Source organism: Streptomyces sp. NPDC000983 (assembly GCF_040299205.1).
Taxonomy (GTDB): domain Bacteria; phylum Actinomycetota; class Actinomycetes; order Streptomycetales; family Streptomycetaceae; genus Streptomyces.
This window is the reverse complement of sequence record NZ_JBEPBM010000003.1, coordinates 1-113,416: the sequence shown is the minus strand read 5'-3', so window position 1 is coordinate 113,416 and position 113,416 is coordinate 1. Positions and strand designations below refer to the sequence as shown.

Below are 113,416 nucleotides of genomic sequence, written 5' to 3'. Positions count from 1 at the left end.
AGCAACACCTGCGGCTTGAACGGTTCCTCGTAGCCCCGATTGACTGCGGTTCGAGCGCGCTCCTGCGATCAATCGGCCTGAGCCCCGTAAGGCAGACTCCCAACGCTGTCTTACGGGGATCCTTGCTGTTCCTGCGTACTTGGTCGGTCTGCTGCCCGGCCGGGACCGGCGCCCCAGCGCCGCAGCCCGGACGAGCAGCAGACCGACCTGTGACCTCAGCTTGGGAAGCTACGATCATTTGGGGCCGAGCTGAGCGCTGACCTGGGTAAATGGCGGGCATGCGGTGCCGCCGGACCTAGCTGCCTTCGCCGTGGTTCCCCGCTGCTCCCCGCTGGATCTGGTGCGCTTATGGTGCAGTGCTCTGGGCGCGTCTGTGGCGGTGAGACATCAGAACCGGCTTGCCTGAGACGCAGGAGACCTAGGCCGTAGGCGCGTCCGCGACCCATACCAGACAGGACCGCTCTCTGCAGCGCGGAAGGATCAGTGATCACCGCCAGGCCCTCGAATCGTGTTGCCTGGAGAAAGGTTGGGTTCCTTGCTTCGCGTCTGGCAATAACAGGCTCCAACCACTGGCTGCGTACTTCAACAGTCGCTAGCCCGGAACGGGAAGCATGACGCTCCCACCAGGCAGTTGCTTCAGCAGGTCGTATGCCGAGACGCTTGCTGCGTCTTCCTGCTCTTGGCATCGCCCTAGTGGCGTTCGCGTCCAACAGGAACCGCACTAGCTGTCCCTCGAAGCCTGCCTCTGACCAAGCGACCCGCTCAACTGCTACCGCGCGGGCGTAGTCGTTGGTCAGGGCGCTGAGAAGCAGGGGCCCCGTGGTCTGAACACGCAGGATCGCGTCAGCACGGTCCATATCCAATCGGTAGAGCAGGCGACCGGTGGCCGGTGAGCCGTGCCTTGCAGTGTTCGGAGACAGGGAGCGGACGGTGCGATGAAGGTGAAGGACATCGCCGAGGTCACGCAGCACTTGTAGATTGCGCCGGTTGAGGCGCAACACGATCTGTTGGGCGCTGTGGGGTGGCTGCCACGTCTGCTGAGCGAAGCCCTCCGCCTTGGCTTGGTGCCACAGTTCGTGGAGGCGGGCACAAATCGCGTCCAACGCCTGCTCCTGTGAGGCGCCCGTGGGACGATGCGCGAGAGCCCGCAGGGCAAGCCCTCCCACCACCGCCATAAACGGGTCATATTGTGGCACCCGATCCCGGGTGAACAGGTTGTGCACGGTGGAATGCCCCAAGCCGGCGGCGCGGGCCAACTCGCGGGCTGAGGGAAACCCTGCTTCCCGATGCAACTCATGCAGTGCCGCGTTGAGGTCACGCATCCGCCCTGCTGGCAGGTCTGGCCGATTGATCTCGCCGGCACGGCCCATGTCTTGCCCCTCATGAGTTGGATGTGTATCCGCGACGCGCCGAAGATTTTGCCTGGGCCGTGGGCGTGCTCCGCGGCCGACAGGGCTTCGCCCGGCTGCGCTGCCATGATTTTCTCGCTTGCCGGGCCGACCAGAGGGCGAATGCCGCAATAACGCTGGCTGCTGCGTTCTCCAAGATGTTCACAGGGACAACCTCCCTCGGCTCCCCCCAGCTGTGGACAGTTGTGGACAGCGGAGTGCCGAACACCCGTAGAACCGGGCGAGTGCTGGCCGCTGCCAAGGAACGTTAGCGAGCACCGATCACAGAAGCCACGCCCTTAGCTTGGGAAGCTCGGGTTCTGCGAGGGCGGTTGCTGCGGTGACCTGCAGCGGAGTCATGTAGGAGTCCTGGTCGCACCCTGGGCAGCTTCCCGCTATTCCCCGTGGTTCCCCGCAGGATCTGGCACGCGAATGGCACGGTCCCTTCGGCTGGAAGGTCCCTTGGCTGAACTGGGGCCCCGGAGCGTCTGAGCCTCAGCCGACGACAGTCAGCCACGACGGCGGGCGCGCTGCCCGACCACGCACGCGTGTGCCTCGCCGCACCCCCACTGGCCTCAGCCACGCCGCCGTGCCGTCGACCAGAGCAAGCCGCGCCGGCGGAAGCGTGGTCATGAGACCTTGAGTGAGGACCTCTTTGTCCCGAAGCAACTTGGGTGGGGGTGGTGCCTTGGGCTGGTGTGACTCTCACCTGGGCTGACGGTCCGCAGACGTCCGTGCTTGTCCGCCGTTGTTCGTCGGCGTTGTCACGCGGTTAGACACTCATAGTCTGCGAAAGCAGAGCCGCAGTCGTTGGCCAGTTCCATGAAGGACTGCCATCGGTCCTCTTGGGGCGGCACTCACTGGCGCGCGCCGCCGGCGTCGTCGTGTGGGCGCCTGGAAGGTTGTAGGGGTGTGGAAGCTTAGCTTTGCCGATGGTGTTGTTCCTACCTCAAGATTCCCTGCGGCCACCGGAGGATCTGTTACACGCTGTCTTCGCTGCAGTAGAGCAGTTCTCGGGCGATTGAGCGGGTGTGGCTGAGGGACTCCATCGGTGCAGACTGCTGAAGAGTCCTAGTCCACCCCACCCTCTCGGGAGGAACCTGATCGAAACATGCACCCTGAGAGGGTTTCCGGCGATACCCTGAGGCAACGCTCGGTGGATCTTATGAAAGCTCGCGTTCTTTCCTGATAAGGAGTGTCATGGCAGCCGAGGGAAGTGCTCTTGTTTCAGCCTTTGAAATTCATGGTCTTTTCGGTACTAGGTATCTTCATGTGGATTTGGCGGGCAAAGGGGAGGACAGGCTAAAAGGTCGCCGCCTTTCACTGCTTTACGGGAACAACGGAAGCGGTAAAACGACGGCTCTCAAGCTCCTTTGGCATGCCTTGTCGCCCTCTGAGAAGGAGGGCCATCGTACGCAAATTGCACGGACGCCATTTGATCGATTTACGATTTATCTATGCAGGGGTGATGTCATCACCTTCGTGAAAACAGCCGGCCCTGTTGGAGACTTCACCGCAAGCGTCACCAAAAAGGACAAGAAGGTGGTTGAGCAGTACTATAAAGTGCTTCCTGATGGTGCTGTGACCACAGTTGGGCATATCCCCGAGAGTACCGCTCAAGCCTCCGACCAGAGGACCCTGTTTGAAATTGAAAATCCTGCACTACAACTTCCGGCACGCACGTCTTGGAGTGAATTTACATCAGAATTTCAAATCGAGATCCACAAGAGCTTTCTTAGAGGGTTCGAACAGCCTGATGCATTTGCGAAGTATCTAGAAGATCTCGGTAGTGGCCCGTACATGCTGGCTGATGACCGAAGAATCTATGGGGATGATATCGAACGGAAAGGTAATAGGAGGGGTCGACGCCTGGTTGAATCTGATGACGGCGGAAGCGGTGCATCTGTCAGTGGAGTTGCGGCAGAGCTAACCATTGCGATGCAGCGAGTTTCCGACATGATTCAGAAGATGATCATCAACGGAAATGTCTCGGGTTCCAGGGGTTCAAATAATGTGTATCTAGGGATTCTGGAGAAAATTTCCCAATCCCTCCCTAAAGAGTCCGACGTGGAAACAAGGAAAAAACTTAGCTCCAATTTGAGAGAGATTGCCAGGAAAACGACAGAATATAGCAAGTATGGCCTTGTCCCTGCCCTGCGTGAAGACTCTTTCATCGAAGTGCTAAATCGTACACCAGATGCACGGCTTGATGTCGCTGAAGATGTACTGCGGCCATTTGTGGAGGCTCAAGAGGCCCGCCTTGATGCACTGAGTCCTGTCGCTCGCCTTCTAGCTACGCTCACCCGGGAGATCGGACGGTTCTTCGAGAGTGGGGGGAAGCGGATTAGATATAAGACGCATTATGGAATTAAAGTGCTCTCCGAGGACGGAGAGTCTTTGGCGCCCGAAAATCTATCATCCGGAGAGCGGCAGATCCTCCTCCTGCTCCTGAACACCGTGCTGGCGCGCCAGAACACGCGACTATTTCTGATCGATGAGCCAGAGTTGAGTCTGAACGTTAAGTGGCAAAGGCAACTCATGGGAGCCCTTTTGGCGTTGACGGAAGGAACATCAGTCCAATTCATCGTCGCGACTCACTCCATCGAAGTGATTACCGGGCATCGAGATTCTCTAGCAAGAGTAGCACCGGAGAGGCTAGAGGATTAGTCGCAGGTGTGCGAGGAGGGGGAAGCCATGCGTGACGGGACTGCTCGAAGAACAGTAGACGAGCTTGTCACTCTCTATGAGCTTGAGCCAGAAGTTCGGGATGTCTTCGTCGAAGGAAGATCGGACCGCAACTTCCTTAAGTCGCACCTATTCACTGAGGGCGATGCGTCATTGTGCAACGTCTACGCGGTTTCCGATCGCGTCCATATCCCCGACGGAGACTTGCTGGCGGCTGGACTCTTGACAGGGGAGAGGGGGCGGATCCTGTGGCTTGCTCAACAGTTGTCTGAAAAACTGCCGGGGCATTCATCCGCTGCTTTGGTGGCGGATAAAGATTTTGCGAGTCTCGATGCAGACGTCAAAGCGGAAATTCACGGACTCGTCTATACCGACTACTCGTCAATGGAAGCTTATGCGCTTAATGATGGGGCGCTAAGTAAGCTGCTGAGAGTGACCCTAGGCGCCCCTGACTACATTTCTGCGCCAAGCCTAATACTCGCCATCAAGCCCGCACTGATATCGCTATTCCTGATCCGCCTTTGCTTGAGGCAAAGCGAAACTGGCGCCACAGTCCCTGCAAAGACCCTAAATAGGTGGGATCTGGATGATCAGTCAGAGGAAAGGGTTGTGGAAGTATTTCGTATTGCGTTGCACGGAATTCCAGCGAACGAGCGCAAGGGGAGCACTCCCGAGGGCCTGTACGGCAAATATGTCCAGTTCCAAGATGCAGTTGACGCGGAGTTTCGCAATTTTATCAATGGTCATGATGTGAGTCTAATGATCGTGAGGTATCTTAAGGTGGAGTGCCCGAATGTTTTTAGCTCTGACGCTAGACGCCCACTTCAGCACTCTGAGGTGATGGAGGTAGTCCTTATGTCATGTGTAGAGAATTCCTGGCTGGCCGACGAGCGAATGTTTCGACTTCTTCGGGGCTGGGTGCAAACCGGCGCATGGGACAGCTGAGAAGTGACACTTCGGACGCGAGGGAGAGCGGTCGGCGGAGCGGCTTTGGGGTGGCGCTGCTTTGGCGCGAGTGATCATGGCCCCGTAAAGCCGTGGAGCCGACCGCCCCAGCCACGACGTACACCTTCTCTGGCATCAAGCGGCCGATCGCTGCGAGCGCGGCACGGGTGCCGGCCGGGCTGGAGCGGGGCGGAGACAGGAGCGCAGGCCCGGCCGGCACCCGTGCCGCGCGCGGGGAGCGGAGCGAGCCGCCTTGATGACGTAGAGAAAGTCTGAGCCAACCGGGCTGTGTCACAGCCGGAACGAAAGCTCCAGTTCGTCGCCCGGGAGGTGGAACTCCTCTAGGGCCAGTGGCTTGCCGGGCTCGGTGAGGGTCGCGCGGATGATGTGGAGCATGGGGACCCCATCGGCGAGGCGGAGTGCTTGGGCTTGGTCCGGGAGTGGCATGCGGGTGCGGACGTACTCCGTGAAGTGGAGTTCGTGGCCCAGGTCGGCCAGTGCTGTGTAGAGCTCCGGCGCCGGCGGTGGGGCCTCGTCCTCGTACTTGGTGTCGATGAGTACCGAGAACGGGATGTACGTGCGGTGGAGTTGGCGGAGGCGGCCGTGGTCCGCGGTCTGCAACGCGTCGTAGGTGTACATCGGTTCGCCCGGCGGGATGCGAAGAAGGTCCGCCAGGGCTAGAGGCGCGTCGGTGCGGGTGGCTACTGGTGGCTCCGCGTCTGTCCAACGGATGCCGTCTGCCTCGACGTAGCGGCCTTCGGACGTACGGCGCACGCCGCGGGGTCGCGTGTGGCTCGGGCGGTTGTGGGGAGAGCGGGCGAAGGTGCCTCGGCCCATGATGGCTTCGACTAGACCGGAGGCCCGTAGCTCGCTCAGGCCCTGGCGGACTGTGGGGCGCGTCACGCCGAACTGTTTCGCCAACGACTCCTCGGACGGAAGCGGTTGGCCGGCAGGGAAGGTGCCGTCCAGGATGCCTTCGCGCAGGTACTCGGCGATCTGCCGGTACTTCGGCTGCGTGTTCTTCGGCGGCATGCGGGCCCTCCGTGGCCGGGGCTTGAGCGGCTGTTCGTCCTCGTAGACAGCTTGTGCACGTTGGTGAACAGCTTCGCCTATCGCTAGGTCAGTTGACAACCCGTACTACGGGTGGTCACTCTTGAGTCCGTCACCCGTACTACGGGTGGTCTAGCAACCCGCAGGATGGGCCTGAGGGTGCTGAGGACGAAGGAGATCCAAAAGAGTGGCAAGCCTTCCGATCGACACCGCGAAGTACACGGGGATCATCTGTGCCGTACCCCCGGCTCCGCGTGTCGCGAACCGTGAGACCGGTCAGCTCCGTGTTGACCGCGAGACCGGCAAGACCGTGTATCAGGTCGGGCTCTGCCTGATGGCGGGCGCGTCGGCCGACGTCGTGAACGTGAGCGTGGCCGGTGAGCCGGCCGGGGTGCAGCTCGGTATGCCGGTGGCCGTACGGGACCTGGTCGCCACGCCCTGGGAGAACGAAGGGCGACACGGGATCGCGTTCCGTGCGGCGGAGATCCGGCCCCTGAGCGCTCCCGCCACCTCGGCGGGTAAGGGGGCCGGACAGTGATGAAGCTGGCCTCCGCCGGTTCTGCCGACGCAAGTTGGCCGAGCTGGATTCTGGTGGTGGCCGCAGTGCTGGTGTCGGGTCTGCTTCTGGCGGGCCCGACCCTGCGCCGCCGCTATCCCGTCGCCTGGTGGTCGTTATGCGGCTTCCCGGCCGTGGCCTTCCAGGTCGTGCAGACCTGGCGCCCCTTGATGGCCGGGTGCGGGCTCGCCGTGAGCCGTCGGCCGGCACTGACGGTCGTGTCCGGGCTCGTCGGCAAGGGGGCACCTCCGCCCCAGCCGCGGGTGCCTCGGCGGGGCCTGATACGCCCGACCGCAGGCGGTTTCGTGCTGCTAGTGCGGCTGCTGCCGGGCCAGGTTCCGGAGCACTTCGTCAAGGCTGCGGCCGCCATGGCAGAGACCTGGCAGGTGCACGCGGTGCGGGTGACGTCCTGGAAGCCGGGGGTCGTTCGGATCGTTGCTTCTGCCGCCGATCCCTTGGCCGATCCTCGCGTGCCGAAGCAGCGGGGGCCTGGTCACCTGCTCCGTGTGGCCGTCGGCGCCCTGGAGACCGGGGCCGCGTGGGTGATCGACCTGCGGCGCATCCCGCACTGGCTGATCGTCGGGGCCACCCGCTCCGGCAAGTCGACCCTGATCAACGCACTCGTGGCGGGCCTCGCCCCGCAACCCGTCGCCCTGGTGGGGATCGATTGCAAGGGCGGCATGGAGCTGTCCCTCTACGAGCCGCGATTGTCCGCCCTGGCGACGAACAGGGAGCAAGCCGTCCGGCTGCTGGCCGCGCTTGTAGATCTGACCCTCGACCGCATGACCCTCTGCCGGGCCGCCCGCGTCCGGAACATCTGGGGCCTGTCCGACAAGGAACGCCCGGTACCTGTCGTCGTGATCGTCGACGAGATCGCGGAGCTGTTCCTCGTGGCGAGCCGTAATGAGAAGGACGAAGCGCACGCCGCCGGTACGGCGCTGATCCGGCTTGCTCAACTCGGCGCGGCGCTCGGAGTCTTCCTCGTTGTCGCCGGCCAGCGCGTCGGCTCCGACCTCGGGCCCGGGGTCACGGCTCTACGGGCTCAGCTGGGCGGCCGAGTGTGCCATCGCGTCGCCGACCCGGGGACGGCCGAAATGGCGCTCGGTGATCTCAACCCCGACGCGCTGAAAGCAGCGCAGGCCATCACCCCGGAACAGGCCGGTACGGCTGTCCTCGCCTCCGGCGACGGGTGGGAACGCGCCCGGTCCCACCTGGTCACGGAAGCGGAGGCGGAAGCGGTCGCCGCGGAGTACGCGCACCTGACTCCCGTTCTGCCCGAACTCCATGTCGAAGCGCCGTGAAAGGGGCCTGCCGTGCTGGTTTCCATGTCGGCCGTGCTGCTGCTCGGCCTGCTGATCTGGTTCCTCCTGCGCATCCGGTACCTCCGGTTGGCCGACGCGCTGCTCTGCGGAACCTTCGGCTTCCTGCTCGCCCAGACCGTCGCCGCGCCCGTGGTTCAGGGCCTCCTCGACGGCGTGAACGGCTTCCTCGGCCAGTTCCGCTTCTGACCTGGTCAACCAAACGCCCGATAAGGGGACTTGCTGTGTCCAACTACGCCATTCGTTCCGGTGATCGTGCGGCTTTCCTGGCTGGTCTGCGGGAGCTGGCCGACTTCCTGACCGCCAATCCGGCCGTCGTCGTGCCGCGTCACGCGTCCGTCGCCGTCCTCGTCGATGCCTCCGACTCCACGGCTCGACGCGAGGGCTTCGAGTGCGTCGCAGCTTCGCTCGGGGTGTCGGCGGCAGACATCGGCGACGGCTACTTCAGCGCTTGGCTCGACTTCGGACCGATCTCGTACGGCGTCATCGCGCCCCCTCCCAAGGAACGGCAGTGATCGCCCGTACGACGGGCTCCCGACGGGGCGCGAAGTCGCCAAACCCGACCCCGTCAGGAACCCACTCCATCCGCCACATGAGCAGTGAAAGGAGCACTCACACTTTGTCCACCGCGCATCAATCGCGCAAATCCCCGTCGCTCGAATGCGACTTCAGGCAGCGTGGCGCGCAGGTCTCGGCCTGCGCCGGCCACGAACAGATCGTCCTCGTCGAACTCGACGGAACCGAGCAGTGGCTGTGCCCCGCGCACGCGGCCGCTGTCTGGCTCACGGACCCGACAATTCGCTTCAGTGCCAAGACCCGGCTGGAAGGCATCTCGGCCGTGATGGGGCAGGCGTTCGGCGGCGGAGGTGGTCTGCGATGACTACCGCCCTTCCGCAGAGCGTTACCGCTCTCGTGGCAAGAGCATCGGAGCCGGATTTCGTGGCCTGGCGCCGGAACATCGTCCGCCTCGGCGGCTGCACCAACCCGATTCACCTTGTCGGTGCAGCAACCGTCTACGACAAGACCACAGGCGCGGCTCTGCTCTCGTACGGGTCGGACGTCTACGGTGGTCGGCTGCTGGCCTCGTGCGGCAACCGGCGTGCGACGGTCTGCCCGGCCTGCTCGGCGGTGTACCGGGCGGACACGTACCAACTCGTCCGGGCCGGGCTCGTCGGCGGCAAGAGCGTTCCGGGGGCGGTGAGTGGTCACCCGCGGGTGTTCGCCACGCTCACCGCCCCCGGGTTCGGGCCGGTCCACTCCCGTCGCGAGCGGGAGGGGCGTGTCTTGCCTTGTCGGCCTCGTCGGGGAGACGGCCACTGTCCGCACGGTGTTCCGGCTGGCTGCCGGGAGCGGCATTCGCTGGTCGATCTGCGTCTCGGTGAACCTCTCTGCCCGCGCTGCTACGACTATGCAGGGGCCGTCCTGTGGCACGCGTTCGCCGGTCGGCTCTGGCATCGGTTCGGGCTGGAGCTGCGGCGGGAGGTTGCCCGGCGGGCCGGGCTGAGCCGTACCGAGTTCGGGGAGGTCGCCCGACTCTCGTACGCGAAGGTGGCGGAGTACCAGCGGCGGGGCCTGGTCCATTTCCACGCCGTGATCCGCCTCGACGGCGGTGACGGCCCCGACACGGTTCCGCCCTACTGGGCAACGGCTCCACTCCTGGCCGACTCCGTCCGGGCAGTGGTCGGACGGGTGGGGCTGATCGGCCCCGGCGCAGGCGTCATCGGTCCGCGGGCGCTGCGCTTCGGCGCTCAGGTCGACGTGCGTCCCGTCACCTCGTACCGGCGGGATGCAGGGGAGCGGCCTACTTACCCGGCTGCCGTGGCGGGCTACATCGCCAAGTACGCCACCAAGGGAGCGGAGTCCGCTGGCGCGGTGGATGGCCGTATCCATCACGCGCGAGAAATGGTCATGCTGCCCGTGCGGGCGCACGTCTTGCGCATGATCGCGACGTGCTGGTGGCTCGGGGGCTTACCGGAGTTCGATTCACTCGGTCTGCGCCGCTGGGCACACATGCTCGGCTACGGCGGTCACTTCTCCACTAAGTCCCGGCGCTACTCGACCACGCTGACCGCTCTCCGCCAGGCGCGCACGGAACACCGGGCGGAGCAGCAAAGAGCCTCTCTCGGGCTGGCCGACCATCCGACGGTCACGGTCGGCCGGTGGCGCTACGCGGGGCGTGGCTACTCGCCGGATGCGGCGCTCCTCGCTGCCTCGGTGCGGGAGGGCGGTGCTTCTCATGGTGCGTGACACGCGTGCGAAGGTGACCGAGCTGCTCACCGTGCGACAGGTGCTCGACGAACTGGGCGGTATATCCCGGCGGACGTTCTACCGCTGGAGGGAGCTCCGCCTGGCGCCGGCCTGCATCCGGCTGCCGAACGGTGAGCTGCGGGTCCGGCGTGACGTGCTCAACGACTGGTTGGAGGAGCGGGCGGAGGGGGCGGCATCATGAAGTCCTACAAGGCTTCCGTGTGGAAGCTGTCGGTCAACAAGACCACCAAGAAGCCGACTTACCTGGTGCGCTGGGTGGTCGACGGACAGCCCTTCAGCGAGTCGCACAAGACCAAGGCGCTGGCCGACCGCTTCCGCGCGAAGCTCGTACGGGCGCTCGACAAGGGCGAGCCGTTCGACACCGTCACCGGACTGCCTGACTCCCTGCGTGGCGGCAAGGCGGCGCTGTCCTTCCTCGACCTGGCGCTCAAGTACGTCGATGCCCGCTGGGTGGAGGCATCCGCGAAGCAGCGGGACAGCATGACCGACGCGCTGGCGACTGTCGTTCCCGTCCTGGTCAAGCCGGGGCGGGGGCGGCCCGCTCCCGAGGTGCTGCGGCGGGCGCTGCGCTCGTACGTCCTGCCCGTGCCGCGAAGGGAACGGGAGCGGCCGGAGGAGATCACCTCTGCCGTGCGGTGGATCGAAAAGGCATCGCTTCCGGTGGGGGAGTTGGTAGAGATCACCCGTGTGCATGAGCTGATCGACGGGCTGAGCCGGAGGCTGGACGGCAAGCCCGCGGCCACTCAGACCTACCGGCGTCGGCGGGCAGTCGTCTTCAACGCACTGGAATTCGCAGTGGAGCTGGAGTACCTCACCTCGAACCCGCTGAGCCGTGTCCGGCGCAAGCGAGGCAAGCGGGCCGTGCAGGAAGTCGATCGCCGAGTGGCGGTCAACCCCCGGCAGGCTCGGGAGCTGCTCACCGCGCTCAGCTACGTGGGCGGGTATGAGCGGGCAAGCGGTCGGCGCCTACGGGCCTTCTTCGGGTGCCTCTACTACGCAGCCATGCGGCCGGGGGAGGCACTCGGCCTTCGCCGCTCCGACTGCACGCTTCCGGCGACGGGCTGGGGGCGCATCGAGTTGGCAGAGACGCGTCCGACAGCAGGCAAGGCGTGGACCGACTCCGGTGAGGCGCACGATCGACGAGGGCTGAAGCAGCGGGCCCAGGGCGAGGTGCGCACCGTGCCGATTCCACCCCCGCTCGTGCGGCTGCTCCTCGACCACCTGGACGAGTTCGGCACGGCGGAGGATGGACGGCTGTTCGCCAGCGAGCGGGGCAATGTCGTCGCGGCCTCGTCGTACTCGCGGGTGTGGAAGCAGGCTCGGGAGCTGGCGCTTACGCCGCATCAGGTGTCCTCGGTCCTCGCCTTCCGGCCGTACGACCTTCGGCACGCAGGTGTCTCCCAGTGGCTCAACTCGGGAGTGCCTGCCCCTGAGGTCGCCGCTCGTGCCGGCCACTCGGTGGACGTCCTCCTGAAGATCTACGCCAAGTGCATCGACGGCCAGGAGCAGGAGATGAACGACCGGATCATGCAAGGGCTCGGAGAGGACGACACCGCGAGCTGAAGTCGAGCGAGACCAACGGACGGAAGCCCCGGAGAGATCCGGGGCTTCCGTCCGTCCACGAATAGTCCACAGAGCTACGTTGAGAGCGGGCAGAATCCCCGCTGACCTGCTGCGGAAGCGTCCAAGATCAACACGCTATTACAGCGTGGTTGGTGGCAAACGGCTGCTTCCGGCGGCATCCGCCTGCACATACGCGAAGACCCCGTCCTCAGCGAACTCGCTGATGGCGGGGTCTTTGGGCACCTACTACAAGGTGCCCCCGGCAGGATTCGAACCTGCGCACACGGCTCCGGAGGCCGTTGCTCTATCCCCTGAGCTACGGGGGCGTGTCGGGCGCTTGATCGGCGGCGACGGGTAGAACCCTACCAGCTTGGTCGGGGTGTTCATGAACGTGTTTTGGGGGGTGGGTCGCCCGCACGGGGTGGAAGTGGGCAAAACCCGGACGCGGTGGCCGGTCCGGACCTACTCTCGGAGTTGTGCCAGGCGCTTCGGGCCGTGTGCTTGTTGTGGACGACAACAAGGTCATCCGGCAGTTGATCAGGGTCAATCTCGAGCTGGAGGGCCTCGAGGTCGTGACCGCGGCCGATGGTGCCGAGTGTCTGGATGTCGTTCATCAGGTGCGTCCGGATGTCGTCACCCTCGATGTCGTCATGCCCCGGCTGGACGGGCTGCGCACCGCGGCCCGGCTCCGTGCCGATCCCCGGACCCGGGACCTGCCCCTCGCGATAGTCAGCGCCTGTACGCAGGACGAGGTCGACAGCGGGCTCGACGTCGGCGTCGACGCCTTCCTCGCCAAGCCCTTCGAACCCGCCGAACTCGTCAGCCTCGTACAGGAACTGATGGAGCGGGGGCGGTGTCGGGAGAGCGGGGCCTGGGCGGGGGCCGGGGACGCCGGGCGGGGCGGTGGCTGAACCGGCGTCGGGGTGAGTGTCCGCCTCGCCTCCGCACGGGGTGTCTCGTTTCACCGTCCATATGTCGGACCATCGCCCAAACCCGCTCGCATACCCACCCCCCTCCTCCCATACGCTGGTCCCGTGACCCCCGTCGAGCTCTCCCGCACCGTGCTGCGCGCGGTGCGTCGTGCTGTCGACGAGGGGGAGCTGCGGGTCGCCGTGCCGGAGCGGGTGCTGGTCACCGCGCCCGGCCCCGGGGGGTGCGGGGACTACGCCACCAATGTCGCGCTCCGGCTGGCCGGGCCGGCCGGGCAGCCTCCGCGGCGGGTCGCCGAGATCCTGCGGCTCCATCTGGTCGAGGCCGACGGAGTCGCCGACGTCGTCGTCACCGGGCCCGGGTTCCTCAACTTCAGCCTCGACGACGGCACCGCGTCCGGCGCCCTCGTCGAGGAGATCCTGCGGCGCGGACCGCGCCACGGCTTCGCCGACGGGCCCAGCGGGGACGTCGTACAGCTGCACTGTCCGCGGGAGGTCCGGGCCGTCGTGGTCATGGACGCCGTGGCCCGGCTGCTGCGGTCGCAGGGCGCGCTGGTGCGCGCCGGCTGCGAGGGGCCGCCGGAGCCCGCCTGGGCGGAGGTGCTCGGCACACGCGTCGACGCGCACGGGCGGCCCGGCGCGCCCGCGCCGCTCGACGTCACCGTGCGGCCCGTGCCGGCGCCCGCCGATCCGTGCCCGCTCGGACGTGACGCCGCCCGCTGGGCGCTGCTCCACCCGGCCGCCCACGACCGGCCCCGCATCACCGACGAGCACCTCGCCCAGCGCGAGGCCAACCCCCTCTTCCGGGTGCGCTACGCCCACGCCCGCACCCGCGCCGCCACCCGCAACGCCGCCGACCTCGGCTTCTCGGCGCAGCCGGGGCCCCTGCCGGACTCCGAAGGGGCGCACGCCCTGGTCGCCGCCCTCGGCGACCACCCCCGCACCCTCGCCGCCGCCGCGGCGCACCGCGCTCCCGACCGTCTCGCCCGGCACCTCGTCAACGTCGCCGATGCCGTACTCCCGCTGCTGCCCGCCGTGCTGCCGCGCGGTGCGGAGAAACCCTCGGCCGCCCACCGCGCCCGGCTCGCGCTCGCCGAAGCCGCCGGGGCGGTGCTGGCCGGTGGCCTGACCCTGCTCGGCATCGACGCACCCGAACACATCTGAGGAAGCCACCACAGCCATGAGCCGTTCCGCACACCCCGCCGGGCCCCGCCACGCCGACGTCCTCCCCGAGGGGCACTACTCCGGTCCGCCGGCCGACCTCAACGCCCTCGACGCGAAGGTGTGGGCCCAGACCGTCGGCCGCGGCGAGGACGGTGTGGTCACCGTCGGCGGGATCGACGTGAACCGGATCGCCGAGGAGTTCGGCACCCCCGCCTACGTCGTCGACGAGGCCGACTTCCGGGCCCGGGCGCGCGCCTGGCGCTCCGCCTTCGGCACGGAGGCCGACGTCTTCTACGCGGGCAAGGCGTTCCTGTCCCGGGCCGTCGTGCGCTGGCTGCACGAGGAGGGGCTCAACCTCGACGTGTGCTCCGGCGGCGAGCTGGCCACCGCGCTGTCGGCCGGGATGCCCGCCGACCGCATCGCCTTCCACGGCAACAACAAGTCGCCCGAGGAGATCGAGCGGGCCGTCCGCGCCGGGGTCGGACGGATCGTCCTGGACTCCTTCCAGGAGATCGTCCGGGTCGCGCACATCGCCCGCGAGCTCGGCCGGCGCCAGCGCGTGCAGATCCGTATCACCGTCGGCGTCGAGGCCCACACCCACGAGTTCATCGCCACCGCGCACGAGGACCAGAAGTTCGGCATCCCGCTCGCCGGGGGGCAGGCCGCGGAGGCGGTGCGGCGGGCGCTCCAGCTCGACGGGCTCGAACTCATCGGCATCCACTCCCACATCGGCTCGCAGATCTTCGACATGAGCGGCTTCGAGGTCGCCGCCCACCGGGTCGTCGGGCTGCTGAAGGACATCCGGGACGAGCACGGCGTCGAACTGCCCGAGATCGACCTCGGCGGCGGCCTCGGCATCGCGTACACCAGCGACGACGACCCCCGCGAGCCGCACGAGATCGCCAAGGCGCTCACCGAGATCGTCACCCGTGAGTGCGAGTCCGCCAAGCTGCGCACCCCGCGGATCTCGGTCGAGCCCGGCCGCGCCATCGTCGGCCCGACCGCGTTCACGCTCTACGAGGTCGGCACCCTCAAGCCCCTCGACGGGCTGCGCACCTATGTCTCCGTCGACGGCGGCATGTCCGACAACATCCGCACCGCGCTCTACGACGCCGAGTACAGCGTCTCCCTCGTCTCCCGCACCTCCGACGCCGAGCCGATGCTCGCGCGCGTCGTCGGCAAGCACTGCGAGAGCGGGGACATCGTGGTGCGGGACGCGTTCCTGCCCTCGGACCTGGCGCCGGGCGACCTGATCGCCGTACCGGCGACGGGCGCCTACTGCCGGTCGATGGCCAGCAACTACAACCACGTACCGCGGCCGCCCGTCGTGGCCGTGCGCGACGGCGAGGCCCGGGTGATCGTCCGCCGGGAGACGGAGGAGGACCTCCTGCGTCTCGACGTCGGCTGAGTCCGGGCCGGCCCCGGCCCGGGTAACGAGGGCCGGACGGAAGATCTTCCGTCCCGGCCTGCCAACATAATGAAATAGACATCTCACGATCCGGACCGGGGGCAGAAACTCCGGTCCGGTGAGTGAGACTGGTCCCACCGCAGAAGGTAAAGGAAACGAGGTCGGATGATGCGTACGCGTCCGCTGAAGGTGGCGCTGCTGGGCTGTGGAGTGGTCGGCTCAGAGGTGGCGCGCATCATGACGACGCACGCCGACGACCTCGCCGCGCGCATCGGCGCCCCCGTGGAGCTGGCCGGCGTCGCGGTACGGCGGCCCGACAAGGTGCGCGAGGGCATCGCGCGGGAGCTGATCACCACCGACGCCACCGCGCTCGTCAAACGCGGCGACATCGACGTGGTCGTCGAGGTCATCGGCGGCATCGAGCCCGCCCGCTCGCTCATCACCACCGCCATCGAGCACGGCGCCTCCGTCGTCTCCGCCAACAAGGCCCTCCTCGCCCAGGACGGCGCCAACCTGCACGCCGTCGCGGAGTCCAACGGCAAGGACCTCTACTACGAGGCCGCCGTCGCAGGCGCCATCCCGCTGATCCGCCCGCTGCGCGAGTCCCTCGCCGGGGACAAGGTCAACCGGGTGCTCGGCATCGTCAACGGCACCACCAACTTCATCCTCGACAAGATGGACTCCACCGGCGCGGGCTACCAGGAGGCCCTCGACGAGGCCACCGCCCTCGGGTACGCCGAGGCCGACCCCACCGCCGACGTGGAGGGGTTCGACGCCGCCGCCAAGGCCGCGATCCTCGCCGGCATCGCCTTCCACACCCGGGTCCGCCTCGACGACGTCTACCGCGAGGGCATGACCGAGGTGACCGCGGCCGACTTCGCCTCCGCCAAGGGCATGGGCTGCACCATCAAGCTCCTCGCCATCTGCGAGCGGGCCGGCGACGGCGCCTCCGTCACCGCGCGCGTGCACCCCGCGATGATCCCGCTGAGCCACCCGCTCGCCTCCGTGCGCGGCGCCTACAACGCCGTGTTCGTCGAGTCCGACGCCTCCGGCCAGCTCATGTTCTACGGCCCCGGCGCGGGCGGCGCCCCGACCGCCTCCGCCGTCCTCGGCGACCTCGTCGCCGTCTGCCGCAACCGGCTCAGCGGCACCACCGGACCCGGCGAGTCCGCCTACGCCGCCCTGCCCGTCTCCGGCATGGGCGATGTCGTCACGCGCTACCACATCAGCCTCGACGTCGCCGACAAGCCGGGTGTGCTCGCCCAGGTGGCGACCGTCTTCGCCGAGCACGGTGTCTCCATCGACACCGTCCGGCAGCAGGGCAAGGACGGCGAGGCGTCCCTCGTCGTAGTGACGCACCGTGCGTCCGACGCGGCCCTCGGCGGCACCGTCGAGGCGCTGCGCAAGCTCGACACCGTGCGTGGTGTCGCCAGCATCATGCGGGTCGAAGGAGAGTAACCAGCAATGACTCACCAGTGGCGCGGAATCATCGAGGAGTACCGGGACCGGCTGCCGGTCACGGAGGCCACGCCGGTCGTGACGCTGCGCGAGGGCGGTACGCCGCTCGTGCCCGCACAGGTGCTCTCCGAGCGCACGGGCTGCGAGGTCCACCTGAAGGTGGAGGGCGCCAACCCCACCGGCTCCTTCAAGGACCGCGGCATGACCATGGCCATCACGCGGGCCAAGGAGGAGGGCGCGAAGGCCGTCATCTGCGCCTCCACCGGCAACACCTCGGCGTCCGCCGCCGCGTACGCCGTCCGCGCGGGAATGGTTTCGGCCGTTCTAGTCCCGCAGGGCAAGATCGCGCTCGGCAAGATGGGCCAGGCCCTGGTGCACGGCGCGAAGATCCTCCAGGTCGACGGGAACTTCGACGACTGCCTCGCCCTCGCCCGTTCGCTGAGCGACAACTACCCGGTGGCGCTGGTCAATTCGGTCAACCCGGTACGTATCGAGGGTCAGAAGACGGCCGCCTTCGAGATCGTGGACATGCTCGGCGACGCCCCCGACATCCACGTCCTGCCGGTCGGCAACGCGGGCAACATCACCGCGTACTGGAAGGGTTACACCGAGTACGCGGCCGACGGTGTCTCGAAGCGGACCCCGCGCATGTGGGGGTTCCAGGCCTCCGGCTCCGCGCCGATCGTGCGCGGCGAGGTCGTCAAGGACCCCTCGACGATCGCCACCGCGATCCGCATCGGCAACCCCGCCTCCTGGCAGTACGCGCTCGCGGCCCGGGACGAGTCCGGCGGCCGCATCGACGAGGTGACGGACCGTGAGATCCTGCGCGCCTACCGGCTGTTGGCCGCCCAGGAGGGCGTCTTCGTGGAGCCGGCCTCGGCCGCGTCCGTCGCCGGTCTGCTGAAGGCCGCCGAGCAGGGCCTGGTCGACCCGGGCCAGCGGATCGTGTGCACCGTGACCGGCAACGGCCTCAAGGACCCGGACTGGGCCGTCGCGGGCGCCCCGCAGCCGGTCACCGTCCCCGTCGACGCGGCGACGGCCGCCGAGCGGCTCGGCCTGGCCTGAGCGGACGGCACGGGGGTGCACGGGGGGCTTACGACACGCATCGTGCGCCTCCTGTGCGCCCTATGTCGCCACTGAACCTTCCTTGGATACGCTGTACCGAACCCGCCCGCCGCATATGCCCGAGCATCCGGCGGGGCGCCGCGCCGTTTCCACGGCCCGGGGGTCTCCCACCACGTATCGAATGTCTTCGACCATCACGCAGCTCAAGGAGAGTCATCGAGAGATGGCCGGTCCCGCCTTCCGCGCCGCCGCAGTACGGGTGCGCGTCCCCGCCACCAGTGCCAACCTCGGCCCGGGCTTCGACGCCCTGGGCCTGTCACTGGGGCTCTACGACGACGTAGTCGTCCGGGTGGCCGACTCCGGGCTGCACATCGACATCGCGGGTGAGGGCAGCGAAACGCTTCCCCGCGACGAGAGTCATCTGCTCGTCCGCTCCCTGCGCACCGCCTTCGACCTGCTGGGCGGACAGCCGCGCGGGCTGGAGATCGTCTGCGCCAACCGCATCCCGCACGGCCGCGGCCTCGGCTCCTCCTCCGCCGCCATCTGCGCGGGCATCGTCGCCGCGCGTGCCGTGACCATAGGGGGCGAGTCCCGGCTCGACGACGCGGCCCTGCTGGAGCTCGCCACCGAGATCGAGGGCCACCCCGACAACGTCGCGGCCTGTCTGCTCGGCGGTTTCACGCTCTCCTGGATGGAGGCCGGCGCCGCCCGCGGGATCAGGATGGACCCCGCCGATTCCATCGTTCCGGTGGTTTTCGTGCCCGGGAAGCCGGTCCTCACCGAGACCGCGCGCGGCCTTCTCCCGCGCACCGTCCCGCACGTCGACGCCGCCACCAACGCGGGCCGTGCCGCCCTGCTCGTCGAGGCCCTCACCCGGCGCCCCGAGCTGCTGCTGCCCGCCACCGAGGACCGTCTCCACCAGGAGTACCGCGCGCCGGCCATGCCGGAGAGCGCGGCGCTGGTGGAACGGCTGCGGGCCGACGGGATCCCGGCGGTCATCTCCGGAGCGGGACCCACCGTGCTGGCGCTGGCGGATGCCGCGAGCGCCGACAAGGTGGCCGATCTGGCGGGCGAGGGCTGGGCCGCCAACCGGCTGGAACTCGACGCCCGGGGTGCGAGCGTGCTGCCGCTCGCACCCTCCGGCGACCTCTGAACGCATGCGGTTGCCGGATTTCGAGAGGGGGAATGTTTGTTGGATCCGGTAGTGTTAATCTCAAGTCTGCACCCGACCCCACCATGGCGAGGTGCTTTGTGTCCCCGTCCGGGACAGACATTCTTCCGGGAGCCTCCCAAGTCGCCCTGTGTTCCGTACGACGTACGCGGGCAGTACCTCGTACACGAGCATTGAGCGACTCGCCGGGCACGCTCCGGAACCGGTGCGACCAAGCCACGTGACACGGACAAGCGGTGTCACGGCTTTGGGAAGCGCCATCACCGATATTTTCTTCCGCCGCTTAGGCGGACCACCGCCCCGGCCGGTCCATGACAGGGACCAAGGCCGGACAGCACAACCGGTCGCCGAGCCAGACAGGCCGACGTCCGCTCCAGGGAAGGACCCTTCGTGAGCGACACCACCGATCTGATGGGCGCACGTGTCGAGGAGACCGCTGCCGCGCCCGCCACGGACGCCTCCGCGCCTGCCACCGGTGCCGGCTCCCGGCGGCGCCGCGGTACCGGCCTCGAGGGCATGGTGCTGGCCGAGCTGCAGCAGGTCGCATCCGGCCTCGGCATCAGGGGCACCGCGCGTATGCGCAAGAGCCAGCTGATCGAGGTCATCAAGGAGGCGCAGGCGGGAGGGGGCGCCCCGGCCAAGACCGCCGAGGCGGCCACCGAGACCAAGCCGAAGCGCCGGGCCACCTCCAAGGCCCGTACGGGTGACGAGGCCCCCGCCAAGAAGGCGGCGAAGGCCGAGACGCCCGCCGAGCAGGCCGTGGCGCAGCAGCAGATCGAGATCCCCGGCCAGCCCGCCGGTTCCTCCCGGACGGGCGCGGCCGAGCGTACGGACGAGAGCGGCACGGACGAGGCCCCGGCCGAGCGCCGTCGCCGCCGGGCCACCGCCGAGGCCGGCGCCCCCGCGGCCGCCGCGCCGGAGACGGTCGCCGCCGAGGCCAGGAACGAGCCGAAGGCCGAGACGTCCGCGCAGCCGCAGGGCGACGCCGACGGCGGCGAGGGCCGTCGTCGCGACCGCCGTGAGCGCGGCCGGGACCGCGACCGCGGTGACCGCGGTGGCGACCGTGGCGGGGACCGCGGTGGTGACCGCGGCGACCGTCGCAAGAGCGACGACCAGCAGGGCGGCCAGCGCGGCGGACAGCAGCAGGGCCAGCAGCAGGGCGGCGGCCGCCAGGACCGCAACAACGGCCCGCAGGACGACGACGACTTCGACGGCGGACGCCGTGGCCGTCGGGGCCGCTACCGCGACCGCCGTGGCCGTCGCGGCCGCGACGAGGTGCAGGAGCCGCAGGTCGCCGACGACGACGTGCTGATCCCCGTCGCCGGCATCCTCGACATCCTCGACAACTACGCGTTCATCCGGACCTCCGGCTACCTGCCCGGCCCGAACGACGTGTACGTCTCCCTCGCCCAGGTCCGCAAGAACGGCCTGCGCAAGGGCGACCACGTCACCGGCGCGGTCCGCCAGCCCAAGGAGGGTGAGCGCCGCGAGAAGTTCAACGCGCTGGTCCGCCTGGACTCCGTCAACGGCATGGCGCCCGAACACGGCCGCGGCCGCCCGGAGTTCAACAAGCTGACCCCGCTCTACCCGCAGGACCGCCTCCGTCTGGAGACGGACCCGGGCGTGCTCACCACCCGCATCATCGACCTCGTGTCGCCGATCGGTAAGGGTCAGCGCGGTCTGATCGTGGCCCCGCCGAAGACCGGCAAGACCATGATCATGCAGGCGATCGCCAACGCGATCACCCACAACAACCCCGAGTGCCACCTGATGGTCGTCCTGGTCGACGAGCGTCCGGAAGAGGTCACCGACATGCAGCGGTCGGTCAAGGGCGAGGTCATCTCCTCGACCTTCGACCGCCCGGCCGAGGACCACACCACGGTCGCCGAGCTGGCCATCGAGCGCGCCAAGCGTCTGGTGGAGCTGGGCCACGACGTCGTCGTGCTGCTCGACTCGATCACGCGTCTGGGCCGTGCCTACAACCTGGCGGCGCCGGCCTCCGGCCGCATCCTGTCCGGTGGTGTCGACTCCACCGCCCTGTACCCGCCGAAGCGCTTCTTCGGTGCGGCCCGCAACATCGAGGACGGCGGCTCGCTGACCATCCTCGCCACCGCGCTGGTGGACACCGGGTCCCGCATGGACGAGGTGATCTTCGAGGAGTTCAAGGGCACCGGCAACATGGAGCTCAAGCTCGACCGCAAGCTCGCCGACAAGCGCATCTTCCCGGCGGTGGACGTGGACGCGTCCGGTACCCGTAAGGAAGAGATCCTGCTCGGCAACGAGGAGCTCGCGGTCGTCTGGAAGCTGCGCCGGGTGCTGCACGCGCTCGACCAGCAGCAGGCCATCGAGCTGCTCCTCGACAAGATGAAGCAGACGAAGTCGAACGGCGAGTTCCTGATGCAGATCCAGAAGACGACGCCGACGCCCGGCAACGGTGACTGACCGACGCCGGTAAGCAGTACGCAAGAGGGCCGCCCCTGCCCAAGGGCGGCCCTCTTCGCTGTCAGCGCACCGGGGTAGGATCTCGCTCTTCGAACTTGTGATCCCGAGGGGGGACATTCGTGGGTACACCCATGTCCGGGGGCGGACGGCACAGACGCCGGATACGGATCGCCCTGCCCGTCGCCGCGGCCGGTGTGGCCGCCGCCGTCGGCGCCGCGCTGCTCACCGCTTCCGCGGGCGCGGCCACCGCGCAGCCCAGCCCGCCCGCCGTACAGGCGGCCGGCTCTCCCTCGCTCGCCGAACTCCAGCAGCGGATCGCGGGCGCCTCGGCCGGCGACGACACCGCGGGCGACGCCTCGGCCAAGTCCTCGTACAGCGGCTCCGGCACGGTCGACGCGAAGATCATCGGCGGTTCCACCACGAGTATCAGCACCGCGCCCTGGATGGCGCAGCTCTGGTACTACGACGAGGCCAACGACCTCGGCTTCTTCTGCGGCGGCGCGGTCGTCTCGCCGACGAAGATCCTCACCGCCGCGCACTGCGTCCAGGGCTACAACTGGAAGGCGTACGGCGCGATCGTCACCGGCGCCACCCAGCTGCCCACCGGCAGCGACCTGCACGGCGGCACCGCGACGGCGCCCCTGCGCCAGTGGAACCACCCCTCCTACAGCGCGCGGACGATCGACAACGACATCGCGGTGATCACCCTGGCCAACCCGGTCAAGGCCACCCCGATCCGGATGACGACGTCCACCGACACCGCCTCCTACGCGGCCGGCACCAGCGCCAAGGTCTACGGCTGGGGCCGTACCAGCTCCACCACGCAGGACATCTCCCAGACGCTGAAGACGGCCACCCTGCCGATCCAGTCGGACGCCACCTGCAGCGGCGCGTACGGCGCCGACTTCGCCAAGGGCCACATGGTCTGCGCCGGCAAGCCCGCCAGCGGCAGCGACAGCGGCACCACCTCCGCCTGCAACGGTGACTCCGGCGGCCCGCTCGTGGTGAACAACCGCATCGTGGGCGTCGTCTCCTGGGGTGTGGAGGACTGCGTCGCCAAGGGCGCCTACAGCGTCTTCGCCAAGGTCAGCACCTATGTCGGCGCGGCCTACCCGCGCGTGGACGACGGCAACCTGAGCATGGACCACAAGGCCGACCTGTGGGTGCGCAACTCCTCCACCAAGACCGGCTACCAGAAGAACTCCACGGGCAGCGGCTTCGGCGCCCGTGAGTCCTGGGGCAACTGGAGCGCCTTCAACGTCGTCCTGCAGAACGACCTGAACCGCGACGGCTTCCAGGACCTGCTGGTCCGCCGCAGCTCCGACGGCGACGTCTTCTGGAAGCACTGGGTGCCCGCCAGCGGCTCCTGGGCCACCACGAAGGTCGCCGACAACTGGAAGACCCGCACCCGCATCCTCGTCCCCGGTGACCTCACCGGCGACTGGCTGCCCGACATGGTCTCCGTGGACTCCGCCGGCAAGGCGTGGCTCTACGCCGGCAAGGGCAACGGCACCTTCTCCTCCCGGGTGCAGATCGGCACCGGCAGCGGCTGGAACCAGTACAACGCCGTGATCGGTCACGGCGACTTCTCCGGCGACGGCAGGGCCGACCTGATCGCCCGCACGGGCAGCAACGGCTACGTCTACCTGTACAAGGGCACCGGGAAGTCCTCCGCGCCGTTCTCCACCCGGGTCAAGGTGCGCGCCTGGAGCAGCTCCTCGTACAACAAGCTCGCCGTCGTCGGCGACGTCAGCGGGGACGGCAGGGCCGACCTCCTGGCCCGTACGCCCGGCGGCACGCTCTACCTGTACAAGGGCACCGGCAAGGCCACCAGCGAGATCTTCGCCACAAGGGTGTCGGTCGGCACCGATTTCAAGCAGTACGACATCTTCGGCTGACATCGCAGGTGAACGGGGCCTTCGCCCGTTCTCACCCGGCACGCACCGTGGCCGCCCTTTCACAGGGCGGCCACAGTGCGTTGTGCAACCGTTTCCCGGGTTTCGCCGTCTGACCGGGCGGAGCGACCATGGTGCGGTAGGACCCACCGACCACGCCTGACCCTGAAAGCTGGGGGTAACCGACCGGAAAAGAGTCGAGGAGCACATGTCCGCCGAGAGCACGCAAGGGCCCGCCATACCGGGGGGCGGCCCGCAGGACGGCCCGCCCCGCCCCGCCAGGGGCCACCGCCGCAAGCCCCGCGAGAAGCGCAGGGCCCTGCAGATCGCGGCGTGGACCGCCGCCGGCATCGTCGTCCTCGGCGGTACCGGAGCCGGCTATCTGTACTTCAGGCTCAACGACAACCTCGACAGCGTCGACATCGACCAGGCCCTCGGCACCGACCGCCCCGAGAAGGCCGACAACGGCTCCGAGAACATCCTGGTCCTCGGCTCCGACACCCGCGCCGGCTCCAACCAGGACCTCGGCGGCGGCCCCGACGACGGCAGCGCCCGCTCCGACACCGCGATGATCGTGCACGTCTACGAGGGCCACAAGAAGGCCAGCGTGGTCTCCATCCCGCGCGACACCCTCATCGACCGCCCCGAGTGCACCGACCCCGACGGCGACACCCATGACGCGGCGAACGGCGTGATGTTCAACTCCGCCTACTCCACCGGCGGTGCCGCCTGCGCCGTCAAGACCGTCGAGTCGATCACCGACCTGCGCATGGACCACTACCTGGAGGTCGACTTCAGCGGCTTCCAGCAGCTCGTGGACGACCTCGGCGGCGTGGAGATCACCACCAGCGAGGACATCAGCGACGACGACAGCCATCTGGACCTCGAGGCCGGCACCCACAAGCTGGACGGCGAGCAGGCCCTCGGCCTGGTGCGCACCCGGTACGGCGTCGGCGACGGTTCCGACCTCGGCCGCATCCAGCTCCAGCAGGCCTTCATCAAGGCGCTGATCGCGCAGGTCAAGGACGTCGGCCTGTTCACCAGCCCGAAGAAGCTGTACGACCTGGCCGACACCGCGACCAGGACCGTCACCACCGACTCCGACCTAGGCTCGGTCAACAAGCTGATGTCCTTCGCCAGTGGTCTGCGCGGCATCAGTCCCAAGAACATGACGATGGTCACCATGCCGGTCCAGTACGACCCGGCCGACGCCAACCGCGTCCTGGTCGAGGAGGAGAAGGCCGAGAAGGTCTGGAAGGCCCTCAAGGCCGACCGCGCCATCCCGAAGTCGGCCACCGAGGGAACGGCGACGGGCCAGGCCGAGGACATCGTCAGCGGCGGTTAGCCGGGGCCCCGGGAATACCCGGCGGTCACCCCCCGTTTTGGGGGATGGGCCCAGTCCTGGCAGACTGGTACGTCGGCCCCGGTTCACGCCCCCGCACCCCGCGATGGCGACCCGGTGCCCTCCCGAAACTAGGAGACTCCCTTGAAGCGCGACATCCACCCCGAGTACGTCGAGACGCAGGTCAGCTGCACCTGTGGCGCGTCGTTCACGACTCGTAGCACCATCACCAGCGGCGCCATCCGTGCCGAGGTCTGCTCCGAGTGCCACCCGTTCTACACGGGCAAGCAGAAGATCCTCGACACCGGTGGCCGTGTGGCCCGCTTCGAGGCCCGCTTCGGCAAGGCTGCCGGCTCCAACAAGTAGCGAGCCCCACTTCGCCGGTCCACGGCCGTGCCCCTTGCCCGGGTGCGTCCGGGACCGGCGTTTTTGGTCGCCCTGCCACTTCCCGCCATACGCATTTCAGGAGCCGAAAGATGTTCGAGGCCGTCGAGGAACTCGTCTCCGAGCACGCCGATCTGGAGCAGCGTCTCGCCGATCCGTCGGTCCACGCCGACCAGGCCAACGCGCGCAGGCTGAACAAGCGCTACGCCGAGCTCACCCCGATCGTCGCCACCTACCGCTCCTGGAAGCAGACCGGCGACGACATCGAGACCGCCCGCGAACTCGCCGCGGACGACCCGGACTTCGCCGCCGAGGTCAAGGAGCTGGACAAGCAGCGCGAGGAGCTCACCGAGAAGCTCCGGATGCTGCTGGTCCCCCGTGACCCCAGCGACGACAAGGACGTCATCCTGGAGATCAAGGCCGGCGCCGGCGGCGACGAGTCCGCCCTGTTCGCCGGCGATCTGCTGCGCATGTACCTGCGCTACGCCGAGCGCGTCGGCTGGAAGACCGAGATCATCGACGCCACCGAGTCCGAGCTGGGCGGCTACAAGGACGTCCAGGTCGCCGTGAAGACCAAGGGCGGCCAGGGCGCCACGGAGCCCGGTCAGGGCGTCTGGGCCCGGCTGAAGTACGAGGGCGGCGTGCACCGCGTGCAGCGCGTGCCCGCGACCGAGTCCCAGGGCCGGATCCACACCTCCGCCGCCGGTGTGCTGGTCACGCCGGAGGCCGAGGAGGTCGACGTCGAGATCAACCCCAACGATCTGCGCATCGACGTCTACCGCTCCTCCGGGCCCGGCGGGCAGTCCGTCAACACCACGGACTCCGCCGTGCGCATCACGCACCTGCCCACCGGAGTGGTCGCTTCCTGCCAGAACGAGAAGAGCCAGCTGCAGAACAAGGAGCAGGCACTGCGTATCCTGCGCTCCAGGCTGCTCGCCGCGGCGCAGGAGGAGGCGGAGAAGGAAGCCGCCGACGCCCGTCGCAGCCAGGTCCGCACCGTCGACCGCTCCGAGAAGATCCGTACGTACAACTTCCCGGAGAACCGCATCTCGGACCACCGGGTCGGCTTCAAGTCGTACAACCTGGACCAGGTCCTGGACGGCGAACTCGACGCGGTGATCCAGGCGTGCGTCGACGCGGACTCGGCCGCCAAGCTCGCGGCCGCGTAAGGCACGGAGACTCTTGAGTACCGGAGGACGAGCGTGAACCTGCTGCTCGCGGAGGTGGCACAGGCCACCCAGCGGCTGGCCGACGCAGGCGTGCCCTCGCCGCGCAACGACGCCGAGGAGCTCGCCGCGTTCGTGCACGGGGTGAAGCGGGGCGCGCTGCACTCCGTCAAGGACGCCGACTTCGACGCCCGGTACTGGGAGGCCATCGCCCGCCGGGAGCAGCGCGAGCCGCTCCAGCACATCACCGGCCGCGCCTTCTTCCGGTACCTGGAGCTCCAGGTCGGCCCCGGCGTCTTCGTGCCCCGCCCCGAGACCGAGTCGGTGGTGGGCTGGGCCATAGACGCCGTACGCGCGATGGACGTGGTGGAGCCGCTCATCGTCGACCTGTGCACGGGCTCGGGCGCCATCGCGCTCGCCCTCGCCCAGGAGGTCCCGCGCTCCAGGGTGCACGCCGTGGAGCTGTCCGAGGACGCCCTGCGCTGGACCCGCAAGAACATGGAGGGGTCCAGGGTCGACCTGCGCCAGGGCAACGCCCTCGACGCCTTCCCCGACCTCGACGGCCAGGTCGACCTGGTCATCACCAACCCGCCGTACATCCCGCTCACCGAGTGGGAGTACGTGGCCCCCGAGGCACGCGACTACGATCCCGAACTCGCCCTGTTCTCCGGCGAGGACGGCCTCGAACTCATCCGCGGCCTGGAGCGCACCGCGCACCGGCTGCTGCGCCCCGGCGGGGTGGTCGTCGTCGAGCACGCCGACACCCAGGGCGGCCAGGTGCCGTGGATCTTCACCGAGGAGCGGGGCTGGGCCGACGCGGCCGACCACCCCGACCTCAACAAGCGGCCGCGCTTCGCCACCGCCCGCAAGGCGACGCCGTGACCACCCAGACCCCAGACCCGCAGCAGTACGTGTACGAGGAGGCCCGCTAGACATGGCTCGGCGATACGACACCAACGACGCGACCGACCGCACGACCGGTCTGCGCGAGGCCGCGTCCGCCGTCCGCCGTGGCGAGCTCGTGGTGCTGCCGACGGACACCGTGTACGGCATCGGCGCCGACGCCTTCTCCAAGGAGGCCGTGGGCGATCTCCTCGACGCCAAGGGCCGGGGCCGCAACATGCCCACCCCCGTCCTCATCGGCTCCCCGAACACCCTGCACGGTCTGGTCACCGACTTCTCCGAGCTGGCCTGGGAACTGGTCGACGCGTTCTGGCCGGGCGCGCTGACCCTGGTCGCCCGGCACCAGCCGTCCCTCCAGTGGGACCTGGGCGACACCCGTGGCACCGTCGCCGTGCGCATGCCGCTGCACCCGGTCGCCATCGAGCTGCTCACCGACGTCGGCCCGATGGCCGTCTCCTCCGCCAACCTCACCGGGCACCCGGCGCCGGAGGACTGCGACGCCGCCCAGGGCATGCTCGGCGACTCCGTCTCCGTCTACCTCGACGGGGGTCCCACGCCCGGCAACGTCCCCTCCTCGATCGTCGACGTCACCCGTGAGGTGCCGGTGCTGCTGCGCGCGGGCGCGATCTCCGCGGACGAGCTGCGCAAGGTCGTACCCGACCTCGAGGTGGCGAATTGACAGCCCCTGACGCGGGGCGTGGCATAGGCAACGGGGAACGTGCGGCGGAGATCACGACCACTTTCGTCGGGCTTCCGCGCGACAGCTTCCGCATCCTCCACGTCAGCACCGGCAACGTGTGCCGCTCGCCGATCACCGAGCGGCTGACCCGCCATTTCGTGGCGCAGCGGCTCGGCATCCTCGGCGGGGCGCTGATCGTGGAGAGCGCGGGCACCTGGGGCCACGAGGGCGCGCCCATGGAGGCCAACGCGGAGACCGTGCTGGCCGACTTCGGCGCGGACGCCTCCGGCTTCGTCGGCCGGGAGCTCCTCGACGAACACGTGATCCGGGCCGACCTGGTCCTGACCGCGACCCGGGACCACCGCGCCCAGGTCGTCTCGATGGGCCACTCGGCGGGCCTGCGCACCTTCACGCTGAAGGAGTTCACCCGCCTGGTGCGGGCCATCGACCCGGCGACGCTGCCCCCGCTGGAGGACGGCGTCGTCGACCGCGCCCGCGCCCTGGTGCGGGCCGCCGCCGCCCTGCGCGGCTGGCTGCTGGCGCCCACCGCGGAGGCCGACGAGGTCTTCGACCCCTACGGCGCCCCGCTGACGTTCTTCCGCTCCATCGGCGACGAGATACACCAGGCGCTGGATCCCGTCGTGACGGCCCTGACCGGAGTACCCGCGCGGATGTAGCCGCGCGGGCGGTGACCACCGGGCCTACATTGGGCTTACGTCACCGTCGACGCCCGGAGCCCACCATGTCGGTCACCCCTGTTCTCGTCGAGGCCGATGTCCTGCGCCGGCAGGATCCCGAGCTCGCGGAGATCCTGCTCGGGGAACGGGAGCGGCAGGCCACCACCCTGCAGATGATCGCCGCCGAGAACTTCACCTCGCCGGCCGTGCTGGCCGCGCTCGGCTCCCCCCTCGCCAACAAGTACGCGGAGGGCTATCCCGGCGCCCGGCACCACGGGGGCTGCGAGATCGTCGACGTCGCCGAGCGGATCGCGGTCGACCGGGCCACGGCGCTGTTCGGCGCCGACCACGCCAACGTGCAGTCCCACTCCGGCTCCTCGGCCGTCCTGGCCGCGTACGCGGCGCTGCTGCGGCCCGGTGACACCGTCCTGGCGCTCGGGCTGCCCTACGGCGGCCACCTCACCCACGGTTCGCCCGCCAACTTCTCCGGCCGCTGGTTCGACTTCGTGCCCTACGGCGTCGACGCCGAGACCGGGATGATCGACCACGACCAGGTGCGCTCGCTGGCCCGCACGCACCGCCCCAAGGCGATCGTGTGCGGGTCGATCGCCTACCCCCGGCACATCGACTACGCCCTCTTCCGGGAGATCGCCGACGAGGCCGGCGCCTATCTCATCGCCGACGCCGCCCACCCGATCGGGCTCGTCGCCGGGGGAGCGGCGCCCAGCCCGGTGCCGTACGCCGACGTGGTGTGCGCCACCACCCACAAGGTGCTGCGCGGGCCGCGCGGCGGGATGCTCCTGTGCGGCGAGGAGCTGGCCGAGCGGGTGGACCGGGCGGTCTTCCCGTTCACCCAGGGCGGCGCGCAGATGCACACCATCGCCGCCAAGGCCGTCGCGTTCGGCGAGGCGTCCACCCCGGCGTTCACCGCGTACGCCCATCAGGTGGTCGCCAACGCGCGGGTGCTCGCCGCGGGGCTCGCCGCCGAGGGGCTCGTCGTCACCACCGGCGGCACCGACACCCACCTGATCACCGCCGATCCCGCACCGCTCGGCGTCGACGGCCGGACCGGGCGCGGACTGCTCGCCGCCGCCGGGATGGTCCTGGACTGCTGCGCGCTGCCGCACGGCGACGCCCGGGGACTGCGCCTGGGCACGGCCGCGCTGACCACCCAGGGCATGGGCGAGAAGGAGATGGCGCGGATCGCGGCCCTGCTGGCCGGGGTGCTGCGAGGCGAGGCGGAGGCCGTGCGCGTCCGTGAGGAAGTGCGGGAGCTGGCCGCCGGATTTCCCCCGTATCCCGGCTGAGCGGGGGTACCCGCACCCGGGTGCACAGCTGTACGTGCAACCATCGTCGCTACCCGGAAGTCCCCAACCATATGCGCGCCTCGCTAGGGTGTGGGGCTGAGATGGCCAGCGAGACCTGTGGGGAAGCCCGTGCGTGAATACCTGCTGACGCTCTGCATCACGGCCGCGGTGACGTACCTGCTCACTGGGCCGGTGCGGAAGTTCGCGATCGTGGCCGGGGCGATGCCGGAGATCCGGGCACGTGACGTGCACCGCGAACCCACTCCGCGGCTCGGCGGTATCGCCATGTTCTTCGGCCTGTGCGCCGGACTGCTGGTCGCCGACCACCTGACGAACCTCAGCACCGTCTTCGAGAACTCCAACGAACCGCGGGCGCTGCTCTCCGGTGCCGCGCTGATCTGGCTGATCGGTGTCCTGGACGACAAGTTCGAGATCGACGCCCTGATCAAGCTGGGCGGCCAGATGATCGCCGCCGGCGTCATGGTCATGCAGGGTCTGACGATCCTGTGGCTGCCGATCCCCGGGTTCGGCTCGGTGGCGCTGACCCAGTGGCAGGGCACCCTGCTCACGGTCGCGCTGGTCGTCATCACCATCAACGCGGTCAACTTCGTCGACGGCCTCGACGGTCTCGCGGCGGGCATGGTGTGCATCGCCTCGGCCGCGTTCTTCCTCTACGCCTACCGGGTCTGGGTGTCGTACGGCATCGAGGCCGCGGCGCCGGCCACCCTGTTCTCGGCGATCCTGATGGGCATGTGCCTGGGCTTCCTGCCGCACAACATGCATCCGGCGCGGATCTTCATGGGCGACTCCGGGTCGATGCTGATCGGCCTGGTGCTCGCCGCGGGCGCGATCTCCATCACGGGGCAGGTCGACCCGGACGCGCTGAAGCTGTTCGCGGGTTCGGAGAAGGCGGCGGTGCACCAGACGGTGCCGGTCTACATCCCGCTGCTGCTGCCGCTGACGATCATCGCCATCCCGGCGGCCGACCTGGTGCTGGCGATCGTGCGGCGGACCTGGCGCGGCCAGTCCCCGTTCGCGGCGGACCGGGGGCATCTGCACCACCGGCTGCTGGAGATCGGCCACTCGCACAGCCGGGCCGTCCTCATCATGTACTTCTGGTCGGCGCTGATCGCCTTCGGTGCGCTGGCCTACTCGGTGAACTCGGCGTCCATGTGGATCGTGCTCGGCATCGTGATCCTCAGCGCACTCGGTCTCGTCCTGTTGCTGCTGCCGCGCTTCACGCCGCGCGTCCCGGTCTGGGCGCAGGCGCTGGTGCCGCCGCGCTACCGGCGCCGGGCGCCCGTGGCGGAGCCCGCCGCGGCCACCCCGCAGACGCCCGGCGAGGCCGGTCCGGCCGAGGAGCAGCTCGCCCCGGTGGCCGCCGGGGTCAACGGGGCCACCGCTCTCGGCGCCCGTTCGCGCTTCCTGGACGGGCGGAAGGCCGGGTCGTCCCGCTGACGGCAAGGTAAGAATCTGACTAGAGCATTGCCAAACCGTGGGAGAACGCAGGGGGGATGAAGCGCCCCATTATCAGACATAGGGGCGCTCTTCCTGCACATACGCGCGCTGTCACTCTCATGTGTGACACCGAGCACACCCACCAGGTAAAGACCTCATCAAATAGTTTGTGATACCGTTCACGAGAACCCGGACAGAGTCGAAGGACCGTAGTGCGACGGTCCGACGGTGTGAGGTCTTCACCCCCTCCGACCGGGACTACGCTCGTCCATGACGACACCCTGCCCCCTGTGAAAAGCGGAGTTGCCGCCATGCCGTCCAATGACGCCCGGAACCTTCTGCAGTGCGCTGTACCCACAGCGGCTGTCGGCGCGATCGTCGTCGCCGTCAGTGCTGCGGTCGCCGGCGGCGAGGGCGCGCTCGGTGCGGCGATCGGCACGCTGCTCGCGATCCTGTTCATGGGTATCGGTCTGTACGTACTGCAGTGGACGGCAAAAACGCTCCCGCAGTTGTTCCAGGCCATGGGGCTGATGCTCTACGTCGCCCAGCTCCTGCTCCTGCTGATCTTCGTCGCCCTCTTCCAGGACACCTCGCTCTTCAACGCCAAGGCGTTCGCGATCGCGCTCGTCGTCGCGACGGTCGTGTGGATGGCCGCGCAGGCACGTGCGCACATGAAGGCCAAGATCTTCTACGTCGATCCCGAGCCCGCGAAGAGCGAGAAGTCCGAGAAGTCGGGGCCGAAGACGTGAGGGGTAGGGGCGGGATAAAGGCCCGGGGGAACTCCTGCTATCGTCCGGTGCCAACTGCGGCATCGCGGGCGCGGGCATCCGAGCTGACGCCTGCTCGATCGCGAGGCTTGATGCCCCAGAGCCGCCCCCACATCCGTATCACCAGTCCGGTGCCGACTCGCGGCTGCGCGCCGCGCCGACACAACGAGGTTGCCGTACCCATGCGTCACGCCGAAGGAGCCCGCGGTGAGTGCTGACCCGACCCAGCTCGCCTTTGAGTGGGATTGCCGCATCCTGTCCGACAACGGCTGTGGCTTCCCGGCTCCGGGCCTGCACTCGTTCCTGTTCAAGCCGATCGCCACGGTGGGCGGGTTCGAGTTCAACAAGGTGATGCTGCTCGCGCTGCTCACCACGTTGATCGTCGTCTCGTTCTTCTGGATGGCGTTCGGCAAGGCCAAGGTCGTACCGGGCAAGCTGCAGATGATCGGTGAGGCCGGTTACGACTTCGTCCGCCGCGGCATCGTCTACGAGACGCTCGGCAAGCGCGAGGGCGAGAAGTACGTCCCGCTGATGGTCTCCCTGTTCTTCTTCGTCTGGATCATGAACGTCTGGTCCGTGATCCCGCTGGCACAGTTCCCTGTGTCGTCGATCATCGCGTACCCGATCGTCCTGGCCGGCATCGTCTACGTCACCTGGGTCGCGCTGACCTTCAAGAGGCACGGCTTCGTCGGCTTCTTCAAGAACGTCACCGGCTACGACAAGTCGCTCGGCCCGGTGCTGCCGCTGGTCATGGTCATCGAGTTCTTCTCGAACCTGATCGTCCGCCCCTTCACCCACGCGGTCCGGCTCTTCGCCAACATGTTCGCCGGTCACCTGATGCTGGTCATGTTCACCGTGGCCACCTGGTACCTGCTGAACGGCGTGATGATCCCGGCGGCCGGCGTCTCCTTCGTCATGACGATCGTCATGATCCTCTTCGAGCTCTTCGTGCAGGCGGTCCAGGCGTACGTGTTCGTGCTCCTCGCCTGCTCGTACATCCAGGGCGCTCTCGCCGAGCACCACTGAGTTCCGCCCCACCCACCCCCTGAACGTCCGGTGGCCAACTCCCACCGGTCCGCAAAGAGAAGGAAGAATCAGCATGGCTGCCACTGAGACCCTTGCCGCCGTCACCGGTTCGCTCGGCTCCATCGGCTACGGTCTGGCCGCGATCGGCCCCGGCGTCGGCGTCGGCATCATCTTCGGCAACGGCACCCAGGCCCTGGCCCGTCAGCCCGAGGCCGCCGGCCTGATCCGCGCCAACCAGATCCTCGGCTTCGCGTTCTGTGAGGCGCTCGCCCTCATCGGCATCGTCATGCCGTTCGTGTTCGGTAAGTAATCACCTTCCTTACTGACACACATCCACGAAAGGCACTGATGTGATCGCCAACCTGGTACAGCTGGCGGCCGAGGAGGAGCAGAGCCCGCTCGTTCCTCCGGGCCCCGAGCTGCTCGTCGGCGCCATCGCCTTCGCCATCGTGTTCTTCTTCTTCTGGAAGAAGCTGCTCCCGAACATCAACAAGGTTCTGGAGGAGCGTCGCGAGGCGATCGAAGGTGGCATCGAGAAGGCCGAGGCCGCTCAGGTCGAGGCCCAGAGCGTCCTTGAGCAGTACAAGGCCCAGCTCGCCGAGGCCCGGCACGAGGCCGCGCGTCTGCGCCAGGAGGCGCAGGAGCAGGGTGCCGCGCTCATCGCCGAGATGCGTGCCGAGGGGCAGCGCCAGCGCGAGGAGATCGTCGCCGCCGGTCACGCCCAGATCGCGGCCGACCGCAAGGCCGCCTCGTCGGCGCTGCGTCAGGACGTGGGCAAGCTCGCCACCGACCTGGCCGGCAAGCTCGTCGGTGAGTCCCTCGAGGACCACGCCCGTCAGTCCCGTGTGATCGACCGCTTCCTCGACGAGCTCGAGGAGAAGGCCGAGGCCGCGCGATGAACGGAGCGAGCCGCGAGGCCCTGGCAGCCGCCCGTGAGCGTCTGGACGCGCTGACGGACTCCACGTCCGTGGACGCCGGCACGCTCGCCGACGAGCTGGCCGCCGTCACCGCGCTGCTCGACCGCGAGGTGTCGCTGCGTCGGGTCCTGACCGACCCGGCGCAGTCCGGCGAGGCCAAGGCCGGGCTGGCCCAGCGTCTCCTCGGCGGCCAGGTGAGCGGGTCGACCGCCGATCTGGTCTCCGGCATGGTGCGCACCCGCTGGTCGCAGTCCCGCGACCTGGCGGACGCGCTGGAGGAGCTGGCGAACGTCGCGGACCTCACCGCCGCCCAGCGGTCCGGCGTCCTCGACGACGTCGAGGACGAGCTGTTCCGGTTCGGCCGGATCGTCTCCTCCAGCACGGAGCTGCGCGCCGCGCTCACCGACCGCGCCGCGACGGCCTCCGCCAAGGGTGAGCTGCTGCGCAGCCTGCTCGGCGGCCGCGCGAACGCCACCACCGAGCGTCTGGTGACGCGTCTGGTGACCGCGCCGCGGGGACGTAGCCTGGAGACGGGGCTGGAGTCCCTGTCCAAGCTCGCCGCGGACCGCCGCGACCGTCTGGTCGCCGTCGTCACCTCGGCGGTTCCGCTGAGTGACGGGCAGAAGCAGCGTCTGGGCGCCGCCCTGGCGAAGCTCTACGGCCACCGGATGCACCTGAACATCGACGTGGACCCCGAGGTCCTCGGCGGGATCCGGGTGCAGGTCGGCGACGAGGTCATCAACGGCTCCATCGCGGACCGCATCGATGACGCCGGCCGCCGCATGGCGGGCTGAGCAGCAACTTCATAGCAGTACGTACTTACGGCCCGGTTGGGCCGTGCAGAGGATTCCTGGGGGTCGCCCCCAGACCCCCAAGTTGAAACTTCGGGCCCAACAAGGAGAGCAGGGAACCCAGATGGCGGAGCTCACGATCCGGCCGGAGGAGATCCGGGACGCGCTGGAGAACTTTGTCCAGTCGTACAAGCCGGACGCGGCCTCGCGCGAGGAGGTCGGTACGGTCACCCTTGCCGGCGACGGCATCGCGAAGGTCGAGGGTCTTCCCTCGGCCATGGCCAACGAACTGCTGAAGTTCGAGGACGGCACCCTCGGCCTCGCCCTCAACCTCGAGGAGCGCGAGATCGGTGCCATCGTCCTCGGTGAGTTCAGCGGCATCGAGGAGGGTCAGCCGGTCACGCGTACCGGCGAGGTGCTCTCCGTGGCTGTCGGCGAGGGCTACCTCGGCCGCGTCGTCGACCCGCTCGGCAACCCGATCGACGGCCTCGGCGAGATCGAGACGTCCGGCCGCCGCGCCCTGGAGCTGCAGGCTCCCGGCGTCATGGCCCGTAAGTCGGTGCACGAGCCGATGGAGACCGGCTACAAGGCCGTCGACGCGATGACCCCGATCGGCCGTGGCCAGCGTCAGCTGATCATCGGTGACCGCCAGACCGGCAAGACCGCCCTGGCCGTCGACACGATCATCAACCAGCGCGACAACTGGCGCTCGGGCGACCCGAAGAAGCAGGTCCGCTGCGTCTACGTCGCCATCGGCCAGAAGGGCTCGACCATCGCCTCCGTGCGTGGCGCCCTGGAAGAGGCCGGCGCGCTGGAGTACACGACCATCGTCGCCGCCCCGGCGTCCGACCCGGCCGGCTTCAAGTACCTTGCGCCGTACACCGGTTCGGCCATCGGTCAGCAGTGGATGTACGAGGGCAAGCACGTCCTCATCATCTTCGACGACCTGTCGAAGCAGGCCGACGCCTACCGCGCCGTGTCCCTGCTGCTGCGCCGCCCGCCGGGCCGTGAGGCCTACCCGGGTGACGTCTTCTACCTGCACTCCCGTCTGCTGGAGCGCTGCGCGAAGCTCTCCGACGAGCTGGGCGCCGGTTCGATGACGGGTCTGCCGATCGTCGAGACCAAGGCCAACGACGTGTCGGCGTTCATCCCGACCAACGTCATCTCCATCACCGACGGCCAGTGCTTCCTGGAGTCGGACCTCTTCAACGCCGGTCAGCGCCCCGCGCTGAACGTCGGTATCTCCGTCTCCCGAGTCGGTGGTTCCGCGCAGCACAAGGCGATGAAGCAGGTCTCCGGCCGTCTGCGCCTCGACCTGGCCCAGTACCGCGAGCTGGAGGCGTTCGCCGCCTTCGGTTCCGACCTGGACGCCGCGTCGAAGTCGCAGCTGGAGCGCGGTCAGCGTCTGGTCGAGCTGCTCAAGCAGCCGCAGTACCAGCCGATGCCCACCGAGGACCAGGTCGTCTCCGTGTGGTCCGCCACCACGGGCAAGATGGACGACGTGCCGGTCGCCGACATCCGCCGCTTCGAGAAGGAGCTGCTGGAGTACCTGCACCGCAAGGAGCAGGGCCTCATGACCTCCATCAAGGAGGGCGGCAAGATGTCCGACGACACCCTGGCCGCCATCGCCGACGGCATCGCGGACTTCAAGAAGCAGTTCGAGACCTCGGACGGCAAGCTTCTCGGCGAAGACGCCCCGGCCGCGGCCAAGTGACGTAAGGAAGGGACCTGACTCATGGGAGCCCAGCTCCGGGTCTACAAGCGTCGCATCCGATCCGTCACAGCGACCAAGAAGATCACGAAGGCGATGGAGATGATCGCCGCCTCGCGTGTCGTCAAGGCACAGCGCAAGGTGGCGGCCTCCGCGCCGTACGCGACCGAGCTCACCCGCGCGGTCACGGCGGTCGGTACCGGCTCGAACACGAAGCACCCGCTGACCACGACGGCCGAGACGGTCACGCGGTCCGCGGTGCTGCTGCTCACGAGTGACCGTGGTCTGGCCGGCGCGTTCAACTCCAACTCCATCAAGGTGGCGGAGAAGCTGACCGCGCGGCTGGAGGCCGAGGGCAAGGAGGTCGACACGTACATCGTCGGCCGCCGTGGTCTGGCCCACTACAACTTCCGCGAGCGCAAGGTCGTGGAGTCGTGGTCGGGCTTCACCGACGAGCCCTCGTACGCGGACGCCAAGCTGGTCGCGGCCCCGCTGATCGAGGCCATCGAGAAGGACACGGCCGAGGGCGGCGTGGACGAACTCCACATCGTCTTCACCGAGTTCGTCTCGATGATGACGCAGACGGCGCTCGACGACCGTCTGCTCCCGCTCAGCCTCGAAGAGGTCGCAGCGGAGGCCGCCCCCAAGGGCGAGATCCTCCCGCTGTTCGACTTCGAGCCCTCGGCGGAGGACGTCCTCGACGCCCTGCTGCCGCGCTACGTGGAGAGCCGCATCTACAACGCGCTTCTCCAGTCGGCCGCTTCCAAGCACGCCGCCACGCGGCGCGCGATGAAGTCGGCGACCGACAACGCGGGCGAGCTGATCACCACGCTCTCCCGTCTTGCCAACGCGGCCCGCCAGGCCGAAATCACCCAGGAAATCAGCGAGATCGTCGGTGGCTCCGCAGCCCTGGCCGACGCGACCGCGGGGAGTGACAGGTAATGACGACGACAGTTGAGACGGCCGCTGCCACGGGCCGCGTCGCCCGGGTCATCGGCCCGGTCGTCGACGTGGAATTCCCCGTCGACGCCATGCCCGACATCTACAACGCCCTTCACGTCGAGGTCGCCGACCCGGCCCTGGACGGCGCGATGAAGACGCTGACCCTCGAGGTCGCCCAGCACCTCGGTGACGGCCTGGTCCGCACCATCTCGATGCAGCCCACCGACGGTCTGGTCCGCCAGGCCCCGGTCACCGACACCGGTGCCTCCATCACCGTCCCCGTCGGCGACTTCACCAAGGGCAAGGTGTTCAACACCCTCGGTGAGGTGCTGAACGTCGACGAGCAGTACGAGGGCGAGCGCTGGGGCATCCACCGCAAGGCCCCGAACTTCGACGAGCTCGAGTCGAAGACCGAGATGTTCGAGACCGGCGTCAAGGTCATCGACCTTCTCACCCCGTACGTCAAGGGTGGAAAGATCGGTCTGTTCGGTGGTGCCGGCGTCGGCAAGACGGTGCTCATCCAGGAGATGATCTACCGCGTCGCCAACAACCACGACGGTGTCTCCGTGTTCGCCGGTGTCGGTGAGCGCACCCGTGAGGGCAACGACCTCATCGAGGAGATGGCCGACTCGGGCGTCATCGACAAGACCGCCCTGGTCTTCGGCCAGATGGACGAGCCCCCGGGCACCCGTCTGCGCGTGGCCCTCGCCGGTCTGACCATGGCGGAGTACTTCCGCGATGTGCAGAAGCAGGACGTGCTGTTCTTCATCGACAACATCTTCCGCTTCACGCAGGCCGGTTCCGAGGTGTCGACCCTGCTCGGCCGTATGCCCTCCGCGGTGGGCTACCAGCCGAACCTGGCCGACGAGATGGGTCTCCTCCAGGAGCGCATCACCTCGACCCGTGGTCACTCGATCACCTCGATGCAGGCGATCTACGTCCCCGCGGACGACCTGACCGACCCGGCCCCGGCCACCACCTTCGCCCACCTCGACGCGACGACGGTTCTCTCCCGTCCGATCTCCGAGAAGGGCATCTACCCGGCCGTGGACCCGCTGGACTCGACGTCCCGCATCCTCGACCCGCGGTACATCGCGGCGGACCACTACAACACCGCGATGCGCGTGAAGAACGTCCTGCAGAAGTACAAGGACCTCCAGGACATCATCGCGATCCTCGGTATCGACGAGCTCGGCGAGGAGGACAAGCTCGTCGTCCACCGTGCCCGTCGCGTGGAGCGCTTCCTGTCCCAGAACACCCACGTCGCCAAGCAGTTCACCGGCGTCGACGGGTCGGACGTCCCGCTGGACGAGTCGATCACGGCCTTCAACGCGATCTGCGACGGCGAGTACGACCACTTCCCGGAGCAGGCGTTCTTCCTGTGCGGTGGCATCGAGGACCTCAAGGCCAACGCCAAGGAGCTCGGCGTCTCCTGAACTCCCTGAGTTCACCGTGGGCCCCCGGGCCCGCGACTGAGGGGGCGGGGTCCGTCCCGCCCCCTCTTTCACGCCTACTAGACTTGTAACCAACACCCGGCACAACCGCCGGGTGGTGACCCGAGGAGCCACCCTTGGCTGCTGAGCTGCACGTCGCGCTGGTCGCGGCCGACCGTGAGGTCTGGTCCGGCCAGGCCACCCTGGTCGTCGCGCGCACCACGTCGGGCGACATCGGCGTCATGCCCGGTCACCAGCCGCTGCTCGGTGTGCTGGAGTCGGGCCCGGTGACCATCCGTACGAGTGAAGGTGGAACGGTCGTCGCCGCTGTGCACGGCGGTTTCGTCTCGTTCGCGGACAACAAGCTGTCGCTGCTGGCCGAGATCGCCGAGCTGTCGGACGAGATCGACGTCCAGCGCGCCGAGCGGGCGCTGGAGCGCGCGAAGTCGGACGCCGACGCGTCCGCCGAGCGTCGCGCCGACGTCCGGCTGCGCGCCGCGGCGTCGCACTGACCCGGGGGCGCCTCGCGGGGCCGTGAGGCACCGCGGGAAGGCCGCGCCACGCGATGATGTCACTCAGCCGCGGCTGGGACCGGAGGGATCCGGTGCCGGCCGCGGCTGAGGCAGATCTGGAAGTTTTTTCCGTTCCGTTACCTGATCCGCAGGTACCTAGGAGACGAGGAGGTCGGTGTCGATGGTCCTCGCTCTGACTGTGTGCGGAATCGTCGTGGCCCTTGTGGTGCTGGCACTGTTCGTCTTCGGGCTGCGCCGCAGGCTCATCCAGCGCTCCGGCGGCACCTTCGACTGCAGTCTGCGCTGGGACACCCCGGAGAAGACCGACACCAGCGGCAAGGGCTGGAGCTACGGCGTCGCCCGCTACAACGGCGACCGCGTCGAGTGGTACCGCGTCTTCTCCTACGCCTACCGCCCGCGCCGCACCCTGGAGCGCGCCGCGATCGAGGTCGCCGGACGCCGGCTGCCCGAGGGCGAGGAGGAGCTGGCACTGCTCTCCGACGCCGTCGTCCTCACCTGCCTCCACCGGGGCACCCGACTTGAGCTGGCCATGACGGAAGACGCGCTGACCGGATTTCTCGCGTGGCTTGAGGCAGCCCCGCCCGGTCAGCGCGTCAATGTTGCTTAGCTCTGAGCGTCAGCTCACTTCAGGCCGTTGCTGATGGCGCTCACCAGTTCACCGTTGGTGGTGTCGCCGCTGAACTCCCAGAAGAAGGCACCGCCCAGGCCCTGGTTCTTGGCCCAGCTCATCTTGGTGCCGATGGTGGCGGGGGTGTCGTAGGACCACCAGTTGTTGCCGCAGTGGGCGTAGGCCGTGCCGGCGATGGTGCCGGTCGCGGGGCAGGTGTTCTTGAGGACCTTGTAGTCCTCGATGCCGGCCTCGTAGGTGCCCGGTGCCGCTCCGGTGGCCGTGCCGCCGGGGGCGGACTGGGTGACACCGGTCCAGCCGCGGCCGTAGAAGCCGATGCCGAGCAGGAGCTTGGCGGACGGCACGCCCTTGGCCTTGAGCTTGGCGATCGCGTCGGCGGAGTTGAAGCCCGCCTGCGGGATGCCGGAGTACGAGGTGAGCGGCGAGTGCGGGGCGGTCGGGCCCTGCGCGTTGAAGGCGCCGAAGTAGTCGTACGTCATCACGTTGTACCAGTCGAGGTACTGGGCGGCGCCGCCGTAGTCGGCCGCGTCGATCTTGCCGCCGTTGGAGCCGTCGGCGGTGATCGCCGAGGTGACCAGGTAGTTCGAGCCGAACTCGGCGCGCAGGGCCTGCATCAGAGTCTTGTAGGAGGAGAAGCCGGAGGTGTCACAGGTGAGACCGCAGGCGTTCGGGTACTCCCAGTCGATGTCGATGCCGTCGAAGACATCGGCCCAGCGCGGGTCCTCCACGACGGCCTTGCAGGACTTGGCGAACGCGGCCGCGTTCTGCGCGGCCTGGCCGAAGCCGCCGGAGTAGGTCCAGCCGCCGAAGGAGTACAGCACCTTGATGTGCGGGTACTTGGCCTTCAGCTGGCGCAGCTGGTTGAAGTTGCCACGCAGCGGCTGGTCCCAGGTGTCGGCGACACCGGAGACGGACTGGTCGGCGGTGTACGCCTTGTCGTAGGCGGCGTAGGTGTCGTCGACGGTGCACTGACCGTTCTTGACGTTGCCGAACGCGTAGTTGATGTGCGTGATCTTCGAGGCGGTGCCCGAGGTCACCAGGTTCTTCACGTGGTAGTTGCGGCCGTAGACGCCCCACTCGGTGAAGTAGCCGAGGTTGATCTTCGACCCGGGCTGGGGGTCGGTGGAGCCGCCGGTGGTGCGGACCGCGCGGGCGCCGCTGAGCGGGCCGGTCTGGTCGGCGGTGTCCCGGGCCTGGACGGTGTAGGAGTAGTCGGTGCCGGCGGTCAGACCGGAGTCCGTGTAGCTGGTGCCCGTGACGGTGGCGACCTTGGCGCCGCCGCGCAGGACGTCGTAGTTCTTGACGCCCTTGTCGTCGGTGGCCGCGCTCCAGGACAGTTTCACCGAGGTGTTGGTGATGTCGGAGGCGGTCGGGGTGCCCGGCGCGGAGGGTGCCGCGTCACCGGGGACGCTCGGTCCGCCGTCACAACTGCCGCCGTTCAGCTTGCAGTTGGCGGGGGAGCCGGAGCCGGTGCCGTTGAAGCCGAAGGAGACGGACGCGCCGGGGGCGAGGGTGCCGTTCCAGGACTTGTTCTTGGCGGTCCAGTGGGTGCCGGAGGAGGTGACGTCGGCGTCCCAGGCGGAGGTGACGGCGGTGCCGGAGGGGAAGTCCCACTCCACGGTCCAGGAACTGAGGCTCGTGGTACCGGTGTTCTTGACGGTCCACTTGCCCTCGAAGCCGGTTCCCCAGTCCGAGGCCTTGGTGTAGGTGGCGGTGGCCTCGGTGGCCGCCTGGGCCGGGGAAGCGAGGCCGACCAGGCCGGCGAACGGGAGCAACAGGGTCGCGAACCCTGCCGCGGCTCTGTGTCTGAAGCGCATAATGCGCCTCCCTGTCTGGGTAAGGGGGTGGTAGGGCGAGCTGAGCCTTCACGCCCACGGTGCCGCGAGAATAGAAAGGTCTGGACCATAGGTCAATAGGTCCAGACCACTGCGACGAAGACTCCCCTAGATCCCCAACTCCTGCGCCAGTACCGCAGCTTGGACCCTGCTGCGCAGCTCCAGCTTCCCCAGCAACCGGCTGACGTGCGTCTTCACCGTCGCCTCCGCCATCTCCAGCCGCCGCGCGATGTCCGCGTTGGACAGCCCCTCCCCGAGGCAGGACAACACCTCGCGCTCACGCCGGGTCAGCGAGTCGAGCACCGTCGGATCGGCCCGGGACTCCCGCGCCGGCCGCGCGGCGAACTCCGCGATCAGACGCCGGGTCACGGCCGGGGCGACGACCCCCTCGCCGGCCGCGACCGTGCGCACGGCCGCCAACAGGTCGCGCGCCTCGGTGTTCTTCAGCAGGAATCCGGACGCCCCCGCCCTGAGCGCCCCGAACACGTACTCGTCCAGGTCGAAGGTGGTCAGCACCAGCACGTCCGCCAGCCCCTCCGCGACCACCGCCCGGGTGGCCGACACCCCGTCGAGTCGCGGCATCTGTATGTCCATCAGCACCAGGTCCGGCCGCAGCTCCCGGGCCAGCGCCACCGCCCGCTCGCCGTCCGCGGCCTCACCGACCACCTCGATGTCGGGCGCGCTGCGCAGGATCAGGACCAGTCCGGCCCGTACGGCGGACTGGTCCTCGGCGACGAGGACACGGATCATGCGAGGTCTCCTTGCGGGGCGTCGGTCACCGGAAGCGCGGCGCGCACCACCCACATCCTGCCGTTCGCCGACTCCTCGGCCGCCGCCTCGAAGCGGCCCCCGAGCAGTGCGGCCCGCTCCCGCATCCCGACCAGACCGGCCCCGGAGCCGGGCGCGCGCGGCCCCTCGCGGTCGCCGTGGGGACTGGTCACCAGGATGTCGAGGACCCCGTCGCGCTGGGCGAGGGTGACGGCGACCCGGCCGGGGGAGGCGTGCTTGAGCGCGTTGGTCAGGGACTCCTGGACGATCCGGTAGGCGGCGAGTTCCACGGGGGCGGGCAGCTTGTCGTGCGTGGCGTCGAGGGTGACGTCGAGGCCGTTGGTGCGGGCACCCTCCACGAGGGCCCCGAGCCCGTCGAGCGTGGGCGCGGCCGCCGGTTCCAGATCGCCGCCGGCGTCCCGCAGGATGCCGATCAGCCGACGCATCTCCGCGAGCCCCGCGACGCTGTTCTCACGGATCACCTTCAGCGCGTCCCGGGAGGTCGCCGGCTCGTCCAGGGAGAGCGCGGCGGTGGAGTGGATGGCGATCGCGGAGAGGTGGTTGGCGACCATGTCGTGCAGCTCGCGCGCCATCCGGGCGCGCTCCGCCGTCACCGCCTGGGCCCGGTCCAGTTCGGCGAGCAGAGCGGTCTGCTCGGCGTGCAGCCGGGCGGTGTCGGCGGCGTCGCGGTGACTGCGCACGATCCAGCCCGTGGCGGCGGGAGTGAAGGCGACGATGCCGATGCCCACACCGATCAGCAGCGCCTCCGGCTCCCGCCACACCGCGAGCGGCACCACCGCGCCGAGCACCGTCATCATCCCGGTGATCCACGGCACCCGGCGGGCGGTGGCGGGCGGCCCGTACACCACGGCCGCGTAGACCAGGTCGGTGTACATCACGATCGTCGCCAGATTGCCCTGGGTGACACCGTCCGCGGTCAGCGCGAGGGTGCCGACCAGCAGGCCGGTGCGGGGGTGGCTGCGGCGCAGCAGCTCGCAGCAGGCCATGACCGTCAGCGGCACCAGGACGGGCCAGCGGCCCTCCCACAGCACCAGCGGGTCGTCCGCGCCACGGGTGCCGAGCCCGACACCCCAGACGAGCAGCCCGCCGAGCAGCCCGGCGAGCGCGATCCACGCGTCGTGGCGGTGCGGGCGGGGGAGCGGTACGGCCATGGACCCATCCAACACGGCGCGCGGCCCCGTCGCCTGATGCCGGGGAAGGGTCCCGGACTGCATCTTTCGATGTACCCGCGGTTCGTCACCGCCGACGACGAAAGCCGCGCCCGGCGCCGGGAGCCTGGAAGGGTGATGGAGAGGAGCGAGCCGTGATCGTCGGACTGATCGTCGCCTGTGAGGTCGGCTTCTGGGTACTGCTGGCCGCCGGACTGACCTTCCGCTACCTGCTGCGGATGCCGCGCACCGGACTGGCGCTGCTGCTGTGCGAGCCGTTGCTGGAGGTCGTGCTGCTGGTCGCCACCGCCGTCGACCTCAAGAACGGCGCCGACCCGAGCTGGAAGCACGGGCTGGCCGCCGTGTACATCGGCTACACCGTCGGGCACGGGCACCGCACCGTGAAGTGGCTCGACGGCCACGCCGCCCACCGCTTCGGCGGCGCCCCGCCGCCCGTCGGCCCGCCCCGCTACGGCATGGCCCGCGCCCGCCACGAGGGCAGGGTCTGGCTGGGCAGCGTCACCGCCGCCGCGGTCGCCGGCGGCCTGCTGCTGGTCGCCATGTGGTACGTCGACGACCCGGACCGCACGGGGTCCCTGCAGAGCTGGATGCACCTCGCCTGGCGGGCGGCCGGCATCCACGGCCTGGTCGCCCTGACCTACGCGATCTGGCCGAAGAAGGCGCCCGCCTCAGCGCTCCCCGCCCGGGACCCACAGGACGTCGCCGACCGCGCCGTTGGCCGTGCGCGCCAGGATGAACAGCAGGTCCGATAGCCGGTTGAGGTAGGTCGCGGTGAGGTCGTTCATCACCTCGCCGTGCACCTCCATCGCGGCCCACGTCGACCGCTCGGCCCGCCGCACGACCGTGCACGCCTGGTGCAGCAGGGCCGCGCCCGGGGTGCCGCCGGGCAGGATGAACGACCGCAGCTTCTCCAGCCGCTCGTTGAAGCGGTCGCAGTCCGCCTCCAGCTTGTCGATGTAGAACTGCTCGACCCGCAGCGGTGGGAACTCGGGCTCCGCCACCACCGGCGTCGACAGGTCCGCGCCTACGTCGAACAGGTCGTTCTGCACCCGGGTGAGGACCTTGACGACCTCCTCGTCCAGCCCGCCCAGCGCGATCGCCGTACCGATCACGGCGTTGGCCTCATTGGTGTCGGCATAGGCCGAGATCCGCAGATCGGTCTTGGCGACCCGGCTCATGTCGCCCAGCGCGGTGGTGCCCTTGTCGCCGGTCCTGGTGTAGATACGCGTCAGATTGACCATGCCGCCAGCCTAGTTACGCACCCGCGCTCCGGAACGTGGCCGTGCCCACAGTCCCGACGGCGACCGCATGGCCGATCCGATGAGCGGGTAGACGGTCGACTGGGCCGTCCGGGCGGGAGCCCGTGTGATGTCCGTCAGATGAGACGTGACTCGCGTTACTAACCGGTCACACAGCGCCTCACGGGCGCTAGTGTCCGCCGGAGAGGCCCCCGTGCTGGAGCTCGCTCGCGCGAGGGCATTCCCACCGTAAACAGCGTGTATTGGGGAGTCGCACAGTGGCACGGAAGCTTGCCGTCATCGGCGCCGGCTTGATGGGTTCCGGGATCGCCCAGGTCTCCGCTCAGGCGGGCTGGGACGTCGTCCTGCGCGACGTCACCGACGACGCGCTCAAGCGCGGCACGGACGGCATCAAGGCCTCGTACGACAAGTTCGTCGCCAAGGGCAGGATGGAGGCGCACGACGCCGACGCCGCCCTCGGCCGGATCACCACCACCACGGACCTGGACGCCGTCGCCGACGCCGACATCGTGGTCGAGGCGGTCTTCGAGAAGCTGGAGGTCAAGCACGAGATCTTCCGCGCGCTCGACAAGATCGTGCGGGACGACACCGTGCTCGCCTCCAACACCTCGGCCATTCCGATCACCAAGATCGCGGCCGTCACCGAGCGCCCCGAGCGCGTCGTCGGCGCGCACTTCTTCTCGCCGGTGCCGATGATGCAGCTGTGCGAGCTGGTGCGCGGCTACAAGACCAGCGACGAAACCCTCGCCGTCACACGGGAGTTCGCCGAGTCGGTCGGCAAGACCTGCATCGTGGTCAACCGGGACGTGGCGGGCTTCGTCACCACCCGGCTGATCTCCGCCCTCGTGGTCGAGGCCGCCAAGCTCTACGAGTCGGGCGTGGCCACCGCCGAGGACATCGACCTCGCCTGCAAGCTGGGCTTCGGCCACGCCATGGGCCCGCTGGCGACCGCGGACCTCACCGGGGTCGACATCCTGCTGCACGCCACCAGCAACATCTACACCGAGTCCCAGGACGAGAAGTTCGCTCCGCCGGAGCTGATGCGCCGGATGGTTGACGCCGGTGACATCGGCCGCAAGAGCGGGCAGGGCTTCTACAAGCACTGAACGCGGCACCGGAACCGCACAGGCCCCAGGAGTTTCACCCTCCGGGGTGAATTCGGTATCGGTTCGCTTACAGACGGCAACCTCTGGCCGGTTCCGGCCGTCAGAGGTTGCATCACCGGACACACATCGCGGAGCACGAGACGCACGCTTAGGGGAGCGCTATGCACATCAGGGGCGACCACGCCGAGCTGGTCGTCGGGGGCCGCCTCGACGTCCGCAGCGCGGCGGACGCCCGTACGGTCCTGCACTCGGCCGTCGACGACGGAGTCGGCGATCTGGTGCTGGACCTGTCCGAGCTGGACTCCTGGGACGCCACCGGGCTGGGAGTGATCATGGGTGCGCACCGGAGGGCCGGCCGCTGCGGCCGTCGCCTGGTGCTGCGCGGCGTGCCGCCGCAGATGCAGCGGCTGCTGGTGGCCACCCGGCTGCACCGGATCCTCGCCATCGAAGGCGGTATCGGGGTGGAGTCGCTGCCGCGCGTGTGACCACCCGGCACGGGAGGGGACGATGCGGCCGGACGTTCCGGTTGCGAACGGCGAGGCGCGCACAATCCTCACGAACATGTGACGTCTCGGACCACGCGGTACCCCGGACTGTCGTAGATACTGTGCGAAGGTTTAGGGTTCGGTCGCCCGCTGCGTGACAACCCTTCGAGCGGGCCCGGACCAGAAGCGACAGCGCGGTGTGCACAACGGCCGGGAGGGGCTCGGCACACGACGCTTTTGGGGGGCTTGAACCTATGGACCCGAACACCCGGGGACCCGAGGAGTACGGCCATGACGACGGCGCCGAGGCGCCGCGCCAGCGCCCGCCCAGGGACCCCCTCACACCCGACTTCGGACAGCACACGCCCGCGGTGGTCCGCACCGTGCAGCTGGTCTCGGGCGACTACCTGCTCACGGTCAACCCGGTCGACGGCAGCGAGATCGAGCCCTGCCCGCCCGGCGAACGCCCGACCCGCCCCGCCAAGCTCGCCCCGGCCGCCCGCGCCGAGGCCGACCGAGCCGCGAGGCCCCCGGTGCCGCCCGGGCCGCCCCAGCCGGAACTGCCGCTGCTGGCCCGCCAGGAAGAGCGCGAACAGCTCGTACGGCTGCTCGCCCGCGGCCGCTCGGTCCGCCTGACCGGCCCCGCCGGATCGGGCCGCACCAGCCTCCTGGACGTCGTCGCCGACGACTGCGCCGACCTCGCGCCCGACGGCGTCGTCCGGCTCAACGGCTCCCACCGCACCGCCGACGACCTGCTCCACGCCCTCCTCTACGCCGTCTACGAGGCGCCCCGGTACCGCCCGGACCGGGACGAACTGCTCGCCTGCGTCCGTGAGATCGGCGCGGTCGTCGTCCTGGACGACATCGAGTTCGGCGGCGCCGCCCTCGACGAGCTCCTCGACGCCACCCCCGAGTGCGCGTTCCTGATCGCCGCCACCCCCGACGTCCCCGCGCCGTCCGCCGACGCCGCCCTGGAGGAGGTCCCCCTCCCCGGACTGGAGCGCGCCGCGGGCCTGGACCTGCTGGAACGGGCCGTCGGCCGCGCCCTCGGCGAGGACGAGTCCAACTGGGCCGGCGACCTCTGGTTCGAGTCCGAGGGACTGCCGCTGCGCTTCGTCCAGGCCGGCGCCCTGCTGCGCCAGCGCGACCAGGTGCGCGCCGGAGCCGGCGCCGTCGACGAGTACGGCGTCTTCGAGGACGAACTCCCCACTGACCTGCCCGAGGACGCGCCCTACGACGCCGAGGACGTCGAGGAGGTGCCGCTGCCCGCGCTCGGCGAGGCGGCGGCGCCCGCCCCGCTGCTCGCCTCCCGGCTCAGCGCCTCCGCCCGCGCCACCCTGCGCATAGCCGTCGCCCTGGGCGGCGAGGTACCGCACCAGGCCCATCTGCCGGCCCTCGTCGGCGACACCCACGCGGACGCCGCCCTCGGCGAGCTGGCCGCCTGCGGACTGGTCTCCCCGGCCGGCACCCGCTACCGCCTCGCGGCGGGCGTACGGACCCAGCTGGAGGCCGCCGGGTACACGGACACCGTCGAGGCCGAAGCCCTCACCGCGGGCCGGCACTACGCCTGGTGGGCCGGACACTCCTCGGTCGGCCCGGAGCGGGTGTGCGAGCAGGCGGACGCCCTGCTCGCCGCGCTGACCGTGCTGGTCCCGGCCACCACGCCGCCCGCCGAGGACGAGGAGAGCCCGGCCGTCGCGCTCGCCCGGACCGCCGCGCCGGCGCTCGCCGCCGGACTCCACTGGAGCGCCTGGGAGCGCGCGCTGCGCTCCGGCGCCGAGGCCGCCCGGCTCGCCGGGGACGTGGGCGAACAGGCCTACTTCCACCACGAGCTCGGCATCCTGGCGATCTGCGCCGGACAGTTCGACCGGGCCCGCTCCGACCTGGAGGCCGCCATCGGCCTGCGCGGCGCCCTCGCCGACAAGCGGGGCACCGTCGCCGGCCGCCGCGCGCTGGCCCTGGTCGCCGACCGGACCGGGGACACCCCCGGCGTCGGCATCCTGGCCGCGCTCGGCGCCACCGCGGGGGAGGAGGTGCCCGACGCACGGCACGAGGAGTCGCAGTCGCCGCCCCGCGGCACACCGGTCGCGTTCCCGACGCTCCAGCAGCCCGAGGGCGACCCCGCCCTCGTCATCCACCGCACCTCGGACCAGGGCCCGTCGCGCAAGGCGCGGGGCGGCCTGAAGGGGCTCGCCAAGCGGAACCTCGTGGCGGCGGGCGCGGGCGCGCTGCTGGTCGCGGTGCTCGGCACCGTGGTCACCCTCGGGGCCACCTCCGACGGCGAACCCGACATTCCCTCCGGCCAGGTGGGCGTCAACCCGTCGGCCAGCCAGGGACTCGGCGACGACAGCCTCGGCGCGGACCGGGCGGACGACGGCGACGACGACGGCGACACCGGCACCGCGACGAGCCGCCCGACCGACCCCGGCCCGGACGGCACCCTCGGCACCTCCGACGACCCCACCCCGACCGGGACACCGGAGCCCTCGGACACCCCGAGCGGCACCGACGGCCCGGACGAGGAGCCGACGAAGTCCCCGACCAAGCCGCCGAGTTCGACGACGAAGCCGCCGTCGACCACGCGCCCGCCGTCGTCGACGCCGACCACCCCGACCGGGACCCCGACCACGCCGACGGGGACGCCGACCACGCCGACCGGGAGCCCGACCACGTCGCCGACGGGCAGCCCCGAGACCTCGGACTCGGCCGGCGGCCCCGCGGAGACCAGCAGTTCCGCGAGCGCCCCGGAGAGCCCCAGCACGTCCGCCGACGTGATCTGAGCCCCGTCCACGGCACGCGTGGGGGCCGGGTCCTCTCCCAGGACCCGGCCCCCACGCGCGCCGCCGGCTCACCGGCGGGCGGAACTCAGAACAGCCGCAGCTTGTCGTCCTCGATACCCCGCAGGGCGTCGTAGTCCAGGACCTGGCAGCCGATGCCCCGGTCCGTGGCGAGCACCCTCGCCTGCGGCTTGATCTCCTGGGCCGCGAAGATCCCGCGGACCGGCGCCAGATGGGGGTCGCGGTTGAGCAGGTCCAGATAGCGGGTCAGCTGCTCCACGCCGTCGATCTCGCCGCGGCGCTTGATCTCCACCGCGACCGTCGCGCCCTCGGCGTCCCGGCACAGGATGTCCACGGGGCCGATCGCGGTCATGTACTCGCGCCGGATCAACGTGTAGCCCTCGCCGAGCGTTTCGATGCGGTCGGCGAGGAGTTCCTGGAGGTGCGCTTCCACGCCGTCCTTGATCAGGCCGGGGTCGACGCCGAGTTCGTGCGACGAGTCGTGGAGGACCTCCTCCATCGTGATGATGAGCTTCTCGCCCGCCTTGTTGGTGACCGTCCAGACGCCGTCCTCGTCACCCGTGCCCTCCTTCAACGAGCACGGCGGGGACATCCAGTTCAGGGGCTTGTAGGCCCGGTCGTCCGCGTGGATGGACACACTGCCGTCCGCCTTGACCAGGATCAGACGGGGAGCTGACGGAAGGTGGGCGGTGAGCCGGCCCGCGTAGTCCACGGAGCATCGGGCGATGACGAGACGCATGGTCGGCAACGCTACTCGACGGGCCGGGGTGCACGCGATTCGCCCACCCGACTCCCGCCGCCGGCCCCGGCCGGGGCCCGGAGGGCCGCCCACTTTATTCCGTAAGGGACCTGTTCGGTTGTGGCCGATTGTGGGCCTACCGGGACTTGTCCATGTACGCATTCTTCTGGTGCCGTCACGCCCTGTTGCCTACCGTAGTAAACGTGAGGTCGCGACGCGTGCACGCAGAGTGTTCGAGTCGTGAACTCCCGTCCCTGTCCGGCAACCCCTGTTCTTCGGGGGTGCGAGAGGAGAACCCATGTCGCTCGACGTCTCACCGGCCCTACTGGAACAGGCCGAGCGAGGCGAGGTCGACGAAGCCGCCTTCGTCGACTGCGTCCGGACCTCCCTGCCCTACGCGTGGGAGATGATCAGCTCCCTGGTGGCCCAGCTGAAGGTCGACGGCGGAGACTTCGCCGACAACCAGACGCCCCCGCCGGACGAGCAGGCGCGTGGCCAGCTGCTGCGCGCGCTGGCCAGTGACGCGATTCGCGGCGCGCTGCAACGGCACTTCGGTGTGCGTCTGGCCTTCCAGAACTGCCACCGGGTGGCGGTGTTCCCGCCTGACTCCTCGGTCGACGAGACGCTCGCCCGCTTCACCTCGGTGCGCAACCAACTGCTGAACCAGTCCCCGGAGTTCCGGGACTGCTGAACCGCGATCGAGCCCTTGCTTGCCGCTCCGTACGCGGGAGGTGCATGGAGTACCGGGGCGGCAAGCGTCCGGCGGGGTGGGGCCGTTCACCCGAGGTGGGGGAGTACCTCGGCGCCCAGGCGCCGTACGTTCTCCTCGGTGGCCGCGAGGTCGCCGGAGCCCTCCACCAGCAGGGCGAAGCGGGTGATGCCGGTCCGTTCGCTGGTCGCGGCCAGCCGGTCGGCGCACAGCCGCGGGGTGCCCACCGGGTGCAGTCCGCAGAGGAGTTCGGTGTAGGCCACCGGATCCCGCATCGCCCGGTGGCGGCCGTCGACCGTCACATGGGCCTGGAGGCCCTGCCTCAGCCAGCCCGGCATCGCCTTCAGCAGCGTCTCCGCCGCGTCCGTGCGCCGGTCGGCGATCTGGCAGACGCCGGCCGAGACATGGGCCGCAGCCCGGATCTCGTCCGGCGTCCGGCCGGCCGCACGCGCGTGCTCCCGCCACAGCGCGACCATCTCCGCCTTCTCCTCGTCGCCCACGTGCATCCCGAGCAGCATGGGCAGCCCGCGCTCGGCGGCCGCCCGAACGCTCCGGGGCGAGGTGCAGGCGAGCACCACCTCGGGCCCGGGAGCCCCCGACAGCGCCTCCGACGGGCGTGGCACGACGGGCACCTCACGGAACGAGAAGCGCTCGCCGGAGGCCGCCACCGAGGGCTCGCGCAGCCAGCGCAGCAGCAGATCGAGTGATTCCGGGAACCCGCTCTCGTAGGCCGCCAGACCCGAGCCGAAGACCTCCAGGTCGACCCAGGGGCCGCCGCGGCCGACGCCCAGCGAGAAGCGCCCGCCGCTCGTCAGGTGCAGCAGCGCGGCCTGTTCGCCGAGGGCGACCGGGTGGACGGTGGGCAGTACGCTGACCGCGGTGCCGACCCGGATCCGGCGGGTGCGGCCCAGCAGCAGGGCCGCCAGGGTGATCGCCGAGGGGCAGGTGCCGTAGGGCACGAAGTGGTGCTCGGCCAGCCAGACCGAGTCCAGACCGGCCTCCTCGGAGACCTCGGCGGAGCGGACCGCCCGGTGCAGCGCCTCCCCCTGGCCCTGTCCAGGGAACTGGGCCGCCAACACGAAACTTCCAACGCGCATTGCTCTTTCCTGCTTCCTTGGCCCCGACGCGGAGCTCCCCCACCCGGCATAACCGTCTGACACGTGCCGAGGACACGGCCTGTCGGAGGGATTTGCGGATTGTCTGCAGAATGCGCCGCCTTGGCAGGGGACTTGGGGTGATTGGTGGCCTACGCGTACCCCTGTCCGCGCCGCGTAGGCTGGACACGGCCCCTGCTTCCTGTATAGCCCCGTGAGGTGTCCCGTGTCCCCGCGTCGCAACCGACCCAAGGCCGGCGGTGCGTCGTCCTCGTCCGGCCAGGGCCCCGAGGACGACCGCCCCGGGCGCTACGGCGGCTGGCAGTCCTCGGAGGACTGGCAGGGCGAGGAGTGGAACGTACGGCAGGTGGCGGGCGCCAGCGCGCAGGGCAAGTCCTACCGCTGCCCCGGCTGCGACCAGCAGATCCCCGACGGCGTCCCGCATGTGGTGGCCTGGCCCGCGCACTCCGGGGTCGACGACCGGCGGCACTGGCACAAGTCCTGCTGGAACGCGAAGGACCGCCGCACCACCCGGGTGCAGCGGTCCCGCAACGCGCCGAAGTTCTGACGGTCACACGTCGCGCTTCTCCAGCAGTGCGAACGCGCCGGCGAACGCGGCCGCCGTCACCCCGAGCATGATCCACAGCGGGTCCCAGCCGGACGGGCCGGTCTCGGTGAGGGACTGCGAGTAGAAGACGCTGAGCTGGTTGGGGATGGAGTACTCGAACAGGCCCTGGCGCAGGTCCTCCAGGGACTCCGAGAACATGAACAGGGCGATCACCAGCGGCGCCAGCAGCAGACCGATCATGATCGTGATGGCGCCGGCGGAGTGCCGGATGATCGAGCCGACGACCAGCGACAGCAGGCCCAGCAGCGCGATGTAGAGCGAGACGCCGAGGGTGCCCTTCAGCCACTCCGAGCCGGACGGCTCCCGGGCGTCGCCCAGCATCGAGACGTCCATCAGCGCGACCAGCCCGGACGAGACCAGCGTCACCGTGAAGGCCACCGCGAAGAAGACCAGGCCCTTGGCGGCCAGCACCCGGCCGCGCGAGGGGCAGGCGGTCATCGTGGTGCGGATCATGCCGGTGCCGTACTCCGAGGCCGTGGTCAGCACGCCCAGCGTCATGATGCACATGATGCCGAGCAGCAGGCCGAAGAAGCCGAAGGACAGCGGGTTCTCACCGGTGAGGTCGCCCTCGGTGGTGTTCGCCGCCACCAGCGCGGCGGTCGACAGACCGATGCCGATCACGAGGACGACGAACACGCCGAGCGTCCACATCGTCGAGCGCACCGACCGGATCTTGGTCCACTCCGAGGCGAGCGCGTGCCCGAGGTGGGTCCGCCTGACCGGGATCGGCGAGGTGTAGCCGGGGTACGGGCTGCCGGGCGCCGCCTGCCAGTTCGGTGCGGCGGTCTGCGGCATCGGGGGCTGCGGGGTGCTCATCGGGCGTCCTCGGGCTTGGTCGTGTCGACGGCGGGGGCCGCGGTGGGCGCCTGGGGCGGTGCCTGGGCGGGCGCGGGCTGCGCGTAGGGGTTCGGGGCCGCGGCGGGCGCCGGCGGGGCGCCGTAGGGGCCCTGGGGCTGCGGCTGCGCGGGCGCGCCCTGCGGCATGGCCTGCGGCGCGCCCTGCGGCATCGCGAACGGCTGACCGCCCTGCTGGGGCGGCGGCGGGGCGTACCAGCCAGGCTGGCCCTGGCCCGGGACCGGCATCGGCGGCTGCGCGCCGGGCGGCACCGGCTGCTGGAGCCCGGCCTTCTGGTCGGTCGTCGAGCGGTAGTCGACGGCGCCCTGCGTCATCCGCATGTACGCCTCCTCCAGCGAGGCCTGGTGCGGCGACAGCTCCCACAGCCGTACGTCCGTCTCGTGCGCGATGTCGCTGATCCGGGGCAGTGCCAGCCCCGTCACCCGCAGCGCGCCGTCCTGCTCGGACAGCACATGGCCGCCCGCCTCGGCCAGCGCCGAGGAGAGCTTCTCGCGCAGCTGCGGCTCGGTGTCGGGCGTCCGCACCCGGGCGAAGCCGGCCGAGTTCGCCGCGATGAAGTTCTGCACGCTCATGTCGGCGAGGAGCTGGCCGCGGCCGATGACGATCAGATGGTCGGCGGTCAGCGCCATCTCGCTCATCAGGTGCGAGGAGACGAAGACCGTACGGCCCTCGGCGGCGAGCGACTTCATCAGGTTGCGCACCCAGAGGATGCCCTCGGGGTCGAGGCCGTTGACCGGCTCGTCGAAGAGCAGCACCTGCGGGTCGCCGAGCAGCGCGGCGGCGATGCCCAGGCGCTGGCCCATACCGAGCGAGAACCCCTTGGAGCGCTTGCGCGCCACGTCCTGGAGGCCCACGACACCGAGCACCTCGTCGACCCGGCGGGCCGGGATGCCCGACAGCTGCGCCAGGCTGAGCAGGTGGCTGCGGGCCGCCCGGCCGCCGTGCACGGCCTTGGCGTCCAGCAGGGCGCCGACCTGGCGCGGGGCGTTGGGCAGCTTGCGGTAGGGGTAGCCGCCGATCGTCACCCGCCCCGAGGTGGGGTTGTCCAGGCCGAGGATCATGCGCATCGTCGTCGACTTGCCGGACCCGTTGGGCCCGAGGAAGCCGGTGACGGCACCGGGCCGCACCTGGAAGGAAAGGTTGTACACAGCGGTCTTGTCGCCGTAGCGCTTCGTCAGGCCGACTGCCTCGATCATGCTCCGCACCCATCGCAAGGTTCAGGACAGCGGGGCACACGCCCCCGTAAGGGTTAGGAGGATATCCGGGCGCTGACGGTTCCGTTCAAGACCGGGCAAAAACAGAAGCGGTCACGCGTCGCGCCGCTTCAGCAGCACGTACCCGCCCGCCAGCGCGGCCGCCACCCACAGCACCATGATGAACAGCCCGCCCCAGGGGCCGTAGGGGGTGTCGTCGTCGACCGGGGTGACCACCTGCATGATCTTGCTGCCGGCCTGGTCGGGCAGATACCGGCCGATCTTCTCGGTGGCGGGGACGTTGCCGAGGATGTTGGAGACCAGGAAGAAGAACGGCATCAGGATGCCCAGCGACAGCATGGGCGAGCGCAGCATCGCGGCGACGCCCATCGAGAACATCGTGATCAGCGTCATGTAGAGGCCGCCCCCGATGACCGCCCGCAGCACCCCGTCGTCCCCGATGTGGGCCTGGTGCTCGCCCAGCATCGACTGGCCCAGGAAGAAGGTGACGAAGCTGGTGACGAGGCCGACCGCGAGGGCCAGACCGGTCGCCACCGCGATCTTGCTGAACAGGAACGCGCCCCGCTGCGGCACCGCGGCCAGCGAGGTGCGGATCATGCCGGTGCTGTACTCGTTCGACACCACCAGCACCCCGAACACGATCATCGCCAGCTGGCCGAGGCTCATCCCGGCGAAGCTGATGAAGGTCGGGTCGAAGGAGAGCCGCTCGTCGCGGTCCAGCTTGTCGAACTCGTTCTTCGACAGCAGGGCGATCAGCATGCCCAGCGCCACGGTGACCACCACCGCGAGGGACAGCGTCCACACCGTCGACGCCACCGAGCGGATCTTGGTCCACTCGGAACGGATGACCTGGCTCGTCGCCACCGCTCAGCCCTTCCTCTGCCAGCCGTCGCCCCAGCTCTGCGGCTGCTGCTCCGGGGGAGTCCCCGAGTGCGCGTGGTACTCCACCGACTCCGCGGTCAGCCGCATGAACGCCTCCTCCAGGGACGCCTGCTGCGGGCTCAGCTCGTGCAGCACGATCCGGTACTGGGCCGCCAGCTCGCCGATCCGCTCCGACTTGGCGCCGTCCACCTCCAGCGCCCCGCTCCCGGTCTGCACGACCGTCATGCCCGCCCGGCTCAGCACGTCCAGCAGCCGCTCCCGGTGCGGAGTGCGGATCCGGATGTAGGAGCGCGAGTTCCGGGCGATGAAGTCCGCCATGGAGGTGTCGGCGAGCAGCCTGCCCTGGCCGATCACGACGAGATGATCGGCGGTCAGCGCCATCTCGCTCATCAGATGGCTCGACACGAACACCGTCCGGCCCTGCGAGGCCAGCGATTTCATCAGATTGCGGATCCAGTGGATGCCCTCGGGGTCGAGCCCGTTGACCGGCTCGTCGAACATCAGGATCCGCGGGTCGCCGAGCAGCGCGCCCGCGATGCCCAGGCGCTGGCCCATGCCGAGCGAGAAGCCCTTGGCCTTCTTCCTCGCCACCCCGGTCAGACCGACGGTGTCCAGGACCTCGTCCACCCGCCGCCGCGGGATGCCGTTGCTCTGCGCGAGACAGAGCAGATGGTTGAAGGCGCTGCGCCCGCCGTGCATGGCCTTCGCGTCGAGCAGGGCGCCGATGTACTTCAGCGGGTCCTTCAGGTGGTCGTAGTGCCGGCCGTCGATCCGGACGTCGCCCGCGGTCGGCCGGTCCAGGCCCAGCATCATGCGCATCGTGGTGGACTTGCCGGCGCCGTTGGGGCCGAGGAACCCGGTCACGATGCCGGGCCGGACGGTGAAGGTGAGGTTGTTCACCGCCACCTTCTCGCCGTACCGCTTGGTCAGCCCCGCTAGCTCGATCATGCGGCCACGCTAGAACGTGACAAAGCCCCCTGCCACCGGAGTGGCAGAGGGCTTTGCAGGTGTTCAGCGGCTGTACGCCGGGGTGTTACCGGGACTGCCGGTGTTACCGGGACTGCTGCGCGGGAACCCCGCGGGAGATCGGCTCGTCCTCGGCCGGCGCGCCGGCGGCGGCCACCGCGGCACCGGTGAGGGTGGCCAGCATCTCGCGCACGTTCGTCAGCTGGGCGTTGATCGAGTCGCGGCGGTTGGTCAGGGCCGCCAGCTCGCGCTCGGATTCCGAACGGATCCGGTCGGCCTTGGCGTTCGCGTCCGCGACGATGTCCTCGGCCTGACGCTGCGCGGTCTCCACCGTCTGGCGGGCGCGGCGCTCGGCGTCGGTGCGCAGCTTCTCGGCCTCCAGGCGGAGCTGCTCGGCGCGGTGCTCGATCTCCGCGAGGCGCTTCTCGGCCTTCTGCTGACGCGAGGCCAGGTCGCGCTCGGACTGCTCGCGACGCTTGGCCAGGTTGGTCTCGAAGTCCGCGGCCGCCTGGGCGGCCTTGGCGCGGGTCTCCTCGAAGAGGGCGTCCGCCTCCTCGCGCTTGGACTGCGCGTCCTTCTGCGCCTCGGAGCGCAGCTGGGAGGCGTCGCTCTTGGCCTTCTCGACGATCCGGACGCCCTCGTCCTCCGCCTTGGACTTGCGCTCCGCAGCGAACGATTCCGCGTCGTTGCGGACCTGCTGGGCCGCCGACTCGGCGAGCTCGCGGTGCTGCTCGGCGGCGCGACGGGCTTCCTCGCGCAGATCCTTGGCCTCTTCCTCGGCGAGGCGGAGGATCTTCTCGACCCGCGCGCCGAGACCGGCGTACGACGGCTCGGCGTCGGTCACCTGGGCCTGGGCGTTCTGCGTTTCGAGGTGGAGCTCCTCGATGCGCTTTTCCAGAGCGGTGATGCGGGCGAGAGCGCTGTCACGGTCGGAGACGAGCTTGGAGATCCGTTCGTCCACCTGAGCGCGGTCGTACCCACGCCGCACAAGCTCGAAGCCGTAGGGGGAAGTGTCGCTCATGGGGTTCCTGTCGAAAGAGACCGGTGAGGTGATAGGTGGAATCCTAGGGGCCGAAGCGGTGTGTCATCGAGCGGATACGTGTTTGATCTGGAGAATGACACCCCTTTTGGGTGGCTGACGGTCGGACCGCTTGCCAAAAAACCGGGCAAAGCGCCCAGAAGGCACCGGAACCGCTTCGCGCCGCTAGCCCTCCGGCGTCTTCCCACCCGATCGAGGCGCGCCGACCGAGGCGCCGGCCTTGACGCCCCCGTCCTTGCCGCCCGCCGGTGCCTCGAAGGACTCCAGCGCCTCCAGCACGTCCTGGACCCGGGAGATCTCGGCGTTGATGTCCTCGCGCCGCCGGACCAGCACCTCCAGCTCGCGCTTGCCCTCCTCCACCGTCGCCCGCGCCTCGCGGATCGCCTCGGCCCTGAGCTCCTCGGCCTCCCTGACCAGCGTGGACTTCTTCTGCTCGGCCTCCTTGAGCAGCCCCTCGGCCTTCTTCACCGCGGCGATCCGCACCTTGCCCGCCTCGGAGTTCGCCTCCGAGACCAGCTCCTTCGCCTTCGCCTGGGCCTTCTCCAGCTGCTCCTCGGCGGCCTTGATCAGCGCGTCGCACCGGTCGCCGGTCGACTTCATGGTCTCCGCGGCCTCCCGGCGGGCCCGCCCGTGCAGGCTCTCGATCTCCCCGGTGATCCGGTCGCGCAGCTCCTCGGCCCGCTCCCTTATCGCGGTGGCGTCCCGGCGGGCGCCGACGAGCAGCTCGTCCGCGTCCGTACGGGCCTTCTCCACCAGGGAGTTGCCCTCGACGGTCGCCTCCGCCACCAGCCGGTCGGCCTCCTTGCGGGCGGCGCCCACCATGGAGTCGGCCCGGCCCTCGGCGTCCGCGGTCGTCCGGTGCGCCTGCGTCTGCGCCTCGTTGAGCAGCTTGTCGGCCTCGGCGGCGGTCTCCGTGATCAGGGTGTCGACCTGCTCCGCCGCCTCCGAGCGCCGCTTGTTGGCGTCCTTGCGGGCCTCGTCCAGCGTGCGCTCGGCCTCCTCGCGCGCGGAGGCGGTGACCCGCTCCGCCTCCGCGAGCGCGCCGGCCTTCAGCCGCTCCGACTCACCGCGGATCCGCTCGGCGTGCGACTGCGCGGAGCCCACCGTCTCGGCGGCCTCGGCACGCAGCCGCTCCGCGTCGCCGGTGGCGTCCGAGAGCAGCCGGTCGGCGGCCGCGACCGCCTCGGCCCGGACCCGCTCGGTCTCCTCGGCGGTCTCCAGGGTGAGCCGCTCGGCCTCCGAGCGCGCCTCGGTGATCAGGGTGTCGGCCTGCGTCGCCGCGTCCGACCGGATGCGGTTGGCGTCCTCGCGGGCCTCGGCCCGGGTCCGGGCCGCCGCCTGGTCGGCCTCCGCGATGGTGTCCGAGGACTCCGTACGCACCCGCTGGGCGTACTCGGCCGCGTCCGCGCGCAGCTGCTCCGCCTCCGCGATGGCCTCCGACATCGTCCGCTCGGCCAGCGCCTTGGCGGCCTCGGACTCCTCCGCCGCCTCGCGCCGCAGCCGGCCCGCGTCCTCCGCTGCCCGCTCCCGCTCGGAGTAGGCGTCGCCGCGGACCCGGTCCGCCTCCTCGCCTGCCTCCCGCCGGGTGCGCTCCGCCGCGTGCTCGGCCGCGCTGCGCAGCCCCTGGATCTCCTCCTGGGCCTGCTCGTGCAGCCCGGACACCGAGTCGCGGACCTGCTGGGCGTGCTGCTCGGCGGCCGAGACCATCTCGGTCGCCCGCCGGTCCGCCTCCTCGACCAGCCGGAGCGCCTCGGTCTGCGCCTCCTCGACCCGCTTGCGCGCCGAGGCCAGCAGCTCCTCGCTCTGCTCGCGGGCCCGCTCCCGCTCCTGGTCGGCCTCCTGGCGCGCCGAGCCCAGGGTCTCCTCGGCCTCCCGACGGCGCCGGGCGGCCTCCTCCTGGGCGGCGGCCAGCGTCTCCGACGCCTCGGTCGCCAGCCGCTCGGCGGCGGCCTGCGCCTCCGCGCGCATCCGGTCGGCGCTGTCCTGCGCCTCCGACTTCAGCCGCTCCGCCTCGGCGGCGGCCTCCGACCGCAGCCGCACGGCGATGGTCTCGCCCTCCGCGCGGGACGCCGAAGCGTCCGCCGCGGCCTCGTCGCGCAGCCGGACGGCCTCCGCCTCGGCCTGCTGCTGGAGCGTACGGATCCGCTCGGCCGCCTCCGACCTGAGCCGGTCGTTCTCCTCGCCGGCCTCGCGGCGGATCCGCCCGGCCTCCTCGCGGGCCTCCGTCAGCGCCTGCTCGGCCGAGGCCAGCCGCTGCTCGGCCTCGCTCTGCAACCGGGTCAGCTCGTCGGACGCCTCGACCCGGCGGGCCTCTATCGCCTGCTCGGCCTCCTCGCGCAGCTCGCGCGCGGCCCGCTCGGCGTCGGCCTGGATGGACTCGGCCCGCTCGACGGCCTCCTCGCGCTGGCGCTCGGCCTCCTGCCGGGTGCGCTCCAGCGTCTCCTCGGCCTGCCGGCGCAGCGCGGTGGCGCGCTCGATGGCCTCGGTGCGGACCTTCTCGCTGTCCCCGGTGGCCTTCTGCCGCAGCTCGTCGGCGTCCACCCGGGCCTTGGAGAGCAGCTCCTCGGCGGTCTTGGCCGCCTCCTCGATCTGCTGGACGGCCTCCCTGCGGGCCTCCGCACGGATCTTCTCGCCCTCGGCGACCGCGTCGGCGCGCAGCTGCTCGGCCTCCCCGCGCAGCCGGCGCGCCTCCTCCTGGAGCTCGACCGTCTTGGCGCGGTACTCCTTGGTGTCGTCCTTCGCGGCGCCCTTGAGCTGCTCGGAGATGTCGTGCGCCTCGGCCCGCAGCCGGTCCGCCTCGCTCTCCGCCTCCCGGCGGATCCGCTCGGCCTCCTCGGACGCGGCCTTGGTGGTGTTCTGCGCGTCCCGCTGGGCCTTGTCGAGGACGTCCTCGGCGGTCTTCGCCGCCTTCGACAGCTGGGTGGCGCTCTCCTCGGCGGTGAGCGTACGGGCCTTCTCGGCGGCCTCCGCCAGGACCTTCTCGGCCTCGGCGCGGGCGTCCGCGACGACCTGCTCGGCCTCCGCCTTGGTGGTCTCCGCCTCCTTGGTGGCCTCGCTGACCAGCCGGGCGACCTGCTCCTTGGCCGTGCGGGTGCGCTGCTCGTTGGCCGACTCGGCGCTGCTCAGCGCCTTGGCGGCGGCCTCCTTGGCCTCGGCGAGGACCTTCTCCGCCTCGGACTGGGCCTTGCGCAGCGCCTCCTCGGCCTCGGCCATGCGCTGCTCGGCGGCCCGGCTCAGCTCGGCGGACTGGCGGCGCGCGGAGTCCGACTCGGTCGCCGTGGAGCTGCGCAGCTGCTCGGCGTGGTCGGTGGCCTCCTGGGCCTGGTTGGAGGCCGCGTTCAGCAGCCGCTCGGCGTCGGTACGGGCCCGGCGCAGCAGCTGCTCCGCCTCGGCCCGGGCGCTCTCGGCCTCGCTCTGCAGACGCTGGCGGGCCTCACCGGTGACCCGCTCGGCCTCGGCGCGGGCCGCCGCCATGGACTGGTCGGCCTCGGCGCGGGTCTCCTCCAGGAGCCGGCGGGCCTGGGACTCGCTGCGGGCGCGCAGTTGCTCGGCCCACGCCACGTTCTCGTTGACGTGCGACTCGACGTTCTGGCGGCGCTCCGCCAGCTCCTGGTCGAGCTGCTGGCGGCGGGTGACCGCCTCCTGGTGCAGCTCCGCCTGGAGCCGCGCGGCCTGCTCGGCGTGCTCCTGCAGGATGCGCTGCGTCTGCGCGCGCACCTGGCTCAGCTCGCGCTCGGCGTCCTGCCTGAGCTGGTCGGCCTGCATCTGCGCGTTCCGCAGCAGCTGCTCGGCCTGGTAGCCGATGTCACCGCCGTCGTAAGCGGGCCGGGACATGATGGTGCGCCGCGCCTCGTGCAGCTTGGCGCGCAGCACCTCGACCTGGTAGCCGAGGTCCTCGGCGTGCTGGATCGCCTTCTCCCGCTCGGTCTTCAGCCGATCCATCTCGGCCTCGAACCGAGAGAGGTGGTCGACGTCAGCCGCCGGCTCTCGCTCCTGGCGTTCGTAGCCCCGCACTGCGCGGTCCCATCCGTCCCCTGGTCGCAAGTAAAGCCATACGAGCTCCGTCCATCCGCCGAACGGGGCCCCCGGGGAATGGTGTCAGATCAGCGGCGGAGCATGGGCTGCCGCCCTGACGCTCTTCCCCCGAAACCCGGACCCCGGTCCGCGGTCGAACGCCCGAGAGCGACGACCGAGCCCAACCCTACCGGCCCATATGTACGAGGGTCAGTGCTCAGGTGACTCAACAGGCGCCGAAGTGACCAGTTCTGTCAGTACTCCATGGCAATCCTTGGGGTGCAGGAAAGTGATCCGTGACCCCATGGAGCCGCGTCGAGGCTCCTCGTACAGAACGCGTACGCCGTTGTCGCGGATGTCCGCGGCCTCGGCGTCCACGTCTGCCGTACCGAAGGCGATGTGGTGCACACCCTCGCCGTTCTTGGCCAGCCACTTGGCGACGGTGGAGTCCTCGCGGGTCGGCTCCAGCAGCTGGAGGTAGGAGGCCCCGCCGTCGGAGGTGTCGTTGATCTTGAGCATGGCCTCGCGCACGCCCTGTTCCTCGTTGACCTCGGAGTGGAACACCTCGAAGCCGTACGTGGCCCGGTAGAACTCGACGGTCCTGTCGAGGTCGAAGCAGGCGATCCCGATGTGGTCGATTCGCGTCAGCATGGTGTCAGTGCAGCGCTCACCGGGCGGTTGCGCAACGTGCCAGCGATCACACCGACCGCACGGTGACGGCACGGAGTGCCACTCAGTACATTCGAAGTAAACCCTCGTTCACTCCTCGGCTGTGCAAGCTGGAAGGGGATCGCACCTCATGTCTGGAACGAACGGCACTACCTCGGTGATCGTCGCGGGCGCCCGTACGCCCATGGGACGGTTGCTGGGCTCGCTGAAGTCCTTCTCCGGAGCCGACCTCGGCGGCTTCGCGATCAAGGCCGCCCTCGACCGTGCGGGGATCGGCGGCGACCAGGTGCAGTACGTGATCATGGGGCAGGTGCTCCAGGCGGGCGCCGGGCAGATCCCGGCCCGTCAGGCCGCGGTCAAGGCCGGCATCCCCATGAACGTGCCGGCGCTGACCATCAACAAGGTCTGTCTCTCCGGCCTCGACGCCATCGCGCTGGCCGACCAGCTGATCCGCGCCGGCGAGTTCGACGTGGTCGTCGCCGGCGGCCAGGAGTCCATGACCAACGCGCCGCACCTGCTGCCCAAGTCCCGCGAGGGCTTCAAGTACGGCGCCATCGAGATGCTCGACTCGATGGCGTACGACGGTCTGACCGACCCGTGGGCGAACATCCCGATGGGCGAGTCGACCGAGCAGCACAACACCCGTCTCGGCATCGCCCGCGAGCCGCAGGACGAGATCGCCGCGCTGTCCCACCAGCGGGCCGCCGCCGCGCAGAAGAACGGCATCTTCGAGGCCGAGATCACCCCGGTGGAGATCCCGCAGCGCAAGGGCGAGCCGGTCGTCTTCAGCAAGGACGAGGGCATCCGCGCCGAGACCACCGCCGAGTCGCTGGGCAGGCTGCGCCCCGCGTTCGCCAAGGACGGCACGATCACCGCCGGCACCTCCTCGCAGATCTCCGACGGCGCCGCCGCGGTCGTCGTGATGAGCAAGGCCAAGGCCGAGGAGCTGGGCCTGGAGTGGATCGCCGAGATCGGCGCCCACGGCAATGTGGCCGGCCCGGACAGCAGCCTGCAGTCGCAGCCGTCGAACGCGATCCTGCACGCCCTGAAGAAGGAGGGCCTGGACGTCTCCGACCTCGACCTGATCGAGATCAACGAGGCGTTCGCGGCCGTCGCGGTCCAGTCGATGAAGGACCTCGGCGTCTCCGCGGACAAGGTGAACGTCAACGGTGGCGCCATCGCCCTCGGACACCCGATCGGCATGTCCGGCGCGCGGGTGGTCCTGCACCTGGCGCTGGAGCTGAGGCGCCGGGGCGGCGGTGTGGGCGCGGCCGCGCTGTGCGGTGGCGGTGGCCAGGGTGACGCGCTGATCGTGCGGGTACCGAAGGCCTGAGCTGTCTTTCCCCGAAGTGAAGTGAACGGAGCTGTGATGCAGGACGTCTCCACGCTGGTGGCCCAGGCCAGGGAGGGCAGGCCGCGGGCCGTGGCCCGCCTGATCTCCCTGGTGGAGGGGGCGTCCCCGCAGCTGAGGGAGGTCATGGCGGCGCTGGCCCCGCTGACCGGCGGGGCGTACGTGGTGGGCCTGACCGGCTCGCCGGGCGTCGGCAAGTCGACGTCGACGTCCGCCCTGGTCACGGCGTACCGCAAGCAGGGCAGGCGGGTCGGCGTGCTGGCGGTGGACCCTTCGTCGCCGTTCTCCGGCGGCGCGCTGCTCGGTGACCGGGTGCGGATGTCGGAGCACGCCTCGGACCCCGGGGTCTACATCCGCTCCATGGCCACCCGCGGCCACCTCGGCGGGCTGGCCTGGGCGGCCCCGCAGGCGATCCGCGTGCTGGACGCGGCGGGCTGCGACGTGATCCTCGTCGAGACGGTCGGCGTGGGCCAGTCGGAGGTCGAGATCGCCTCCCAGGCAGACACCTCGGTGGTGCTCCTCGCCCCGGGCATGGGCGACGGCATCCAGGCGGCCAAGGCCGGGATCCTGGAGATCGGCGACGTGTACGTCGTCAACAAGGCGGACCGGGACGGCGCGGACGCCACCGCCCGGGAGCTGAATCACATGCTCGGCCTGGGCGAGTCCCGCGGTCCCGGGGACTGGCGGCCGCCGATCGTGAAGACGGTCGCCGCGCGCTCCGAGGGCGTCGACGAGGTCGTCGAGGCGCTGGAGAAGCACCGGGCGTGGATGGAGGAGCGGGGCGTCCTCGCCGAGCGGCGCCGGTCGCGGGCGTCACGCGAGGTCGAGACGATCGCGGTGACGGCGCTGCGGGAACGCATCGGCGACCTGCATGGCGACCGCCGTCTGAGCACCCTCGCCGAGCGGATCGTGGCGGGCGAGCTGGACCCGTACCGGGCGGCGGACGAACTGGTGGCGGGCCTGACGCGGGGCTGACGGCTCCGCCCGTCCCGGGCCCGGGAACGCCGAAGGGGCGCCCCCACGGGGGTGCCCCTTCGACGTGTGCGGGCCCGACCGGCCGGTGTCAGTCGCGGTCGTCGCGGTCGTCGTTGTCGTCGTTGTCGTCGTCCCGGTCGTTCTTGTCGTCCGAGCGGTCGTCGTCCTTGTCGTCCGCTCGGTCGTCGCGGTCGTCGCGGTCGTCGCGGTCGTCCGCGCGCTCGTCCCGGTCGTCCGTGTCGTCGTCGGTGGCGCGGGTCAGCTCGCCCGTTGCGAGGTCGACCCGCCACTCGCCCCGGGTGGTCTGCACGCTCCAGGCCGCGGGGCCGTCGTCGTCCAGTTCCACCTCGGTGACCGTGCCCTTCGCCGCGGCGGACCGCGCGGCCTGACGGGCGTCCACGGAGGCGCCCTTCAGCGCGGCCAGGTCGTCGCGGCCGGAGTCGTCGTCGTCACGCCGGTCGCCCAGGACCTTCCCGGTCTGCGTGGAGACGCGGACGGTGTGCCCGGCGGCGTCCGCCGTGACCACGTCCACCTCCCAGGCGTCCTCGCCGTCGTCCTCCAGGTCGACGCCGACCGCCGTGCCCGGGGTGCGGGCCAGCGCGGCGGTCACCGCGTCCGCGGCGGTGACCTCGGTGGCGCCGGCCTCGCCCGCGTCGTCGTCCCGGCCGTCGTCGTCCCGGCTGTCGTCGTCCCGGTCGTCGCCGTCCCGCGTCTGGGAACGGCTCTGGGTGGGCGAGTCGTCGTCGCCGGACGCGTAGGCCATGACGGTGCCGCCGCCGACGAGTACCGCGGCGGTGACGGTGGCGATGACGAGGTTGCGCTTCATGCTGGTTCCTCCCGAGTCGTGTGCTGCGACGGGAACCAAGGTGCCGAACCGACGCTGAGGGGAAGCTGAAGGACCCTGAAGAATTCTTCAGCTTCGCTTTGCGAGGCTGTGCGCATGCGCCTGTTGATCGTGGAGGACGAGAAGCGGCTCGCCCTGTCGCTCGCCAAGGGCCTCACCGCCGAGGGATACGCCGTGGACGTCGTCCACGACGGCCGTGAGGGCCTGCACCGCGCCACCGAGGGGACGTACGACCTGCTGATCCTCGACATCATGCTGCCCGGCCTCAACGGCTACCGCGTCTGCGCCGCCCTGCGCGCCGCCGGCGACGACACACCGATCCTGATGCTCACCGCCAAGGACGGCGAGTACGACGAGGCCGAGGGGCTGGACACCGGCGCCGACGACTACCTCACCAAGCCGTTCTCCTACGTCGTGCTGGTCGCCCGGATCAAGGCGCTGCTGCGGCGCCGCGGCCCGGGCGCCTCACCCGTGCTGGTCCACGGCGACCTGCGGGTCGACACCGCGGCCCGCCGCGTCCATCTCGCCGACGTCGAGGTCATGCTCACCGCCAGGGAGTTCGCCGTACTGGAGCAGCTGGTCACCCGCCCCGGGGAGGTGGTCTCCAAGGCGAGGATCCTCGAACACGTCTGGGACTTCGCCTACGACGGCGACCCGAACATCGTCGAGGTGTACGTCAGCGCCCTGCGCCGCAAGCTGCGCCCCGGCGTCATCCGGACCGTCCGCGGCGCCGGGTACCGGCTGGAGGCGCGGCCGTGAGCCGCCTGTTCGGCTCCGTACGGGCCCGGGCCGCCCTCGGCGCCACCCTCGTCGTGGCGGTGGCCCTGGTCGCGGCCGGCGCCGCGGTGCTGGTCTCGCTGCGCTCCAACCTGGTGGACCAGGCCGGCGCCAAGGCGGAGCGCGCGGCCCGGAACGTCGCCGTCCAGCTCGCCGCCGGCGAGAGCTACGACGCCCTCGACCTGGACGACGGCACCCCGGTCCAGGTCGTCGACGCCGACGGCGTCCTCGTCGCGGCGAGCCCCGACCTGGAACGGATCAGCGGCACCGGAACGACGCGGGTCACCCCGAGCCCCTCGGCCGACAGCCGCGGCACCGGCACCGGCCAGGGCGACGACGACGATGACGACGACGATGACGACACCCCGCTCGAACCGGGTGAGATCTCGCCGGACACCGACTTCACCGACGGCTCCGCGACCGTCGACGGCACCACCGAGGACTACCGTTTCGCCGCCGTCGAGGTCGACACCGGCGACCGGGGCCTGCTCACCGTCCACGCGGGCGGCTCCCTGGACGCCGAACAGAGCGCCGTGAGCACGGCGACCACCGGCATGCTCACCGGCTTCCCGCTGCTGCTCGCGGTCGTCGCGGGCGTGACCTGGCTGGTGACCCGGCGCGCCCTCGGCCCGGTGGAGGGCATCCGGCGCGAGATGGCGGAGATCACCGCCTCGGAGGACATGTCCCGGCGGGTCCCCGAACCGGACACCCACGACGAGATCGCCCGGCTGGCCCGGACCACCAACGAGACCCTGGGCGCCCTGGAGGCGTCCGTGGAACGCCAGCGCCGCTTCGTCGCCGACGCCTCCCACGAACTGCGCAGCCCGATCGCCTCCCTGCGCACCCAGCTCGAAGTGGCCGCCGCCCATCCGGAGTTCCTGGACCTGGACGGGGCCGTCGCCGACACCGTGCGGCTCCAGCACCTCGCCGCCGACCTGCTGCTGCTCGCCCGGCTCGACGCGGGGGAACGCCCCACCGGCGCCCGGCTGGACCTCGCCCGACTGGCCGTGGAGGAGAGCGCGGGGCGGGCCCTGGTGACCGTGGAGACGGATGGGCCGGCCGAGGTGTCGGGGTCCCGGAGCCAGCTGGGGCGGGTGCTGGCCAACCTGCTGAACAACGCCGAACGGCACACCCGTACCGCGATCACCCTCACCGTCCGCCGGGACGGGGACCGGGTGGCGCTGGAGGTCGCCGACGACGGCGACGGCGTGCCCGAGGCGGACCGGGAGCGGATCTTCGAACGGTTCGTACGGCTGGACGAGGCGCGCAGCCGGGACGACGGCGGTGCCGGGCTGGGTCTGGCCATCGCCCGCGATGTCGCCGAGCGGCACGGCGGCACGCTCACCGTCCGCGAGGCGCCGGCCGGCGGAGCCCTCTTCGAACTCCGCCTTCCGGCCGCGTGATCAGCGGGTCACGGACGCCCGCGCTGGCCGCGCAGATGCTCCGCGATCGGCTTGAGCCCCTTGTCCAGCTCTATCAGGGCCTCGGGCGTCAGCAGGTCGATGAAATGCCTGCGCACGGATGCGACGTGGTGCGGTGCGACCTTCTTCATCGTCTCCATGCCGTGCTCGGTGAGCACGGCGTAGAGCCCCCGTCGGTCGGACTCGCAGTTCTCGCGCCGGACCAGGTCCGCGTTCTCCATGCGGGTGATCTGGTGGGAGAGCCGGCTCTTGGACTGCAGGGTGGCGGAGGCGAGGTCGCTCATCCGCATCCGCACGTCCTCCGACTCGGAGAGGTTCACCAGGATCTCGTAGTCGTTCATCGTCAGGCCGAAGGGCTGGAGGTCCCGTTCGAGCTGGTACGTCAACAGCCTGTTGACCTCCAGGTGGGTGCGCCAGGCGCACTGCTCCGCATCGGTCAGCCAGCGCGTGGGCGTCTCGGTCTCCATGAATGAAGTCTACCTAAAATGTTGAAATGCGAACTAGCGTGGTCGGTGTGACAGTGCGCACGCGTTCGAACCGTCACACTCCGCAGACTACCGCTCACAGCCCGAAGCGACGCTGGAGGTCCCCCAGCTGTCCGGGAAGACGCGGTGCGCCGGCTTGCGGTGGGCCGCCGGTGGAGCCACCGCTTCCGGGCACCCCCGCCTGATGCGGGACGGTCCCCGTGGCCTGCTCGGCCATGAGGGTCTCGGAGGACTGCAGGAGCACCGTGCCGGCTCCCACGAACTCGAACTGGTGCTCTTCCCCGGAGGCTCCTCCCAGCCCCGTCATCGCACGTAGACCGCCCATCAGACCGGTCATATAGCCATAGTCGTAGTGATGGCACGGAGAGGGGCAGTCGGCCCAGCCGACCAGCGCCTGCGGATCCACCCGGATCGGGGGCTCCATGAACACCACCGGCCCGTTTGACGCGGCCACGAACTTCCCGGTTCCGATCAGCGTCAGAAAACCCGGCACGATCGACTGCTTCAGCGAGAGACTTGGCTGAAAAGCGAGGAGGTTGCCTGAGCGAATGGTCAGGTTGCCGTCCTCCAGGTCGTACGAATTGACGTCGAAGGCCCGGTCGGCGAGGAGCATCTTGCCCGAGCCCTCGGCCACCACCCAGTCGCTCGCGTGCAGAGGCGAATGGAAGGACGTACGGACCAGACGGTCCAGACGGCCGTGCCCGATGCCGTTGAAGTCGATCGACCCGTAGTAGGCGATCATCTTCCCCTTCTGCAGGAACCACTGGGTCCCCTTGAGCTCCACGCAGAAGGTGTAGCTGTTCACGTTGTCGTCGGACGGCAGGGTCATCGGGTCGTGGACGACCGGCCCCGCACCCGGGTAGGTGCTCACAGCTTCTCCTCCGAGGCCTGGACGTACACGACGCCGCTGCCGCTGAGCTCCAGTTGGAAGGCCTCGCCGGAGCCCCGGCCGACCATGTCCCGCCAGCCGAGCGCGGTCGACAGCTTGTTGCGCACGTCGCCGTGGTGGGCGACGTACGCCTGCGGGTCGACGTGGACCGGGCGCTGCGGGCTGATCGGGATCTCCAGGACGCCGCCGTGCGCCATGACGGCGACCGCGCCGTGTCCGCGCAGGGTGGTGGTGAACAGGCCCTGGCCGGTGACCTGGCCGCGGACCATGCCCATCACGCCGCCTTGCGAGCCCATGAACATCGTGCCCTGCTCCAGGGTCCCCTCGAAGGCCAGCAGTCGGTCCGCCTCGACGTAGAGGGTGTCGCCGGTGAGACCGATCACCTGCACATGGTGGCCGCCGTGCCCGAAGAGCACGGTGCCGCTGCCCTCCACGGTCATCAGGGGAGTGGCCTCGCCCGCGACCCGGCGCCCGATCATCGACACCAGGCCGCCCTGGCCGCCGGAGGTGTTGGGGGTGAAGGACACCTCGCCGCGGTAGGCGAGCATCGCGCCCCGCTGGCTGAACAGCCGCTGACCGGGCAGGACGGTCGCCTCGACCATCTTGGAGTTGATCTCACGCAAGGCCATGTCAGACGTCCCCCGCGATCGTGTTGCGCTCGCTCGGCTGCACGTAGACCAGGCCGTCGCCCTCGAACCGGATCTGGAACGCCTCGCCGCCGCCCTCGCCCATGAGGGTGCGGAAGGTCACACCGGACTGGAAGGACTGGCGCAGGTCGCCCTGGTGGGCGATGTACGCCCCCGGGTCGACGGTCAGCGGGTACTGCGCGCTGACCCGCAGCACCACCGCCGGGCCGTCCGAGGTGATGGCCGCCTGGCCGTGCCCCTCGACGGTCGTGGTGAACAGCCCGTTGCCCTGGGAGGCCCCGCGCAGCCCGGTGAACGTGGTGCCGGTCCTGAGGCCGCCGTCGGTGGCGAGCAGATTGCTCGACTCCACGTACAGCTTGTCGCCTTGCAGGCCGACGAGGTTGATCTCGGACGCCCGGTCCGCGAACCAGCAGGTCCCGTGCCCCTTCACCTCCATCACCGTCATCTGTTCGCCGGTCAGGCGCCGGGTCACCATGCCCCGGATGCCCTCACCGCCGCCGCTCATCTTCTTGAACGCCATCTGTCCGTCGTACGCGACCATCGAGCCGTTCTTCGCCTTCACGGCGTCCCCGGTCATCTCGACGGCGAGCACCTTGCTGCCCTGGAGTCGGAACATCGCCACGCAGCGAAGGTAGCCCGCGGTGGGCCGCCGCCGACAGGGCCCGTGGGTGGAGAACGACCCTGACGGCACCCTCAGGGGCGCGGGCCCGGACCTCGGGGGCGCCCCCGGGGGACCCCGCCGGGCCGACCGCCCGCGCGCGTTTGCCACAATGGGCGAACGTTTGTGCTCGCGTTCACAAACTCCGACGTCTCTCCCACCGAAGGTGACCCGTGGACATCAAGACCGCATCCGCCCTCCGCCGCCTGCGCCTCGTCTCCTCGCCCGAGGCGGTCTCCTTCCTGCTCCTGCTGGTCTGCTCGGTGCTGAAGCGGACCACGGACTTCAACGCGGTCCCCGTGATGGGCGCGATCCACGGCTTCCTCTTCGTCGTCTACGTGATCTTCTGGGCGGACGCCTGGAACCGGGCCAAGTGGCCGCTGGGCACCGCCGCCCTCTACTTCGTCCTCTCCGTCCTGCCGGGCGGCGGCTTCTTCGCCGACCGCCGGCTCACGCGGGAGGCCGAGAGCGCGGTCATCGCCTCCCGCGCCCGCCAGGAGGGGGCGGTGAAGGCGTGATCGTCGCCTTCTCCGTGACGCCGCTCGGGGTCGGCGAGGACGTGGGGGAGTACGTCGCCGACGCGGTCCGGGTGGTCCGCGAGTCCGGTCTGCCGCACCGCACCGACGCGATGTTCACCTCGATCGAGGGCGAGGACTGGGACCAGGTCATGGACGTGGTCAAGCGGGCGGTCGCCGCCGTGGAGGCCCGCGCGCCGCGGGTCTCCCTGGTCCTCAAGGCGGACATCCGCCCCGGCGTCACCGACGGCCTCACCGCCAAGGTGGAGCGCGTGGAGCGCTACCTCGCCGGCGAGTAGACCCGCCGAACACCAGGAAACCCCGGTCCCGCGAGGGCCGGGGTTTTTCTCGTCCCCCCTGTTTGAGCGATCGCTCAAAAAGGTGTACGTTCCTGTCCAGAAAAATTGAGCACTCGCTCAAATGCCTGTCGGCACGGGGGAATCACATGGGTCGCACCGATCTGTACGTCGAGGCACGCATCCGTGCCGATCTGGACGCCGTCTGGTCGCACACGCAGGAGCCGTCCGCGCACCAGCGCTGGGACCTCCGCTTCACCGAGATATCGAACCTCCCGCGCGCGGAGGGCGAACCGCAGCGCTTCCGCTACGCCACGCGCGTCCTGCCCTTCCTCACCCTCGCCGGCACCGGGGTCTCCGCCGGGGAGAAGGAGAGCCCCGACGGCACCCGCACCTCCGCCCTGCGCTTCGCCTCCCCGCACCCCCTCTCCCTGCTCGCCGAGGGCAGCGGCTACTGGCGCTACCTCCCCGACGGCGACGGAGTGCGCTTCCTCACCGGCTACGACTACCGCCCCCGCTGGGGCAGGGTGGGGGCGCTCGTCGACCGGCTGGTGCTGCGCCCGCTGATGGGCTGGGCGACGGCCTGGTCCTTCGACCGGCTGCGGCTGTGGCTGGAGCGCGGGATCCGCCCGGAGCGGGCCCTGTTCAACTGGCTGGCGGAACTGGCCGTACGCGCCCTGGTCGTGATCGTCTGCTGCACCGGCCTCGGCGTCGAGTCCGCGCTCCGGCTGCTGGGGCCGTTCGCCGCGTCCGGCGCCTACCTGTGCCCGCTGCTCCTCGCCGTCGCGATCTGCGTGGCGCTCTTCAAGGAGCCGCTGGCCGGCACCCCGGCCGCCCGCCGCTGTCTGCGCCGGCCGCCGACCCGCATCCGCGCGCCCCGGCTCCTGCGCACCCTGGAGAACCCGCGATGACCTCGATCTTCCGCACCGCCATGGGTGCCGACTTCGACCGGCTGCACCCCCGGCTCCAGCGCCGCTTCTCGGTCGGACTGGCCGGCGGCGAGGCCTGCACCGGACGCGGTGTCATGGACCGCGTCTGGCACGGCGGGGCGTTCGTGAAGCCGTTCCTGGCGCTCGGCGCCACCCGCAACATCCTGGTCCCCAGGGAGGGCCGCCAGGTGCCCTTCGTGATCGAGAACGTGCCGTACGCCGACAGCTTCGGGCGTGAGACGGTGAGTTTCGTGCGCACCTTCGACCTGCCCGGCCGCCCCCGTCGCTTCGACGCCCAGATGGTGCTCGGCCCCCGGGGCGACCGCGTCCTGGACTACCTCGGCACCCACCAGCACCTCGCCACCGACCTCCACTTCACCGCCGAGCCCGACGGCTCGCTCCTCATCCGCTCCGGCGAGCACCGCTTCCGTGAGGGCCCGGTGGACGTCCGGGTCCCCGAACTGATCGGCGCCACCGCCGAGGTGCGCGAGTCCTACGACGACGCCACCGACCGCTTCCGCATCCGGGTCCGCGTGGTCAACCGCCGGTTCGGCCCCCTCTTCGGCTACGAGGGCTCCTTCCGCGCCACGTACACCGACGTCGGCCGGTGCGGGGTGCGCCCGGGGCTGCGGCCGGTGCGCGAGGAGGCGCGCGCGTGAGCCCGGAGACCGCCAAGTCCCAGGAGACCAGGACCAAGCTCCTCGAGGGCGCGCTGCGCACGCTCGGCGAGCAGGGCATCGCCAAGACCTCGGCACGCAGTGTCGCGGCCGCCGCCGGGGTCAACCAGGCGCTGGTCTTCTACCACTTCGGATCGCTGAACGACCTGCTCGCCGCGGCCTGCCGCTACGGCGCCGAACGGCGGGTCGCCCGCTACCGGGACCGGTTCGCCGATGTCACCTCGCTCTCCGGACTCCTCGCCCTCGGCCGGGAGATCCACGAGGCGGAACGCGCCTTCGGCCACGTCTCCCTGCTCGGCCAGCTCCTGGCCGGCGCCCAGACCCACGAGAGCCTAGGCCCGGCCACCGCCGCCGGCCTCGACCTGTGGATCGTCGAGATCGAACGGGTCCTCACCCGCGTCCTGCCCGAGACCCCGTTCGGGGAGTTCGTCGACCCCGCCGGCCTCGCCCGGGCGGTGGCCGCCTCCTTCGTCGGCATCGAACTGTACGAGGGCGCCGACGCCTCCGGGGCCGGCGCGGCCCTGGACGCGCTGGAGCAACTCGGCCGTCTGGTCGCCGCCCTGGACGACCTCGGCCCGATGGCCCAGCGGGCCGTCCGCCATCACCTGCGACGCACCCACCGCTGACCCGCCCACCCCGGCCCGCCCCCGCCTCACCCCGCACACCCGGCTGGACGCCCCCGGCTCGACACGCCCTCACATCTCCCTTTTTGTATGGGTATCGGTTCGATCGTCGATCAATCCTCGATCACTGGAGGCGATGTGCGGCCGGAGGGCTATGACTACGACAGCCACAGCAGGCTGGCCGGACCGCTCACGGAGCCGTCCGGTCCGTCGTACCGGGTGCGGTACACCTCGCTGCTCTCCCGCGAGCCCCGCCGAATACGAGCCGTCCTCCTGATGACCCTGGCGCCGCTGCTCACCGGCGCCCTGCTCGTCTATCTCGTCTGGCCCACCCACTGGGTGGAGCGCGAGGGCGGTGACCGCTGGCTGGTCGGTCTCGACATCGCCATGCTGATAGCCGTCGGGCTCATCGGGCTCTTCATGGTCGTCAACGTCACCTCCGTCGCCCACGCCACCCTCGTGGCCCGCGACCCCGTCCCGGTCGTCCCCGAGGACGGCACCCGCGTCGCCTTCCTCACCACCTACGTCCCGGGCAAGGAACCCCTCTCCATGGTCCGCGCCACCCTGGAGGGCGCGACCCGGATCACCCACCGAGGCCCCCTCGACGTGTGGCTCCTGGACGAGGGCGACGACGAACGGGCCAAGGCCCTCTGCGCGGAACTCGGCGTCCACCACTTCACCCGGCACGGCGTCCCCGAGTGGAACCGCCCCAAGGGCGTCCACAAGGCCCGCACCAAGCACGGCAACTACAACGCCTGGATCGCCATGCACGGCGGCGACTACGAGTTCTTCGCCTCCGTCGACACCGACCACGTCCCGCACCCGGACTTCCTGGAGCGGATGACGGGGTACTTCCGCGACCCGGACGTCGCCTTCGTCGTCGGACCGCAGGTGTACGGCAACTACCACAACCCCGTCACCAAGGCCGCGGAGTCCCAGCAGTTCCTCTTCCACGCGCTCATCCAGCGCGCCGGCAACCGCTACCGCGCCCCCATGTTCGTCGGCACCAACAACGTCGTACGGATCCGTGCCGTCCAGCAGATCGGCGGTCTGTGCGACTCCGTCACCGAGGACATGGCCACCGGCTTCGAACTGCACCGCCGCCGCAACCCGGTCACCGGACGGCACTGGCGGTCCGTGTACACCCCGGACGTGCTCGCCGTCGGCGAGGGCCCGGCCTCCTGGACCGACTTCTTCACCCAGCAGACCCGCTGGTCGCGGGGGACCTACGAGACCCTGCTGAAGCAGTACTGGAAGGCGCCCTTCAGCATGCCGCCCGGCCGGCTGTTCTCGTACACGCTGATGCTCGTCTACTACCCGATGACGGCCGTCAACTGGCTGCTCGGCATCCTCAGCTGCTTCCTCTTCCTCTGGTTCGGGGCATCCGGCACCCAGGTCAGCGCCTCGGTGTGGCTGATGCTCTACAGCGACGCGGCCGCCCTCCAGATCGGCCTCTACCTGTGGAACCGGCGGCACAACGTCTCGCCGCACGAACCGCAGGGCTCCGGCGGGCTCGCCGGCATGGCGATGTCCGCGCTCTCCGCGCCGATCTACCTCAAGTCCTTCGGCGCCGCGCTGATCCGCCGGCCCGACCGGTTCGTCGTCACGCCCAAGGGCGGCGGCGCCAGCCCCGACCGGCTGCTCACCTTCCGGATCCATCTGGGCTGGGCCGCCCTGCTCGCCGTCTCGCTGGCCGCCTCCGTCGTCCTCGGCCACACCCACGCGGCCATGCGCACCTGGGCCGTGCTCGCCCTGGCGATCTCCCTGGCACCGGTCGCCGTCTGGGTCTGCACCCTGATCGCGCGGCGCCGCGCGCCCGGGACCCCGCTGCCCGCCGCCCGCCCCGACACCGAGGCGGCCCTCGCCGCCGGCCCCGCCACCGCACCCGTCTCCGGCACTCCGACAGGAGGCAGCTAGACCATGGCCCACCAGCTCTCGCAGAAGACCAGGAAGACCGTCCTCGGCATCGGAGGCATCGCGGTCCTGGCAAGCCTCAACGCCCCGGCCGTAGTGGACTTCGCGGGCGAGAAGTACCACGAGTACAAGATCGCCCAGCCCGGCTACCAGGCCCGGTACGGCTCCTGGAGCCAGGTCGACATCCCCGAGGAGTTCCGCACCAACGCCATCCACGCCGCGCTGCTGCACACCGGCAAGGTGCTGATCGTGGCCGGCTCCGGCAACGAGCAGCGCAAGTTCGACAAGGGCTCCTTCGACACCGTCCTGTGGGACCCGGAGGACAACACCTTCAAGAAGATCCCCACCCCCGAAGATTTCTTCTGCTCCGGGCACGCCCAACTCCCCGACGGACGGCTGCTGGTGGCCGGCGGCACCGCGCGCTACGAACTCCTCGACGGCGAGGTGGACCGGGCCGGCGGCGGCATGCGGGTGAAGAACGAGAGCCCCGACCGCGCCGTCACCCTGAAGAAGGGCACCCGCTTCCGCTCACCGGCCGGCGTCGAGTACGTCACCCGCTTCGACGTCACCGTGCCGAAGGCCAAGCGCTCCTACGACATCACCTACGACGCCGCCGGGGTCATGCAGCCCTGGCGCACCAAGGTCACCGCCGGGGAGGCGCGGGTCTTCGTCGAGGCGGTGAAGAAGGGCCCGGAGTCCGTCACCGGCAAGCAGGCGCAGTACGAGATCGTCGGGCTGCGGGGCAAGGACGCCGACAACACCTACGGCCTCTCCGAGAAGATCACCCTCGACAAGCAGGACTTCCAGGGCATCCGCGCCGCCTACGAGTTCGACCCCGTCGCCGAGCAGTACATCCCCGTCGACCCGATGGCGAAGGCCCGCTGGTACCCGACCCTGGTCGGCCTGGACGACGGACGGGTCCTCGCCGTCTCCGGGCTGGACGACGTCGGGGTGATCGACCCCGGGGACAACGAGATCTACGACCCGAGGACCAAGAAGTGGAGCCCGGGCCCCAAGCGGTACTTCCCCACCTATCCGGCCCTGTTCCTCACCCAGGGCGGCAAGCTCTTCTACCCGGCCGCCAACGCCGGGTACGGCCCCGACACCATGGGCCGCGAGGCGGGCCTGTGGGACCTGGAGACCAACACCTTCGAGAAGGTGCCGGGGCTGCGCGACGCCGACGAGACCGAGACGGCCGCCTCGCTGCTGCTGCCGCCCGCCCAGGACCAGAAGGTGATGATCCTCGGCGGCGGAGGCGTCGGCGAGTCGAAGAAGTCCACCCCGCGCACGGCCGTGGTCGACCTCAAGAAGGACAACCCGGTCTTCGAGGACGGCCCCGACCTGCCCCAGGGCACCCGGTACCTGAACAGCGTGATCATGCCGGACGACACCGTGTTCACCGCCAACGGCTCCGAGGACTACCGTGGCCGCAGCGCCAGCAACATCCTCAAGGCGCAGTTCTACGTCCCGAAGGACAACGTCTTCCGGGAGGCCGCGGCCCCGAAGGTGGGCCGCAACTACCACTCCGAGGCGCTGCTGCTGCCCGACGGACGGGTCGCCACCTTCGGCTCCGACCCGCTCTTCGACGACCGGCAGAACACCAAGCTCGGCCGGTTCGAGCAGCGCATGGAGATCTTCACGCCGCCCGCCCTGCACAAGAACGGCGCCGACCGGCCCGTACTGAAGGACGGCCCGTGGCAGCTGGACGCCGACCACCGGGCCACCTTCACCACCGACCACCCCGAACGGATCGTCAGGGCGCGCCTGATGCGCCCGAGCGCGGTCACGCACACCACCGACGTCGAACAGCGGTCGGTCGAACTCGGCCTGGACCGGAGCGCCGGCGCCGTCACCGTCACCGTGCCCGAGGACCCGGCGCTGGTGCCGCCCGGCTGGTACATGCTCTTCGTGACCGACGCCGAGGGCACCCCGTCGACGGCCAAGTGGATCCAGGTGGAGTGAGCCGTCAGGAGCCGGAGTTGCGGGCCAGCGCCAGGGCGTACTCCGGCCACCAGTCGCCCGCCCGCGGGCCGCCGTCGCAGGTGCCGTCCGACTCCCCGGGCCGCTTCACCCACAGATAGGCGTCCAGGGCGGGCTCGCCGGTGTCCGTGGTGGGCGGGGTGCCCAGGGCCCGGCCCGGCGGGTTGCACCAGACGCCGGGCAGCGGGCCGTTGCCGTTGCGGCTGGAGTCGACGACGAAGTGCTTGCCGCCCAGCGCCCGGGACAGCTCGAGTCCGTACGCCCTGGTGACCGCGTCGGTCTGGAAGTTGGAGACGTTCAGCGCGAAGCCGTCGGCGGCGTCGACCCCGGCCCGTCTGAGCGGCTCGACCAGTCGCAGCGGATCCTTGATCCAGGACGGGTTGCCCGCGTCCAGGTACACCTTGGTGTTCGGCTGCCGCTTGAACCGGCGGACCGCCTCGCCCAGCAGCCGCTCCCGTTCGGCGTGGTACTCGGCCGGGGTGCAGCCGTCCACGATGTGCGCGACCGCGTCCGGCTCCAGCACCACCAGCGCCCCGCTGTCGCCGAGCGCCCCGGCGAACCGGTCGATCCACGCCAGGTAGGCGCCCGCGTCCGCGGCCCCGCCCGCCGAGTGCTGGCCGCAGTCCCGGTGCGGGATGTCGTACGCCACGAGCACCGCCGTACGGCCCGCCGCCTCGGCCGCCGCGGTCGCCGCGCGCACCCGGGGGGCCGGGTCGGTCTCGCCGGCCGGCCACAGCGCGGCCGGGCGGTCGGCGATCCGGCGCAGCGCCCGGGCGTCCTCCAGGCGGCCCTCCCGCCGCCACGCCTCGATCTGCCGGGCGGCGGGAGTGTCCGGGTCGACCCAGAAGGGCGAGCCGGGCGCGGGGCCGGCCGCGCGGGAGGCGGCGCCGGCGACGGAGGCCCTGTCGACGTCGGCGCCGGCCGTGCAACCCGCCGTGAGTCCGAGCACCGTGAGAGCCGTGAGGGTGTGGATGATCCGGGGCATGGCGCTCCCTGGAACGGAGGTGACGATGGGTCACCCATGGTTCCACGCATGAGCGGTTTGTCCCGGTATGGACATGGGTCAGCCGCCGGAGGCCAGCGCGATGCCCAGCGGGGTCCGCTCGTACAGCACCCGGTGGCCGTAGCGCCGGGAGACCAGCAGCCCGGTGTCCCGCAGGGCCGTCAGGTGCGCCGACACCGAGGAGGGCGCGAGACCGAGCCGGAGCGCGAGGGCGGAGGTCGTCGCGGGCTCGTCGAGCGCGGCGAGCACGGCCGCCCGGCCCCGGCCCAGCAGCCGCACGAGGGCCTCGGAGGTGTCCTCCCGCGGCCGGGTCCACAGGCCGCCGACGCCCCGGGCCGGGTAGACGACCGTGGGCTGCCAGGGCGGTTCGAAGCCGCTGACCACGTCCGGCCAGGAGAAGACGCTCGGCATCAGCACCAAACCCCGCCCGTCCAGGTCCCGCTCGTGGTCGGCGGCGACCGCCAGGGACAGGGTGCGGCCGCTGAAGGCGAGCCGCCGGTCCAGTTCGGGCAGCAGCGCGCCCAGGCCCACCTCGGCCAGCCGCCGGGAGTGGAAGGCGATGTCGGCCTCCAGCAGGGCGCGCAGCCGGGGCCAGTCCGGTGCGATCAGGGTGTGCCAGGCGGCCTCCACCAGCGCGGCCAGCTCGCGCACCGCCCGGGCGGGATCGGCGAGCAGCGCCCGGCCCTCGGGCGAGTCGAGGGCGCCAGGGGTGTCGCGCAGGGAGCGGGCGATGTCCGCGCGCGCCGCGTCCGGGTCGGCCGCGCGGACCGCGGCGATCTCCTGCTCGAAGTCGGCGACGGGCCCGATCGGAGGCGGGCCGAGGAAGTCCGGGCTGTGCCCGCGCCGGGGCATCAGCAGCCACAGCGGGGCCAGGTCCAGGGCGCGGGCCGCCTCCTGGATCCGGCGCAGCCACTGCGGGTGGTAGCCGTGCCGGTCCGGCCGGCGCAGGGTGCGCACCGCCTCCTGGGTCTCCCACAGCGGGGACACCGCGAACCGGCACCGCAGCAGGTCGTCGTCGCCGAAGCGCAGCTGGAACGGCACGGCCCTCCCCGGGACGACGGAACATTCGGCTGAGGCCGAAACTCTACGGCTCCGGCGGCCGCGCGTGCAGGCTGCCGCCATGTCCGAACAGCTGAGCCCGCCCGCACCGGGCACCGAGACGGAGCCCACCGGCTACCGCCGCGTCTTCGCCGTACGGGAGTTCCGGGCCGTCTTCGCCGCCCACACGCTCTCCCTGCTGGGCACCGTCGTGGGCGAGATCGCCCTCACCGTGCTGGTGTACCGGCTCACCGGCTCGCCGCTGCTCAGCGCGCTGACCTTCGCGATGGGCTTCCTGCCGTACCTGATCGGCGGCACCCTGCTGTCCGGCATCGCCGACCGGTACCCGGTGCGGCGCGTGCTCGTCCTGTGCGACCTCGTCTGCGCGGTCTGCGCGCTCGGCATGGCGGCGCCCGGCACACCGGTGGCCGCTCTGCTCGCCCTGCGCTGCGTGATCGCCGTGGTCGCCCCGGTGTTCAGCGGCACCCGGACGGCCACGCTCGCCGAGATCCTCGGCGACGGCGACCTGCTGGTCCTCGGGCGCTCCCTGCTGCGGATCGTCTCGCAGAGCGCGCTGCTGGTCGGGTTCGGGCTCGGCGGCCTGCTGCTCACGGTGGTCTCGCCGCGGGGCGCCCTCACCGTCACCGTCGTCACCTTCCTCGCCTCCGCGCTGCTGCTGCGCCTGGGCACCCGGCGCCGGCCCGCCCGCCCCGGGTCCGGCTCGCTCGTGCGGTACTCCCTCGCGGGCGCCCGCGAAGTGCTCGGCGACCGCAGGATCCGCGCGCTGCTGCTGCTCCTGTGGGTGCCGCCGATGTTCATGGTCGCGCCCGAGGCGCTGGCCGCCGCCTACGCCGACGAGATCGGCCTGGGCGCCGGCGGGGTCGGCCTGCTGATGGCCGCGATGCCGGTCGGCACCATCGCCGGCGAGGTGTACGCGGGGTCCGCCCTCTCGCCCGCGGCCCGCTCGCGGATCGTGCTCCCGCTGGTCACCTGCGCCCTGCTGCCGCTGCTCGTCTACCCCCTCGCCCCGGGCCTCGGCTGGATCCTGGCCGCCCTGCTGGCCACCGGTCTGGCGAGCGCGTACACCTTGGGGCTCGACCGCTGGTTCGTGGACGCGGTGCCGGAGGAGCTGCGTGGACGGGCGATGACCGTGCACACCGCGGGCGTCATGACCATTCAGGGCGTCGGCATGGCGCTGGCCGGGGCCGCGGCCGAGTTCTGGCCGGTCGCGACCGTGGTGGGCGGGGTCGGCGCGGTGGGCGCGGTGTGCTGTCTCGTCCTCGCCCTGGAGGTCCGGCGGACCGTCCGCGGACCGAGGGGCGAGACGGGGCTGACCGCCATATGACCGGCCGGTAGGGTCTGGTGCCGTGCCGAAGCCGCTCAGTCTTCCCTTCGACCCCATCGCCCGCGCCGACGAACTCTGGAAGCAGCGCTGGGGAAACGTGCCGTCCATGGCCGCGATCACCTCGATCATGCGGGCCCAGCAGATCCTGCTCGGGGAGGTCGACTCGGTCGTCAAGCCGTACGGGCTGACCTTCGCGCGCTACGAGGCGCTGGTGCTGCTCAACTTCTCCAAGGCCGGCGAACTGCCGATGTCCAAGATCGGCGAGCGGCTGATGGTGCACCCCACGTCGGTCACCAACACCGTCGACCGGCTGGTCAGGTCGGGGCTGGTCGACAAGCGCCCCAACCCCAACGACGGGCGCGGCACGCTCGCCTCCATCACCGCCAAGGGGCGCGAGGTGGTCGAGGCGGCCACCCGCGACCTGATGGCGATGGACTTCGGGCTCGGGGTGTACGACGCCGAGGAGTGCGGGGAGATCTTCGCGCTGCTGCGGCCCCTCCGGGTCGCCGCGCACGACTTCGACGAGCAGTGACCCGGGGAAAGATCGACCGGAACGTGCCGTTACGCTCGTCCGCATGAAAAAGAGCGTGCTGACCCGCTACCGCGTCATGGCCTACGTCACCGGTGTCCTGCTGGTGCTGCTGTGCTTCTGCATGACCGGCAAGTACGTGCTGGACGTGGACGGCGCCGAGGACGCGACCCGCGCCGTGTCCATCGCGCACGGCTGGCTCTACGTCGTCTACCTGGTCTTCGCCTTCGACCTGGGCTCCAAGGCGAAGTGGCCGGTGGCCAAGCAGCTGTGGGTGCTCCTGGCCGGGACCGTGCCCACCGCCGCGTTCTTCGTGGAGCGGAAGATCAGCAAGGAGCTGGACGCGCAGGTCGCCGAGGGCACGCCGGCCGTCGCCAAGGCGTAGTCCCTCCCCGCCGCCGCCCGGCCGAACGCGCCGCCGGACCCCCACGGGTGTCCGGCGGCCGTCACTGGAGAACCACTGGAACGCCCCGACCCGCCGCCGTCAGCCGTCGACATTTACTAGGACGTCCTAGTACTTTGGGAGGCATGGACGCTGACGCCATCGAGGAGGGCCGCCGACGCTGGCAGGCCCGGTACGACGCCGCACGCAAGCGCGACGCTGACTTCACCACGCTCTCCGGGGACCCCGTCGAGCCGATGTACGGCCCACGGCCCGGGGACACCTACGAGGGCTTCGAGCGGATCGGCTGGCCGGGCGAGTACCCCTTCACCCGCGGGCTGTACCCCACCGGCTACCGGGGGCGGACCTGGACCATCCGGCAGTTCGCCGGGTTCGGCAACGCCGAGCAGACCAACGAGCGCTACAAGATGATCCTCGCCAACGGCGGCGGGGGCCTGTCGGTCGCCTTCGACATGCCGACCCTCATGGGCCGCGACTCCGACGACCCGCGCTCGCTCGGCGAGGTCGGCCACTGCGGGGTGGCGATCGACTCGGCCGCCGACATGGAGGTCCTCTTCAAGGACATCCCGCTCGGCGACGTCACCACGTCGATGACGATCAGCGGCCCGGCGGTCCCCGTCTTCTGCATGTACCTGGTGGCCGCGGAGCGCCAGGGCGTGGACCCCTCCGTCCTCAACGGCACCCTCCAGACGGACATCTTCAAGGAGTACATCGCCCAGAAGGAGTGGCTCTTCCAGCCCGAGCCGCACCTGCGCCTCATCGGCGACCTCATGGAGTACTGCGCGGCCGGCATCCCCGCCTACAAGCCGCTCTCGGTCTCCGGCTACCACATCCGCGAGGCCGGATCGACGGCCGCGCAGGAGCTGGCGTACACCCTCGCCGACGGCTTCGGCTACGTCGAACTGGGCCTCTCCCGCGGCCTGGACGTCGACGTCTTCGCGCCCGGCCTGTCCTTCTTCTTCGACGCGCACCTCGACTTCTTCGAGGAGATCGCCAAGTTCCGCGCGGCGCGCCGGATCTGGGCCCGCTGGATGCGGGACGTCTACGGCGCGCAGTCGGACAAGGCGCAGTGGCTGCGCTTCCACACCCAGACCGCGGGCGTCTCCCTGACCGCCCAGCAGCCGTACAACAACGTCGTGCGCACGGCCGTCGAGGCGCTCGCCGCGGTGCTCGGCGGCACCAACTCGCTGCACACCAACGCCCTGGACGAGACCCTCGCCCTGCCCTCCGAGCAGGCCGCGGAGATCGCCCTGCGCACCCAGCAGGTGCTCATGGAGGAGACCGGCGTCGCCAACGTGGCCGACCCGCTGGGCGGTTCCTGGTACGTCGAGCAGCTCACCGACCGCATCGAGGCGGACGCGGAGAAGATCTTCGACCGGATCAAGGAGCGCGGACTGCGGGCCCACCCCGACGGCCGCCACCCCATCGGCCCGATCACCTCCGGCATCCTGCGCGGCATCGAGGACGGCTGGTTCACCGGCGAGATCGCCGAGTCCGCCTTCCGCTACCAGCAGTCCCTGGAGAAGGGCGAGAAGCGGGTGGTCGGCGTCAACGTCCACACCGGTTCCGTCACCGGCGACCTGGAGATCCTCCGGGTCAGCCACGAGGTGGAGCGGGAGCAGGTCCGGGCGCTCGGCGGCCGCAGGTCGGTCCGGGACGACGCCGCGGTGCGCACCGCGCTGGACGCGATGCTCGCCGCCGCCCGGGACGGCTCCAACATGATCGGGCCGATGCTGGACGCCGTACGGGCCGAGGCGACGCTGGGCGAGATCTGCGGAGTGCTGCGCGACGAGTGGGGCGTCTACACGGAGCCGCCCGGCTTCTGACCCCCCGGCTTCTGGCCTGCGGGCCTCGTGGCGGCGACGGGTTCACCCCGCCGTCGCCGCGAGCCCCGCCACCAGCACCCGGGTGAAGCCGCGCACCCACTCCTCGTCCGCCGGCTCCGCGCTCACCAGACAGCGGTGCACCACCGCGCCCGCGACCACGTCGAAGATCAGGTCCACCGTGCGGGCCGCCTCCGAGGGGTCCGTCTCCGGCGGCAGTTCCCCACGCGCCTGCGCCCGCGACCTGCCCTCCAGCACCAGGCGCTTCTGCCGGTCCACGATCGAGCAGCGGATGCGCTCGCGCAGCGCCTCGTCCCGGGTCGACTCCGCCACCACCGCCATCAGGCCGCTCTTCGCCTCCGGCCGGGCCAGGATGGCCGCGAACTGCAGCACCACGCCCTCGATGTCGGCGCCCAGCGTGCCCCGGTCGGGCAGCCGGAGTTCGTCGAAGAGCTCGGCGACCGCGTCCACCACGAGTTCGTTCTTGCCGGCCCAGCGGCGGTACAGCGTGGTCTTCGCGACCCCCGCCCGGGTCGCCACGTCCGACAGCGTCAGCTTCGACCAGCCCAGCTCCACCAGCGCCTCCCGCGTCGCCGCGAGGATCGCGGCGTCGGCCGCCGCGCTGCGGGGGCGCCCCGAGGCGCGTGGGGCGGGAGTGCTGCTCTGCATCCCCAGACCATAACCACCGCTCCCGGGACTTGACGCCGTGAGGGAGATCACGGGTGCGGGGTGCCGCCCGGGCGCCCGGGACCATTACGCTACGACTCGTAGCGAAACCACTGGCGTGGGGTGGGGACCCGGCGTCGAGAACGGTCCGGCGGCAGTCGGACGGCAGTCCAGCAACAGAGAAGCACGACCGGCTTTCTCATCGCTTTTCACTCGCGCGCGAGAACGGGGGAGGATAGACGCATGCAGCCACGGAACATGTCCATGAGCGGGGTCGTCGACCTCGCCGCGGTGAAGGCGGCCCAGGAGGCCAAGGCCAAGGCGGAGCAGGCACGCGCCGAGTCCGCGCGGCAGGGCGGGGGAGGAGCCGTCTCGCCCGCCGACCTCGTCATCGACGTAGACGAGGCCGGGTTCGAACTCGACGTCCTCCAGCGGTCCACCGAGGTGCCCGTCGTCATCGACTTCTGGGCCGAGTGGTGCCAGCCCTGCAAGCAGCTGAGCCCGGTCCTGGAGCGGCTCGCCGTCGAGTACAACGGCCGCTTCGTCCTTGCCAAGATCGACGTCGATGCCAACCAGATGCTGATGCAGCAGTTCGGCGTGCAGGGCATCCCGGCCGTCTTCGCGGTCGTCGCCGGCCAGGCGCTCCCGCTGTTCCAGGGCGCCGCCGGGGAGGCGCAGATCCGGCAGACCCTGGACCAGCTGGTGACCGTGGCCGAGCAGCGGTTCGGGCTCACCGGCCTGGACGTCGACCCCGAGGCCGAGCCCGGCGCGGCCGGCGAACGGACGCCCGCCGACCTTCCTCAGGGCCCCTACGACGCGCTCCTGGAGGCCGCCGTGCGCGCCCTGGACGCGGGGGACCTGGGCGGGGCGGTGCAGGCCTACCGGAACGTGCTGAGCGAGGACCCCGGCAACACCGAGGCCAAACTCGGACTGGCGCAGGCCGAACTGCTCCAGCGGGTGCAGGGCGCCGACCCGCAGCAGGTGCGCAAGGACGCCGCCGAGCGCCCCGCGGACTCGGCCGCCCAGATCGCCGCGGCCGACCTGGACCTGGTGGGCGGGCATGTGGAGGACGCCTTCGGGCGGCTCATCGACACGGTGCGGCGCACCGCCGGCGACGACCGCGAGGCCGTACGGCTGCGGCTGGTCGAGCTGTTCGAGGTCGTCGGGGCCGACGACCCGAGGGTGGCGACGGCGCGCCGGGCCCTGGCGCGCGCCCTGTTCTGACCCTGCGTGACCGGGGCGGCGGCCCCGTTCTGACCAGTCGTTAAACGTCCGGGCCCGTGTTGCCCGAGTGAAAGAACTGCCGACAGAGACTCAAAGCGGCCGCGCTTTACCAAATCTTGGTAAGCGCGGCCGCTGTTACTTCCAGTAAGTCCAGGCCGTTGTTCTGTCGGTTTGTGTCCGGTGAATCGGTATATGTCAGACCGACCGGGACCACCCTGCGTGCCTGCCCGAGACCGCCGGGTCGTTGTTCGGTTATCCGGCCGTTACTAGCGAGTAACGAACCCCCTTGTGCGGGCGGCGAGAATGCACCACGATCGGCGACGCTCGGTCCATTCCCGTACTACCCGACAGCCGGTCGGGGCGGCGGGACCCAGGGTCCCCACCGGGCAGAGCGGGCGGCAGTGGCGCCCGCTCTTGGACAGGGGGGTCTTCGCCCACCCGGCGAAGCCTGTCCAGCAAGGTTGTGCGTGATGCGTGTCAGGCGCGACCAGTGGTTGTCGCTCGGGGGTGATCGCCGGTTTTTCGAGCGCGGTTCCGCGCTGTCGAAACGGGCGCTCTCCTTACCGAGGACGTAGCACTTCTCCCAATCCCTGCCCGGCTGAGCCGTCGAGTTCGACAGGCAGTCAGGGTCAGGAGATGTACGTCCGAGAAGGAGGAAATATGGAGTCCCAGGTGCGTGGCGGGACCAGATGGAAGCGGTTCGCGGTCGTCATGGTGCCCAGCGTGGCCGCCACGGCTGCGATAGGTGTCGCCCTCGCGCAGGGCGCTCTGGCCGCGTCGTTCAGCGTGTCGGGCCAGTCGTTCAAGGTGACGACGAAGCAGCTCGACGGTACGGGCTTCGCCCAGTACGGCGCCCTCGACGAGGGCTACACGATGAGCGGCAAGAAGACGGTTCACCCCGTCGCGGTCTCGGCCTTCAAGTCCGCGACCATCAACAGCCTGTGCCAGTCGGTTGTCACCCCTGACATCCCGCTGCTCGGCAGCGTCAGCCTGATCCTGCGGGCGGGCGAGGACCCGAACAAGCCGGTCGAGGCCGAGAACCTGTACATCGACGTCGCCGAGCTGTCGGCCGACGCGACGTTCAAGGGCATCGACATCGGTGTGGCCGCCAAGGACGCCAGCAAGGGTCCGGGTCTGAAGGGCGGCGGCGAGCAGGCCAACCCGTTCGGGTTCGCTCAGCAGGCCGACTCGGTCGTGCTGAAGGACGTGAAGCAGACGGCGTGGGCGACCACCGCCGGAACCTTCAAGCTCAGCGGTCTGAAGATGTCGCTGTCGACGGGTGTCAAGGAGTGCTACTAAGCACTCGCTGACGGGCGGGGGCGCCGGTGGCACCCCCGCCCGTGCACAACTCCGGGCGCCCCGAGGGGCGCCCGCACCCCCAGCACCACAACTCACCACCACAGCAACGCCGCAGCAGGGAGCTGTTTTCCATGAGCGCCGAGACTCCTGCCGTACCCGGCCATGACGAGCACTACCTCCGGGTCTTCAGGCGCAACTTCCGCGCCTGGCGGGGCGAGAGGCCGTTCTGGGCCGGACTGTTCGTCATGCTCGGCGGACTCCCCATCGCCTACTTCCCGTACGCGAACCTCCAGATCGGTCATCTGACGCTGGCGATGGCCACCACCGCGGGCGCCGGGTCGCTGATCATCGGAGTCCTGCTCGTGGTCCTCGGCGTCAGCCTCTGGTTCCAGAAGCACGTCCGCACCTTCGCGGGTGTGGCGGCGATCCTGCTGGCGCTGGTGTCCATCCCCGTGTCCAACCTCGGCGGCTTCCTGATCGGCTTCCTGCTCGCCCTGGTGGGCGGCGCGATGGCCGTGTCCTGGGCGCCGGGCCCGCCCGCGCAGCCGCAGCCGGCCGCGCACGCCCTGGACAAGGACACCGGGGGCGATGCTCCCCGGACGGTCACGCACGAGCGGGACGAGCCTTCCGAGGGCTCGCTGCCGGACGAGCCGGTCACGGTGGAAGAGCCGAACGATCTGTCAGGAACGAGCCCGGCGAACGGGGCGAACGGGAGGCACAGTGCCGGCTGACGAGGTGACCCACGGGACTGACGTGGATACGTCCCGTGCGAGAACCGGGCCGCGACACGCGGCACCCAAGAAGCCGCTGTTCACCAGATTCCACGTGCCCGCCGGCAAGGCGATAGCCCTGGCGGCGATGCCGACCGCGGTGCTGATGGGGATGGGCTTCACGCCGACCCTCGCCAACGCCGAGGACCAGCCCGCCGCTCAGAGCCTGACGGCGGACGAGTACAAGGACTGCGTGGCCGCCATCGAGGGCGAGTCCGCGTCCCCGACGCCGTCCGCGAGCCCGAGCACCAGCGAGTCGCCCGCCGAGGACGACACGGCGGAGCCGACCCCGACCCCGTCGGCCGGCACGGACGACACCCCCTCGCCGGATTCAGGTTCCGACGAAGGGGCCGAGCCCGCGCCGACCCCGTCCGAGACCGGGACGACCGAGCCCCAGTCCGGCAGCGGGGAGACCGCCACGGCGACCCCCTCGCCGTCGGCCTCCGCGTCGGACGGCAACCTGCTGGAGGACATCGGCAGCGCCATCGAGGACATCTTCACCGGCGGCCAGGACGACACGGCGAGCGCGAGCCCGTCGCCGTCGGCCACCCCGTCGGCGTCCGCGTCGCCGAGCGCCACCGAGGAGGAGACCGCCCCCGAGCCGGCCGACGAGGCCGCGGACGAGGCCGCCGACACCGTCGAGGACGCGGCGAAGGACACCACCGACACGGTGGCGGACGAGGCCGAGGACGCAGCCGAGGCGGCGGAGGAAGCCGCAGCGGAGGCCACCGCCACGGCGTCCCCCTCGCCGTCGGAGAGCGCCACCACCGACCCCGAGGACTGCCCGGTCGCCACGGACGACAAGGGCGGCGTCGACAACACCGTCCCGCTGCCCGACGACCCGTGGTACCTGAACGCCAGCTCGCTGCTGCTCAAGGGCGCCGACTACCAGGGCATCGTCAAGGTGCGGACGGCCGGCGGGGACGTCAAGGAAGTCCTGAAGTACGTCATCTCCGACGGCACCGACATCGGCGACCTGCACCAGACGGTGAAGGACCCGCAGTCGGGCAAGACGTACCACGTCCAGGCGGCCGAGGGCTCGACCTCGACCATCCGCGACGGCGACACCGTGATGTACACCGAGTCCATCTCCGGCAACCTGCTGGGGCTGATCCCGGTGACCTTCAGCCCGGAGAACCCTCCGCCGCTGAACATCCCGCTGATCTACTTCACCAAGGTGGAGGTCGTCCAGGCCGGCCAGTTCGGCGGCACGCTGCACGTCCCCGGACTGCACCAGTTCACCACCGACTGAGCGGTCGGCACAGGCCCGTTCGGGAGCCGCACAACGCCTGAGGGCGCCCCCTGGTCCAGGGGGCGCCCTCAGCGCCGTATCAAGTCCCTTTGCAGGGGCGTCAGTTGATGCCGCCGCCACCGATGTGGTGGACGCGCACCATGTTGGTGGTGCCGGGCACGCCGGGGGGCGAACCGGCGGTGATGATGACGATGTCGCCGTCGTTGAAGCGGTTCAGCTTGACCACTTCGCCGTCGACCAGGTCGACCATCTCGTCGGTGCTGTTCACGAACGGCACGACGTGCGACTCCACGCCCCAGCTCAGGGTGAGCTGGTTGCGGGTGGCCTCGTCGGTGGTGAAGGCCAGGATCGGCTGGGCGACGCGGTAGCGGCACAGCCGGCGCGCGGTGTCACCGGACTTGGTGAAGGCGATCAGGCCCTTGCCGCCGAGGAAGTCGGCGATCTCGCAGGCCGCACGGGCGACCGAACCGCCCTGCGTACGCGGCTTCTTGCCCGGGACGAGCGGCTGCAGGCCCTTGGAGAGCAGCTCCTGCTCGGCCGCCTGGACGATCTTCGACATCGTCTTGACGGTCTCGATCGGGTACGCGCCCACGCTGGACTCGGCCGACAGCATGACCGCGTCGGCGCCGTCCAGGATGGCGTTGGCGACGTCGGAGGCCTCGGCGCGGGTCGGCCGGGAGTTGGTGATCATCGACTCCATCATCTGGGTCGCCACGATCACCGGCTTGGCGTTGCGGCGGCACAGCTCGATGAGCCGCTTCTGCACCATGGGGACCTTTTCGAGGGGGTACTCGACGGCCAGGTCGCCACGGGCGACCATCACACCGTCGAACGCCATCACGACGTCCTCCATGTTCGCCACCGCCTGCGGCTTCTCCACCTTGGCGATGACCGGGACGCGGCGGCCGACCTCGTCCATGACCTTGTGCACGTCCTGGACGTCCTCGGCGTCCCGCACGAAGGACAGCGCGACCATGTCGCAGCCCATGCGCAGCGCGAACCGGAGGTCCTCGACGTCCTTCTCGGACAGCGCCGGCACGTTCACGGCCGCGCCGGGCAGGTTGATGCCCTTGTGGTCGGAGACGACACCGCCCTCGATGACGATCGTCTTCACCCGGGGGCCCTCGACGTCCAGGACCTTCAGCTCGACGTTGCCGTCGTTGATCAGGATCTGGTCGCCGCGCGAGACGTCGCCCGGCAGGCCCTTGTAGGTCGTTCCGCAGATGTGCTTGTCACCCGGGACGTCCTCGGTCGTGATGACGAACTCGTCACCGCGCTCCAGCTCCACCGGTCCCTCGGCGAAGGTCTCCAGGCGGATCTTCGGTCCCTGGAGGTCGGCGAGGACACCGATGGCCCGGCCGGTCTGCTCCGAGGCGGCCCGGACGCGGTCGTACCGCCCCTGGTGCTCGGCGTGGGAGCCGTGGCTGAAGTTGAAGCGGGCCACGTTCATGCCGGCCTCGATCAGCGACACGAGCTGTTCTTGGGAGTCGACCGCGGGGCCGAGAGTACAGACGATTTTCGAACGGCGCATGGGGCGATCCTATCGGTTTGTTTCGCTGCGGAATATTCCGTCTGGCGGAAAATACAAAAGGGCGGGATGCCGCTCAGGTGAGATTCCCCGAACCATTTACGAGCGCGTACGTCTGTGTCGCAATCTCCAGTTCCTCGTCGGTCGGCACCACGGCCACGGCCACCCGCGACCCCTCGGGCGAGATCAGCCGCGGCTCGTCACCGCGTACGGCGTTCAGCTCGCCGTCCACCGCCAGCCCGAGTCCCTCCAGACCGGCCACGGCAGCCTCCCGCACCGGACTCGCGTTCTCCCCGACTCCCGCTGTGAAGGCGACCGCGTCCACCCGTCCCAGCACCGCGTAATAGGCGCCGATGTACTTCTTCAGGCGGTGAATGTAGATGTCGAAGGCGAGTTGCGCCTCTTTGTCGCCCTCGTCGATCCGGCGGCGGATCTCCCGCATGTCGTTGTCACCGCACAGACCGATCAGCCCGCTCTTCTTGTTGAGCAGAGTGTCGATCTCGTCGGCGGACATTCCCCCAACTCGCATCAAATGGAAGATGACGGCCGGGTCCATGTCTCCGGACCGGGTACCCATCACCAGCCCCTCCAAGGGCGTCAGCCCCATGGACGTCTCCACGCACCGCCCGCCCCGCACCGCCGACGCGGAGGCGCCGTTGCCCAGGTGCAGCACGATCACGTTCACCTCCCGGGGCGACCGCCCCAGCAGCTTCGCGGTCTCCCGCGACACGTAGGCGTGCGAGGTGCCGTGGAAGCCGTAGCGGCGGATGCGGTGCTCGTCGGCCGTGCGGACGTCGATCGCGTAGCGCGCCGCCGCCTCCGGCATCGTCGTGTGGAACGCGGTGTCGAAGACCGCGATCTGCGGCAGGTCCGGCCGCAGCGCCCGCGCGGTGCGGATGCCGGTCAGGTTCGCCGGGTTGTGCAGCGGGGCGACCGGGATCAGCCGCTCGATCTCGGCGAGCACGGCGTCGTCGATCACGGTCGGCTCGGTGAACTGCTGCCCGCCGTGCACCACCCGGTGCCCGATCGCGGCCAGTTCCGGGGAGTCGAGCCCGAGACCGTCCTCGGACAGCTCCTCGGCCACCGCCTTCAGCGCGGCCTCGTGGTCGGCGATCGGGCCGGTCCGCTCCCGCGAACTCCCGCCCGCCGGGGTGTGCTTGAGGCGGGAGGTCTCCTCGCCGATCCGCTCGACGAGGCCCATCGCGAGCCGGCTGCCGTCGCTCATGTCGAGCAGCTGGTACTTCACCGACGAGGAGCCGGAGTTCAGGACGAGGACACGGGACGGGCTCACTGCTGGGACGCCTTCTCGATCGGGGACTGGGCCTGGATCGCCGTGATGGCGACGGTGTTGACGATGTCCTGCACCAGCGCGCCACGCGAGAGGTCGTTGACGGGCTTGCGCAGACCCTGGAGCACCGGTCCGACGGCGATCGCGCCGGCCGAACGCTGCACGGCCTTGTAGGTGTTGTTGCCGGTGTTGAGGTCGGGGAAGATCAGCACCGACGCCTGCCCCGCCACCTCGGACTCCGGCAGCTTGGTCGCGGCCACCGTCGGCTCCACGGCGGCGTCGTACTGGATCGGGCCCTCGATCCGCAGATCGGGCCTGCGCCCCCGCACCAGCCCGGTCGCCTCGCGCACCTTGTCGACGTCGGCGCCCGAACCGGACGTGCCGGTGGAGTACGACAGCATCGCGATCCGCGGCTCCACCCCGAACTGGGCGGCGGTGGCGGCGGACTGGATGGCGATGTCCGCGAGCTGCTCGGCGTTCGGATCGGGGTTGACCGCGCAGTCGCCGTAGACCAGGACCCGGTCGGCGAGGCACATGAAGAAGACCGACGAGACGATGCCGGCGTCCGGCCTGGTCTTGATGATCTCGAAGGCCGGGCGGATGGTGGCGGCGGTGGAGTGCACCGAACCCGAGACCATGCCGTCGGCGAGGCCCTCCTGGACCATCAGCGTGCCGAAGTAGTTCACGTCCGAGACCACGTCGTAGGCCAGCTCCACCGTCACGCCCTTGTGGGCGCGCAGGGCGGCGTACTTCGCGGCGAAGTCGTCCCGCAGCTCGCTGGCGGCCGGGTCGATCAGCTGCGAGCCGCCCAGGTCGATACCGAGGTCGGCGGCCTTCTTGCGGATCTGGTCCACCGGGCCCAGCAGCGTCAGCTCGCACACCCCGCGCCGCAGCAGCACCTCCGCCGCGTGCAGCACCCGCGGCTCGGTGCCCTCGGGCAGCACCACCCGGCGCAGCTCGGAGCGGGCCTGCTCCAGCAGCTTGTGCTCGAACATCATCGGCGTGACCCGGTCGCTGCTCGGCGCGCTCACCCGCTTCAGCAGATCGCCGGTGTCGGCGTACCGCTCGAACAGGCCGAGCGCGGTCTCCGCCTTGCGCGGGGTCGCCGCGTTGAGCTTCCCCTCCAGCGAGAAGAGCTGCTCCGCGGTCGGGAAGCTGTTGCCGGAGACCGAGAGCACCGGGGTGCCGGGGGCCAGGCGGCCGGCCAGGGTGAGGACCTCGTCGCTCGGCACCTCGCCCAGGGTCAGCAGCACACCGGCGATCGGCGGGGTGCCCGCGCTGTGCGCCGCGAGCGAGCCGACGACCAGGTCGGCGCGGTCGCCGGGGGTGACGACGAGGCACCCCGGGGTCAGCGCGTGCAGGAAGTTGGGCAGCATCGCGCCGCCGAAGACGAAGTCCAGCGCGTCCCGGGCGAGCCCCGAGTCGTCGCCGAGGACCACCTTCGCGCCGAGCGCGTGGGCGATCTGCGAGACCGTCGGCGCGGACAGGGCGGGCTCGTCGGGCAGCACGTAGCAGGGGACGGGCAGCCGGTTGACCAGCCGCTCGGCGATCTCGTCGCGGTCGTCCCGGGCGACCCGGTTGGTCACCATGGCGAGGACGTCGCAGCCCAGGCCGTCGTAGGCGCGGAAGGCGTTGCGGGTCTCGGCGAGCACCGACTCCGCGGTCTGCTTGCGGCCGCCGACCACGGGGATGACGGAGGCCCCGAACTCGTTGGCGAGCCGGGCGTTGAGGGACAGCTCCTCGGGGAACTGGGTGTCGGCGTAGTCGGTGCCGAGGACGAGGACGACGTCGTAGTCCCGGGCGACCAGGTGGAAGCGGTCCAGCAGGGTGGAGACCAGTTCGTCGGTGCCCCGCTCGGCCTGGAGCGCGGACGCCTCGTGGTAGTCCAGGCCGTACACCGTGGCCGGGTCCTGCGTCAGCCGGTAGCGGGCGCGCAGCAGATCGAAGAGCCGGTCGGGACCGTCGTGGACGAGGGGACGGAAGACGCCGACCCGGTCGATCTGGCGGGTCAGCAGTTCCATGACCCCCAGCTCCACGACCTGCCGGCCGTCCCCCCGGTCGATCCCCGTCACGTACACGCTGCGGGTCACGCGTGCTCTCCCCTCCGTCGACGTCATAAAAATCGCCCACCGAGGTGAGCAGAACCCTCTTGACAGTACCTCTGCCGGTATATAAGGCGCCCGTCAGAAGAGAAGCCCGGAGGGGGCGTACGGGGGCGTACCGGGCGGAAGCGACATCGCCCTCGGCGGCATGAAACACTGAGAACGGCTCACCGGTCTCAACAGCGAGCAGGAGACACAGCACGATGCGTATCGGAGTTCTCACCGCAGGCGGCGACTGCCCCGGCCTGAACGCAGTGATCCGGTCGGTCGTGCACCGTGCCGTCACACAGTACGGCGACGAGGTCATCGGCTTCGAGGACGGTTACGCGGGCCTGCTCGACGGCCACTACCGCAGCCTCGACCTGGACGCGGTCAGCGGCATCCTGGCCCGCGGGGGCACGATCCTCGGCTCCTCGCGCCTGGAGCGCGACCGGCTCCGCGAGGCCTGCGAGAACGCCCCCGACATCGCCCGCGACTTCGGCATCGACGCGCTGATCCCGATCGGCGGCGAGGGCACCCTGACCGCCGCCCGCATGCTGTCGGACGCCGGTCTGCCGGTGGTCGGCGTGCCGAAGACGATCGACAACGACATCTCCTCCACCGACCGCACCTTCGGCTTCGACACGGCCGTCGGCGTCGCGACGGAGGCGATGGACCGCCTCAAGACCACCGCCGAGTCCCACCAGCGGGTGATGGTCGTCGAGGTCATGGGCCGGCACGCCGGCTGGATCGCCCTGGAGTCCGGCATGGCCGCCGGCGCCCACGGCATCTGCCTGCCCGAGCGCCCCTTCGACCCGGCCGACCTGGTCAAGATGGTCGAGGAGCGCTTCAGCCGCGGCAAGCGGTTCGCCGTCATCTGCGTCGCCGAGGGCGCGCACCCGGCCGAGGGCAGCATGGACTACGGCAAGGGCGAGATCGACCAGTTCGGCCACGAGCGCTTCCAGGGCATCGGTACGGCGCTGGCGTTCGAGCTGGAGCGGCGGCTCGGCAAGGAGGCCAAGCCGGTCATCCTCGGCCACGTCCAGCGCGGCGGCGTCCCCACCGCGTACGACAGGGTCCTGGCCACCCGGTTCGGCTGGCACGCCGTGGAGGCCGCGCACCGCGGCGAGTTCGGCCGGATGACGGCGCTGCGCGGCACCGACGTGGTCATGGTGCCGCTCGCCGAGGCCGTGACCGAGCTGAAGACGGTCCCCAAGGACCGGATGGACGAGGCGGAGTCGGTCTTCTAGACCGAGGGGCCGGGGCGGCCCGGCTACCTGGGGCGACGCGGGTGCCGGGGCGGCTCGGGCTGCCGCGGCCGCGGTGGGCACCGGTGTGCTGCCGCGGCACGAGCCGGGGCGGCGGCGAGGGTGGCGGCCGGCCCTGACTGCCGGGTTGGTATGGGTGCCGGGCCCCGGCAAGCGCTGTCGGGGGCAGGTGCTTGGCGGGCGCACAGGTTCGTCCCGGGAACGCTTCAGGTACGGCCGGGACCCTGGTCTCCATGCACCCACACGGACACACGCATGCGCACGGTCACCGGCCCCGCACCCCCGGGACCGAGCGCACCCGGCGCTGGTTCATGAACAGGTCGCTGCTCGTCGGCGGCGCCGCCGCGGTGGCGACGATGACGGGCTGTTCGAGCGGCTCCTCCTCCTCTTCGGAGGCCGGCTCCTCGGCGGCGGGCGGCGGGATGCCCTCGGGCGGCCCGGACGGTGGCGGCGGGGGCATGGGTCCCGGCGCCACCCAGGTCAAGTACGCCGACGTCAAGGGCGTCACCACCGACGGCGAGGTCGTCGAGGACCTGTTCTCGATCCACTCCACCGGCGTCTCCACCGACGCCCTGGTCAAGGCGGCCCAGGCGTTCCTCGACGGGCTCTCCGCCAAGGAGCGCCGCTCCTGCGTCTTCGACGTCGACGACGACGAGTGGACGGCCTGGAGCAACGTCGACGGCTACGAACGCGAGGGCGTCCGCATGGGCGACCTGACCGACAAGCGGCGCGCACTCGGTTTCGCGCTGCTCGGCGAGGCCCTGTCCGCCGACGGTCTGAAGCAGACCCGCGGGATCATGAAGCTCAACGCGTTCCTCGGCGAGTCCCGCGGCGGCGGCCAGGAGACCCTCACCGAGGGCCACTACTACTTCACCTTCATGGGCACCCCCTCGACCACCGAGCCCTGGGGCTTCCAGTACGAGGGCCACCACGTCGTCATCAACTACTTCGTCCTCGGCGACCAGGTCGTCATGACCCCCACCTTCATGGGATCGGAACCCACCTCGGAGACCTACCGGGGCGAGAAGATCACCCTGTTCCGCCCGGAGACCGAGTCCGGTCTGGCCATGGTCCGTTCACTGGACGACTCGCAGCGGGCGAAGGCGGTCTCCTCGCAGGCCAACGGCAACGAGGACATGAAGTCCGGAGCGGGCCAGGACAACCTCGAACTCGCCTACGAGGGCCTGGCCGGCTCCGAACTCACCACCGCCCAGCGGCAGAAGCTCCTCGACCTCGTCGGCGTCTACGTCGGCTACATCAGCGAGGGGCACGCCGAGGTGAAGATGACCGAGGTCGAGAAGCACCTGGACGACACGTACTTCTTCTGGATGGGCGAGACCGAGGACGACTCCGCCTTCTACTACCGCGTGCACAGCCCGGTCGTCCTGATCGAGTACGACGCGCAGGCCCCGCTGTTCTACAGCGAGGACTCCTCGTCCGGCGCGAGCGCGAGCCCCGGCGCGGGCGGCGGGGAGCCGTCCCAGCAGCACATCCACACCATGATCCGCACGCCCAACGGCGGTGACTACGGGGTGGATCTGCTCAAGCTCCACCTGGCCGCCGACCACTGAGGACGCCGGGCCGGCCCGCGGTCAGCGGGTGCCCGCCCCCATCGTCGCCCAGAACCGGTCCACGATCCGGTCGAGGAACTCCCGGCCGGACGCGCTGGAACCGCCGCTGTCGGCACTGCCCCAGCTCAGCGTGGCGACCATCTGCCCCTGGTAGTCGCGGTGCAGCTCCTGGAGGACGTCCTCCAGGAGCCGGCGGTCCAGCGGCAGCAGCCGCCCGATCGGCCGGACGTACGCCTGCCAGCGCGTGGTCACCGCCCCGCGCAGCAGGTCGGCGAGTTCGGCGTCCCGGCCGGTGACGGTGGCGAAGTCGGCCGTCGAGAGCCCGAGCAGCTCGGCGAGGGCGGAGGCCTGGCGTTCGGTGCCGCGCCACTCGTCGCTCTCCTCCATCCGCAGATACGCCCGGAGTTCGTGGCCCACGGCACGGGCGACGTCCTCGGGGGCGAGCCCGCGGGCCATGCGGTGCTCGCGCAGGGACCTTGGACGGCCCAGCAGTTCACCCGGCGAGCACCACAACACACCGGCCAGTGCGGTGAGTTCGGGACTGGAGGGAGAGGCGACACCCCGTTCCCAGGCGGTCACGAGGTCGGGGGTGACGTACGGCAGCCCGTACGAGACGCGCATTCCGTACGCGACGTGTTCGGGGCCCATGTCCAGGGCGGCGCGGAGCCGGCGGGCGGCGGGGGCGTTGAAGGGGGGATGGGACGGACCGGGCTGGTTCGGCTGAGCTGGGGGTCGGCGCACGGGGCTCAAGCTAGGGGCGCGCGAGAGTGGTGACTACGGTCTGTTCGGCCAGGATCACGGATTGTAGGAATGTACGGTCGGGGTGCCTCGGAGGGGTCGTCGAAGGGTTGCGAGGGTGGCCGGCGGGGGCGCGTACGTTCGACACCGGGGGTCGCCGCGACCCCCGGAACGGCAAGCTCGGCGGGCATATTCGCAGCCCGCTCCGGGTCTCCGGCCCGCCATGCGGCCTCGAACGGGCGTACGTACGAGTTCGCCCAGGTGAGCGGTTGTCGAAGACCGGTGCGACGCCCGACGCCACGGAACCCGCGGCGCAAACCGTTCGGTACCGAGTGCGAGTGCGGTGAGGACCACGACAGGGGGACGAGTCTCCGGCGCCCCTCTAAGGTACTGCCAGGTCCACCGGGGGAAGGGGTCGTGCCATGGCCGAACAGGATGTCACCGTGGGGCAGTTGCTGCTCACCGAGTACCAGACGATCAAGGACGAGCAGAAGGCCCGCATCGGCTTCCGGGACAACCTTCTCTACGTGACCCTCGCGGTCGTCGCCGCGGTCGTCGCCGCGGCCGCACAGGCCGAACAGCCGTCGATGCTGCTGGCGCTGCCGCCGGTCACCGTCGTGCTCGGCTGGACCTATCTGGTCAACGACGACAAGATCTCGGCGATCGGCAGATACGTCCGGGAGGACCTGGGGCCGAGGCTGGCCGAACTCGCCCGGCCCGGAGGGGAGTTCCGGGCGTTCGCCTGGGAGACCGGCCACCGCGGCGACGCCCGGCGGCGCTCCCGCAAGACCATCCAGCTGGTCGTGGACCTCACCGCGTTCTGCGCCGTACCGCTGGCCGCGCTGGTCGTGTTCTGGGCGGACGGCGGTGGTGGCCTCCTGATCGGGCTGTCGGTACTGGAGGCCCTGGCCGTGGCCGGACTCGCCGCACAGATCACCGTCTACGCGAGGCCGTTCGTCTAGGGCCCTAGACCCCCTGGACCCCCGACACCCACCGGTACTGCAACTCCGGCCGCCCCACCGTCCCGTACTGCGGGCTGCGGCCGGCCCGGCCCGCGTCCACCAGGTGCTCCAGGTAACGGCGGGCCGTGATGCGGGAGATGCCCACCGCCTCCGCGACGCCCGTCGCCGTCAGCCCCTCCCCGCAGTCCCGCAGCACCACCGACACCCGCTCCAGGGTCGGCGCGCTCAGCCCCTTCGGCAGCGCCGCCGGCCCCGGCGCGCGCAGGGCGGCCAGGGCCCGGTCCACCTCGTCCTGGCCGCTCGCCTCGCCCGCCGCCGCGTGGAACTCGGCGTACCGCACGAGCCGGTCGCGCAGCGTCGCGAAGGTGAACGGCTTCAGCACGTACTGCACCACGCCCAGCGACACCCCCTCCCGCACCACCGCCAGATCGCGTGCCGACGTCACCGCTATCACGTCCACATGGCGTCCCGACGCCCGCAGGGAACGCGCCAGTTGGAGCCCGTGGACATCGGGGAGGTGCAGGTCCAGCAGGAGCAGGTCCACCTCCGTGCGCTCCAGCGCGCGGCGCGCCTGGGCACCCGTGTGCGCCTTGCCGACCGCCGTGAAACCGGGGACCCGGTTGACGTACATGACGTGTGCGTCGGCGGCGACCGGATCGTCCTCCACGATCAGGACCCGGATCGGCTCTTCGGTGCTCATACCCCTCCTCCAGCGACCGCGCCCCCGGAGCCCACGCCCTCACCGGCCCGTACGGCCCCCAGGGGCAGCCGCACCTCGAACTCGGCGCCGCCCCCGTCCGCGCCCGAGACCGTCAGCGCGCCCTCGTGCCGGGCCGACGCCTGCCGCACCAGCGCCAGCCCCAGGCCCCGCCCGCCGGGCCCCGCCGGCTTGGTGGAGAAGCCCCGCTCGAACACCGCCTCGGCGAGCGCCGGATCCACCCCGGCACCGGAGTCCGACACCCTCAGCACCAGGTCCGACTCCTCGGTGTAGGCCGTCACCGTGACCCGCGCCCGCACGCTGCCCTGCGCCGCGTCCACCGCGTTGTCGATGAGGTTGCCCAGGATGGTCACCAGGTCCCGGGCGGGCAGCGACGGCGGCAGCAGACCGTCGTCGAGGCGGCTGTCCTGCGACACCACCAGCTCCACGCCCCGCTCGTTCGCCTGCGCCGTCTTGCCCAGCAGCAGGGCGGCGAGCACCGGCTCGCTCACCGCCGCCACCACCTGGTCGGTCAGCGCCTGCGCCAGCTCCAGCTCGGCCGTCGCGAACTCCACGGCCTCCTCGGCGCGGCCCAGCTCGATCAGCGACACGACCGTGTGCAGCCGGTTCGCCGCCTCGTGCGCCTGCGAGCGCAGCGCCTGTGTGAAGCCCCGCTCCGAGTCCAGCTCGCCCATCAGCGACTGGAGCTCGGTCACGTCGCGCAGCGTGACGACCGTGCCCCGGCGCTCCCCGCCCGAGACCGGCGAGGTGTTCACCACCAGCACCCGGTCCGCCGTCAGATGCACCTCGTCCACCCTCGGCTCCGAGGCCAGCAACGCCCCGGTGAGTGACGGCGGCAGCCCCAGCCCGGCGACGGAGGTCCCCACCGCCCGCTCCGAGACGCCCAGCAGCTCCCGCCCGCCGTCGTTGATCAACGCCACCCGGAACTGCCCGTCGAGCATCAGCAGCCCCTCGCGCACCGCGTGCAGCGCCGCCTGGTGGTAGTCGTGCATCCGGCTCAGCTCGGCCGCGTTCATACCGTGGGTGTGCCGGCGCAGCCGGGCGTTGATGACGTACGTGCCGACCGCGCCGACGGCCAGCGCCCCGCCCGCCACCCCGATCAGCGCCGTCAGCTGCTCCTGCACCCGCTTGCTGATCGCCTCGACCTTGATGCCCGCGCTGACCAGGCCGACGATCCGCCCGCCGTCCCAGATCGGGGTCACCGCGCGGACCGACGGGCCGAGGGTGCCGGTGTAGGTCTCGGTGAACGACTCGCCCCGCAGCGCGCCCTCGATGTGGCCGATGAAGCGCTGCCCTATCTCGTGCGGATCGGGGTGGGTCCAGCGGATGCCCTCCGGGTCCATGATCGTGACGAAGTCGACCCCGGTGTCCCGCTGGACGTGCAGCGCGTACGGCTGGAGCGAGGAGGTGGGCCGGTCGGTGCGGATCGCCTCCCGCACCGACGGCGAGTCGGCGATCGAGCGGGCCACGGCCAGCGCCTGCCGGCCCGCCGCGTCCTCGGCCTGGCTGCGGTCGCTGACGTAGCTGAACAGCGCGTACCCGGCGACCAGCACCGCGATCAGCACGGCCTGCATGGCGAAGAGCTGGCCGGCCAGGCTGCGGGGACGGGGGAGGCGCAAACGCATCCCGTCAGTGTGCACGCACGGCCGGGCGTGAACTAAATGAACGCAAGGGTGACCGCCCTCACAGGGCGGGAGATAGTCACGGCATTCCTCAAACCCCCGGACGTGAGCCGCACGCCGGTGATGCCGACGAAGACGTCAAGGAGGGCAGCCGTGGCCGCCAGCACCCCCGAAACGGCACCCGCAGCCAAAAAGGACCGCACGCACTACCTCTACATCGCGGTGATCGTCGCGGTCGCCCTCGGCATCGCCGTCGGTCTGGCCGCGCCGGACTTCGCGGTGGAGCTGAAGCCCATCGGCACCGGGTTCGTGAACCTGATCAAGATGATGATCTCGCCGATCATCTTCTGCACGATCGTGCTGGGCATCGGCTCGGTCCGCAAGGCCGCCAAGGTCGGCGCCGTGGGCGGTATCGCCCTGGTCTACTTCCTGGTCATGTCGCTGGTCGCGCTCGGGATCGGCCTGGTCGTCGGCAACATCCTGGAGCCGGGCACCGGCCTCGCGGTGACCGACGCGGTCAAGGAGGTCGGCCAGCAGCAGGTCGACGCCGAGGCCAAGGACACCACCGAGTTCCTGCTGGGCGTCATCCCGGCCACGATCGTGTCCGCCTTCACCTCCGGCGAGGTCCTGCAGACCCTGCTCGTCGCGCTGCTCGCCGGCTTCGCGCTCCAGGCCATGGGCTCGGCCGGGCAGCCGGTCCTGCGCGGCATCGAGCACATCCAGCGCCTGGTCTTCCGCATCCTCGCCATGGTGATGTGGGCCGCCCCGGTCGGCGCCTTCGGTGCCATCGCCGCCGTCACCGGCTCGGCCGGCCTCGACGCGCTCAAGAGCCTGGCCGTCCTGATGCTCGGCTTCTACGTCACCTGTGTGCTCTTCGTCGTCCTGGTCCTCGGCGCGCTGCTGCGGATCGTCGCGGGCCTGAACATCCTCACGCTCTTCAAGTACCTGGGCCGTGAGTTCCTGCTGATCCTGTCGACCTCGTCCTCCGAGTCCGCGCTGCCGCGGCTCATCGCGAAGATGGAGCACCTCGGCGTCAGCAAGCCGGTCGTCGGCATCACCGTCCCCACCGGCTACTCCTTCAACCTCGACGGCACCATGATCTACATGACCATGGCGTCCCTGTTCATCGCCGACGCGATGGGCACGCCGATGTCGATCGGCGAGCAGATCCCGCTGCTGCTGTTCCTGCTGGTCGCCTCGAAGGGCGCGGCCGGTGTGACCGGCGCCGGTCTGGCGACGCTGGCCGGCGGGCTCCAGTCGCACAAGCCGGCCCTGGTGGACGGCATCGGCCTCATCGTCGGCATCGACCGGTTCATGAGCGAGGCGCGCGCCCTGACCAACTTCGCGGGCAACGCGGTGGCCACGGTGCTGATCGGCACCTGGACCAAGGAGATCGACCGCGAGCGGGTCGACCAGGTGCTCGCCGGTCACCTCCCCTTCGACGAGAAGACGCTGCTCGACCACGGGGACGACGAGCCGGCCGAGGTTCCCGAGCAGGGCGGCGAGAAGAAGGAGCTGGCCAAGGCGTAGGCCCCGGCCCCCGCGGAACCCCGAGCGGTCGGGCACTCCCCCTGTCGGCCCGACCGCTCGGACCCACTTCCGAGGCCCCTCCTGCTCACGCCCAGGGATCGGTGATCTCGCGGAGCAGGGTGAGGGCCTCGCGCAGTTGCCCCATCCGCCGGGCGCCCAGATGCCGCGCCCACTCCCGCTCCACCTCGGCGACCACCGCGTCGGCGACCTCCTTGGCCGCCCACGCCTTCGCCGCCCCGCACACCAGCCGGGCCCGCCCGTCGGTGGGGTCCGGCTTCCGTGTGACGTAGCCGGACTTCTCCAGCTGGTCGACGAGGAACCCCGCCGTCTGCTTGGTGACCTGGGCCTGCTCCGCCAGCTCGGTCAGCCGGGTGCCGTCCGGTCCCACCCGTTGCAGGACCCGGGCCTGGGCGGGCGTGAAGTCGTCGAAACCGGCCTCGGCGAGGGCGGCGAAGACCCGGTCCTCCAGGGCGCGGTAGGGGAGGAACAGCAGTACCCCGGTGTTGGGCTCGCTCTCCATGACCACCCTCTCCGTCACTTGACACTGGTCAGAGTAGCTGACTAATTTAGTCAGAGAGCCTTACCACTTGAGTGGATGGTGATTGCCTTGGACGCCGTACTGGACGCCGACGAGCGCTGGCGGATCGTCGACGAGCAACGGGTGGAACTGGCCGACCTCCTCCAGTCCCTGACACCGGGAGAGTGGGAGACGCGGACGGCCTGCGGCGACTGGCGGGTGCGTGATGTGGCGGCCCATCTGACGCTGGCGCCCCGCTTCACCCTCAAGGACTTCGCGCGGGACATGGTCCGGGCGATGGGCGGCATGAACCGGCTGATCCACGACACCGCGGTACGTGAGGCGCGCCGGCCCACGGCGCAGATCGCGGCGAACCTCCGGGGCCTCGTGGGCAACCGCCGGCTGGCGCCCATGACCACGCCCCGCGAACCGCTGATCGACATCCTGGTCCACGGCCAGGACATCGCCCGCTGTCTCGGCCTGCGGCGCGAGATGCCTCCGGCGGCGGCCCGGGACGCGGCCGACCGGGTGCTGACCACGAACTTCCCGCTGCGCCTCTGGCCCCGGCCGCGGGCACGGCTCGTCGCCACGGACATCGAGTGGTCGTGGGGCGAGGGCGAGGAGGTCCGCGCCCCCATCGCGGACCTGCTGATGCGGCTGACGGAGCGCGACCCCTGGCCCACGGCGGCGACGGGCCGGGGGTGACGTGTTCCCGTGCCGGCGGTCCGCCCGCTCCCGCCGACCGGCTCCCGTGCCGGCGGTCCGCACCCCTGGCCCACGGCGGCGGCGGGCCGGGGGTGACGTGTTCCCGTGCCGGCGGTCCGCCCGCTCCCGTCGACCGGCTCCCGTGCCGGCGGTCCGCCCGCTCCCGCCGACCGGCTCCCGTGCCGGCGGTCCGGACCCCTCGCCCACGGCGGCGGCGGGCCGGGGGTGACGCGCTCCCGCGCCGGCGGTCCGCCCGCTCCCGCCGACCGGCTCCCGCGCCGGCCGTCCACCCGCTCCCGCCGACCGGTCGGCGCACCGATGGGCTGATAGCGTCTAGCGAACCCTTGACGGTGTAGCAGCAACGGTCGGGAGCCGCAGATGCCCGCGTCGGACGCGAAGACCCCCCGGGAGCGGTACCGCGCCCAGGTGCGGGACGAGGTCAAGGCCCTGGCCTGGGAACAGATCGCCGGTGCCGGGGCCTCCGCGCTCTCCCTGAACGCCATCGCCAAGCAGATGGGCATGAGCGGCCCCGCCCTCTACCGCTACTTCGCCAACCGCGACGAGCTGATCACCGAGCTCATAAAGGACGCCTACCGCAGCCTCGCCGACCGCTGCCAGGAGGCCGCCAAGGGCGGCGCCGACCTCGCCGGCCTCGCCCGGACCCTGCGCGAGTGGGCCCTGGACGACCCCCACCGGTACTTCCTCGTCTACGGCACCCCCGTCCCCGGCTACCGGGCGCCCTCCGACACCACCCTGATCGCCTCCGAGATCATGGCCGTGCTCCTCGACGCCTGCGCGACCGAGGACGCCCCCGAGGACCCCTTCGACACCCACATCGCCGAGCACCGCTTCTGGGCGGGCGACCACCCGGCACCGGCCGCCGCCCTCCACCGGGCCCTGCGCTACTGGACCCGGCTGCACGGGGTCCTCTCGCTCGAACTGGCCGGCCACTTCACCGGTATGGGCTTCGACCCGGCCGAGCTGTACGCGGCCGAGACCCGCTCCCTCACCGGTCCCTGAGACCTCGGACCCCGGGCCGAACCCGCCTCAGTCCTCTCCCAGCGTCTCGGCGACGGCCCTCGGCAGCCACTGCCGTGCGTCCCCGAAGGCGTAACCGAGGCGGGTGGCGCGGGAGTTGTCCATGCCGTAGGCGCGGGTGAAGGAGAGCGGGGAGGTCTCGCCCACCTCCACCTCGTGCAGGACGACCCGGCCGTCGGGCAGGTGCGCGGCGATCTCGGCGCAGAGGTCGCCGGTGGTCAGCGGGGTGTGGGAGGCCGCGTTGACCGGGCCGGTGAAGGCCGCGTCCACCGTCCAGGCCAGGAAGTCGGCGATCTCCTCGACATGGATGTAGGTGGCGGGCCGGTTCGCCGCCGGGACCGTGATCGGCGCGCGGTCGCGGATCCGGTCGGCGTAGTGGGCGAGCCGCCCGGTGAAGTCGTCGCCCCCGCCCAGCACATGGGCGACGCGCACGGCGGTCCAGGGGAGGTCCGGGGCGGCGGCCAGGACGGCCTCCGCCTGCCGCTTGCCCTCGCCGTAGTGGGAGTCGCGGAACTCCGGGTCGTGCCAGGGGAGTTCGAGATCCACGGGGACGGTGTGCGGGTCGACGGCCGACTCGGCGACCGGGGCGGGGGAGTCCTCGTACTCGTACACCTCGACCGTCGAGGTCATGACGTAGCGGCCGGTGCGGCCGGTGAAGACCCGGCGGGCCGTCTCGGCCTGGCGCGGGGTGTAGCAGACCTGGTCGACGACGACGTCGAAGGTGCGCGGGCCGAGCGCCCGGCGCAGCAAGTCCTCGTCGTCGCGGTCGGCGACCAGGTGCAGGGTGCCGGGCGGCGGCGCGGAGGAGCCGCGGTTGAGCACGGTGACCCGGTCGCCGGCCTCCAGCAGACGGCGGATCAACCGCTTTCCGATATAGCGGTTCCCGCCGATGACCAGTACCTCTCGGGGCTTTTCCATGGCCATAATTCTTCTTGCCCATAGGCGAGTTCTGAAGGGGGAACCATGGGACTCCAGGCCGCTGTGCCAAAAGAACCACGGCGTTCGCGCGGCACGGCTGAGGAAACCTTGGCGGGCTTCGACGCGGTGGACCGGCAGATCCTCCAGCTCCTCCAGACGGACGGCCGGATCAAGCTCAGCGAGCTGGGCCGCCGGGTGCGGCTGAGCCCGGCGGCGGTCACCGAGCGGGTGCGCCGGCTGGAGTCGGCGGGCGTCATCAGCGGCTACGGCGCCCGGGTCGTCCCGGCCCGGCTCGGCTACGGCATCCAGGCGTTCATCCGGGTCGACCCGCACGGCGGGTACAACCTCAGACACCCGAGGACCCTGGAACTGATCGGGCGCCCCGAGATCACCGAGGCGCACCACGTCGTCGGCGAGGACTGCTGGATCCTCAAGGCGGCCGTGCGGGACACGGTCCACCTGGAGGAGATCCTCGAAGCGGTCTCCGCGCTGGGGCGTACGACGACGTCGATCGTCCTCACCTCGCCGGTCGAGCACAAACCGCTGTTGCCTTGACGCCGGGGTGAAGGCTTACGTTCGTGGACATGCGAATCGGCGAGCTGGCCGAGCGGGCGGGGACGACGACCCGGACGCTGCGGTACTACGAGTCGCGCGGACTGCTGCCCGCGCGGCGCACCGGCAACGGCTACCGGACCTACGACGAGAGCGATCTGAGGCTGCTGCGGCAGATCAGGACGCTCCAGGACTTCGGGTTCGACCTGGAGGAGACCCGGCCGTTCGTGGAGTGCCTGCGCGCCGGGCACCCCGAGGGCGACACCTGCCCGGCCTCGCTCGCCGTGTACCGGCGCAAGCTGGACGAACTCGACGCGCTCATCGGTGATCTCCAGGCCGTACGGGCGCAGATCGGGGTGCGGCTCGCGGCGCTGGACGAGACGGAACCGCCGTTGTGCGAAATGGGAGGGCAGGAACGGTGATCAGAGCAGCGGGTGTGGCCGAGGTGACCGACGAGGACTTCGCGGCCGAGGTGATCGGAGCGGAGGTCCCCGTCCTGGTGGAGTTCACCGCCGACTGGTGTCCGCCGTGCCGGCAGATGGGGCCGGTGCTCACCGCCCTCGCCGGTGAGACGGCCGGCCGGCTGAAGGTGGTCCAGCTGGACGTGGACACCAACCCGGAGACGACGAACGCGTACCAGGTCCTGTCGATGCCGACCTTCATGGTCTTCCGAGGCGGGGAGCCGGTGCGGTCGATGGTCGGGGCCCGCCCCCGGCGGCGGCTGCTGGAGGAACTCGCCGACGTGCTGTGAACCGCACGGGACACAAGAAATCCCCCGGGCAATTGCGCCCGGGGGATTTCTTTGCGTATATTCAATGATTCGCGACTTCAGAAGAATTGAGTCGCAGAGAAGCTGAGTAAGCGCAGTATATCCGGGCGGGAGTGGAATTGTCAAACAGCGAATTTCCGGACGATGAAATGCGTGGCGAGCAGGAATTCATCGACGGACTGTACGCACGGGTGGACGCGCTGCGCGGCGACACCGAGGCCTCCGTCGCCGACGCGCTCGGCCAGGGCAACACGCCCATGCAGGCCCGCCTGGAGCGGGACATCCTGGTCGCCGAACGCTCCGGGCTGCTCGCCGCGCTGAACGCGGTCGACGGCTCGCTCTGCTTCGGCCGCATCGACCTCGCCTCGGGCACCGACCACCACATCGGCCGGATCGGGCTGCGCACCGAGGACGCCGACCGCACCCCGCTCCTCATCGACTGGCGCGCCGACGTGGCCCGCCCCTTCTACCTGGCCACCGGACACACCCCGATGGGCCTGCGCCGCCGCCGGCACATCAGCACCCACGACCGCACGGTGACCGCGCTGCACGACGAGATCCTCGACCTCGGCGACCGGGAGCGCACCGGCCACGAGGACCCGAGCGGTGACGCCGTGCTGCTCGCCGCGCTCAACTCCGCCCGCACCGGCCGGATGGGCGACATCGTGCAGACCATCCAGGCCGAACAGGACGAGATCATCCGCGCCCCGCACCGCGGCATCCTGGTGGTGGAGGGCGGACCCGGCACCGGCAAGACGGCCGTCGCCCTGCACCGGGCCGCCTATCTGCTCTACGAGCACCGCGAACTGCTGGCCAAGCGGGCGGTGTTGATCGTCGGCCCCAACCCCGCCTTCCTCGGCTACATCGGCGAGGTGCTGCCCTCCCTCGGCGAGACCGGGGTGCTGCTGGCGACCGTCGGCGAACTGTTCCCCGGGGTCCGGGCCACCGCCACGGACACCCCTGAAGCGGCCGCCGTGAAGGGCGGCGCGGCCATGGCGGAGGTGCTCGCCGCCGTCGTACGCGACCGGCAGGCCCTGCCCGACCCCGTGATCACGATCCAGCACGACCGCGAGATCCTCATGCTCGACGACGGTCTGGTGAGCGTCGCCCGCGAACGCGCCCGCGCCGCCGGGCTCCCGCACAACGTGGCCCGCGAGCACTTCGAGGGCCACATCCTCAACACCCTCACCGACATGGTCGCCGAGCGCATCGGCACCGACCCCTACGACGGTACGAACCTGCTCGACCCCAGCGACATCACCCAGATCCGCGACGAGCTGGCCGAGAACCCCGAAGTCTGGTCCGCGATCGACGAGTTGTGGCCGGTACTGACCCCGCGCCGGCTGGTCGCCGACTTCCTCGCCGACCCCGGCACCCACCTGGGCGAGCAGGACGCCGCCGCCGTGCGCCGCCCGGTGACCCGCGCCTGGACGGTCGCGGACGTGCCGCTGCTCGACGAGGCGGCCGAACTCCTCGGCGACGACGACCGGGTGGCCCGGCTGCGAGCCGAACGCGAGCGGGAGACGCAGATCGCCTACGCGCAGGGCGTGCTGGACGTGTCCTTCGCCTCGCGCACCTTCGAGTTCGAGGACAAGGAGGACGGCGACCCGGACAGCTCCGAGGTGCTCTCCGCGCACGACATCATCGACGCGGAGCGGTTCGCCGAGCGGCACGAGGAGGACGACCACCGCAGCGCCGCCGAGCGGGCGGCCGCCGACCGGACCTGGGCGTTCGGGCACATCATCGTCGACGAGGCGCAGGAGCTGTCGCCGATGGCCTGGCGGCTGCTGATGCGGCGCAGCCCGACCCGCTCGATGACCCTGGTCGGCGACCCGGCCCAGACGGCGGAGGCGGCGGGCGTCGGCTCCTGGCGGGAGATCCTCGAACCGTACGTCGAGGACCGCTGGGTCCACACCCGTCTGGGCGTCAACTACCGCACCCCGGCGGAGATCATGGAGCTGGCGGCGGCGGTCGTACGGGCGGAGGACCCGGACTTCGAGCCGCCGAGCTCGGTGCGCTCGACCGGGGTACGGCCCTGGGTGCGCGCCACCGACGACCTGCCCGGCGCCGTCGCCGAGGCGGTCGCGGAACTCACCCCGGCCGAGGGCCGCCTCGCGGTCATCGCCCCCCGAGAACTGCACCGCCGCCTGGCCGCCCGCCTGGACGGCGTGACGCCGACCGAGGACCCGGACCTCACCCGCTCGGTGGTCCTCCTGACCCCCCGCCAGGCGAAGGGCCTGGAGTTCGACTCGGTCCTGGTGGTGGAACCCGCCCACTACGGCACCAGCGACCTCTACGTGGCCCTGACCCGAGCAACCCAGAAACTGGGCGTACTGCACACACCTGGCTCTTTCACCCCACCCGCCGTCTGAGGCCAAGCCGGTCCCCCCTCCACCCCGTCCGGCGTACCCCCCAGCCTGTCCGGCGATTGAGGACAAGGCCCCTCAAGGGCCGATGGGGGTCCGGGGGCACAGCCCCCGGGGTCGGGACGGGAAGGGGCGGCGGGGGCGAAAACCTACACCGGCCGCAGCCACACCGTGGCCAGGGGCGGCAGGGTCAGCCGGACGGAAGCCGTCCGACCGTGCCACCCCTGAGCCTCCGGCTTGACCGGCTCGGGGTTGGTGACCCCACCACCCCCGAACCGCTCCTCGTCCGTGTTCAGCACCTCACCCCAAGCCGGAACATCCTCCGGCACCCCGAGCCGGTACTCGTACCGCACGACCGGCGCGAAGTTGGACACCGACAACAGCGGCACCCCCTCCGCGTCGTACCGCAGAAAGGCGAGCACGTTGTCCTCGGCGGCGTCCCCGACGACCCACCGGAACCCGCCCGGGTCGGTGTCCCGCTGCCACAGCGCCGGCGTGCCCCGGTACACCCGGTTCAACTCCCGCACCAGATCACGCACCCCCCGATGGTCCGGCTCGGCCCCGTACGCCGGGTCCAGCAGCCACCAGTCCGGCCCGTGCGCCTCCGACCACTCCGCGCCCTGGGCGAACTCCTGCCCCATGAAGAGCAGTTGCTTGCCCGGATGGGCCCACATGAAGCCCAGGTAGGCGCGGTGGTCGGCCCGCTGCTGCCACCAGTCGCCCGGCATCTTCGACACCAGCGACCGTTTGCCGTGGACGACCTCGTCGTGCGAGATCGGCAGCACGTAGTTCTCGCTGTAGGCGTACACCATCGAGAAGGTCATCTCGTCGTGGTGGTACCTGCGGTGCACCGGCTCATGGCTCAGATAGTTCAGCGAGTCGTGCATCCAGCCCATGTTCCACTTCAGCCCGAAGCCGAGCCCGCCGCCGTCGGTGGGCCGGGTCACGCCCTCCCACGCGGTCGACTCCTCCGCGACCGTGACCACACCGGGCACCCTCCGGTACACGGTGGCGTTCATCTCCTGGAGGAACCGCACCGCGTCCAGGTTCTCCCGGCCGCCGTGCTCGTTCGGGACCCACTGCCCCGGCTCGCGCGAGTAGTCGAGGTAGAGCATCGAGGCGACCGCGTCCACCCGCAGCCCGTCGATGTGGAACTCCTCGCACCAGTACACCGCGTTGGCGACGAGAAAGTTGCGGACCTCACGGCGTCCGAAGTCGAACTCCAGCGTGCCCCAGTCGGGATGCGCCGAGCGCAACGGGTCCTCGTGCTCGTACAGCGGCCGTCCGTCGAACTCCGCCAACGCCCAGTCGTCGCGCGGGAAGTGCGCCGGGACCCAGTCCATCAGCACCCCGATGCCGGCCCGGTGCAGGGCGTCGACCAGGAACTTGAAGTCGTCGGGCGTGCCCAGCCGGGCGGTCGGCGCGTAGAAGCCGGTCACCTGGTAGCCCCAGGAACCGCCGAAGGGATGCTCGGCGACCGGCATCAGCTCCACATGCGTGAACCCCAGGTCCTTGACGTACGCCGGGAGCTGCTCGGCCAGTTGACGGTACGTCAGCCCGGGCCGCCAGGAGGCCAGATGGACCTCGTAGACGGAGAAGGCGTCCTCGTGGAGAGGCGTCCGCCCGCGCCGTGCCAGCCACTCCTGGTCCCGCCACCGGTGGTGCGAGGTGTGCACGACCGAGGAGGTGGCCGGCGGGGCCTCGGTGCGGCGGGCCATCGGGTCGGCGCGCTGGGTGTGCGAGCCGTCCGGCCGGGTGATCTCGAACTTGTACAGCTCGCCCTCGCCGAGGCCCGGCACGAACAGCTCCCACACGCCGGTCGCGCCCAGGGACCGCAGCGGGAAGGCGGTGCCGTCCCAGTAGTTGAAGGAGCCGGCCAGCCGCACTCCGCGCGCGTTCGGCGCCCACACCGTGAACCGGGTGCCGGTGACGCCCTGGTGGGTCATCGGCTCGGCGCCCAGCGCCTTCCACAGCTCCTCGTGCCGGCCCTCGCCGATCAGATGCAGGTCCAGTTCGCCCAGCGCGGGCAGGAAGCGGTACGCGTCCTCGGTCTCCAGTTCGGTGTCGTCGTAGGCCACCAGGAGCCGGTACTCGGGGAGAGTGCCGAGCGGCAGCAGTCCGGAGAAGAAGCCCTCGCCGTCGTCGTGCAGCCCGGCCCGCACCTCCCCGGCGAGCACGGTCACGGCCCGGGCGTACGGCCGGAAGGCGCGGAAGGCGATACCGCCGGGCACGGGGTGCGCGCCCAGCACGGAGTGCGGATCGTGATGGGTGCCGGCCAGCAGCCGGGCCCGGTCCTCGGCGTCCACGGCGGGGGAGACGGCGGGTGAGGCGGCCGGGGAGACCGAGGGGGAGACGGGCTCCGGCGCGACGGCCTTCCCGGCCGGCACCGCCCTCTTCGCCCCGGCCTTCTTGACCCCTGCCTTCTGGGCCCCCGCGCTCTTGGCCGCCGCCTTCCTGACCGTCGCCGCCTTCTTCGCCGCCGCCTTCTTCGCGGCCTTCTTCTTCCCGGAAGCCGGTTTCGCGGACGGTGTCGCGGACTGCTTACCGGAAGACTTCCCGGACGGCTTCCGCTCGGCGCTCTTCTCCTCGGCCGTCTCCTCGGCCGACTGCTTCGGATCCGGACCGGTGGACGGGGGGCGGGGGGTCACGGGTGGGTCCTCCTGGACAGGGGTGACGAGGGTGAGGTCGGCGCAGAAGAGGCCGTGGTGCCGTCGTCCCCGGCGAGCCGGCGCACGGCGGACAGCGGGACCGGAAGCCAGTCGGGGCGGTGGCGGGCCTCGTAGACGACCTCGTAGACCGCCTTGTCCGTCTCGCACGCCCGCAGCAGCACCGGGTCGGTACGGGGATCGACGCCGGAGACCTCGGCGTAGCCGGAGCAGTAGGCGGCCCGGCAGGTCTCGGCCCAGCCCGGTACCGGCAGGTCCGCCGAGTGGGCCGCGTAGTCGAAGGAGCGCAGCATCCCGGCGACGTCCCGCAACGGGGGCTGCGGCAGACGCCGTTCGGCCAGCGGCCGCGCCGGTTCGCCCTCGAAGTCGATCAGCCGCCACGGACCGCCCGGCGAGCGCAGGCACTGGCCCAGATGGAGATCGCCGTGGACCCGCTGGGCGGTCCAGGTCCTGCCCTCCGCCGCCAGCTCGGCCAGCGCCTCGAAGGCCGAGCGCAGCCCGGGCACGTACGGCCGCAGCGCGGGCACCGCCTGCGCCGCGGCCTCCAGCCGCGCCAGCATGGCGTCGGTCATCAGCGTCAGCTGGGCCTGCCCGAGGGTGACCGTCGGCAGCGCGCGGGCCAGCGCGGTGTGCACCTCGGCGGTGGCCCGGCCCAGCGCCCTCGCCTCCGCGGCGAAGTCCTCGCCCTTGGCCAGCTCCCGCAGGGCCAGCTCCCAGCCGTCCGAGGCGCCCTGCACGAACGGCTGGAGCACACCGAGGACGTACGACTGGCCGGACCGTTCGGCCCGTATCCACGCCGTCGGCGCCGGCACCCGGGGGCAGCCCTCCCGGGCCAGCGCCAGCGGCAGCTCCAGGTCGGGGTTGACGCCCGGCAGGACCCGGCGCAGCAGCTTCAGGATGTACGTGTCGCCGTAGACGACCGAGGAGTTGGACTGTTCCGCGGTCAGCATGCGGGGCACCAGACCCGGGCGGATCTCGTGCTCCGGGTCCCGTTCGAAGAACAGCCCGCCGATGCGGGCCTGGGAGCGCAGCGCCTCCAGGAGCACCTCGGCGGGCCGGGGGTCGTACAGGGCCTCGTACACCGTCCGTCCGGCGAGCGGGCCCTGCTCCACATGTCCGATGAGCGCGGGCGCCAGCCGGGGCGGCAGCGCCTCGCGCACGCCTATGAGGAGCTGGTAGCAGTCACCGGGGTGCGGTTCGGCGCCGAGGGCGGGCGGCTGGTGGACGCGGACCAGCAGGTGGTACAGGCCCAGCCTGCCGTCGGCCGGGAGCAGTTCGGTCGCGGCGACCGGCGAGAACCCGGTGACCGGACGCCCCTTCCCGGCGAACCACCGCTGCCGGGGGAGCCACTCCCTGAGCAGGGGGTCCAGCGACGCCAGGAGGCCCGGAGTCGAGGCGAGGGTGCGGGTGACGGATTCCGACATGACGTCGTGTCCTTTCCCCGGGGTGGTCGGGGTGTTACTGATGGGTGCCCCGGGCGGGGCGGCGGAAACCGCCCCGCCCGGGCCTTCTAGGCGTTCTCCCTGCGCAGCCGGAACCAGTAGAAGCCGTGCCCCGCCAGGGTCAGCAGGTACGGCAGTTCACCGATTGCCGGGAAGCGCACCCCGCCGAACAGCTCCACCGGATGACGGCCGCCGAACGTGCTCAGGTCCAGCTCGGTCGGCTGCGCGAACCGGGAGAAGTTGTGCACGCACAGGACGAGGTCGTCCTCGTACTCCCGAAGGAACGCGATCACCGCCGGGTTGCTGGACTGGAGCTCGGTGTAACTGCCCAGTCCGAAGGCGGGGTTCTGCTTGCGGATCTCGATCATCCGCCGGGTCCAGTGCAGCAGGGACGACGGCGAGGACATGGACGCCTCGACGTTGGTGACCTGGTAGCCGTGGACCGGGTCCATGATCGTCGGCAGATAGAGCCGGCCCGGATCGCAGGACGAGAAGCCGGCGTTGCGGTCGGGTGTCCACTGCATGGGGGTGCGGACGGCGTCGCGGTCGCCGAGCCAGATGTTGTCGCCCATGCCGATCTCGTC

104 protein-coding genes, 1 tRNA gene and 1 pseudogene are annotated in these 113,416 nt (G+C 70.6%); 71 read left to right on the top strand and 35 right to left on the bottom strand.

The features are described from left to right. Positions 1-215 precede the first annotated feature (215 nt). On the bottom strand, positions 216-1,175 hold the full coding sequence (locus tag ABT296_RS04525) for a type I-E CRISPR-associated protein Cas6/Cse3/CasE (protein WP_351923563.1): 960 nt from the start codon (positions 1,173-1,175) through the stop codon (positions 216-218). Between the two features lie 1,413 nt (positions 1,176-2,588). Here ABT296_RS04525 and ABT296_RS04520 point away from each other — a divergent pair. Together ABT296_RS04520 and ABT296_RS04515 are read left to right on the top strand one after the other, a co-directional pair. Beyond that, positions 2,589-4,055: an AAA family ATPase gene (locus ABT296_RS04520; RefSeq protein ID WP_351923119.1), complete on the top strand. Its 1,467-nt coding sequence runs from the start codon at positions 2,589-2,591 to the stop codon at positions 4,053-4,055. 27 nt (positions 4,056-4,082) lie between these two features. Further along, positions 4,083-5,018, top strand: coding sequence for a hypothetical protein (locus tag ABT296_RS04515; RefSeq protein WP_351923117.1), 936 nt, complete (start codon positions 4,083-4,085; stop codon positions 5,016-5,018). A gap of 291 nt (positions 5,019-5,309) precedes the next feature. Here ABT296_RS04515 and ABT296_RS04510 read toward each other — a convergent pair whose 3' ends face one another. Then, a complete protein-coding gene (locus ABT296_RS04510; RefSeq protein ID WP_351923115.1) occupies positions 5,310-6,050 on the bottom strand; it encodes a GntR family transcriptional regulator in 741 nt (246 codons plus the stop codon). A gap of 205 nt (positions 6,051-6,255) precedes the next feature. On the opposite strand from ABT296_RS04510, the gene ABT296_RS04505 reads away from it, so the two are divergent. The 8 genes from ABT296_RS04505 to ABT296_RS04470 all read left to right on the top strand — a co-directional run bounded on the left by ABT296_RS04505 (position 6,256) and on the right by ABT296_RS04470 (position 11,774). After that, positions 6,256-6,606 (top strand): SCO3933 family regulatory protein, encoded by a 351-nt coding sequence (locus tag ABT296_RS04505; protein ID WP_351923113.1) that lies wholly within the window; start codon positions 6,256-6,258, stop codon positions 6,604-6,606. Continuing rightward, entirely contained in the window at positions 6,606-7,925 is a 1,320-nt protein-coding gene (locus ABT296_RS04500) for an FtsK/SpoIIIE domain-containing protein (RefSeq protein ID WP_351923111.1), read from the top strand. The genes ABT296_RS04505 and ABT296_RS04500 overlap by 1 nt, the downstream gene beginning before the upstream one ends. Before the next feature lie 12 nt (positions 7,926-7,937). Continuing rightward, complete coding sequence (locus tag ABT296_RS04495) at positions 7,938-8,132, top strand: hypothetical protein (RefSeq protein ID WP_351923109.1); 195 nt, start codon at positions 7,938-7,940, stop codon at positions 8,130-8,132. Positions 8,133-8,167: 35 nt separating this feature from the next. Next, on the top strand, positions 8,168-8,458 hold the full coding sequence (locus ABT296_RS04490; RefSeq protein WP_351923107.1) for a hypothetical protein: 291 nt from the start codon (positions 8,168-8,170) through the stop codon (positions 8,456-8,458). Positions 8,459-8,562: 104 nt separating this feature from the next. Next, complete coding sequence (locus ABT296_RS04485) at positions 8,563-8,823, top strand: hypothetical protein (RefSeq protein WP_351923105.1); 261 nt, start codon at positions 8,563-8,565, stop codon at positions 8,821-8,823. Further along, positions 8,820-10,190, top strand: a complete 1,371-nt coding sequence (locus ABT296_RS04480; protein ID WP_351923103.1) for a replication initiator — start codon at positions 8,820-8,822, stop codon at positions 10,188-10,190. Before ABT296_RS04485 ends, ABT296_RS04480 begins: the two co-directional genes overlap by 4 nt. Continuing rightward, positions 10,180-10,392, top strand: coding sequence for a helix-turn-helix transcriptional regulator (locus ABT296_RS04475; RefSeq protein WP_351923101.1), 213 nt, complete (start codon positions 10,180-10,182; stop codon positions 10,390-10,392). Before ABT296_RS04480 ends, ABT296_RS04475 begins: the two co-directional genes overlap by 11 nt. Beyond that, positions 10,389-11,774 carry a tyrosine-type recombinase/integrase gene (locus ABT296_RS04470; RefSeq protein WP_351923099.1) on the top strand — a complete coding sequence of 462 codons (1,386 nt, stop codon included), beginning with the start codon at positions 10,389-10,391 and terminating at the stop codon, positions 11,772-11,774. Before ABT296_RS04475 ends, ABT296_RS04470 begins: the two co-directional genes overlap by 4 nt. A 254-nt stretch (positions 11,775-12,028) precedes the next feature. On the opposite strand, the gene ABT296_RS04465 is transcribed toward ABT296_RS04470, so the two are convergent. Continuing rightward, a tRNA-Arg gene (locus ABT296_RS04465) sits at positions 12,029-12,100 on the bottom strand. A gap of 59 nt (positions 12,101-12,159) precedes the next feature. On the opposite strand from ABT296_RS04465, the pseudogene ABT296_RS04460 reads away from it, so the two are divergent. The 26 genes and pseudogenes from ABT296_RS04460 to ABT296_RS04335 all read left to right on the top strand — a co-directional run bounded on the left by ABT296_RS04460 (position 12,160) and on the right by ABT296_RS04335 (position 39,949). Then, positions 12,160-12,685 (top strand): annotated as a pseudogene (locus tag ABT296_RS04460) (response regulator). Positions 12,686-12,808: 123 nt separating this feature from the next. Further along, positions 12,809-13,867 (top strand): ArgS-related anticodon-binding protein NrtL, encoded by a 1,059-nt coding sequence (gene nrtL, locus ABT296_RS04455; protein ID WP_351923097.1) that lies wholly within the window; start codon positions 12,809-12,811, stop codon positions 13,865-13,867. Between the two features lie 16 nt (positions 13,868-13,883). Then, on the top strand, positions 13,884-15,275 hold the full coding sequence (gene lysA, locus ABT296_RS04450; protein ID WP_351923095.1) for a diaminopimelate decarboxylase: 1,392 nt from the start codon (positions 13,884-13,886) through the stop codon (positions 15,273-15,275). 165 nt (positions 15,276-15,440) lie between these two features. Continuing rightward, positions 15,441-16,733: a homoserine dehydrogenase gene (locus ABT296_RS04445; protein ID WP_351923093.1), complete on the top strand. Its 1,293-nt coding sequence runs from the start codon at positions 15,441-15,443 to the stop codon at positions 16,731-16,733. Between the two features lie 6 nt (positions 16,734-16,739). After that, the gene (gene thrC, locus ABT296_RS04440; protein WP_351923091.1) at positions 16,740-17,798 is read left to right on the top strand and encodes a threonine synthase; all 1,059 of its coding nucleotides are present in this window, start codon (positions 16,740-16,742) and stop codon (positions 17,796-17,798) included. Positions 17,799-18,021: 223 nt separating this feature from the next. Then, positions 18,022-18,951 (top strand): homoserine kinase, encoded by a 930-nt coding sequence (gene thrB, locus ABT296_RS04435; RefSeq protein ID WP_351923561.1) that lies wholly within the window; start codon positions 18,022-18,024, stop codon positions 18,949-18,951. A gap of 408 nt (positions 18,952-19,359) precedes the next feature. Continuing rightward, positions 19,360-21,411 (top strand): transcription termination factor Rho, encoded by a 2,052-nt coding sequence (gene rho / locus ABT296_RS04430; protein WP_351923089.1) that lies wholly within the window; start codon positions 19,360-19,362, stop codon positions 21,409-21,411. Positions 21,412-21,542: 131 nt separating this feature from the next. Further along, a complete protein-coding gene (locus tag ABT296_RS04425) occupies positions 21,543-23,309 on the top strand; it encodes a trypsin-like serine protease (protein WP_351923559.1) in 1,767 nt (588 codons plus the stop codon). Between the two features lie 205 nt (positions 23,310-23,514). After that, positions 23,515-24,651: an LCP family protein gene (locus tag ABT296_RS04420; protein ID WP_351923087.1), complete on the top strand. Its 1,137-nt coding sequence runs from the start codon at positions 23,515-23,517 to the stop codon at positions 24,649-24,651. Positions 24,652-24,792: 141 nt separating this feature from the next. Next, the gene (rpmE, locus tag ABT296_RS04415) at positions 24,793-25,014 is read left to right on the top strand and encodes a 50S ribosomal protein L31 (protein ID WP_351923085.1); all 222 of its coding nucleotides are present in this window, start codon (positions 24,793-24,795) and stop codon (positions 25,012-25,014) included. 110 nt (positions 25,015-25,124) lie between these two features. Next, positions 25,125-26,201, top strand: coding sequence for a peptide chain release factor 1 (prfA, locus tag ABT296_RS04410; RefSeq protein ID WP_351923083.1), 1,077 nt, complete (start codon positions 25,125-25,127; stop codon positions 26,199-26,201). Between the two features lie 33 nt (positions 26,202-26,234). Further along, the gene (gene prmC, locus ABT296_RS04405) at positions 26,235-27,080 is read left to right on the top strand and encodes a peptide chain release factor N(5)-glutamine methyltransferase (protein WP_351923081.1); all 846 of its coding nucleotides are present in this window, start codon (positions 26,235-26,237) and stop codon (positions 27,078-27,080) included. A 52-nt stretch (positions 27,081-27,132) separates the two neighbouring features. Next, on the top strand, positions 27,133-27,780 hold the full coding sequence (locus ABT296_RS04400) for an L-threonylcarbamoyladenylate synthase (RefSeq protein ID WP_351923078.1): 648 nt from the start codon (positions 27,133-27,135) through the stop codon (positions 27,778-27,780). After that, entirely contained in the window at positions 27,777-28,457 is a 681-nt protein-coding gene (locus ABT296_RS04395; RefSeq protein WP_351923076.1) for an arsenate reductase/protein-tyrosine-phosphatase family protein, read from the top strand. The genes ABT296_RS04400 and ABT296_RS04395 overlap by 4 nt, the downstream gene beginning before the upstream one ends. A gap of 65 nt (positions 28,458-28,522) precedes the next feature. Continuing rightward, positions 28,523-29,764: a serine hydroxymethyltransferase gene (gene glyA, locus ABT296_RS04390; protein WP_351923074.1), complete on the top strand. Its 1,242-nt coding sequence runs from the start codon at positions 28,523-28,525 to the stop codon at positions 29,762-29,764. A gap of 129 nt (positions 29,765-29,893) precedes the next feature. Then, positions 29,894-31,222: an MraY family glycosyltransferase gene (locus ABT296_RS04385; protein ID WP_351923072.1), complete on the top strand. Its 1,329-nt coding sequence runs from the start codon at positions 29,894-29,896 to the stop codon at positions 31,220-31,222. A gap of 311 nt (positions 31,223-31,533) precedes the next feature. Continuing rightward, a complete protein-coding gene (locus ABT296_RS04380) occupies positions 31,534-31,971 on the top strand; it encodes a Cg1360 family ATP-synthase-associated protein (protein ID WP_351923070.1) in 438 nt (145 codons plus the stop codon). A 225-nt stretch (positions 31,972-32,196) separates the two neighbouring features. Beyond that, a complete protein-coding gene (atpB, locus tag ABT296_RS04375; RefSeq protein WP_502977171.1) occupies positions 32,197-33,015 on the top strand; it encodes a F0F1 ATP synthase subunit A in 819 nt (272 codons plus the stop codon). A 73-nt stretch (positions 33,016-33,088) separates the two neighbouring features. Then, complete coding sequence (locus tag ABT296_RS04370; protein ID WP_285510094.1) at positions 33,089-33,325, top strand: ATP synthase subunit C-like protein; 237 nt, start codon at positions 33,089-33,091, stop codon at positions 33,323-33,325. Positions 33,326-33,365: 40 nt separating this feature from the next. Beyond that, a complete protein-coding gene (locus ABT296_RS04365; protein WP_351923067.1) occupies positions 33,366-33,914 on the top strand; it encodes a F0F1 ATP synthase subunit B in 549 nt (182 codons plus the stop codon). After that, positions 33,911-34,726: a F0F1 ATP synthase subunit delta gene (locus tag ABT296_RS04360; RefSeq protein WP_351923065.1), complete on the top strand. Its 816-nt coding sequence runs from the start codon at positions 33,911-33,913 to the stop codon at positions 34,724-34,726. Before ABT296_RS04365 ends, ABT296_RS04360 begins: the two co-directional genes overlap by 4 nt. Before the next feature lie 121 nt (positions 34,727-34,847). Beyond that, entirely contained in the window at positions 34,848-36,437 is a 1,590-nt protein-coding gene (gene atpA / locus ABT296_RS04355; RefSeq protein WP_351923063.1) for a F0F1 ATP synthase subunit alpha, read from the top strand. A gap of 21 nt (positions 36,438-36,458) precedes the next feature. Continuing rightward, positions 36,459-37,376, top strand: coding sequence for a F0F1 ATP synthase subunit gamma (locus tag ABT296_RS04350; protein ID WP_351923061.1), 918 nt, complete (start codon positions 36,459-36,461; stop codon positions 37,374-37,376). Next, positions 37,376-38,812, top strand: coding sequence for a F0F1 ATP synthase subunit beta (gene atpD, locus ABT296_RS04345; RefSeq protein WP_351923059.1), 1,437 nt, complete (start codon positions 37,376-37,378; stop codon positions 38,810-38,812). The genes ABT296_RS04350 and atpD overlap by 1 nt, the downstream gene beginning before the upstream one ends. Before the next feature lie 134 nt (positions 38,813-38,946). Next, complete coding sequence (locus ABT296_RS04340; protein WP_351923057.1) at positions 38,947-39,321, top strand: F0F1 ATP synthase subunit epsilon; 375 nt, start codon at positions 38,947-38,949, stop codon at positions 39,319-39,321. A 181-nt stretch (positions 39,322-39,502) separates the two neighbouring features. Next, entirely contained in the window at positions 39,503-39,949 is a 447-nt protein-coding gene (locus ABT296_RS04335; RefSeq protein WP_351923054.1) for a DUF2550 domain-containing protein, read from the top strand. Between the two features lie 14 nt (positions 39,950-39,963). On the opposite strand, the gene ABT296_RS04330 is transcribed toward ABT296_RS04335, so the two are convergent. The 3 genes from ABT296_RS04330 to ABT296_RS04320 form a co-directional block, all read right to left on the bottom strand. Continuing rightward, on the bottom strand, positions 39,964-41,787 hold the full coding sequence (locus ABT296_RS04330; RefSeq protein WP_351923052.1) for a glycosyl hydrolase family 18 protein: 1,824 nt from the start codon (positions 41,785-41,787) through the stop codon (positions 39,964-39,966). A gap of 126 nt (positions 41,788-41,913) precedes the next feature. Beyond that, positions 41,914-42,555 (bottom strand): response regulator, encoded by a 642-nt coding sequence (locus tag ABT296_RS04325; RefSeq protein WP_351923050.1) that lies wholly within the window; start codon positions 42,553-42,555, stop codon positions 41,914-41,916. Beyond that, the gene (locus tag ABT296_RS04320) at positions 42,552-43,745 is read right to left on the bottom strand and encodes a sensor histidine kinase (RefSeq protein WP_351923048.1); all 1,194 of its coding nucleotides are present in this window, start codon (positions 43,743-43,745) and stop codon (positions 42,552-42,554) included. Before ABT296_RS04320 ends, ABT296_RS04325 begins: the two co-directional genes overlap by 4 nt. Positions 43,746-43,897: 152 nt before the next feature. On the opposite strand from ABT296_RS04320, the gene ABT296_RS04315 reads away from it, so the two are divergent. Next, positions 43,898-44,515, top strand: coding sequence for a hypothetical protein (locus tag ABT296_RS04315; protein ID WP_351923046.1), 618 nt, complete (start codon positions 43,898-43,900; stop codon positions 44,513-44,515). Here the strand turns inward: ABT296_RS04315 and ABT296_RS04310 are convergent. Continuing rightward, a complete protein-coding gene (locus ABT296_RS04310; RefSeq protein WP_351923044.1) occupies positions 44,432-45,004 on the bottom strand; it encodes a cob(I)yrinic acid a,c-diamide adenosyltransferase in 573 nt (190 codons plus the stop codon). The genes ABT296_RS04315 and ABT296_RS04310 overlap by 84 nt on opposite strands. 275 nt (positions 45,005-45,279) lie before the next feature. Between ABT296_RS04310 and ABT296_RS04305 the strand changes: the two genes are divergently transcribed. The 3 genes from ABT296_RS04305 (at position 45,280) to ABT296_RS04295 (ending at position 49,393) form a co-directional block, all read left to right on the top strand. Then, the gene (locus ABT296_RS04305) at positions 45,280-46,128 is read left to right on the top strand and encodes a 3-hydroxyacyl-CoA dehydrogenase family protein (protein ID WP_351923042.1); all 849 of its coding nucleotides are present in this window, start codon (positions 45,280-45,282) and stop codon (positions 46,126-46,128) included. A 161-nt stretch (positions 46,129-46,289) separates the two neighbouring features. Then, on the top strand, positions 46,290-46,613 hold the full coding sequence (locus ABT296_RS04300) for an STAS domain-containing protein (protein WP_186284954.1): 324 nt from the start codon (positions 46,290-46,292) through the stop codon (positions 46,611-46,613). 254 nt (positions 46,614-46,867) lie between these two features. Continuing rightward, positions 46,868-49,393, top strand: coding sequence for an ATP-binding protein (locus ABT296_RS04295; RefSeq protein WP_351923039.1), 2,526 nt, complete (start codon positions 46,868-46,870; stop codon positions 49,391-49,393). An 85-nt stretch (positions 49,394-49,478) separates the two neighbouring features. Here ABT296_RS04295 and nucS read toward each other — a convergent pair whose 3' ends face one another. Beyond that, the gene (nucS, locus tag ABT296_RS04290; protein ID WP_351923037.1) at positions 49,479-50,150 is read right to left on the bottom strand and encodes an endonuclease NucS; all 672 of its coding nucleotides are present in this window, start codon (positions 50,148-50,150) and stop codon (positions 49,479-49,481) included. 298 nt (positions 50,151-50,448) lie between these two features. On the opposite strand from nucS, the gene ABT296_RS04285 reads away from it, so the two are divergent. Further along, a complete protein-coding gene (locus tag ABT296_RS04285; protein WP_351923035.1) occupies positions 50,449-50,841 on the top strand; it encodes an SCO5389 family protein in 393 nt (130 codons plus the stop codon). Positions 50,842-50,927: 86 nt separating this feature from the next. Here ABT296_RS04285 and ABT296_RS04280 read toward each other — a convergent pair whose 3' ends face one another. Next, positions 50,928-51,956 carry an LLM class flavin-dependent oxidoreductase gene (locus ABT296_RS04280; RefSeq protein WP_351923032.1) on the bottom strand — a complete coding sequence of 343 codons (1,029 nt, stop codon included), beginning with the start codon at positions 51,954-51,956 and terminating at the stop codon, positions 50,928-50,930. 223 nt (positions 51,957-52,179) lie between these two features. Between ABT296_RS04280 and ABT296_RS04275 the strand changes: the two genes are divergently transcribed. Further along, entirely contained in the window at positions 52,180-52,521 is a 342-nt protein-coding gene (locus ABT296_RS04275; RefSeq protein ID WP_351923030.1) for an Rv1322 family protein, read from the top strand. A gap of 3 nt (positions 52,522-52,524) precedes the next feature. Here ABT296_RS04275 and ABT296_RS04270 read toward each other — a convergent pair whose 3' ends face one another. From ABT296_RS04270 to mce, 7 genes are all read right to left on the bottom strand, one after another. After that, complete coding sequence (locus ABT296_RS04270; RefSeq protein ID WP_351923028.1) at positions 52,525-53,397, bottom strand: ABC transporter permease; 873 nt, start codon at positions 53,395-53,397, stop codon at positions 52,525-52,527. Continuing rightward, positions 53,394-54,632, bottom strand: a complete 1,239-nt coding sequence (locus tag ABT296_RS04265) for an ABC transporter ATP-binding protein (protein WP_351923026.1) — start codon at positions 54,630-54,632, stop codon at positions 53,394-53,396. Before ABT296_RS04265 ends, ABT296_RS04270 begins: the two co-directional genes overlap by 4 nt. 111 nt (positions 54,633-54,743) lie before the next feature. After that, complete coding sequence (locus tag ABT296_RS04260; protein WP_351923024.1) at positions 54,744-55,514, bottom strand: ABC transporter permease; 771 nt, start codon at positions 55,512-55,514, stop codon at positions 54,744-54,746. 3 nt (positions 55,515-55,517) lie between these two features. Next, positions 55,518-56,480: an ABC transporter ATP-binding protein gene (locus ABT296_RS04255; RefSeq protein WP_351923021.1), complete on the bottom strand. Its 963-nt coding sequence runs from the start codon at positions 56,478-56,480 to the stop codon at positions 55,518-55,520. 103 nt (positions 56,481-56,583) lie between these two features. Next, positions 56,584-57,519, bottom strand: coding sequence for a coiled-coil domain-containing protein (locus ABT296_RS04250; protein ID WP_351923019.1), 936 nt, complete (start codon positions 57,517-57,519; stop codon positions 56,584-56,586). A gap of 183 nt (positions 57,520-57,702) precedes the next feature. After that, the gene (gene scy, locus ABT296_RS04245; RefSeq protein WP_351923017.1) at positions 57,703-61,551 is read right to left on the bottom strand and encodes a polarized growth protein Scy; all 3,849 of its coding nucleotides are present in this window, start codon (positions 61,549-61,551) and stop codon (positions 57,703-57,705) included. Positions 61,552-61,761: 210 nt separating this feature from the next. Then, a complete protein-coding gene (gene mce / locus ABT296_RS04240; protein ID WP_351923015.1) occupies positions 61,762-62,202 on the bottom strand; it encodes a methylmalonyl-CoA epimerase in 441 nt (146 codons plus the stop codon). A gap of 148 nt (positions 62,203-62,350) precedes the next feature. Between mce and ABT296_RS04235 the strand changes: the two genes are divergently transcribed. After that, positions 62,351-63,553, top strand: a complete 1,203-nt coding sequence (locus ABT296_RS04235; RefSeq protein ID WP_351923013.1) for an acetyl-CoA C-acetyltransferase — start codon at positions 62,351-62,353, stop codon at positions 63,551-63,553. A gap of 36 nt (positions 63,554-63,589) precedes the next feature. Continuing rightward, positions 63,590-64,546 carry a methylmalonyl Co-A mutase-associated GTPase MeaB gene (gene meaB, locus ABT296_RS04230; RefSeq protein WP_351923011.1) on the top strand — a complete coding sequence of 319 codons (957 nt, stop codon included), beginning with the start codon at positions 63,590-63,592 and terminating at the stop codon, positions 64,544-64,546. Positions 64,547-64,634: 88 nt separating this feature from the next. On the opposite strand, the gene ABT296_RS04225 is transcribed toward meaB, so the two are convergent. Beyond that, positions 64,635-65,372 (bottom strand): PepSY domain-containing protein, encoded by a 738-nt coding sequence (locus ABT296_RS04225; RefSeq protein WP_351923009.1) that lies wholly within the window; start codon positions 65,370-65,372, stop codon positions 64,635-64,637. A gap of 114 nt (positions 65,373-65,486) precedes the next feature. On the opposite strand from ABT296_RS04225, the gene ABT296_RS04220 reads away from it, so the two are divergent. Together ABT296_RS04220 and ABT296_RS04215 are read left to right on the top strand one after the other, a co-directional pair. Then, positions 65,487-66,149 carry a response regulator transcription factor gene (locus ABT296_RS04220; protein ID WP_351923007.1) on the top strand — a complete coding sequence of 221 codons (663 nt, stop codon included), beginning with the start codon at positions 65,487-65,489 and terminating at the stop codon, positions 66,147-66,149. After that, positions 66,146-67,570 carry a sensor histidine kinase gene (locus ABT296_RS04215; protein ID WP_351923005.1) on the top strand — a complete coding sequence of 475 codons (1,425 nt, stop codon included), beginning with the start codon at positions 66,146-66,148 and terminating at the stop codon, positions 67,568-67,570. The genes ABT296_RS04220 and ABT296_RS04215 overlap by 4 nt, the downstream gene beginning before the upstream one ends. A gap of 8 nt (positions 67,571-67,578) precedes the next feature. Here the strand turns inward: ABT296_RS04215 and ABT296_RS04210 are convergent, their stop codons facing one another. From ABT296_RS04210 to ABT296_RS04195, 4 genes are all read right to left on the bottom strand, one after another. Then, complete coding sequence (locus tag ABT296_RS04210; RefSeq protein WP_351923002.1) at positions 67,579-68,055, bottom strand: MarR family winged helix-turn-helix transcriptional regulator; 477 nt, start codon at positions 68,053-68,055, stop codon at positions 67,579-67,581. Between the two features lie 94 nt (positions 68,056-68,149). Beyond that, positions 68,150-68,944: an AIM24 family protein gene (locus ABT296_RS04205; RefSeq protein ID WP_351923000.1), complete on the bottom strand. Its 795-nt coding sequence runs from the start codon at positions 68,942-68,944 to the stop codon at positions 68,150-68,152. Then, positions 68,941-69,591 carry an AIM24 family protein gene (locus ABT296_RS04200; protein WP_351922998.1) on the bottom strand — a complete coding sequence of 217 codons (651 nt, stop codon included), beginning with the start codon at positions 69,589-69,591 and terminating at the stop codon, positions 68,941-68,943. Before ABT296_RS04200 ends, ABT296_RS04205 begins: the two co-directional genes overlap by 4 nt. Position 69,592: 1 nt before the next feature. Continuing rightward, a complete protein-coding gene (locus tag ABT296_RS04195; RefSeq protein ID WP_351923555.1) occupies positions 69,593-70,225 on the bottom strand; it encodes an AIM24 family protein in 633 nt (210 codons plus the stop codon). Positions 70,226-70,440: 215 nt separating this feature from the next. On the opposite strand from ABT296_RS04195, the gene ABT296_RS04190 reads away from it, so the two are divergent. From ABT296_RS04190 to glxA, 7 genes are all read left to right on the top strand, one after another. Beyond that, complete coding sequence (locus ABT296_RS04190) at positions 70,441-70,785, top strand: DUF3817 domain-containing protein (RefSeq protein ID WP_351922996.1); 345 nt, start codon at positions 70,441-70,443, stop codon at positions 70,783-70,785. Next, complete coding sequence (locus tag ABT296_RS04185) at positions 70,782-71,081, top strand: MTH1187 family thiamine-binding protein (RefSeq protein WP_351922994.1); 300 nt, start codon at positions 70,782-70,784, stop codon at positions 71,079-71,081. The genes ABT296_RS04190 and ABT296_RS04185 overlap by 4 nt, the downstream gene beginning before the upstream one ends. Positions 71,082-71,227: 146 nt before the next feature. Beyond that, positions 71,228-71,989 (top strand): hypothetical protein, encoded by a 762-nt coding sequence (locus ABT296_RS04180; protein ID WP_351922992.1) that lies wholly within the window; start codon positions 71,228-71,230, stop codon positions 71,987-71,989. Beyond that, on the top strand, positions 71,986-72,666 hold the full coding sequence (locus tag ABT296_RS04175; protein ID WP_351922990.1) for a DUF4166 domain-containing protein: 681 nt from the start codon (positions 71,986-71,988) through the stop codon (positions 72,664-72,666). Before ABT296_RS04180 ends, ABT296_RS04175 begins: the two co-directional genes overlap by 4 nt. Further along, a complete protein-coding gene (locus tag ABT296_RS04170; protein ID WP_351922988.1) occupies positions 72,663-73,310 on the top strand; it encodes a TetR/AcrR family transcriptional regulator in 648 nt (215 codons plus the stop codon). Before ABT296_RS04175 ends, ABT296_RS04170 begins: the two co-directional genes overlap by 4 nt. A gap of 135 nt (positions 73,311-73,445) precedes the next feature. Further along, on the top strand, positions 73,446-75,224 hold the full coding sequence (locus ABT296_RS04165) for a glycosyltransferase family 2 protein (RefSeq protein ID WP_502977183.1): 1,779 nt from the start codon (positions 73,446-73,448) through the stop codon (positions 75,222-75,224). Positions 75,225-75,227: 3 nt separating this feature from the next. After that, on the top strand, positions 75,228-77,183 hold the full coding sequence (glxA, locus tag ABT296_RS04160) for a radical copper oxidase GlxA (protein ID WP_351922984.1): 1,956 nt from the start codon (positions 75,228-75,230) through the stop codon (positions 77,181-77,183). A 4-nt stretch (positions 77,184-77,187) separates the two neighbouring features. Here glxA and ABT296_RS04155 read toward each other — a convergent pair whose 3' ends face one another. After that, entirely contained in the window at positions 77,188-78,186 is a 999-nt protein-coding gene (locus ABT296_RS04155; RefSeq protein WP_351922982.1) for a glycoside hydrolase family 6 protein, read from the bottom strand. Positions 78,187-78,264: 78 nt separating this feature from the next. Next, on the bottom strand, positions 78,265-79,245 hold the full coding sequence (locus ABT296_RS04150) for an ArsR/SmtB family transcription factor (RefSeq protein WP_351922980.1): 981 nt from the start codon (positions 79,243-79,245) through the stop codon (positions 78,265-78,267). A gap of 79 nt (positions 79,246-79,324) precedes the next feature. On the opposite strand from ABT296_RS04150, the gene ABT296_RS04145 reads away from it, so the two are divergent. The 4 genes from ABT296_RS04145 (at position 79,325) to icmA (ending at position 83,345) form a co-directional block, all read left to right on the top strand. Continuing rightward, positions 79,325-80,587: an MFS transporter gene (locus ABT296_RS04145; RefSeq protein WP_351922978.1), complete on the top strand. Its 1,263-nt coding sequence runs from the start codon at positions 79,325-79,327 to the stop codon at positions 80,585-80,587. A gap of 22 nt (positions 80,588-80,609) precedes the next feature. Beyond that, the gene (locus tag ABT296_RS04140; RefSeq protein ID WP_351922976.1) at positions 80,610-81,119 is read left to right on the top strand and encodes a MarR family winged helix-turn-helix transcriptional regulator; all 510 of its coding nucleotides are present in this window, start codon (positions 80,610-80,612) and stop codon (positions 81,117-81,119) included. A gap of 43 nt (positions 81,120-81,162) precedes the next feature. After that, a complete protein-coding gene (locus ABT296_RS04135) occupies positions 81,163-81,501 on the top strand; it encodes a DUF3817 domain-containing protein (RefSeq protein ID WP_351922973.1) in 339 nt (112 codons plus the stop codon). Positions 81,502-81,644: 143 nt separating this feature from the next. Further along, positions 81,645-83,345 (top strand): coenzyme B12-dependent isobutyryl-CoA mutase large subunit, encoded by a 1,701-nt coding sequence (icmA, locus tag ABT296_RS04130; RefSeq protein ID WP_351922971.1) that lies wholly within the window; start codon positions 81,645-81,647, stop codon positions 83,343-83,345. A gap of 42 nt (positions 83,346-83,387) precedes the next feature. Here the strand turns inward: icmA and ABT296_RS04125 are convergent, their stop codons facing one another. Further along, positions 83,388-84,011: a TetR/AcrR family transcriptional regulator gene (locus ABT296_RS04125; protein ID WP_351922969.1), complete on the bottom strand. Its 624-nt coding sequence runs from the start codon at positions 84,009-84,011 to the stop codon at positions 83,388-83,390. A 240-nt stretch (positions 84,012-84,251) separates the two neighbouring features. On the opposite strand from ABT296_RS04125, the gene ABT296_RS04120 reads away from it, so the two are divergent. From ABT296_RS04120 to ABT296_RS04105, 4 genes are all read left to right on the top strand, one after another. Further along, the gene (locus ABT296_RS04120) at positions 84,252-85,232 is read left to right on the top strand and encodes a tetratricopeptide repeat protein (RefSeq protein WP_351922967.1); all 981 of its coding nucleotides are present in this window, start codon (positions 84,252-84,254) and stop codon (positions 85,230-85,232) included. A 660-nt stretch (positions 85,233-85,892) separates the two neighbouring features. Continuing rightward, positions 85,893-86,531 (top strand): DUF6230 family protein, encoded by a 639-nt coding sequence (locus ABT296_RS04115; RefSeq protein ID WP_351922965.1) that lies wholly within the window; start codon positions 85,893-85,895, stop codon positions 86,529-86,531. A gap of 131 nt (positions 86,532-86,662) precedes the next feature. Beyond that, entirely contained in the window at positions 86,663-87,262 is a 600-nt protein-coding gene (locus ABT296_RS04110) for a DUF6114 domain-containing protein (RefSeq protein WP_351922963.1), read from the top strand. Then, positions 87,252-88,553: a hypothetical protein gene (locus tag ABT296_RS04105; protein WP_351922960.1), complete on the top strand. Its 1,302-nt coding sequence runs from the start codon at positions 87,252-87,254 to the stop codon at positions 88,551-88,553. Before ABT296_RS04110 ends, ABT296_RS04105 begins: the two co-directional genes overlap by 11 nt. A 100-nt stretch (positions 88,554-88,653) precedes the next feature. On the opposite strand, the gene pyk is transcribed toward ABT296_RS04105, so the two are convergent. From pyk to pta, 3 genes are all read right to left on the bottom strand, one after another. Continuing rightward, on the bottom strand, positions 88,654-90,084 hold the full coding sequence (pyk, locus tag ABT296_RS04100) for a pyruvate kinase (RefSeq protein WP_351922958.1): 1,431 nt from the start codon (positions 90,082-90,084) through the stop codon (positions 88,654-88,656). A gap of 73 nt (positions 90,085-90,157) precedes the next feature. Beyond that, positions 90,158-91,372, bottom strand: a complete 1,215-nt coding sequence (locus ABT296_RS04095; RefSeq protein ID WP_351922956.1) for an acetate kinase — start codon at positions 91,370-91,372, stop codon at positions 90,158-90,160. Continuing rightward, positions 91,369-93,459, bottom strand: a complete 2,091-nt coding sequence (gene pta / locus ABT296_RS04090) for a phosphate acetyltransferase (protein WP_351922954.1) — start codon at positions 93,457-93,459, stop codon at positions 91,369-91,371. Before pta ends, ABT296_RS04095 begins: the two co-directional genes overlap by 4 nt. Before the next feature lie 215 nt (positions 93,460-93,674). Here pta and ABT296_RS04085 point away from each other — a divergent pair, with 215 nt between their 5' ends. Further along, positions 93,675-94,700 (top strand): ATP-dependent 6-phosphofructokinase, encoded by a 1,026-nt coding sequence (locus tag ABT296_RS04085; protein WP_351922952.1) that lies wholly within the window; start codon positions 93,675-93,677, stop codon positions 94,698-94,700. 251 nt (positions 94,701-94,951) lie between these two features. After that, the gene (locus tag ABT296_RS04080; RefSeq protein ID WP_351922950.1) at positions 94,952-96,289 is read left to right on the top strand and encodes a DUF3500 domain-containing protein; all 1,338 of its coding nucleotides are present in this window, start codon (positions 94,952-94,954) and stop codon (positions 96,287-96,289) included. 21 nt (positions 96,290-96,310) lie between these two features. On the opposite strand, the gene ABT296_RS04075 is transcribed toward ABT296_RS04080, so the two are convergent. Continuing rightward, a complete protein-coding gene (locus ABT296_RS04075) occupies positions 96,311-97,030 on the bottom strand; it encodes a helix-turn-helix domain-containing protein (protein ID WP_351922948.1) in 720 nt (239 codons plus the stop codon). Between the two features lie 419 nt (positions 97,031-97,449). Between ABT296_RS04075 and ABT296_RS04070 the strand changes: the two genes are divergently transcribed. After that, entirely contained in the window at positions 97,450-97,989 is a 540-nt protein-coding gene (locus tag ABT296_RS04070; protein ID WP_351922946.1) for a hypothetical protein, read from the top strand. A gap of 4 nt (positions 97,990-97,993) precedes the next feature. Here ABT296_RS04070 and ABT296_RS04065 read toward each other — a convergent pair whose 3' ends face one another. After that, on the bottom strand, positions 97,994-98,689 hold the full coding sequence (locus ABT296_RS04065; protein ID WP_351922944.1) for a response regulator: 696 nt from the start codon (positions 98,687-98,689) through the stop codon (positions 97,994-97,996). Continuing rightward, positions 98,686-100,332, bottom strand: coding sequence for an ATP-binding protein (locus ABT296_RS04060; RefSeq protein ID WP_351922942.1), 1,647 nt, complete (start codon positions 100,330-100,332; stop codon positions 98,686-98,688). The genes ABT296_RS04065 and ABT296_RS04060 overlap by 4 nt, the downstream gene beginning before the upstream one ends. A 120-nt stretch (positions 100,333-100,452) precedes the next feature. On the opposite strand from ABT296_RS04060, the gene ABT296_RS04055 reads away from it, so the two are divergent. Continuing rightward, on the top strand, positions 100,453-101,859 hold the full coding sequence (locus ABT296_RS04055; RefSeq protein ID WP_351923553.1) for a cation:dicarboxylate symporter family transporter: 1,407 nt from the start codon (positions 100,453-100,455) through the stop codon (positions 101,857-101,859). 85 nt (positions 101,860-101,944) lie between these two features. On the opposite strand, the gene ABT296_RS04050 is transcribed toward ABT296_RS04055, so the two are convergent. Continuing rightward, the gene (locus ABT296_RS04050) at positions 101,945-102,379 is read right to left on the bottom strand and encodes a MarR family winged helix-turn-helix transcriptional regulator (RefSeq protein WP_351922940.1); all 435 of its coding nucleotides are present in this window, start codon (positions 102,377-102,379) and stop codon (positions 101,945-101,947) included. Positions 102,380-102,454: 75 nt separating this feature from the next. On the opposite strand from ABT296_RS04050, the gene ABT296_RS04045 reads away from it, so the two are divergent. After that, on the top strand, positions 102,455-103,081 hold the full coding sequence (locus tag ABT296_RS04045) for a maleylpyruvate isomerase family mycothiol-dependent enzyme (RefSeq protein WP_351922938.1): 627 nt from the start codon (positions 102,455-102,457) through the stop codon (positions 103,079-103,081). 378 nt (positions 103,082-103,459) lie between these two features. Beyond that, positions 103,460-104,101: a TetR/AcrR family transcriptional regulator gene (locus ABT296_RS04040; protein ID WP_351922936.1), complete on the top strand. Its 642-nt coding sequence runs from the start codon at positions 103,460-103,462 to the stop codon at positions 104,099-104,101. A gap of 27 nt (positions 104,102-104,128) precedes the next feature. Here ABT296_RS04040 and ABT296_RS04035 read toward each other — a convergent pair whose 3' ends face one another. Next, a complete protein-coding gene (locus ABT296_RS04035) occupies positions 104,129-105,037 on the bottom strand; it encodes an NAD-dependent epimerase/dehydratase family protein (protein ID WP_351922934.1) in 909 nt (302 codons plus the stop codon). A 45-nt stretch (positions 105,038-105,082) separates the two neighbouring features. Between ABT296_RS04035 and ABT296_RS04030 the strand changes: the two genes are divergently transcribed. From ABT296_RS04030 to ABT296_RS04015, 4 genes are all read left to right on the top strand, one after another. Beyond that, on the top strand, positions 105,083-105,592 hold the full coding sequence (locus ABT296_RS04030; RefSeq protein WP_351922931.1) for an Lrp/AsnC family transcriptional regulator: 510 nt from the start codon (positions 105,083-105,085) through the stop codon (positions 105,590-105,592). A 29-nt stretch (positions 105,593-105,621) separates the two neighbouring features. Beyond that, complete coding sequence (locus tag ABT296_RS04025) at positions 105,622-106,011, top strand: MerR family transcriptional regulator (protein ID WP_351922929.1); 390 nt, start codon at positions 105,622-105,624, stop codon at positions 106,009-106,011. After that, entirely contained in the window at positions 106,008-106,340 is a 333-nt protein-coding gene (locus tag ABT296_RS04020) for a thioredoxin family protein (protein WP_351922927.1), read from the top strand. Before ABT296_RS04025 ends, ABT296_RS04020 begins: the two co-directional genes overlap by 4 nt. 167 nt (positions 106,341-106,507) lie before the next feature. Then, positions 106,508-108,730 carry a HelD family protein gene (locus ABT296_RS04015; RefSeq protein ID WP_351922925.1) on the top strand — a complete coding sequence of 741 codons (2,223 nt, stop codon included), beginning with the start codon at positions 106,508-106,510 and terminating at the stop codon, positions 108,728-108,730. 143 nt (positions 108,731-108,873) lie between these two features. Here the strand turns inward: ABT296_RS04015 and glgB are convergent, their stop codons facing one another. From glgB to ABT296_RS04000, 3 genes are all read right to left on the bottom strand, one after another. Continuing rightward, the gene (gene glgB / locus ABT296_RS04010) at positions 108,874-111,372 is read right to left on the bottom strand and encodes a 1,4-alpha-glucan branching enzyme (protein ID WP_351922923.1); all 2,499 of its coding nucleotides are present in this window, start codon (positions 111,370-111,372) and stop codon (positions 108,874-108,876) included. Then, positions 111,369-112,814 carry a maltokinase N-terminal cap-like domain-containing protein gene (locus ABT296_RS04005; protein ID WP_351922921.1) on the bottom strand — a complete coding sequence of 482 codons (1,446 nt, stop codon included), beginning with the start codon at positions 112,812-112,814 and terminating at the stop codon, positions 111,369-111,371. Before ABT296_RS04005 ends, glgB begins: the two co-directional genes overlap by 4 nt. 86 nt (positions 112,815-112,900) lie before the next feature. Then, positions 112,901-113,416 (bottom strand): alpha-glucosidase C-terminal domain-containing protein (locus ABT296_RS04000; RefSeq protein ID WP_351922919.1); only part of this gene is annotated, 516 nt, incomplete at its 5' end.

Bases quoted from the DNA above. Each gene is read 5' to 3' on its own strand.
- mce (WP_351923015.1), bottom strand. From the start codon at position 62,202: ATGCTGACGCGAATCGACCACATCGGGATCGCCTGCTTCGACCTCGAC.
- ABT296_RS04295 (WP_351923039.1), top strand. From the start codon at position 46,868: ATGGACCCGAACACCCGGGGACCCGAGGAGTACGGCCATGACGACGGC.
- ABT296_RS04325 (WP_351923050.1), bottom strand. From the start codon at position 42,555: ATGATCCGTGTCCTCGTCGCCGAGGACCAGTCCGCCGTACGGGCCGGA.
- ABT296_RS04520 (WP_351923119.1), top strand. From the start codon at position 2,589: ATGGCAGCCGAGGGAAGTGCTCTTGTTTCAGCCTTTGAAATTCATGGT.
- ABT296_RS04055 (WP_351923553.1), top strand. From the start codon at position 100,453: ATGCCGACGAAGACGTCAAGGAGGGCAGCCGTGGCCGCCAGCACCCCC.
- ABT296_RS04280 (WP_351923032.1), bottom strand. From the start codon at position 51,956: ATGCGCGTTGGAAGTTTCGTGTTGGCGGCCCAGTTCCCTGGACAGGGC.
- atpD (WP_351923059.1), top strand. From the start codon at position 37,376: ATGACGACGACAGTTGAGACGGCCGCTGCCACGGGCCGCGTCGCCCGG.
- ABT296_RS04285 (WP_351923035.1), top strand. From the start codon at position 50,449: ATGTCGCTCGACGTCTCACCGGCCCTACTGGAACAGGCCGAGCGAGGC.
- ABT296_RS04510 (WP_351923115.1), bottom strand. From the start codon at position 6,050: ATGCCGCCGAAGAACACGCAGCCGAAGTACCGGCAGATCGCCGAGTAC.
- ABT296_RS04110 (WP_351922963.1), top strand. From the start codon at position 86,663: ATGAGCGCCGAGACTCCTGCCGTACCCGGCCATGACGAGCACTACCTC.
- ABT296_RS04155 (WP_351922982.1), bottom strand. From the start codon at position 78,186: ATGCCCCGGATCATCCACACCCTCACGGCTCTCACGGTGCTCGGACTC.
- ABT296_RS04135 (WP_351922973.1), top strand. From the start codon at position 81,163: ATGAAAAAGAGCGTGCTGACCCGCTACCGCGTCATGGCCTACGTCACC.
- ABT296_RS04265 (WP_351923026.1), bottom strand. From the start codon at position 54,632: ATGATCGAGGCAGTCGGCCTGACGAAGCGCTACGGCGACAAGACCGCT.
- ABT296_RS04200 (WP_351922998.1), bottom strand. From the start codon at position 69,591: ATGGCCTTGCGTGAGATCAACTCCAAGATGGTCGAGGCGACCGTCCTG.
- ABT296_RS04210 (WP_351923002.1), bottom strand. From the start codon at position 68,055: ATGGAGACCGAGACGCCCACGCGCTGGCTGACCGATGCGGAGCAGTGC.
- ABT296_RS04220 (WP_351923007.1), top strand. From the start codon at position 65,487: ATGCGCCTGTTGATCGTGGAGGACGAGAAGCGGCTCGCCCTGTCGCTC.
- ABT296_RS04250 (WP_351923019.1), bottom strand. From the start codon at position 57,519: ATGAGCGACACTTCCCCCTACGGCTTCGAGCTTGTGCGGCGTGGGTAC.
- ABT296_RS04500 (WP_351923111.1), top strand. From the start codon at position 6,606: ATGAAGCTGGCCTCCGCCGGTTCTGCCGACGCAAGTTGGCCGAGCTGG.
- glyA (WP_351923074.1), top strand. From the start codon at position 28,523: ATGTCGGTCACCCCTGTTCTCGTCGAGGCCGATGTCCTGCGCCGGCAG.
- ABT296_RS04195 (WP_351923555.1), bottom strand. From the start codon at position 70,225: ATGTTCCGACTCCAGGGCAGCAAGGTGCTCGCCGTCGAGATGACCGGG.
- atpA (WP_351923063.1), top strand. From the start codon at position 34,848: ATGGCGGAGCTCACGATCCGGCCGGAGGAGATCCGGGACGCGCTGGAG.
- ABT296_RS04065 (WP_351922944.1), bottom strand. From the start codon at position 98,689: ATGAGCACCGAAGAGCCGATCCGGGTCCTGATCGTGGAGGACGATCCG.
- ABT296_RS04370 (WP_285510094.1), top strand. From the start codon at position 33,089: ATGGCTGCCACTGAGACCCTTGCCGCCGTCACCGGTTCGCTCGGCTCC.
- ABT296_RS04005 (WP_351922921.1), bottom strand. From the start codon at position 112,814: ATGTCGGAATCCGTCACCCGCACCCTCGCCTCGACTCCGGGCCTCCTG.
- ABT296_RS04310 (WP_351923044.1), bottom strand. From the start codon at position 45,004: ATGGTCAATCTGACGCGTATCTACACCAGGACCGGCGACAAGGGCACC.
- ABT296_RS04025 (WP_351922929.1), top strand. From the start codon at position 105,622: ATGCGAATCGGCGAGCTGGCCGAGCGGGCGGGGACGACGACCCGGACG.
- ABT296_RS04070 (WP_351922946.1), top strand. From the start codon at position 97,450: ATGGCCGAACAGGATGTCACCGTGGGGCAGTTGCTGCTCACCGAGTAC.
- ABT296_RS04475 (WP_351923101.1), top strand. From the start codon at position 10,180: ATGGTGCGTGACACGCGTGCGAAGGTGACCGAGCTGCTCACCGTGCGA.
- ABT296_RS04115 (WP_351922965.1), top strand. From the start codon at position 85,893: ATGGAGTCCCAGGTGCGTGGCGGGACCAGATGGAAGCGGTTCGCGGTC.
- ABT296_RS04085 (WP_351922952.1), top strand. From the start codon at position 93,675: ATGCGTATCGGAGTTCTCACCGCAGGCGGCGACTGCCCCGGCCTGAAC.
- meaB (WP_351923011.1), top strand. From the start codon at position 63,590: ATGCAGGACGTCTCCACGCTGGTGGCCCAGGCCAGGGAGGGCAGGCCG.
- ABT296_RS04050 (WP_351922940.1), bottom strand. From the start codon at position 102,379: ATGGAGAGCGAGCCCAACACCGGGGTACTGCTGTTCCTCCCCTACCGC.
- ABT296_RS04350 (WP_351923061.1), top strand. From the start codon at position 36,459: ATGGGAGCCCAGCTCCGGGTCTACAAGCGTCGCATCCGATCCGTCACA.
- icmA (WP_351922971.1), top strand. From the start codon at position 81,645: ATGGACGCTGACGCCATCGAGGAGGGCCGCCGACGCTGGCAGGCCCGG.
- nucS (WP_351923037.1), bottom strand. From the start codon at position 50,150: ATGCGTCTCGTCATCGCCCGATGCTCCGTGGACTACGCGGGCCGGCTC.
- ABT296_RS04080 (WP_351922950.1), top strand. From the start codon at position 94,952: ATGCACCCACACGGACACACGCATGCGCACGGTCACCGGCCCCGCACC.
- thrC (WP_351923091.1), top strand. From the start codon at position 16,740: ATGACTCACCAGTGGCGCGGAATCATCGAGGAGTACCGGGACCGGCTG.
- ABT296_RS04400 (WP_351923078.1), top strand. From the start codon at position 27,133: ATGGCTCGGCGATACGACACCAACGACGCGACCGACCGCACGACCGGT.
- ABT296_RS04255 (WP_351923021.1), bottom strand. From the start codon at position 56,480: ATGATCGAGCTAGCGGGGCTGACCAAGCGGTACGGCGAGAAGGTGGCG.
- ABT296_RS04180 (WP_351922992.1), top strand. From the start codon at position 71,228: ATGGGTCGCACCGATCTGTACGTCGAGGCACGCATCCGTGCCGATCTG.
- lysA (WP_351923095.1), top strand. From the start codon at position 13,884: ATGAGCCGTTCCGCACACCCCGCCGGGCCCCGCCACGCCGACGTCCTC.
- ABT296_RS04175 (WP_351922990.1), top strand. From the start codon at position 71,986: ATGACCTCGATCTTCCGCACCGCCATGGGTGCCGACTTCGACCGGCTG.
- ABT296_RS04145 (WP_351922978.1), top strand. From the start codon at position 79,325: ATGTCCGAACAGCTGAGCCCGCCCGCACCGGGCACCGAGACGGAGCCC.
- thrB (WP_351923561.1), top strand. From the start codon at position 18,022: ATGGCCGGTCCCGCCTTCCGCGCCGCCGCAGTACGGGTGCGCGTCCCC.
- ABT296_RS04320 (WP_351923048.1), bottom strand. From the start codon at position 43,745: ATGGCCGTACCGCTCCCCCGCCCGCACCGCCACGACGCGTGGATCGCG.
- prfA (WP_351923083.1), top strand. From the start codon at position 25,125: ATGTTCGAGGCCGTCGAGGAACTCGTCTCCGAGCACGCCGATCTGGAG.
- ABT296_RS04420 (WP_351923087.1), top strand. From the start codon at position 23,515: ATGTCCGCCGAGAGCACGCAAGGGCCCGCCATACCGGGGGGCGGCCCG.
- ABT296_RS04380 (WP_351923070.1), top strand. From the start codon at position 31,534: ATGCCGTCCAATGACGCCCGGAACCTTCTGCAGTGCGCTGTACCCACA.
- ABT296_RS04300 (WP_186284954.1), top strand. From the start codon at position 46,290: ATGCACATCAGGGGCGACCACGCCGAGCTGGTCGTCGGGGGCCGCCTC.
- ABT296_RS04225 (WP_351923009.1), bottom strand. From the start codon at position 65,372: ATGAAGCGCAACCTCGTCATCGCCACCGTCACCGCCGCGGTACTCGTC.
- ABT296_RS04045 (WP_351922938.1), top strand. From the start codon at position 102,455: ATGGTGATTGCCTTGGACGCCGTACTGGACGCCGACGAGCGCTGGCGG.
- ABT296_RS04335 (WP_351923054.1), top strand. From the start codon at position 39,503: ATGGTCCTCGCTCTGACTGTGTGCGGAATCGTCGTGGCCCTTGTGGTG.
- ABT296_RS04470 (WP_351923099.1), top strand. From the start codon at position 10,389: ATGAAGTCCTACAAGGCTTCCGTGTGGAAGCTGTCGGTCAACAAGACC.
- ABT296_RS04480 (WP_351923103.1), top strand. From the start codon at position 8,820: ATGACTACCGCCCTTCCGCAGAGCGTTACCGCTCTCGTGGCAAGAGCA.
- ABT296_RS04270 (WP_351923028.1), bottom strand. From the start codon at position 53,397: ATGAGCACCCCGCAGCCCCCGATGCCGCAGACCGCCGCACCGAACTGG.
- ABT296_RS04235 (WP_351923013.1), top strand. From the start codon at position 62,351: ATGTCTGGAACGAACGGCACTACCTCGGTGATCGTCGCGGGCGCCCGT.
- ABT296_RS04125 (WP_351922969.1), bottom strand. From the start codon at position 84,011: ATGCAGAGCAGCACTCCCGCCCCACGCGCCTCGGGGCGCCCCCGCAGC.
- glxA (WP_351922984.1), top strand. From the start codon at position 75,228: ATGGCCCACCAGCTCTCGCAGAAGACCAGGAAGACCGTCCTCGGCATC.
- ABT296_RS04445 (WP_351923093.1), top strand. From the start codon at position 15,441: ATGATGCGTACGCGTCCGCTGAAGGTGGCGCTGCTGGGCTGTGGAGTG.
- ABT296_RS04035 (WP_351922934.1), bottom strand. From the start codon at position 105,037: ATGGAAAAGCCCCGAGAGGTACTGGTCATCGGCGGGAACCGCTATATC.
- ABT296_RS04015 (WP_351922925.1), top strand. From the start codon at position 106,508: ATGCGTGGCGAGCAGGAATTCATCGACGGACTGTACGCACGGGTGGAC.
- ABT296_RS04515 (WP_351923117.1), top strand. From the start codon at position 4,083: ATGCGTGACGGGACTGCTCGAAGAACAGTAGACGAGCTTGTCACTCTC.
- ABT296_RS04060 (WP_351922942.1), bottom strand. From the start codon at position 100,332: ATGCGTTTGCGCCTCCCCCGTCCCCGCAGCCTGGCCGGCCAGCTCTTC.
- ABT296_RS04040 (WP_351922936.1), top strand. From the start codon at position 103,460: ATGCCCGCGTCGGACGCGAAGACCCCCCGGGAGCGGTACCGCGCCCAG.
- ABT296_RS04525 (WP_351923563.1), bottom strand. From the start codon at position 1,175: ATGGCGGTGGTGGGAGGGCTTGCCCTGCGGGCTCTCGCGCATCGTCCC.
- ABT296_RS04360 (WP_351923065.1), top strand. From the start codon at position 33,911: ATGAACGGAGCGAGCCGCGAGGCCCTGGCAGCCGCCCGTGAGCGTCTG.
- ABT296_RS04120 (WP_351922967.1), top strand. From the start codon at position 84,252: ATGCAGCCACGGAACATGTCCATGAGCGGGGTCGTCGACCTCGCCGCG.
- ABT296_RS04330 (WP_351923052.1), bottom strand. From the start codon at position 41,787: ATGCGCTTCAGACACAGAGCCGCGGCAGGGTTCGCGACCCTGTTGCTC.
- ABT296_RS04030 (WP_351922931.1), top strand. From the start codon at position 105,083: ATGGGACTCCAGGCCGCTGTGCCAAAAGAACCACGGCGTTCGCGCGGC.
- ABT296_RS04425 (WP_351923559.1), top strand. From the start codon at position 21,543: ATGTCCGGGGGCGGACGGCACAGACGCCGGATACGGATCGCCCTGCCC.
- pyk (WP_351922958.1), bottom strand. From the start codon at position 90,084: ATGCGCCGTTCGAAAATCGTCTGTACTCTCGGCCCCGCGGTCGACTCC.